This is a genomic window from Arcicella aurantiaca, assembly GCF_003148625.1.
GTDB classification, from domain to species: Bacteria; Bacteroidota; Bacteroidia; order Cytophagales; family Spirosomataceae; genus Arcicella; species Arcicella aurantiaca.
Genome location: NZ_QGGO01000009.1, coordinates 1 through 115,343, shown reverse-complemented (window position 1 = coordinate 115,343; position 115,343 = coordinate 1). Strand labels below are relative to the sequence as shown.

Annotated in this window: 65 protein-coding genes (1 of these 65 running past the window's edge); 21 read left to right on the top strand and 44 right to left on the bottom strand. The window is 36.1% G+C overall.

Translation table 11 applies throughout. The features are described from left to right. The 6 genes from LV89_RS10470 to LV89_RS10450 form a co-directional block, all read right to left on the bottom strand. Positions 1–1,855 carry the 5' end (the start) of an Ig-like domain-containing protein gene (locus LV89_RS10470; protein WP_158279561.1) on the bottom strand. Its footprint begins 2,594 nt before the window's first position, so the window shows 1,855 of its 4,449 coding nt (coding positions 1–1,855); its start codon is at positions 1,853–1,855; its stop codon lies off the left edge, out of view. Positions 1,856–1,990: 135 nt separating this feature from the next. Then, complete coding sequence (locus tag LV89_RS10465) at positions 1,991–4,186, bottom strand: hypothetical protein (RefSeq protein ID WP_146199136.1); 2,196 nt, start codon at positions 4,184–4,186, stop codon at positions 1,991–1,993. A 79-nt stretch (positions 4,187–4,265) separates the two neighbouring features. Further along, on the bottom strand, positions 4,266–16,760 hold the full coding sequence (locus LV89_RS10460) for a DUF8202 domain-containing protein (protein ID WP_510185565.1): 12,495 nt from the start codon (positions 16,758–16,760) through the stop codon (positions 4,266–4,268). Positions 16,761–19,275: 2,515 nt separating this feature from the next. Continuing rightward, positions 19,276–19,572 carry a hypothetical protein gene (locus LV89_RS24905; protein WP_146199135.1) on the bottom strand — a complete coding sequence of 99 codons (297 nt, stop codon included), beginning with the start codon at positions 19,570–19,572 and terminating at the stop codon, positions 19,276–19,278. A gap of 712 nt (positions 19,573–20,284) precedes the next feature. Beyond that, entirely contained in the window at positions 20,285–21,589 is a 1,305-nt protein-coding gene (locus LV89_RS10455; protein ID WP_109742887.1) for an amidohydrolase family protein, read from the bottom strand. 87 nt (positions 21,590–21,676) lie between these two features. Then, a complete protein-coding gene (locus tag LV89_RS10450) occupies positions 21,677–24,703 on the bottom strand; it encodes an amidohydrolase family protein (protein WP_109742886.1) in 3,027 nt (1,008 codons plus the stop codon). A gap of 391 nt (positions 24,704–25,094) precedes the next feature. Here LV89_RS10450 and LV89_RS10445 point away from each other — a divergent pair, with 391 nt between their 5' ends. The 4 genes from LV89_RS10445 (at position 25,095) to LV89_RS10430 (ending at position 30,971) form a co-directional block, all read left to right on the top strand. Further along, on the top strand, positions 25,095–25,676 hold the full coding sequence (locus LV89_RS10445) for an RNA polymerase sigma factor (RefSeq protein ID WP_109742838.1): 582 nt from the start codon (positions 25,095–25,097) through the stop codon (positions 25,674–25,676). A gap of 180 nt (positions 25,677–25,856) precedes the next feature. Then, positions 25,857–26,123, top strand: a complete 267-nt coding sequence (locus LV89_RS10440) for a hypothetical protein (protein ID WP_109742837.1) — start codon at positions 25,857–25,859, stop codon at positions 26,121–26,123. A gap of 105 nt (positions 26,124–26,228) precedes the next feature. Beyond that, on the top strand, positions 26,229–29,228 hold the full coding sequence (locus LV89_RS10435; protein WP_109742885.1) for a SusC/RagA family TonB-linked outer membrane protein: 3,000 nt from the start codon (positions 26,229–26,231) through the stop codon (positions 29,226–29,228). 78 nt (positions 29,229–29,306) lie between these two features. Then, a complete protein-coding gene (locus LV89_RS10430; RefSeq protein ID WP_109742836.1) occupies positions 29,307–30,971 on the top strand; it encodes a RagB/SusD family nutrient uptake outer membrane protein in 1,665 nt (554 codons plus the stop codon). Between the two features lie 119 nt (positions 30,972–31,090). On the opposite strand, the gene nspC is transcribed toward LV89_RS10430, so the two are convergent. Together nspC and LV89_RS10420 are read right to left on the bottom strand one after the other, a co-directional pair. Further along, complete coding sequence (nspC, locus tag LV89_RS10425; RefSeq protein ID WP_109742835.1) at positions 31,091–32,227, bottom strand: carboxynorspermidine decarboxylase; 1,137 nt, start codon at positions 32,225–32,227, stop codon at positions 31,091–31,093. Between the two features lie 235 nt (positions 32,228–32,462). After that, positions 32,463–33,677: a saccharopine dehydrogenase family protein gene (locus LV89_RS10420; protein ID WP_109742834.1), complete on the bottom strand. Its 1,215-nt coding sequence runs from the start codon at positions 33,675–33,677 to the stop codon at positions 32,463–32,465. Between the two features lie 233 nt (positions 33,678–33,910). On the opposite strand from LV89_RS10420, the gene LV89_RS10415 reads away from it, so the two are divergent. After that, on the top strand, positions 33,911–34,837 hold the full coding sequence (locus LV89_RS10415) for an AEC family transporter (protein ID WP_109742833.1): 927 nt from the start codon (positions 33,911–33,913) through the stop codon (positions 34,835–34,837). A 159-nt stretch (positions 34,838–34,996) separates the two neighbouring features. Then, on the top strand, positions 34,997–35,431 hold the full coding sequence (locus LV89_RS10410) for a hypothetical protein (protein WP_146199134.1): 435 nt from the start codon (positions 34,997–34,999) through the stop codon (positions 35,429–35,431). A 249-nt stretch (positions 35,432–35,680) separates the two neighbouring features. Here LV89_RS10410 and LV89_RS10405 read toward each other — a convergent pair whose 3' ends face one another. The 19 genes from LV89_RS10405 to LV89_RS10315 form a co-directional block, all read right to left on the bottom strand. Next, on the bottom strand, positions 35,681–36,850 hold the full coding sequence (locus LV89_RS10405) for an aldose epimerase family protein (RefSeq protein WP_109742831.1): 1,170 nt from the start codon (positions 36,848–36,850) through the stop codon (positions 35,681–35,683). 149 nt (positions 36,851–36,999) lie between these two features. Further along, the gene (locus LV89_RS10400) at positions 37,000–38,658 is read right to left on the bottom strand and encodes a sodium/sugar symporter (protein ID WP_109742830.1); all 1,659 of its coding nucleotides are present in this window, start codon (positions 38,656–38,658) and stop codon (positions 37,000–37,002) included. Between the two features lie 115 nt (positions 38,659–38,773). Then, on the bottom strand, positions 38,774–39,478 hold the full coding sequence (locus LV89_RS10395) for an L-ribulose-5-phosphate 4-epimerase (protein WP_211321189.1): 705 nt from the start codon (positions 39,476–39,478) through the stop codon (positions 38,774–38,776). Continuing rightward, positions 39,475–39,945 carry a methylglyoxal synthase gene (locus LV89_RS10390; RefSeq protein ID WP_109742829.1) on the bottom strand — a complete coding sequence of 157 codons (471 nt, stop codon included), beginning with the start codon at positions 39,943–39,945 and terminating at the stop codon, positions 39,475–39,477. Before LV89_RS10390 ends, LV89_RS10395 begins: the two co-directional genes overlap by 4 nt. A gap of 153 nt (positions 39,946–40,098) precedes the next feature. Further along, complete coding sequence (araA, locus tag LV89_RS10385; RefSeq protein WP_109742828.1) at positions 40,099–41,589, bottom strand: L-arabinose isomerase; 1,491 nt, start codon at positions 41,587–41,589, stop codon at positions 40,099–40,101. Then, positions 41,582–43,219: a ribulokinase gene (locus LV89_RS10380; protein WP_109742827.1), complete on the bottom strand. Its 1,638-nt coding sequence runs from the start codon at positions 43,217–43,219 to the stop codon at positions 41,582–41,584. The genes araA and LV89_RS10380 overlap by 8 nt, the downstream gene beginning before the upstream one ends. 68 nt (positions 43,220–43,287) lie before the next feature. Beyond that, positions 43,288–43,986: an NUDIX hydrolase gene (locus LV89_RS10375; protein ID WP_109742826.1), complete on the bottom strand. Its 699-nt coding sequence runs from the start codon at positions 43,984–43,986 to the stop codon at positions 43,288–43,290. 129 nt (positions 43,987–44,115) lie between these two features. Continuing rightward, a complete protein-coding gene (locus LV89_RS25600) occupies positions 44,116–46,005 on the bottom strand; it encodes a family 43 glycosylhydrolase (RefSeq protein WP_211321188.1) in 1,890 nt (629 codons plus the stop codon). A gap of 106 nt (positions 46,006–46,111) precedes the next feature. Continuing rightward, positions 46,112–48,115, bottom strand: a complete 2,004-nt coding sequence (locus LV89_RS10365) for an alpha-L-arabinofuranosidase family protein (protein WP_109742825.1) — start codon at positions 48,113–48,115, stop codon at positions 46,112–46,114. A 191-nt stretch (positions 48,116–48,306) separates the two neighbouring features. Next, positions 48,307–49,803, bottom strand: a complete 1,497-nt coding sequence (locus LV89_RS10360; protein WP_109742824.1) for an alpha-N-arabinofuranosidase — start codon at positions 49,801–49,803, stop codon at positions 48,307–48,309. 52 nt (positions 49,804–49,855) lie between these two features. After that, on the bottom strand, positions 49,856–52,168 hold the full coding sequence (locus LV89_RS10355) for a glycoside hydrolase family 127 protein (protein ID WP_374755140.1): 2,313 nt from the start codon (positions 52,166–52,168) through the stop codon (positions 49,856–49,858). A gap of 185 nt (positions 52,169–52,353) precedes the next feature. Beyond that, complete coding sequence (locus LV89_RS10350) at positions 52,354–53,298, bottom strand: glycoside hydrolase family 43 protein (protein ID WP_109742822.1); 945 nt, start codon at positions 53,296–53,298, stop codon at positions 52,354–52,356. Positions 53,299–53,316: 18 nt separating this feature from the next. Continuing rightward, a complete protein-coding gene (locus LV89_RS10345) occupies positions 53,317–56,808 on the bottom strand; it encodes a VCBS repeat-containing protein (protein WP_158279560.1) in 3,492 nt (1,163 codons plus the stop codon). 72 nt (positions 56,809–56,880) lie between these two features. Continuing rightward, the gene (locus LV89_RS10340) at positions 56,881–58,353 is read right to left on the bottom strand and encodes an arabinan endo-1,5-alpha-L-arabinosidase (RefSeq protein WP_109742820.1); all 1,473 of its coding nucleotides are present in this window, start codon (positions 58,351–58,353) and stop codon (positions 56,881–56,883) included. Positions 58,354–58,412: 59 nt separating this feature from the next. Next, positions 58,413–59,975: a RagB/SusD family nutrient uptake outer membrane protein gene (locus LV89_RS10335; RefSeq protein WP_109742819.1), complete on the bottom strand. Its 1,563-nt coding sequence runs from the start codon at positions 59,973–59,975 to the stop codon at positions 58,413–58,415. Positions 59,976–59,993: 18 nt separating this feature from the next. Further along, positions 59,994–63,095: a SusC/RagA family TonB-linked outer membrane protein gene (locus LV89_RS10330; protein WP_158279559.1), complete on the bottom strand. Its 3,102-nt coding sequence runs from the start codon at positions 63,093–63,095 to the stop codon at positions 59,994–59,996. A 750-nt stretch (positions 63,096–63,845) separates the two neighbouring features. Continuing rightward, the gene (locus tag LV89_RS10325; protein ID WP_109742817.1) at positions 63,846–65,462 is read right to left on the bottom strand and encodes a RagB/SusD family nutrient uptake outer membrane protein; all 1,617 of its coding nucleotides are present in this window, start codon (positions 65,460–65,462) and stop codon (positions 63,846–63,848) included. Between the two features lie 11 nt (positions 65,463–65,473). Next, a complete protein-coding gene (locus tag LV89_RS10320; protein ID WP_109742816.1) occupies positions 65,474–68,506 on the bottom strand; it encodes a SusC/RagA family TonB-linked outer membrane protein in 3,033 nt (1,010 codons plus the stop codon). Between the two features lie 336 nt (positions 68,507–68,842). Further along, positions 68,843–69,862, bottom strand: a complete 1,020-nt coding sequence (locus LV89_RS10315; protein WP_229201502.1) for a LacI family DNA-binding transcriptional regulator — start codon at positions 69,860–69,862, stop codon at positions 68,843–68,845. A 144-nt stretch (positions 69,863–70,006) separates the two neighbouring features. Here LV89_RS10315 and LV89_RS10310 point away from each other — a divergent pair, with 144 nt between their 5' ends. Then, positions 70,007–71,776 (top strand): prenyltransferase/squalene oxidase repeat-containing protein, encoded by a 1,770-nt coding sequence (locus LV89_RS10310; RefSeq protein ID WP_109742814.1) that lies wholly within the window; start codon positions 70,007–70,009, stop codon positions 71,774–71,776. Between the two features lie 247 nt (positions 71,777–72,023). Here LV89_RS10310 and LV89_RS10305 read toward each other — a convergent pair whose 3' ends face one another. The 6 genes from LV89_RS10305 to LV89_RS10280 all read right to left on the bottom strand — a co-directional run bounded on the left by LV89_RS10305 (position 72,024) and on the right by LV89_RS10280 (position 77,234). Continuing rightward, positions 72,024–72,578, bottom strand: a complete 555-nt coding sequence (locus tag LV89_RS10305; RefSeq protein WP_229201501.1) for a C40 family peptidase — start codon at positions 72,576–72,578, stop codon at positions 72,024–72,026. Positions 72,579–72,655: 77 nt separating this feature from the next. Next, complete coding sequence (locus tag LV89_RS10300) at positions 72,656–73,171, bottom strand: DinB family protein (protein WP_109742812.1); 516 nt, start codon at positions 73,169–73,171, stop codon at positions 72,656–72,658. A 1-nt stretch (position 73,172) separates the two neighbouring features. After that, positions 73,173–74,069 (bottom strand): helix-turn-helix domain-containing protein, encoded by an 897-nt coding sequence (locus LV89_RS10295; RefSeq protein WP_109742811.1) that lies wholly within the window; start codon positions 74,067–74,069, stop codon positions 73,173–73,175. 80 nt (positions 74,070–74,149) lie between these two features. After that, on the bottom strand, positions 74,150–74,548 hold the full coding sequence (locus tag LV89_RS10290) for a GlcG/HbpS family heme-binding protein (protein ID WP_109742810.1): 399 nt from the start codon (positions 74,546–74,548) through the stop codon (positions 74,150–74,152). A gap of 107 nt (positions 74,549–74,655) precedes the next feature. After that, positions 74,656–76,773, bottom strand: a complete 2,118-nt coding sequence (locus tag LV89_RS10285) for a Tex family protein (protein WP_109742809.1) — start codon at positions 76,771–76,773, stop codon at positions 74,656–74,658. 8 nt (positions 76,774–76,781) lie between these two features. Beyond that, positions 76,782–77,234: a GNAT family N-acetyltransferase gene (locus LV89_RS10280; RefSeq protein ID WP_109742808.1), complete on the bottom strand. Its 453-nt coding sequence runs from the start codon at positions 77,232–77,234 to the stop codon at positions 76,782–76,784. A 95-nt stretch (positions 77,235–77,329) separates the two neighbouring features. On the opposite strand from LV89_RS10280, the gene LV89_RS10275 reads away from it, so the two are divergent. From LV89_RS10275 to LV89_RS10255, 5 genes are all read left to right on the top strand, one after another. Continuing rightward, positions 77,330–78,937, top strand: coding sequence for an ABC transporter substrate-binding protein (locus tag LV89_RS10275; RefSeq protein WP_109742807.1), 1,608 nt, complete (start codon positions 77,330–77,332; stop codon positions 78,935–78,937). A gap of 119 nt (positions 78,938–79,056) precedes the next feature. Next, a complete protein-coding gene (gene hemL, locus LV89_RS10270) occupies positions 79,057–80,340 on the top strand; it encodes a glutamate-1-semialdehyde 2,1-aminomutase (RefSeq protein ID WP_109742806.1) in 1,284 nt (427 codons plus the stop codon). A gap of 207 nt (positions 80,341–80,547) precedes the next feature. Then, on the top strand, positions 80,548–81,609 hold the full coding sequence (locus LV89_RS10265; protein ID WP_374755139.1) for an AAA family ATPase: 1,062 nt from the start codon (positions 80,548–80,550) through the stop codon (positions 81,607–81,609). Between the two features lie 19 nt (positions 81,610–81,628). Continuing rightward, positions 81,629–82,375 (top strand): hypothetical protein, encoded by a 747-nt coding sequence (locus LV89_RS10260; protein WP_109742804.1) that lies wholly within the window; start codon positions 81,629–81,631, stop codon positions 82,373–82,375. Between the two features lie 137 nt (positions 82,376–82,512). Continuing rightward, entirely contained in the window at positions 82,513–84,801 is a 2,289-nt protein-coding gene (locus tag LV89_RS10255; protein ID WP_109742803.1) for a GH92 family glycosyl hydrolase, read from the top strand. Between the two features lie 63 nt (positions 84,802–84,864). Here LV89_RS10255 and LV89_RS10250 read toward each other — a convergent pair whose 3' ends face one another. Next, on the bottom strand, positions 84,865–87,720 hold the full coding sequence (locus LV89_RS10250) for a M14 family zinc carboxypeptidase (RefSeq protein WP_109742802.1): 2,856 nt from the start codon (positions 87,718–87,720) through the stop codon (positions 84,865–84,867). 344 nt (positions 87,721–88,064) lie between these two features. Between LV89_RS10250 and LV89_RS10245 the strand changes: the two genes are divergently transcribed. Together LV89_RS10245 and LV89_RS10240 are read left to right on the top strand one after the other, a co-directional pair. Beyond that, positions 88,065–88,448 carry a hypothetical protein gene (locus LV89_RS10245; protein WP_109742801.1) on the top strand — a complete coding sequence of 128 codons (384 nt, stop codon included), beginning with the start codon at positions 88,065–88,067 and terminating at the stop codon, positions 88,446–88,448. 65 nt (positions 88,449–88,513) lie between these two features. Further along, on the top strand, positions 88,514–89,686 hold the full coding sequence (locus tag LV89_RS10240) for a glycoside hydrolase family 130 protein (protein ID WP_229201500.1): 1,173 nt from the start codon (positions 88,514–88,516) through the stop codon (positions 89,684–89,686). Between the two features lie 52 nt (positions 89,687–89,738). Here LV89_RS10240 and LV89_RS10235 read toward each other — a convergent pair whose 3' ends face one another. The 4 genes from LV89_RS10235 to LV89_RS10220 form a co-directional block, all read right to left on the bottom strand. Then, complete coding sequence (locus LV89_RS10235) at positions 89,739–91,055, bottom strand: TolC family protein (protein WP_109742799.1); 1,317 nt, start codon at positions 91,053–91,055, stop codon at positions 89,739–89,741. Positions 91,056–91,260: 205 nt separating this feature from the next. Further along, positions 91,261–94,365: an efflux RND transporter permease subunit gene (locus tag LV89_RS10230; RefSeq protein ID WP_109742798.1), complete on the bottom strand. Its 3,105-nt coding sequence runs from the start codon at positions 94,363–94,365 to the stop codon at positions 91,261–91,263. A 260-nt stretch (positions 94,366–94,625) separates the two neighbouring features. Beyond that, complete coding sequence (locus LV89_RS10225) at positions 94,626–95,678, bottom strand: efflux RND transporter periplasmic adaptor subunit (protein ID WP_109742797.1); 1,053 nt, start codon at positions 95,676–95,678, stop codon at positions 94,626–94,628. Between the two features lie 280 nt (positions 95,679–95,958). After that, complete coding sequence (locus LV89_RS10220; RefSeq protein ID WP_109742796.1) at positions 95,959–96,924, bottom strand: hypothetical protein; 966 nt, start codon at positions 96,922–96,924, stop codon at positions 95,959–95,961. A gap of 377 nt (positions 96,925–97,301) precedes the next feature. Between LV89_RS10220 and LV89_RS10215 the strand changes: the two genes are divergently transcribed. The 4 genes from LV89_RS10215 to pyrG all read left to right on the top strand — a co-directional run bounded on the left by LV89_RS10215 (position 97,302) and on the right by pyrG (position 102,542). Then, positions 97,302–98,171 carry an inositol oxygenase family protein gene (locus LV89_RS10215; RefSeq protein WP_109742795.1) on the top strand — a complete coding sequence of 290 codons (870 nt, stop codon included), beginning with the start codon at positions 97,302–97,304 and terminating at the stop codon, positions 98,169–98,171. A 192-nt stretch (positions 98,172–98,363) separates the two neighbouring features. Then, positions 98,364–99,014 carry a lysoplasmalogenase gene (locus tag LV89_RS10210; RefSeq protein ID WP_109742794.1) on the top strand — a complete coding sequence of 217 codons (651 nt, stop codon included), beginning with the start codon at positions 98,364–98,366 and terminating at the stop codon, positions 99,012–99,014. A 168-nt stretch (positions 99,015–99,182) separates the two neighbouring features. Then, the gene (locus LV89_RS10205) at positions 99,183–100,196 is read left to right on the top strand and encodes a glycosyltransferase family 2 protein (RefSeq protein WP_109742793.1); all 1,014 of its coding nucleotides are present in this window, start codon (positions 99,183–99,185) and stop codon (positions 100,194–100,196) included. A 696-nt stretch (positions 100,197–100,892) separates the two neighbouring features. Next, on the top strand, positions 100,893–102,542 hold the full coding sequence (gene pyrG, locus LV89_RS10200; RefSeq protein WP_109742792.1) for a CTP synthase: 1,650 nt from the start codon (positions 100,893–100,895) through the stop codon (positions 102,540–102,542). A gap of 158 nt (positions 102,543–102,700) precedes the next feature. Here the strand turns inward: pyrG and LV89_RS10195 are convergent, their stop codons facing one another. Then, a complete protein-coding gene (locus LV89_RS10195) occupies positions 102,701–103,042 on the bottom strand; it encodes a cupin domain-containing protein (RefSeq protein ID WP_109742791.1) in 342 nt (113 codons plus the stop codon). A gap of 55 nt (positions 103,043–103,097) precedes the next feature. After that, on the bottom strand, positions 103,098–105,236 hold the full coding sequence (locus tag LV89_RS10190; protein ID WP_109742790.1) for a GEVED domain-containing protein: 2,139 nt from the start codon (positions 105,234–105,236) through the stop codon (positions 103,098–103,100). 434 nt (positions 105,237–105,670) lie between these two features. Between LV89_RS10190 and yidC the strand changes: the two genes are divergently transcribed. Together yidC and LV89_RS24900 are read left to right on the top strand one after the other, a co-directional pair. After that, positions 105,671–107,578, top strand: coding sequence for a membrane protein insertase YidC (gene yidC, locus LV89_RS10185; protein WP_229201499.1), 1,908 nt, complete (start codon positions 105,671–105,673; stop codon positions 107,576–107,578). A 148-nt stretch (positions 107,579–107,726) separates the two neighbouring features. Further along, the gene (locus LV89_RS24900) at positions 107,727–108,035 is read left to right on the top strand and encodes a hypothetical protein (RefSeq protein ID WP_146199133.1); all 309 of its coding nucleotides are present in this window, start codon (positions 107,727–107,729) and stop codon (positions 108,033–108,035) included. Between the two features lie 16 nt (positions 108,036–108,051). Here LV89_RS24900 and LV89_RS10180 read toward each other — a convergent pair whose 3' ends face one another. Continuing rightward, positions 108,052–111,333, bottom strand: a complete 3,282-nt coding sequence (locus LV89_RS10180) for a UvrD-helicase domain-containing protein (RefSeq protein ID WP_109742789.1) — start codon at positions 111,331–111,333, stop codon at positions 108,052–108,054. 177 nt (positions 111,334–111,510) lie between these two features. Here LV89_RS10180 and LV89_RS10175 point away from each other — a divergent pair, with 177 nt between their 5' ends. After that, complete coding sequence (locus LV89_RS10175) at positions 111,511–112,008, top strand: DUF2059 domain-containing protein (protein WP_109742788.1); 498 nt, start codon at positions 111,511–111,513, stop codon at positions 112,006–112,008. 37 nt (positions 112,009–112,045) lie between these two features. Here LV89_RS10175 and LV89_RS10170 read toward each other — a convergent pair whose 3' ends face one another. The 3 genes from LV89_RS10170 to LV89_RS10160 form a co-directional block, all read right to left on the bottom strand. Then, positions 112,046–113,188: a glycerate kinase gene (locus LV89_RS10170; protein WP_109742787.1), complete on the bottom strand. Its 1,143-nt coding sequence runs from the start codon at positions 113,186–113,188 to the stop codon at positions 112,046–112,048. Positions 113,189–113,343: 155 nt separating this feature from the next. Then, positions 113,344–114,942: a hybrid sensor histidine kinase/response regulator transcription factor gene (locus LV89_RS10165; protein WP_146199132.1), complete on the bottom strand. Its 1,599-nt coding sequence runs from the start codon at positions 114,940–114,942 to the stop codon at positions 113,344–113,346. A gap of 80 nt (positions 114,943–115,022) precedes the next feature. Then, the coding region (locus tag LV89_RS10160) for a transposase (protein WP_310588776.1) at positions 115,023–115,343 on the bottom strand (321 nt) is incomplete at its 5' end.

Genomic DNA, 115,343 nt, shown 5'->3' with positions numbered 1-115,343 from the left:
CTTTACCATTGGTTACACCGTCACCGTCACAGTCAGCGATATTCCAAGCCGTAGTTGGGGCAGTATTCTGATGAGCCAATACAAAACTACATGAGTTTGTAATACTTGTTCCATCTATTAATTCTTGAGAATCAGGTACACCGTCACCATCAGTATCTGTTAATAAAACAGGGTCAGTACAAGTGGCTGCACCTCTTTGAACATTGCCACAATATCTATCGACACCGTCAAAACTAACTTCTTCTCCCGGATTATAGTTTAAATCTGTTCCTGTCCAAGCGTCTGCATTAACTTTACCTTGATTTTCATATAATTGCAAATCACCAGTACAGCTATTAGGACAGCCCGTCATTTCAAATAAAATATATTCCGTATTAGGCGTAACGTTTTGTAATACAGGGGTTGCGGTTTTACCAACGATAAAATAATCGTCTGGCAAAGCACCAGAAATACCTGTTGCATTTCTTACAGTAGTGAAATATGCTGTTGATGTTACACTCGGATTTGTATTATTGGCAGTAGTTGTAGCACCACCCCAATCTCCAATTTTTGTATCAACATTACAAATACTTAACTGTTTTCCTGCTGTTCCTTTCGGAGCTTTGAAGGTTACTTGTCCAGTATTGAAATATACATTACTATACGTATTTGGAGAAATCATACCAACTTCAAAGACATTGGTAGAACCCGTTTTTGTTCTAATAAAATAGCTTACTTCACAAGTTGGAGAAACAGCATCAAATACTCGTGGGTCAGTTTCTCCTGAATCAACAATACCATTATGGTTGGCATCTTCTGCTCCATCCAACAATCCGTCGCCATCTGTGTCAATAACTAAAGGATTGGTATCACCAGCATCAATTCTACCATTTTTGTTGGTATCTTCTATTCCGTCAGACAAACCATCACCATCAGTATCAGCTTTGGTTGGGTCTGTTTTGGTTGTTGGGTCGGCATCTACAATAAAATTGCCTGCCCCTACATTTGTACCTAATAAAGGCCCAGCACCGTCAGGGTCAGCAATAGGAGTTACTACGCCTACTTCTGTACCATCTTTGATGCCATCACCGTCGGTATCAGCTAATAAAGGATTGGTTTTGATACTTGCCGTTAATGGCCCTGTGCCGTTAACTTCATCTCCATCGCTGATTCCGTCATCGTCAGAATCTAAGTCATTTGGATTTGTACCCAAAGCTAATTCTTGGGTATCAGTTAAACCATCTCCATCAGTATCTGCTAATAAAACAGAACAATTGGCTGTGCCTCTTGTATTGTCGTTGGCTTGATATTGGTCAATACCGTCAAGGCTAATAGATTGCCCAACGTTATAGCTCAAATCGCTACCATTCCAAGTATCTACACCATTTTCGTATAAACTTAGTGTACCCGAGCAAGTGCCTGGGCAAACCGACAATTCAAATAAAATATACTCAGTATTAGCACTGATATTGACAGCTAATGGGGAACTGGTTTTGCCAATGATAAAATAATCATCGGGCAAAGCAACACTACTGGCAGTGGCATTTCTAACTGTGGTGAAATACGGTGTTGCAGTAGTATTAGGATTGGTATTATTTATAACAGAGGTAGCCCCGCCCCAATCTCCTATTTTGGTATTGACACTACAAAATGCCATACCAGATTTGGGAGCTTTAAGCGTAACTTGTCCTGTATTAAAATATACATTTGAATATGAACCAGAGGCAATCATACCCACTTCATAGACGTTTGGGCTTGCAGCTTTACTTCTGACAAACAGTTTTACATTTTGGGCAAAACCTGCTTGTGCTAATGCCAGAAAGCTCAGCAAAAGTGCAAGACACCAAGACTTGATTATGTAAAAAGGACTTTTCATATCTTGGAACATTTTAGATAAAACCAAAGGTTCATGGTATTTTAGGCGTTGTTTAGGGAAATTGTAAAAGCATTTTTTTGAACTTCCCGAAAGTTTAAATCCTTCGGGAAGTTGCTATACAAACTCCCCTAATTTCTAAGGAATTTGTTCTAAGATTATGAAAGATGGACTTTTACTAACCAAGTTGGCTGGGTGAGTAAGAATATTTACCATAATCATATCTACTTCGTTTGAAGGTCCTTGATACACAACTGTTCCAGTTAAGTTTACATCATTGCGAGTATATGCCGTTTTTACAAAAGTGGTTGTTTTGGCAGTATTGCTCAGGTCGTTATAGATATAGTTATAAATTGGCGAAACATCACTTGATGTTCCTGAATAAATAACTTGGTTATCTCCTGTTGTATTTCCAGCCCAAAGTGCTAATCTACCATCACTCAATACTTTTTGAGGATTTGTACCATTCGTTAAAGTTGATGGTAATGAAAAGTCAATCAAACCAACTGCTGTGGCAAAGTTCAATGCCGTTTTAGTCATTACTCCCAAGTGATTACGATGTTTTACCGATACGTAATAATTGTTTACTGAAATTCCTGTGAATGTTACCGCCGAAACGCCATCTGTGGCACTTACAACGTCTCCATCTTTCTGAATTAAAGCTGATTTACTCGCAATGACTGTGCTTGGTGTTGTTGCATCTCTTAATTCAACCACAACCCAGTCAACAATAGCATTGTTTGGGTCTGAAACTGCTAAAACTGAACTTGATACGGTTTCGCTACCGCCTCCGCCTTTGTGGATATAACCTAAAGCAGTATATGGTTCAGTGGCTGGAATCAAACTTTTTGTACGTAATTGGTCTCTCATTAAACCTGCACTTTGATAACCTCCTTGTAATAAAGCTTTTACACTTACGACTGTATTGCCTGCTACAACCGCTGCAATTGGAGTCATTGGTGTTGCAGGATTGTTTGTTGCATTGTTAGAAGGTTCATTTGGAGCACTCGTTGTGGCATTAAATTGAGGGTTTGTTCCAACTGTACTTGCCAAAGGAGTTACAGGAATGTTAATCAAAGCTGTATTATTTGGCGAAACATTACTAATTGGTCCCGGTGTCGAACAAGTTACTGTTTGTCCAGAAGTTGTACATGAACTACCATTACTCAAAAAGCTTGCTGGAGCTGTTGTTCCTGTTGGCAAGGTAAAAGTTGTTGTGATAGGCCCTGTTGCTGGAGCCGAACCAATGTTGGTTACTGTTACAGGAATATTACTTGGCATACCCACTGTTAAAGGTGTTGATGGCTGACCAATCGTTGTTGTTAAGTCTGGTACACCTGCAATTGGTGTTGAAGGTGTCATTGGCGTTGCAGGATTATTTCCAACATTTGCAACAGGTTCATTAGGTCCAGTTGTTGTAGCCGTAAATTGAGGACTTGTACCTGCCGAAGCTGGCAAAGGTGTTACGGGAACATTAATTAGAGCAGTATTCGTTGGTGAAACATTACTAATTGGTCCTGGCGTTGAACAAGTTACAGTTTGCCCAGAAGTTGTACAAGAACTACCATTACTCAAAAAACTTGCTGGAGCAGTTGTTCCAGTAGGAATAGTAATGGTTGTAAGAATTGGTCCAGTTGCAGGAGCAGTTCCAACGTTTGTAATCGTTACAGGTACATTACTTGCTTGTCCAACTGTTAATGGTGTAGCAGGTTGCCCAATAGATGTTACTAAATCTGGCGAAGTAGTGACAGCCACAGGACAAGCAGCACTCATACTATATGTACTTGCAAAATGGTTTGTACCAATTCCGCCTGTATAACCTTTTACACTAAAATACGAACCAATGTTAAGCGTACCTCCACCTGCGGTTTGGCTTCCTGCTGGAAGAATATCCAAACTTCCAGTACAAGTACCAGTAACATCAAAATTAAATAATTCGACCTCCGTACCAGAGGTATAGTTAATAGCGGTAAAGTCACCTGCTGGCGTAATGACAAAAAAGTCTTTTCCAAGCGGAGCTCCACTCACAACATCCCCATTGTTTCGGGTAGTTGTTGATAAATCCCAACTTCCTGATGGGCTAACAGAAGTAACTGTACCAATGGTCAAGTTTCCTGTGGAAGCCATCAAGGTAATTTGAGAACTACCATCTGTTAATTTAGGATTGGCAACCGCAGCCAAAGCTGTAGTGGGTGTCAAATACACGTGGTATTTATTATCAACAGAAAGATACCTGAGCGATAAAGTAACTTGACCAAATGTTTTTCCTCCTAAAAACATAAAGAACAAAATCAATAACTTATTGAAATTGAGTATGTATCTTAATTTTTCCATTTGAATATCAATTTTAATATGATTTTAATTATTGAAATAACTGGGTACATAACACGAAGCTATGCACCCAGAATATACATTAAGGAAGTTGTTGTGTGATAATAAATACGTTTGTACCAGCTGTATTACTAAGGTAACCTAAGATGATATTTAAGATAATTGTATTATCAGCATTAGTACCTTTTGCAATTGTTTTACCGTCCATATTCACGTCAGTAGGAAGGTATCCATTTAAGATAAATGTATTCACACCTGCTGTATTTCCTCCGTTATTAGTAACTGCATTTGTCACAGCACTTCTATCACTATTACTTCCTTGAGCAATCACATTACTATTAACATTCGCATTTCCAGCCCATAGATAATTTTTACCTCCAATAATTGCTTGTGAATTCGTACCATATACTGCAAGCGTATTAGTTGTGAAATCAATAGTTGTAGGAATTATATTCAATGGCATTGCATTCATTGCCATTACTCCTAAGTGATTTCTATGACGAATCGACACAAAATAATTACCATTTGGAACATTTATCGTAAGCGGAGATACTCCATCAATATCAACGATGTCTCCATCTTTTTGTAATAAACCTGCTTGACGAGCAACAATTGTTGTTGATAAAGTAGCCGAACGTAATTCAACTAAAATCCAGTCCACAATTGCATCATTACCTGTACCTGTAAACACTGGCGAACCTGCTTTCACAGTTACTCCTGTGTATCCTAAACCTGTGTAAGGTTCAGTAGTTGGTAATACACTTGTCAAATCAGTACGCATCATACCGTCCACGTTAGCAGTAAATGGAGCATTAACCAATGTACCTGCACCTTGTAAGAACACCTTAGAGGTAATTTTCACAGAGCTTGAAGTAATTCCTAAGCCACCAAATACACTTGGTTTATCATCTAAACCTCCATTGTTAGCGATACCGTCTCCGTCAGGGTCAAGTGGGCTATCAATTTTACCATCGCCATTTAGGTCTAATGCACCTTTACCTGCATCTATGATGTCTTTTGTTCCATCATTATTGCTATCAACATCACGATAATCTGGTTGGTCTGTTCCGTCAGTATTTTTCGGAGCTGGGTCATTTAAGTCTCCAAATCCTACTTTTGCATCTACTGAGTCAACAATACCGTCTCCATCTGCATCTGGACCTTCTGCAACACCGTCTTTATCAGCATCGATAGCATTGCTACCACCTTCAACTAAATCACTTTGAGCGTCATTATCAGAATCCAAATCAAACATATCTTTCACACCATCTCCATCTGTATCAGGAGGAGTAAGAGCTCCACCTGCTGGAGAACCTTGTGCATTTGGTGTTCCATCAGCAATACCATCATTGTTGGTATCTACTCCGTTAGCTTCACGTACATCATTGATTCCGTCGTTGTCAGAATCCAAATCTCTATTGTTTGGAATACCGTCGCCGTCTGTATCAATTGTACCTTCTACTGTATCTAAAACACCGTCGTTATCATCATCAATATCAACATTATCAGGAATACCGTCTCCATCTGTATCAGGGGAAGCTAAACCTCCAAAGGCTGCTGGTTTGAAATCTAAACCACCATTATTAGCGATACCGTCACCGTCTGGGTCAACTGGAGCATCTATTCTACCGTCACCGTTAATATCCAATGCTGCATAATTCGTTTTCAGAATATCACCTTGTGAGTCGTTATTACTGTCTAAATCACGGTAATCAGGATTATCTGTTCCGTCGGTATTGACAGGAAGTGGGTCGTTTTGGTCTCCAAAAGAAGCCTTAAAGTCCACTGTGTTCATAATACCGTCACCGTCATCATCTGGGCCATCAACTACTCCATCATTATTTGCATCAATTGCAGTTGTTACACCACTTTCAAGTAAATCACTAAGAGCATCATTGTCAGAATCTAAATCTAAATAATCTTTCACACCATCACCGTCAGTATCTGGAGGAGTAAGACCACCAACCACTGGGGCACCTTGTGCATTTGGTATTCCATCAGCAATACCATCATTATTTACGTCAATACCGTTGGCTTCACGAACATCGTTGATTCCATCATTATCAGAATCTAAGTCGTTATTGTTTGGCGTTCCGTCACCGTCTGTATCTGCAAATCCTTCAACAGTATCAAGGATACCATCGTTATCATCATCAGTATCAACTGCATTTGGAATACCGTCACCGTCGCTATCAAGTGCTACAATACCACCGAAAGTTGTTGGTTTTGTATCACAACCACTGTTGTTAGCAATACCGTCACCGTCTGGGTCTGTTGGATTATCAATTCTACCATCAAGGTTAACATCCAATCCACCTTTACCAATGGTTACAATATCGAATTTACCGTCGTTATTGCTGTCAGTATCACGGAAATCTGGTTGGTCAGTGCCATCAGTATTTTTCGGAAGTGAGTCATTTAAGTCACCTGTACCTACTTTTCCATCAACACTATTCATGATACCGTCTCCGTCTGAATCTGGACCATCAACTACACCATCATTATCTAAGTCAGTGCCATTGCTTCCACCTTCAACTAAGTCACCAATACCGTCATTATCGGTATCTAAGTCAAACATATCCTTCACTCCGTCTCCGTCAGAATCAGGAGGAGTAAGACCACCTGCAATAATTTCACCTGTTGCGTTTGGCGTTCCGTCTGCTAAACCGTTATTATCTAAATCAACGCCATTTGCTTCACGAATATCATTAATTCCGTCGTTGTCAGAATCTAAATCTAAGTTGTTTGGTACGCCATCACCATCTGTATCTGCTGTTCCTTCAACTGTATCCAAGATACCGTCATTATCATCATCATTATCCAAATAGTTAGCGATACCATCACCATCAGAATCTGGAGCAGGTAAACCTCCGAAACCAAGTGGTAAAGTATCCAATCCACCGTTGTTAGCGATACCATCGCCATCTGGGTCAAGTGGAGCATCTACTTTTCCGTCTGCATTTCCGTCTAAGCTACCTTTTCCTGCATCAACAATATCAAATTTGCCATCGTTGTTGCTATCAACATCACGGTAATCAGGTTGGTCTGTTCCGTCAGTATTTTTCGGAGCTGGGTCATTTAAGTCTCCAAATTCTACTTTTGCATCTACTGAGTCAACAATACCGTCTAAGTCTGTATCTGGTCCATCAGCTACACCATTGTTATTGGCATCAACAGTTGGATAACCACTTTCTGCCAAATCACTAAGAGCATCATTGTCAGAATCTAAATCTAAGAAGTCCTTAACACCATCTCCGTCAGTATCTGGAGGCGTTAAACCTGCCCCAACAACACCAGTTGCAGAAGGCGTTCCGTCCATAATACCATCATTATTGGCATCTGTTCCGTTAGCTTCACGTACATCATTGATTCCGTCGTTGTCAGAATCCAAATCTCTATTATTTGGAATACCGTCGCCGTCTGTATCAATTGTACCTTCTACTGTATCTAAAACACCGTCGTTATCATCATCTGTATCTACTGCATCAGGTACTCCGTCTCCGTCTGAGTCTTTATCATCAGTGGCAGAGTTTGGATTCATAGCATTGTCAGATTCATATTTATCCAAAATACCACCATTATCTGAGTCTGTATCCATTGGATTTGAGAGTGATGTATTTACTTCAAAACCATCTGTCAAACCATCAGCATCTGAATCGTTATTATTTGGATTCGTTTCACCTGAACCTACTGTTGTAGAGTTACCAATAACTGGAGCATCTTGCATACCGTTTTTGTTAACATCTTCTACACCATCACTCAATCCATCACCATCAGTATCTGGTAATGTTGGATTTGTTTTAGTTAATGGGTCTGCATCAGCTACAAAACCTGTTGTGCCTAATAATGGGCCTGCTCCGTCTGGGTCAGCTATGCCAGCAGTTAAACCTGCTTCGATACCGTCTTTGATACCATCACCATCAGTATCTGCTGCCAAAGGATTAGTTGCTCCGTAAGCTGTCAAAGGTCCTGTTGCGTTTTTCTCTGTTCCATCACTCAATCCATCATCATCAGTATCAGCATCTTTTGGATTGGTATCAGTTAATGGATTGTAAATTTTATCTGCTCCGACTTCTGCAAAGTCACTAAGTCCGTCGCCATCTGTATCTGCTACATTTGGATTTGTTCCCAATAATCCTTCTTCTGCATTTGTTAATCCATCGCCGTCATTATCAGCGTCGAAGTCATCAGCTCCATTTCCAACAGAAGGATTCGTACCATCTAATAATTCTTTATTATCATTAGTACCTCCATTGTCAGAATCTTTATCCATTGGATTCGTGATTTTTCCAACACCATTTCCTGATAATTCAGCACCGTCTAATAAAGTATCCCCGTCTGAATCTGGATTTGTTGCGTCGGTTTCACCACTTCCTACGGTTGTAGATGTTCCAATAACTGGATTATCTTGTTTACCGTTTTTATTAGCATCTTCTACACCATCGGCAATTCCATCTAAATCAGAATCCGTAACTTTTGGATTTGTCTTGGTTGTTGCGTCTGCATCAGGTACGAATACTAATGGGTCAGTACCTGTGAAAGTTGCTGTACCAGAAGTACCACCTGCAATTGGAGTGGTTATTCCTAATTCAGTACCATCTTGAATACCATCACCATCTGTATCTTTATTCAATGGATTGGTTACTCCGATAGTTGCTAAAGGACCTGTTCCATTTTTCTCAACGCCGTCACTCAATCCATCATCATCAGTATCTGCATCTTTTGGATTGGTATCAGTTCCTGCATTGTAAACTCCGTCTGCACCTACTTCGGCACCGTCTTTGATTCCGTCACCGTCTGTATCTGCTACTTGTGGATTAGTTCCTAAAGCAATTTCCTCAGCGGTTGTCAAACCATCATTATCTGGGTCACCTGCATAGTCATCGCTTCCGTTGCCTAAGCTCGGGTTTGTACCATCTGTGATTTCTTGTCCATCTTCTGTACCACCATCATCAGTATCAGTATCCATAGGATTCGAGATTTTACCAGCGTTTGTACCAGTTCCATTTTTCTCGTCACCATCTTTCAAACCATCGGCATCCGAATCTGGATTTGTTGCACTGGTTTCACCACTACCACTTGTACCTGTTCCGCCAATTACTGGTAAATCTTGCTTACCATTTTTATTGACATCTTCCAATCCATCAGCAATACCATCGTTATCACTATCTGTTTTAGTCGGGTCTGTTTTGGTAGTTGGGTCTGTATCAATCACAAAATTTGGACTTGTAATCAATGTACCTGTATAAACTTTACCACCTGGCGAAGAAATACCTCCATTAATTTTAGCCGTAACACCTGCTTCTGTTCCGTCTTTGATACCATCACCGTCAGTGTCACCATTGAGCGGATTAGTTGCTCCATAAGCTGCCAAAGGTCCTGTACCGTTTTTCTCATCACCATCACTCAATCCGTCATCGTCAGTATCTTTATCGAGTGGGTTAGTGTCAGTACCTACGGTATAAACACCATCTGCTCCAACTTCTGCACCGTCGCTAATTCCATCATTATCTGTATCGGCATTTTGTGGGTCTGTGCCTAATAAAAGTTCGGCTCTACCACCAATACCATCACCGTCTGAGTCACCATCTAAATCGTCTGCACCAAAACCAGCTCTTGGATTAGTACCGTCAATGGTTTCTTGTTTATCATTTGTACCACCATCGTCAGTATCAGTATCCATCGGATTAGTAAGTCTAACTAATACTTCATTACCATCACTCAATCCATCAGAATCTGAATCTGGGTCGGTAGCGTCAGTTTCATAACCTACTAATGGTGATGTACCTGTACCTCCAACGGTTTCATTATCTTGTTTACCATTTTTATTAGCATCTTCAATACCATCAGCTAAACCATCTCCATCAGTATCTACACTTAATGGATTAGTAGTAGTTGCTGGGTCAACATCTGCTACAAAAGTTGCGGTATTAGTACCAAGCAAAGGACCTGCACCGTCTGGGTCAGCTACTGGAGTAGTGATACCTTTTTCTGTACCATCTTGGATTCCATCACCGTCAGTATCAACACTTAGTGGGTTGGTATCAGTACCAACAGTATAAACACCATCCACGCCAGTTTCTGCACCATCACTCAATCCATCGTCGTCAGTATCTGCATCTAATGGATTTGTATCAACGCCTGCTGTATAAATATGGTCAGCTCCTACTTCTTTTAGGTCATTGATTCCGTCACCATCTGTATCTGCTTTATTAGGATTTGTACCTAATACTGCTTCTTCAGCATCAGTCAGTCCATCACTATCCATATCAGAAGCTGATACTGTCACAGTGTTAAGACATACGCCTGTACCTTGTGCAGATGTAACTGTAAGTATTTGGCTACCTGCTGCACCACTTCCATCATAAGTGATAGGAATGGTTACAGATGTTTGCCCTGCTGTAAGTGATGTCGTTAAAGTTCCTGTAAAGTCTGTACCTGTAACCGTAAACGTTGCACTACCAAGTGTTGTACCTGTTAAGCCAATTGTGATTGAACCATTTTGTGGTGTTCCACTATTAACAAACGTACCCGAAACCGTTGAGCCTACACAATTAAACACAAACGAAGCTATTGGAGCCGTTACTGTTGCACTTGGCGTACACGAACTTGAACCTTGTGGCGAAGTAATCGTTAATACACGGCTACCTGCTACCCCTGTTCCATCATAAGTAATTGGGATTACTACTGAGGCTTGGTTGGCTGTTAGCGTAGTGCTTAAAGTACCCGTGAAACCTGTACCAGTTACATTGAACGTTGCTACACCTGCTGTTGCATTTATCAAAGCAATCGTAACTGTACCTGATTGTCCTGCTGTACCATTCGCTACAAATGAACCTGAGAATGTTGGCGAGCTACAATTGAATATAAACGATGCTGTGTTATCACGATAATTGACTTCTGGTGAAGCATTATTGTTCGGATAAGTTGTTGCTGGATTTGTAATTCCTGCATTTACTGGTCCAAAAGCATTATCGTTTGTATCAACTGCATTATCTAAACCATCGCCATCGCTATCTGCACCTGCAAGGGTAAGACCAGCTTCGGCAGTATCATTTCCTCCTGAATTATCAGAATCAGTATCTGTATAATCTGGGTTATCTGTACCGTCAGTATTAACAGGCGTAAGACCTGTACCATAAGCTGTTAAGCGTCCTTGTGCATCTACTGCTGTACCTGGGGCAATATAACCTGCGGTAGTTTGAGCTTCGATGTTGTCAGGAATACCATCACCGTCTGAATCAAGGTCAAGGCTGTTTACAATTCCATCATTGTCTGCGTCACATAATGCTATGTAAGTGATTGTTCCTGCATTTAATGCAATCAAACCTCTTGTGGCATTTGAAACTCCAGTAGGAGCTGTACTTGAAAAGGCAGTATAATCATAAATATATGTTTGCCCATGACTTGCCGTAAACGGTACAGTAGTTGAAGCGTTTACTGAATTTAACGCTGTCTGTACCTGAGGTCTTGCATAAAATCCACTCAACCAGTTAGTACTACTTGCCGCATTTTGGTCAGAGAAAATATTAATTGACTGACTAACAAGTTGATATCCTGCTGGACTTGGAACAGCATCAATACTAATACTAAATGTTCCTAATTTTTGGATAGCATTTGAAGTAATTAAACCATTAAATGCAATATCAAAACTACTTCCTGTTGCATTTTCAGTAGTAGTATTTGTTGAAGGCAATCCTGTGTATAAGGTTGTAACATTTGGTTTAATACCTGCATAGGTTGTTAATCCTGTTGCACCTTCCCATTTATTATCAGTTCCAAAGTTATTAGTGAAGTCAGTATAATTAACTCGTACATTAAATGAGTTACCTAAAGATGGAACAGCCGTACCACTTTGAAGTACATATTTAATATCAAAATATCCTCCATCTGTACCAAACCCTGTGTAACTTGTCTGTGTAGCATCCATAGCATATACAGTATTTGTACTTCCACAAGCCGTTTCCACACTATCCAAAATACCATCATTATCATCATCTAAGTCAGCACTATCTGCTACTCCATCACCATCCGAATCACCGTTTACTCTGGTATTTACTTGATTCGATATGAAGGTAGTTTGTAGATAAGTTCCTAATTCAGAAGCATCTACCGTCATTTTTGCAATATTCTTAATGGTATCACCTACGGCAGTAGCATTAGCATCTGCGTCAATCGTAAATGTTAATGAGCCATTAGCAGGGATTGTCAAATCACGAATCGTAATACTATTTGCTCCTGCATACGTGCTTGTTTGAGGAGTTGTCAAACTTGCTGAAAGTGAACTCAACGAACCAGAAATATAGGTTGCATCTTTGTCGAGGTTATCGTCAAAGAATACCGTCATGTCTGTGCTTTCGTTGTTGCTCAATGTAAATGTGTATTTAACAACACCACTTTCTTGAACTTGTGCTTTATCCACTGCCTTCGTAATGGTCATATTAGCTTTTGTAGCTGCTAAAACTGTTACAGGCGTTGGATTGGCTGCTCCAGCCGTATTTGGTTCATCAGACTGATATGTGTTACCATTTACTACAAACGATGCTTGGTTATTTAATGTACCAGCATTGGCTGCAATGGCATCAATGTATAAGTATGAAGTACCAGCAGGCACAGTAATATTTTGCAAATTCAAATTAGTAGTATTACCATAAGAATTGGTTGTACCAATTACTAAAGAGGTTGCCAATGTGCTATCTTTCCAAGTAAGTCCCGCAGGAAGTGCATCGGTTAGATTAATTGTTTTGGCATCACAATTTAAGTTTTGTAAAGTAAACTTATAAGTAAATGGTTCACCCTGACGCACTGTTTTAGGCGATGCTTCTTTGTACAAATACACGTTATCAGGTGTAATAACTGCTGGAACTGGTATTCCACACTGTATATTAATATGCCCGATAGCAAGGTCGTTAAATTTCTTCCATGTTGGGAAGAGCGTGTTATTCTTGGTATATTCTATATAAATTTCATCAATTGGAGAATCAAAGTTTACATACGCATCTCCAAGAGTTGTCCAATCCCAAGGCCAAATTGAGCCTGTCATTGTTATTGGATTTGTACCTGACAATGAAATATTAGTCCATTTATTTAAAGTAATTTTTGGATAAATATTCGCACCGTTCAATTTACCATAAACATTCACTACGTCTTTACCCCAAACCCATCCGTCAATATCTTTCAATTTGAAATCTACTGTTTGAGCAGGTTGTTTAGTTACACCGTCTGCTGTATTTACCAAAGCGATTTTTGTAGTAATCATCGACGTTGGTTGGTCATCATAACGTGGGATATACAAATAGTTACCATAGTTTACAGGATACCAAGGGAATGGAGCTGTAGCCTTGTACAAAATCACATTATTAGGGTCAGTAACGGTAACTTTTGCAGATTGTCCATTACCTAAATTATATGTTTTTGAACGAGTTCCCCATTGCCACCAATCAAATGGTAAGAATGAAAGCCAGTTTAATTCTTTACTACCACCCGTACAAAGGTTTGTAATTGGTGTAGTATTACCAGAGAATGTGATATAAGTATTAGCATTCGCTGCAAAATCATAATTCACTTCAAATGTTGTTCCACCTGCACTTGTCATCGGGATTGAGCTATAAGTAGCCATTGATGAAGCTGAAGAAACTAACATATAAACAGGCATATCAGTATTAAATCCAAAACCTGAAGCATCAAAACGAATCTTAGATGATTCAACCGTTCCAGTTTCTGTTACTTTCCATACTCTTGTAAGACGTTTGTCATTGCTTGGAGGAGGAGGACAAGCACTTGGTCCTGTTGGGAATGCCGAAGTACCTGTTAAATTATTGTCCCCAAACATCAAGAACGTTGCATTTGTAGCAAAATCTCCTGTATGAGCAGCATTGCTTGCCGCTATCTGATTATCAATACCAACTGTAAGAACACTACTTGATGTACTTACTGATTGTTTTTGATTTAATCCTTGACAATCATCACGACCGATACCAAATACGTTAGCATCAAAATCAGTAGAAGTACCACCGTTTGCAGCAAATACTTGTGTACCCGCACCACTCAAATAATTCTGAGCCAACGTAGAACCATATTTGATGGCTAAGTATGAGTTGATTTTCTGAACCTCTGTATCACTCAATGAAGATTTATACCAAATTACCTCTTGAATATCCCCAGGGAAAGCTCCTGCATTTGCCCAAGTACCGTATCCGAGTGTAAGAATATCTCCCCAAAGACCACCACCAGCAGTAATTGTTTGATTATTGAAATTACCATTCAAACCAACGGTTGCGGTTGTACTTAATGTACGAGCCGAGAAGATTGAAGTTTGACCAGTAGCCGCTGTTGTTGGATGAATAATATTTTGTGTCGAAATCCAATAACGGTAATAAGCTGGCTTACCTGCATTGATACTCAAATCGGGTTCACTACTATAATTATCGTCATTGTCAATACCAACGATACGACCTGTACCTGCACTACTTGGACGAACAGCCGCAATCATAGTTACCTCAGATGCTTGGAATGCACCTTGTGGAGCCATTGGGCTATTCATATTTTTGAAGAAGTTGGTCGAGCTAAATCCTGATAAGAAAGGATTATAGTTGTGAGCAGCATCTGCTGCTTGTAATAAATTCGTTGTACCAATTTTTGGAATATCTTGACCAACTGGAGAATTATCAATGATAGCATCTGTACCATTTGTAATACCCGCTGCATCTGCTTTAATCCAAAGATTCAAGCCTGTCGTAACACAACCTGGAGCTGTCAATGCTTTACCAAATGTAAAGAAAGCACCATCTGCAAAATCAACATTGGCATAGAATCCACCATTACCGTCTGCTGTTAATAATAGTTCTTGAGTACCAGCTCCAAACGTTGCTGAGCTACTTACTAATAATCTATCAGCTCCTGACGGTACTGTTATACGTACCGACCCTACTGTACCTGTTTCATCTACTTTCCAGATACGGTTCATACGGAAGAACGAACCTGCTGGTGTAAATGTAGTAGGTGCATAGGCTACTGCATATTCTTTTGTTAAGTTGTTATCACCGATAATCTCAAAGTTTTTGTCATTGGCAAAGGTATTTGTATTACCAGCATTGGTAGTTGCTAAAGCACCTAAACTTACTTTTACATAGCTATCAGCAGTTGAAGTTGATTGTTTTTGATTTAAACCTTGACAATCGTCACGACCAATACCAAAAACATGAGAACCGTAAGCTGACACGTCGTAAATTGTAGTACCATCGCCCATTAAATAATTGTGCGAGAGTGTCGAGCCGTATTTCACTGCTAAATAGGTATCAACTTTGTCTTTTTCAGTTGGTGTCAGGTTTCTATCGTAAAGAACAACCTCTGAGATATTACCATTCCAAACCTCAACGGCTTCCCAACCACCAATTGTAAACATACCATCAGTACCACCACCATTACCAACAAGTGTGGCATCGGTTGTAGCATCATAAAATTCGTTACCGTTTTGTCTTAAACCACTACCTGCATTAGCTCCAGAATTCCAGAAATAATCAAAAACCGTTGGAAGGTCTTTCTGAATTAATGTCGGGTGGTCTATTCTTACTGGAGCAGAACCATTCATCCACATAATTTGCTGGTCAGTAAGTGTACCCATGTGTGGGTTATCAATTCCTAACACAGCTAAATTTTCATATCCACCATCAATTTTATTTGTACCAGCACCAAACAATGTACCTGGGCTTGTGGTACTCATAAAACGTCCTGCTTTGTATTCTAAATGGTCGTTTGAACCATCAAAGACAAGGTAAGGATTATAGTTCATGATTGCCGAAGCACCTGCATCGAAAGCAGGAGTTTGCCCAGTAGTTGCTTGAATTACATCATATCCGTTTATATTATCTGCCCATTTCGTTACAGCAGTTGTACCTGTCACCCCTGCATCAGCTTTATACCAAGCTGTTAGGTTTGCAGCTACGCAACCTGGCGTTACTAAATAAGCTCCAAATGTATAGTAGTCATTGTTATTAAAATCTATGGTTGCTGTATAATATTCTTCAGAACCAATTGTTTCAAGTGTCATGGCTACTTTTGTATCCGAACCATCAAAAGTAGCATCTGTACTACGAAGTAAATTAACCTGAGTAGCATTACCAGGAATATTCGATTTTTCAATAGCAACTTTGACCGTTCCGACGGTACCCGTTTCTTGGATTTTCCAGACACGAGTGATACGGTTATTCATAGTTCCGAAAACAAATGGTGTTCCGAAAACACTTGCAGTACCGTCTGAGCCTGATACTTCAAAAGATTTATCAGCCGTAAAGTTGGTAGCATTAGCAGTATTAGTAGCGGCAAAACCTGTCGTAGAAATAATCGGCGTAAAGCCAACATTTACTGATTTTGATTGCTTTTGGTCTAAACCTTGGCAATCATCTCTACCAATACCAAAAATATCGAATTTATAAGTAGTATTAGCGGTGGCATCCCAAATTATGGCACCATCACCTTTTACATAATTATAATTATTTCCGTTTTTAGCAACACTACCATTTCCTTGTCCTAAGGTTGTACCATATTTTATAGCAAAATAGGTATTCACCTTTGCCATTTCGGCATCGGTCAATTGACGGCTATAAGCTACAATTTCAGGAATACGTCCTTTCCAAAATTCAAAAGCTGCATCAGCACTTGACATATCAGCACCAATAGCAAAAGATTTGAATAAATAACTTTGATACAGAGCAGAGCCTTCACCCGTTGGCGACCAGTTACCGGGATTACCCTTATAGCCATCTGCCCATGTAAAGAAATTTGGATGACTGGCAGCTCCCAAGACATTATCGCCACTCATACCTACGATAGAAGGTTGAACAACTTTTACAGAAGCATCGCTCGTAAAGTTTGTACCATTCCAGTAGCCATTTGAACCTCCATCTATTGAGTATTTTGTTCCCTTCCCAAAAGTTCCTCTATCAGGTACACCACCGATAGCATAAGGAGTCCAACCGTTATCAGCTGTTGCACCATTTTGTTTATAAAGAATAAAATGGTCAACGTACTGTTCTGAACTGAAAAATGCTCGATAACCTAAATCTGCCGCTTCGTCGGTATTGACACCCAAGAAAGTATATGGTGTTGTACTTGACATCAATGGCGTAAGGTTACGCAAATAGTCATTAGAACCATCAAATTCTAATACAGGGTTGAAGTTTATCAATTTTGTAGCATCAGTATTATAGAGTTTAGGCTGATAAGAAGCATTACCTTGCGTAATATCATAGCCATTTAATGCTCCGTTCGACCAAGATGAAACAGCACTTCCATCAGCACCTGACAAATCATTAGCTTTAAACCATGCAGTAAGGTTGGTTGTTACACATCCCGGAGTACCTGTTGGAACACCCGTTACAAAAACACTTTTAGTACAAGAACCAGTTGCATTTCCAACTGAAGCTGTTATCGTTAAAGTTCTACTTCCAAACGAGCCACTACCATCAAAAGTAATTGGAATAACAACTGATGTTTGTCCAGCAGTTAAGTTTACGGCTAATGTACCTGTAAAACCAGTTCCGCTTACATTAAATACCGCTGACCCAGCAGTTGCACCAGTGATGGGAACTGTAAGTGTTCCTGTTTGCCCACCTGTACCACTTGCAGCAAAAGTTCCTGTTGTCGAAGCAGTACCACAATTAAATGTGAATGATGCAGGTGGAGGCGTTGCATTATAAACATAAAAAGTTGATGTAAGATATTCTGGAGCTGATTCACCAGCAGAAAGATTAGAACAAGGATTTGTTGTAACAGTTGCACATGCTCTATAAGCCGTATTAGGAGAAACAGTGTAATAATTAAATCCTCTTGTACCGCCAGTTATATTAGCACCTAAATTAGTGACTGGTAAATTACAATCCGATTTAGGCGTAAGTGCATACGTTCTTGCAAAACCTGTATTACAAGTACTTGTAAATTCAACCAATTGTCTTACACCTATACGAGTCTCAGTAGCACCAGTCGTATAATCAACACAAAATGGATAGGAATGAGTTATAGAATGACTTAAATCATAGCTTCTAACATCAAATTTTGTAGCTGATTGTGCATCATAAGCTGAAAAGGCACTTGATTCAGTTGTATAAGTATTTAGTCCACAATTAAGATTATCCCCACATTTACAAGGTGAAATTGGAACTACATTCCCATAATACCCTCCATAGGTTGCATTAAGGTCTGAACAACTTGAACCTACGGTGGTTTTTACGATTACGACATAATCTCCATTAGGTGTAAGGGTCAACCATTCGGGATTGAGAGAGTTTGATTCACTACCTCCATGTGCAACTCCACCGTTGGTTGTTGTTGGAGCAATTGCTGTTCCTGAACAAACATTACCTGTATAAGAATACAAAGCAAATTGACGAGAGTTTGAAGTATTATCTAAGCAAGTTTGTCCACTAAAAAAACCTGCCAAAGTTTGTATTCCATGAAAAAAGCCCAACTGCCCATTGGCATCGGCTTTTACTTTCCAAGACTCGGTAATGACTGTACCCGTAGCTTGTGTACCTGCATAATTTTGTGCAGTTAGATTTGTATAATTGGTAGTAGCTTTGGTCAAAGCCTGTGCATTATGCGTACTGGCAACGCAAGTCAAACTTGCATTATAACTTGCTTGACCATAAACGCTAATACTACCAAGTCCAGCAGCCATCATCATCGTTAATAATGATGCCCGACGAATGCCAATTGAAAATGAACGATACTTTAATCGTCCTAAAACCATCAACAGTAAAACTCCCATGGCAAACAAAACCGTAGTTTGTCTGTTGGTAGCTCCACTACTGTGCTGACTGGTTTGTGATGTTTGTACAGAACACAAACTACTCTGTGCTTGTACAACTCGCTGAATTTGTTCGTTTTGCCATCCTTGCTTAGGCACAGGAGTTTGACCATTATCCGAACTATTCGGAAATGCTTGAATGATGGTCAGAACGGTGGCAAAAATGAGTAAAAGAGTCTTTCTCATAGCTCAATTATTAAATTTTAATACAAATACTATTTAAAAATCTCATTATCAGACACTTACATCCTGACAATGGTTTCGCAGAATTAAAACAAAGAAAATATTCCTAACCTGTACTAAAACCTGTAAGGTGTAGCTGAAATAGAACTCTTATACAGCTTCTGAGGCGATGTTTTTGACCTCTCAATAGGCTATTAAAGCTCTGTACAATGTCAAACAGTTGTGTTCTTTGTAAGGATTGTAATAAATAATACCAAGGCAAAAAATAAAAAAAACACACAAATTCAAGACTCCTCAATACGGTGTCTTGTGTTTGTGTGTTGGTATCTAATTCATTGTAGGATAAAAAACGTAATGCAATTTTCCCACGAGAATCAACTATGGCGGTAGTTGTTTTACTCATTGTAATTTAATTTTAAAAATATGATAGAATCGTCGAAAAAAGACAATAGGATATAACTAAGCCCCGAAAGGCTTTGAAAATTTCAAATAATAAATTCTACTTAGAAAATTTGTTTCGGAGATTAATAATATTAAGTACCGAACTTATAAATGTTTAATTACTTGGGCTGTTGGGATATAAATCAATGGTTAAATATTGGTGTGCGTAAAAAAATAAATCCTCATAAAATCACGCCGACACCAGTTAAATCTTTGCCGAGATATGATTTCATGAGGATTCTATAAAAAGTCCAATTGTCTTGGACAGTCAGTCATCTCAATTTGAATACATAATCCTTTTAGCGGAAAAGATTAAATATATAAAGAACTTTTATATACCATTTTATGGTACAAATTACGTGCCGAACCAATAAACTATATTCAAAAAGGCTCAATATTCTTCTTTTTATCCTATTGTTTTATACAACATCATTTAAAGAATAAAGAAAAAGGAATACTTTTATTGGTTTAGATGATTGTTTCAAATATCATACCACAAGCCCCATACTTGGCAATTGTAAAGAGAATATAGAAGGAATTATAGAAGTTATTGAAAAGTTGAGTAATCCTAAAATGCTACTCTTTGAAAGTTATTTAATAGAAAAAGCCAACTTTTTAATGATATTTCACATCAAAAAGTTGGCTTTTTTTACTTAATATGTACCAATCAATTATTATTTCGTTCCGTATTTCTCCGAATATTTACGATACAATCTTTTTTGTTTATCGTCCAAATCTACTTTACGACCTTGGATAAATGCCTGTTCAATTTTAGCTGTACGCATATCTAAGGCATCTCCCGCTGACACAATTAGTGTTGCGTGTTTGCCAATTTCAAGTGTACCCACCATTTTATCTATGCCTAAAATTTTAGCATTATTAGCAGTAATCAATTGTAATGCTTGTTCTTTGCTCATTCCGTGACCTGCTACTGTACCTGCTAAAAATGGTAAATTACGAGTTCTCCAGTTTAAACCTACATAAGCCAAACCCACTAAAATACCTTTTTGAGACAGTAAATATGGCAATTTATAAGCGATGTCAGTATCATCATCGGCATTATTTGGCAAACGATGCGTTGAACTTACAATAACAGAAACGTTATTTTCCTTTAAGAAATCTGCGGCTAAAAGAGCTTCTTCTGCTCCAATAATTACAATGTTCTTTACTCCCTTCGACTTCGCAAATTGCACTGCTTCAATGATTTCTTTACCATAATCAGCACTAATATAAAGGTTTTTAGTACCATCAAAAAGCCCTTTCATTGCTTCCAATTTTACATTAATTGTTGCAGGATTTTTCACTTGTGCATAAGCAATGGCATCATTGAAAGTTTTGTCTAATTCACGCACCATATCATCACGTTTATCATTTCTTTTGGTGCTGGCAGTACCTGTGGCAAAATCAAATTCACGCTTGAAATAACCAATCCAATTTAAGTGAATACCATCATCTTTTTTCAAAACGGCATCTTCCCAGTTCCAACCATCCATTTGCATTACCGACGACATTCCGCCAATAATTTCCCCTTGTGGCGTTGGCTGAGTAATTAAAATTCCATTACTTCTTACGGTCGGAATCAATTCTGAATCTGTATTGTAAGCAATCAAAGACCTTACGTGAGGATTAATCCCTCCGATTTCGCTTAAATCATTGGTAGCACGAACGGCTTCAATTTCTACTAAACCTAAACTATTCACGGGTGAAATTAATCCGGGATAAATCCTTTTTCCTGCCACATCAATCGTTTCAGTATTGACTTTATCATAAGCCGTACCAACACCCCCAATTGCTGTGATTATTCCTTTATTAAAGACAATAACGCCATTTTCAATAACTTGTCCCGTAGCAGTATGAATGGTAGCACCCACCAAAGCAATGGCTTTTGTTTGTGGACTACCTGCCGCTTGGTTTTGGGCAAAAATAGTATTCGAGATAAATACGAATACAGCTATATATATGTATTTTAAGTTTTTCATTTTTCTGTTGGATAATTTTGTAGGAGCGAATAGAATTCGCCCAAAGAATCTAAACCAAAGGCGAATGCTATTCGCCTCTACCATCATTTAATCGTTATGCTCAGTATGAGTTTCTTCCGCAAAAATATCACCTTCTGAATTACAGTACATTTGTCTTGGTTTCTTCGCTTCTGGTTTTACAGTTGCGGCTCCTCCTGCTTTTGAAGCTAACATTTTTTGAATAATACGGCTACGTTCTGTGGCAATATTGGCACGTAAAACTTTGTCTTTTTCAATGTCAAAATAGACTGCACCGTCAATAACAACTTTCTCTGGTTTTGCATAAACCGACAATGGATTATTATTCCAAAGTACAACGTCTGCATCTTTGCCAACTTTAATACTTCCCAAACGATTATCCAAGTGCATCATTTTGGCAGGGTTCAACGTTACCATTTTCCAAGCTTCTTCTTCAGTCATTCCTCCGTACATAACCGTTTTGGCAGCCTCTTGATTTAGACGGCGAGCCATTTCTGCATCATCAGAATTGATTGAAGTGTTCACCCCTACTTTTGTCATCAAGGCTGCATTGAAAGGAATCGCTTCTTTTACTTCCATTTTATATGCCCACCAATCAGAGAATGTTGAACCGTTTGCTCCGTGTGCTTTCATTTTATCGGCTACTTTATAGCCTTCTAAAATGTGTGTAAATGTATTTACTTTGAAACCAACCGAATCAGCTACTTTCAATAACATATTAATTTCAGACTGTACGTAAGAGTGACAAGTGATAAAACGTTTTTTATTCAAAATCTCAACTAAAGCATCTAATTCTAAATCACGTTTAACAGGAAGACCCGTTGTATTTTTCATGGCTTTTTCATATTCCTTTGCTCTCAAGAAAGCATCCATCATTACTTGCTCAACGCCCATACGAGTTTGTGGAAAACGAACTCTTGCACGGTCGCCCCAGTTGGCTTGTTTTACGTTTTCACCTAAAGCAAATTTAATGAAGCCTTCCATGTTCTGAATTTTCAACGCATCTGGAGCTTCACCCCATTTCAATTTAATCACTGCCGATTGTCCACCGATACTATTGGCTGAACCATGCAATAATTGAGAAGACGTTACACCACCTGCTAACTGACGATAAATATTTACATCTTCTGAATTGACAACGTCTTCCATTCTCACCTCCGCCGAAACCGACTGCGTTCCTTCGTTAACCGCAAAAAGTGCAATGTGCGAGTGTTCATCAAAAATTCCGTTTGTTAAATGTTTTCCCGTTCCATCAATAACTTTTGCTCCTGTACTTGGCAAGTTTTTACCTACTTGAGCAATTTTACCGTTTGAAATTAAAACGTCAGTATTCTGAATAACTCCTACCGACTCATTCGTCCAAACCGTTGCATTTTTCACTAAAATAGTTTCTGCTTTTGGTTTCTCTTCGCTACCGTATCCATTGAAAGGATAAAGAATTTTTCCGATTTCAATTTTCGCTTTTTTTGCGGTATCAAGTTTTGCAGGAGTTTCTTTTACAGCTTCTTTAAAAGTTGCTAATAATGTAAAAGGTTTTCCATCAGCATCAATGCCTTCTCCTTTGATATTCTTTCCATCATAATATGCACTAATTCTCGAATCAGCTTTTTCCTTCTTAGCATCAAGTTTAAAAAGGATTGTTAAGAAATCATTGATGCGAGTTACTTTTGGCGTAACCTTTACTGAATCTGTCACTACAATTTGATATTCTGGTTTATCAGCTTTTCCAGTAATATTCAATTTCAATTTTGAATTATTACCAACTGACAAATCATAATTACCACGAATATCATTTACGTTCATATTTGACAAAACGTAACGTCTTCCTTTTACCCAGTTTTCGTAAATCACGTTTCCGTCTTTGAATAAGTTATCCGAAGTAATTAAGAAGTTCGCTAACATTCCCGTTTTCAGAGAGCCAACTAAATTCTCAACTTTCATCATCGTTGCGGGCGTTGAAGTCAAAGCAGCTAAAGCCGTTTTTTCGTCTAAACCATTTTCTATTGCTTTACGAAGATTCGCTAAGAAATCTGCTCTTGATTTTAGGTTTGAACTCGTCAAAGCAAAATTGATTCCTGCTTTAGACAAAATTCCTGCATTGGCTGGTGCCATTTCCCAATGCTTCATTTCAGCTAATGAAACAACACTTGCATCATGTGGGTCTTCCACGTCAGGCGTTGTCGGGAAATTTAATGGTAAAATTAAAGATGCACCGATTGCCTTCACTTCATCAAGACGTTGGTATTCATCCCCCATTCCTTTAATGATATATTGAATACCAAATTCTTTTCCGATTTTATTGGCACGTAAAACACCTAATTTATCGGTCGTTTCAAAAACTTGCGGAATTCCTTGATTGCTATTAAAAGCATCTAAAGAAATATTAAATTCAGTTTTTGTTTTTGCTTTCTTAAACCAATCAGCATCGTAATAAGTCTGGCGTAACAAAGCAACCGAACCCATCAAAGAATTTGGATAGTCTTGCGTTGAAGTTCCTTTTGATAAGGAATAATGAGCTGAAACCTTACTTTTGATTAAAGCTTCTTGGTCACGACCATCAATAAGAGCAACTAAAGCAGAAGTTCCACGCACGATTCCATCTTGTACGTGACTAATAGTTGCACCAAAACCAATTTTACGAAGTTCCTCTGCCGCAGGAGTATTTACAGTAAATAAACTGGCAGCATCAGTTTCTGGTAAAACAGCCTGATTCCAATTGTAAGCTCCTTTCTTTTTAGATTCCATTTGAGGTTCTCCTCTAAATCCACCTGTTCCTTCACGCTTCAATTCAGGAACACCATAATTTGAATATGCTTCTACGAAGGCAGGATAAATTCGTTTACCTTTTAAGTCAACCACAGTTGCACCGCTTGGAATAGCAATTCCCTTACCGACAGCCTCAATTATTGAACCTCTAATAATAAGTGTTGCGCCTTCAAGCGTGGTATTTACATCTGTAATGATTGTTGCGTTGGTGAAAGCGTACAAGTCAAGTCTTTCATCTTGTACCCCATTTCGAGGGAAGGTTTGGGTTTGTGCATGAATAATGGGACTCAACAGTAAAAAATTGAGTAATGCAATAAACAGTTTTTTCATTGGTATTTGATTTTTGGTAGTGATGAATAATTCTTTAAAAGTAAAAGGTAAAAAAGTAATATCCAATCGGATTATCCTGATTTCAACGAAAGCTTGTGACGAATGAGAAGAATTACTCAACGAAACCAAAGCGACCATAAGTAGTAAAAGATTTTTGTCACAAAACCCTTAAAAGCAAGCCATCTTAAAAATTTACTGACTTCTAAAATATTAATTTTTCACCTATCTGTACTTACCCGTATTTTTATTTTTTTGAACTGTAAACGTTTCCGTAAACGTTTACGGAAAAATATTCAATAAAACCCTTGAATAGTGATATTTTTTTGGTATATCTTTATGACAAATATCAATTATTGAAGTTTATATATTACTTTATAACCATAACAAGATTATGTTGATTAGCCCAAAAAATAGTGATGATATTAAAATGTGGAATGACTTCAGAGGAGGGAATCACGCAGCCTTTACACAGATTTATCAAAACTATGTGAACCTTCTTTATAACTATAGCACGAGCATCACTCCAGACCGTGAATTAATTAAAGATTGCTTGCACGATTTGTTTGTTGAGCTTTGGAAAAATCATCAAAATTTAGGTGAAACTACTTCTGTACGTTTCTACTTAATGGCTTCAATAAAACGTAAGTTGGTGAGACATTTGGAAACTCAACAGCGTCATACTCAACATCATGAAGCTTATTATCTTGAAAATCCTGATTTTATTGGCTCGCATGAACATCGTTTGGTAGCTTTTGAAGAAGAAAAGCTTTTGTCAGATAATCTTAGTGAGTCATTCAGATATTTAACCAAAAGACAAAGAGAAGCAGTATCGTTGAAATTTTTTCAAGATATGGATACAGACCAAATTTCAAATGCGATGAATATCAATCCGCAGTCGGTATATAACTTGATATTTGGAGCATTAAAGATTTTAAAAGAACATATTTCGCAAGACAAATTAGCATTTGCTTAAAAAAATATAAACTGCATTAAAAAGCCCGATTGGAGACAATCGGGCTTTTTTTATCTACAATACATCATTATTTTACGATAAAATATAAAAAATCTTTCAATTATTTGAGTAGAAAGAAAACGAGCAAGACTTTTAACATTATAATCCAAAATAAACTCAAAAAATCACAAAAAAAACAAGGTGGCATTAGATTTTCAAAAATATGAAAAATATGGTTCGGAAGACTTTGCACAGGACGCTTATTTCTCAGAATGGATTCAATCGCCAAACAACTTAATATATTCCTTTTTTTGGGAGTCTTTTCTAAAAAAACATCCTGAAAAAGTACATGACATCGAAATGGCTCGACATAAAATATTAAATCCAACTCTTCATATCAATCAATTATCACATCAAGAAATTGACGACCTCTGGGAAAAAATTACAAAAACAATCAGTACCACTTAAATTTTATCAATTAATCCAATTTTACCAATTCAACTTAATCCAATTAATATGAGTATGAAATCTTTACAAAAATTTCGGGGTAATATCGGTTGGGCAATCTGCCTAATGCTATCGATTATTACACTAACGGGTTACAGTCAACAATCTGTAACTGGTAGAATCACTTCTTCGGAAGATGGTCAAGGAATACCAGGAGTAAGTGTCGCTATTAAAGGTACCAATAAGGGTACAACCTCTGATGCGAGTGGGAATTACAAAATTGCGGTATCAAACAAAGCAATTTTAACATTTTCAGCAGTTGGTTTTGTTGGTCAGGAAGTTGAAGTTGGAACAAAAACTGTAATCGACTTAAAGTTAGCTTCTGATGTTCAATCATTAGGTGAAGTAGTTGTGGTTGGTTATGGTACTCAGAAAAAAAGTCAGTTGACAGGTGCGATTTCACAAGTTTCATCAAAACAAATTGCTGAAATGCCAATTACCAACCTTGGTCAAGCGATGCAAGGTCGTGTTGCTGGAGTTGACGTATCGCAATCAGGTAGTAAACCCGGTACAGTTCCAAAGATTTTAATTCGTGGTCGTCGTTCATTCAATGCAGGTAATGACCCGCTTTATGTAGTTGATGGTATTCCATTGTCTGCTGGCTATGAAGATTTAAACCCTAATGATGTTGCATCAATGGAAATTCTAAAGGATGCTACATCAACAGCTATTTATGGAGCAAGAGGTGCCAATGGTGTTGTACTTATCTCAACTAAAAGAGGTGCTGAAAAAGGTAAAACAACTGTTAGTTATGACAATTATGTCGGTGTGACAAATGCACTCGATAAAATTAAATTATTCTCTGGAGCTGAATTTGCAGAATTCATCCGTGAATCTCGTCGTGGTGTTGTTAGTGGTAGTTTATATAAGGATATTAACGGGAACCCTGTTCCATCAGGACAAATTGATGCTTATGCTGACTCAAAACTATTTGAAGCAGTTGAATTAGACGGTATCGCTAAAGGACGTACTACTGACTATCAATCAATGATTCTTCGTCAAGGTTTCCAACAAAACCATTCATTGGGTGTTCAAGGAGGAAATGATAAAACACAGTTTTATATCTCGGGTAACTACTTCCAAGATAAAGGTATTTCAGAAGGTTTAGATTTTACAAGAACTTCGTTAAGAGTAAATATTGACCATAACATCAATAAATCTTTGAAAGTTGGGGTTTCTACTTACTTGATGTATAGCCTTAGAAATGGTGAAAACTTGAACCCGTATTCATTCACGATTCAACAAAACCCATTAGGAAAAGCGTATGACGATGCTGGAAATATCATTTTCGCTCCAACAAACGATGCCCTTTTAACTAACCCATTAGCGGAAATTGTTCCTGGAGCTCAAGTTGATGAAGCTAAAAAATACCGTATTTTCAATAGTTTATATGCAGAAGTTAAAATTTTAGATGGCTTAAAATACCGTGTAAACTTTGGTCCAGACTTTACAATTCAACGTAATGGACGTTTTATTGGAGCTCAAACGAATGCTCGTAAAGGTGGAGACCCTCAAGCATCAACTACAAGTCAGTATGGATTCAACTGGACTTTAGAAAACATTCTTAGTTATAATAAAACGTATAATAAAGTACATAACCTTGCTGTTACTGCTCTTCATTCAATCCAAAAAGACAATTTTGAAGGAAGTAACATCTCTGTACAGGGTATTCCTGCAGAAAGTCAACAATTCTATAGTGTTGGTAATGCAAGTTCTGTTTTAGGTGTTGGTTCAATCTTATCTCAATGGACAATCAACTCTTATATGGCACGTGTTAATTATGACTATAACGACAAATACTTATTCACTTTAACACTACGTAGAGACGGTTCTTCTCGTTTTGGAGAAAACACCAAATACGGTAACTTCCCAGGTATTGCATTCGGTTGGAATATTAGTAATGAGCCTTTCATGAAAGGAATGACTGGTATTGACTTATTAAAACTTAGAGCAAGTTATGGTTCAGTAGGTAACCAAGGGGTATCACCATATCAAACTCAAGGTTTGTTAGGTCGTACTATTTATGCTTGGAACTCAGCGGCAGCTTACGGATACCGTCCAAGTACAATTGGTAATCCTGACTTAAAATGGGAATCATCAGCAACAAAAAATATTGGTGTAGATTTCAGTTTCTTGAAAGGACGTATTCAAGGTTCATTAGAATTATATGAAACTAATACAACAGACTTATTATTATCTGACCAATTACCAGGTTCTATTGGCTTTAGTGCTGTAACTCGTAACGTTGGTGAAACTCGTAACAGAGGTATTGAATTAGGAATAACTACTGTAAATGCTAATACTGCAAGTGGTTTCAAATGGACTACTGATTTTACCTTCTCTAAAAATACAGAAGCTATCATTTCACTTTATAACGGTGCAAAGGATGACTTAGGTAACAAATGGTTTATTGGACAACCTTTATCAGCATTCTTTGATTACAAAAAAGCAGGTATTTGGCAAACAAACGAAGCAGATTTAGCTAAATCTTATGGTAGTAGAGTTGGACAAATTAAAGTTCAAGATACTAATGGCGATGGTAAAATTAATGCTGACGACCGTGTACTTTTAGGTTCAGATATTCCTGATTTTAGTGCAGGTATCACTAACAGATTTACTTATAAAGGGTTTGACTTATCATTCTTCTTCTTTGGAAGATTCGGACAAATGATTGTGAGTGGTTTCCATCAAAACAATAATGCTTTGGCGGGTCGTTATCAACAAATTAAAGTTGATTACTGGACTCCAAACAATCCTACTAATGAGTTCCCACAACCAAACAAAGACCAAGAGTTCCCAGTAAATAACACTGCAATTATGTATTTTGACGGTACTTTCATCAAATTGCGTAACATTAATTTTGGATATACTTTCACACCACAAGTTGCCAAGAAAATGGGAATGGAATCATTACGTTTGTTCTCAAGTATTCAACAACCGTTCATTTGGTCAACATATCGTAGCAAATACAATGGAGTTGACCCTGAAACATCAGGAACGGCGGTAAACAATGGTATTACTCCTGCTACCAGTGTTATTACACTTGGCTTAAACGTCAAATTCTAAGTTAGGGAATAGGTTTTAGAAATGAAGGATTAAAAGTATTTTCCAGTATTTCGATGACATCATTAAAAAATTAAAACAATGAAAAAATCATATATAAAATCAATAAGAACTTTCAGTCTGCTTGCCCTAATGTTGGCAGGTCAGTCATGTGAAGATGTATTGAAAGAAACAGTTGTTTCAGCTATTGGTAACGATTATATAAATACTCCTAAAGGGCTTGAAGATGCTGTTAAGGCTGCTTATGCTCCTTTAAGAAACTACTATGGCACGCAACAAGGACTCACCGTTACTGAATATGGTACAGATTTATATGCAACAGGTGCCGATGGTGGTTATAAAGGATTTCACTTTTATGACACACAGTTACAACCAACAGTAGATTATTTGCAAATCATCTGGGATGAAACCTATCGTGGAATCAACACTTGTAATGCCGTAATAGAGAGAGCTCCTAAAGCCACAGGTATTTCTGACGCATTGAAAAAACAACGAATAGCCGAAGCTAAATTTTTAAGAGCTCATTACTATTTTATTCTTTTTCAACAATTTGGTGGCGTAGATTTAAGATTAACAGAAACGTTAGCTCCTACCAAAATTACTTCAAGAGCAAGTGATGCTGATATGTATAAAGCAATCATTGCAGATTTAGAATCAGCATTGCCAGATTTAGAGAATAAAATTCGTTCATCTGAATATGGACGTGCAACTAAACCTGCGGCTGAACATTTATTAGCAAGAGTCTATTTAGCAAAAGGAAACTCATCTGCAAAAGCTACAGATGACTATGCTAAATCAGAAACGTATTCTTCTAACGTAATTAAAAACTACGGATTCAAGTTATTGCCAGATTTTGCAAGTGTATTTGCTCAAGGCTCAGGAGAAGTTAATGATGAAGTCATTTTTGCAGTTCAATATACTTCTGATGCCCTAACCAATGGCGGTGGAAATAACTTACACTTGTTTTTTGGAATGCAATACGACGTACAAGCGGGTATGGTTCGTGACGTAGCTAATGGTCGCCCATTTAAACGTTTACGCCCAACTGCCTACTGTTTAAATACTGTATTTGGAGATAGAGTAAATGACTCTCGCTATAAAAAAACGTTTAAAGATACTTGGACTTGTAATAGTCCCGGAACATTTACCAACGTATTTGATAACTCTAAGAAATCAGTAACTTTCAAAACAGGAGATACTACCATTTTTATTCCAGGTTATGAAATGTCATTGGCAGATAGAGCAAAAAAATCATATCAAGTATTAGTTCCGAGTCTTTATAATGAAGCATTATTTCCAACATTACAAAAATTCTTAGACCCACTTCGCCCAGATAGAACTTACGAAGCTGGTAGTAGAGATTTTATCTGTTTCCGTTTAGCTGATACACATTTAATGTTAGCTGAAGCACAATTATTGCAAGGAAAAGTAAAAGATGCAACTGATAATGTTAACTTGGTTCGTCGCCGTGCCGCATTCGCTGGTAAAGAAGCAGCGATGACAATCACACAAGCTCAAATGAACATGGAAATGATTATTGAAGAGCGTGGACGTGAATTAGTAGGTGAGCAAATTCGTTGGATGGACTTGAAACGTTGGGGTAATTTAGTGGATAGAGTTCAGAAATATAATCCACAAGCGGCACCAAATGTAAAAGCCATGCACTTGGTTAGACCAATTCCTCAAACTCAAATTGACCGTACTGAAGGTGGAGCAACAACATTTCCACAAAATCAGGGATACTAATTCAGTGAATAGTTAATAGAGAATAATGAATAGTAAAAAGGGTTTATGAATTTGTAATTCATAAACCCTTTTTTATTGGTTCTTAAAACCATTAACTATTCTCTATTAATTATACATCATTAACTGAGTCTATCTTTAAAACTTTCGTAGCCAAAAGTTTTCACTAAATCAAAAGTATCGTTTTCTCTCCAAATGCCAATTGAAGGTAAATTTACGCCGTTGAAAGTTGTCGTTTTCACCATTGTATAATGAATCATATCATCAAAAACGATAGAATCACCAATTTTCAAAGGCTCGTCGAAAGAGTAATCTCCGTAAAAATCACCCGCCAAACAAGTCATACCACCAAAGCGATATGTTGGTTTTCCTGCAACTGGTTCTTGATGAGCATTTAAAATCTTTGGTTTATAAGGCATTTCTAAAGTATCTGGCATGTGAGCCGCAAAACTTACATCCAAAATAGCTACGTCAATTCCCTGAGAATCAATAATATCTAAAACCGTAGAAGTCAGATAACCAGTCCTCCATCCTACTGCCGAACCTGGTTCCATGATAATTTTCAGATTCGGGAAACGAGATTTCAGTCCTTTCAAAACTGAAATCAAATGTTCTGGTTCATAATCGGCACGAGTAATTAAGTGTCCTCCGCCCAAATTCAACCATTTTGCTTGTTTTAATAAATCGCCAAAACGTTCTTCGATAGCTTTTAAAGTTCTTTCTAAAGTATAAGAATCGTTTTCGCAAAGTGTATGTGAATGTAAGCCTTCAATGCCTTCGGGTAAAGTATCGCCCAATTGATTACGAGTAATTCCTAAACGAGAACCCGCAATACAAGGATTATACATATCTGTCTCAACCTCAGAATATTGTGGATTAATTCTCAAACCACAACTGATTCCGTTAGCAATGGCACGGTCTTTAAATTGATTATATTGATTGAGAGAGTTAAAAGAAATATGTCCTGCATAAGACATCAATTCCTCAAATTCATTCTCTAAATAAGCAGGAGAATACACGTGAGTTTTACTACCCATTTCTTCAAAACCAAGACGTGCTTCGTTCAAGGAGCTTGCCGTTGAACCTGCCAAATATTGTCGAACCATCGGAAAAGTTGAGAACATAGAAAAACCTTTCAAAGCACAAATAATCTCTATTCCTGCCTGTTCTTGAACGTATTTCAATAATTCTAAATTCTTTCTTAAAAGCCTGTCTTCTAACACATAACAAGGCGATGGTATTTGTTTGAAATCAATCATTTTATTTTAAGGTTTTAGGGCTTAGGTTTTAGGGCTTAGTAAAAAAGTACCTGCATTTGTTTAATTTCAAATACAGGTACTTTTAATATTTTAGAATTTCAACTTCCCGAAAGTTCTTCTACTTTCGGGAAGTTCTTTTGGGACAGAACTTCTCGAAAGTAAAAAGAACTTTCGAGAAGTTAAGAACAAAATTATTTATTCGTAAAACCTAATCCCTAAAACCAATCACCTCATTTTAATACTCATGTGGAAGTGTTCCGTCCACAATTTCGTTCCAAGGCAAACCGTGTACGTTCAACATTGCCATGAATGGGTCTGGATTCATCTCTTCACAATTCCAAACGCCAGGTTTCATCCATTCGCCTGTAATCATCATCATTGCTCCAATCATCGCAGGGACACCTGTTGTATAACTTACTCCTTGTGCTTGTACTTCTTTCCAACAATCTTGGTGCTTACAATTATTCCAAACGTAATATGTTTTATCAACACCGTCTTTAATTCCTTTGATTTGACAACCAATTGAGGTTTCGCCAGAATAATTTTCTCCTAAAGTTCCCGGTTCTGGAAGTACAGCTTTCAAAAATTCAAGAGGAACAATATCCATTCCTTGAAATTTGATTGGCTTAATACTTGTCATTCCCACATTTTCAAGCACATTTAAGTGGGTAATATATTGTTGACCAAAAGTCATCCAGAATCTTGCACGCTTCAATGTTGGGAAGTTTTTCACCAAAGATTCTAATTCTTCGTGATAAAGTACATAAGATTCTTTGGGTCCGATTCCTGGATAATCAATTGGTTTATGAATCGACATCGCTTCAATTTCTACCCATTCACCATTTTCCCAATATTTTCCCTTTTGAGTAATCTCACGAATGTTGATTTCTGGGTTAAAGTTGGTAGCAAATGCCTTACCGTGGTCGCCCGCATTACAGTCAATAATATCCAAGTAGTGCATTTCGTCGAAATGATGCTTATTTGCATAAGCAGTATAAACTTGGGTAACACCTGGGTCAAAACCACAACCCAAAAGTGCCATCAAACCTGCTTCTTTAAAACGCTCTTGATAAGCCCATTGCCATGAATATTCAAATTTAGCAACGTCTTTTGGTTCATAATTAGCAGTATCCATATAATGAACACCTGTTTCTAAACAAGCATCCATAATGGTTAAATCTTGGTATGGAAGTGCCACATTTATCACCATAAACGGCTTTACTTCATTGATTAATGTTACCAATTCAGGAACATTATCAGCATCAACCTGAGCAGTTTGCACTTTTGTTGGTAAACCAATTTTAGCACATTCTTCTGCAATAGCATCACATTTACGTTTTGTACGGCTGGCTAAAACTACCTCCGAAAATACATCGGGATTCATGGCACATTTCTTCACTACTACGTTTCCAACGCCTCCTGCACCAATGATTAAAACTTTCTTTGACATTTTGTTATCGGTTTCTGTTAAAAGAATAACACAAAATTAGTCAAACCTAAAGAAATTATAAGTCACTATTCGGTTAAATTTGTAAGATTATCGTCTTTATATTTAGCGAAAAGCGATTTGCGAGAAAGCGAATGAGTAAATTATTAGGAATTAATAGCTTATTCAACCCCTTTTTTACAAACTTCAATTAGTTAAGAATACTCAAAATAAAACTCCATTTTCAATTCTGTCCGATGAACCAAACCAATACCGTTTTTATCATTTCACTTTCCATTATTCTCTTTGGGTACCTTCTAAAACGAAAAAATATCATTTCTGAACAAGAAGGAAAAACCATTTCTAAATTCTTGATGCACAGCACTTTCCCTGCTTTGACTTTTGTAACGATGGTTCGGGTAAAGATGGAATTGAATTTATTATTGCTTCCCGTAATTGCTTTTTGCTTCTCTGTTCTGACGATGTATTCGGCTAAATATTTATTCAAAACGCAAGAGAAACAATTACGGGCTTTGTTAATTATGGGATGTGGTGGATTTAATTTGGGACTTTTCGCCTATCCGCTCATTGAAGGTATTTGGGGACAAGAGGGCATGGTTTATGCCGCCATGTTCGACACAGGAAATGCTTTTGCCGTTTTTGGTTTGGTGTACGGAACGGGCGTATTTATGTCGGAAGGAAGTGTGGATATTCCTAAAAAAGAAAACGTTAAAAAAGCATTGCTCAAAATAATGACTTTGTTACCCTTTCAAGCCATTTTGGTGGGTATTTTTATTAACCTCACCAAAATTGAATTACCCGAAATTGTGATGAATGTATTGGACGTTTTGGCAAAAGGAAATAAGGTAATTGTCTTGTTAATTATGGGGATTTATCTCAATTTTTCTATTCCAAAAGAAATTTTCAAAAAGGCGATTAATGTATTGTTAATCAGATACTTTTGGGGATTATTATTGGGTTTTTTATTCTTTTATTTTCTACCTTTTGAGCAACTGTACAAAAGCGTTTTATTGATTGTTTTAATTGTGCCTGTGGGAATGACACTCCTCCCATTTTCGGACGAATTGGGCTACGATACCAAAACGGCAGGTGTTTTAGTAAACCTTTCCATGCTGATTAGCTTTGCCATGATGTGGGGATTGGTGGTTTGTTTGGGGCTTTAAGATGGATATAGCACGCAGATACCGCAGATAATTCGTAACGCTGATTTTACAGATTTCTATGTAAATAATGACATCAATAACTTTAAAAATTTTACTATCAGAAATTTAGAACTTTGACACATAAAAAATGGCAAAAAGACCAAAATATTGGCAGGGCTAATGATATTTTTAGGATTGTCTGTACTTATAGACATCGCTCCAAGCAAGCAAGAGTTTGGCATTTATCATTGTGAGTGTACTGACTCTTGTGCTGTTGTATATGGAGTAACCTCAAACAGTCTAACACTCGATTATCCAACAAGATTCTGTTCCGTCTTAGAAAATCAGACATCTACCAGACGAAGAATAATAAATAAAGTTGAAACTAATCAATTTTTGTTAGAAATTCCTTTGATTATGTTTTTTGAGCCGAGAGGAGTCTTCGGGTTTCCAGACAGTGCAGACCAAGGTGGTTATTATTTTTCATTTGAGTTTTGTGGGCTGACACGAAAGTTTATATTTGACACTAAAAAAGGATACGAGCCTTTTTATTTTAGATATATAAATAAGATAAGACAAAAAATGGATGAGATTTCAGAGGAATTTAGTAGGTAACTATGTCCCCTGGTGTCCTCCACTGGTTCAAGCGTCCTCGCTTAAACCCAGACATCTTTCGTAAGCATTTTGTTTTTTCGCCTTTGTTGGTGTTTTCCACCAACAAATCGGACGGTAACTTGTTGGTGGAAAACACCAACAAAGGCATAAAGATAATAAACCAAAAACTCCGCAACACCAATCTATAAAATCAGCGTTACGGAGTATCTGGGCGGACGGCAAGTCTCATCTGCGTGCAAAAGCCACAAACTATTTCACAACCGAAAATTTATAAATCGTGGTCGTTTTATAAGTTTCGTTTGGTTTCAAAACAGTTGTTGGGAAAGCTGCTTGGTTTGGAGAATCTGGATAATGTTCTGATTCTAAACATAAAGCAAAGCGTTTTGGATAATTTACCCCACCTTTTCCTGTCAATTTACCGTCCAAGAAATTTCCTGTATAAAATTGAATGGCTGGTTCTGTCGTTAAAACTTCCATTTTGCGTCCCGATGTTTTATCAACAACGGTTGCCGCAAGACTCAATTCGTTGCCTTCTTTTTTGTTCAAAATCCAAGCGTGGTCATATCCTCCGCCTAATTTAATTTGCTCGTCTTTTTCGTCATTAATTCCTTTGCCAATCACGGTTGGACTTGTAAAATCAAACACCGTTCCTTTCACCGCACGAAGTTCTCCCGTTGGAATTAAACCTTTGTCAACAGGTAAAAATCTGTCTGCATTCAAAGTAACTTCATGGTCAAGAATGTTATTTTTTGAAGCAGAAAGGTTGAAATACGAGTGATTTGTCAAGTTGATAATCGTCGTTTTATCAGTCGTTGCTGAATAATCAATCTTCAAAGAATTATCTTTTTGCAAAGTATAAATTACCGTTACATTCAAATTCCCTGGATAACCTTCTTCACCATCTTTACTTAAATAAGTCAATTTCAAAGCAGGTTCTTCTCCATCAATTGGTTCTGCATTCCATAAAACTTTATCAAAACCAACTACTCCACCGTGTAAATGATTTAAGTTATTATTATTGGTTGCCAAAGTGTATTCTTTGCCTTCCAATTTGAATTTACCTTTTGCAATTCTATTGCCGTAACGACCAATTAAAGCTCCAAAATACGGAGGAGGCGTTAAATATCCAGCCAAAGAATCAAAACCCAAAACGATGTCTTCGTATTTTCCGTCTTTGTCAGGGGCAGTCCAATGCGAAACTACACCACCGTAATTAGTAATTTTCACTTCCATACCATTGGCATTTTTCAATGTGTATGAGTCGGCAGTACGTCCATCTGGAAGATTTCCAAATGATGTTTTTTCAATTTTATTCACAGTTACAGAATCTTTTTGTTGATTGTCTTCGTTTTTTTTACTCGAACAACTTTGTAAAATTACAATACCTAATGCGAGCGTAAGAAATGATTTTATTTTCATGTTAATATCGTTTTTGGAGTTTTGATGATTATTTAAGGGAATTGTAAATTTTAAAGTAGCAAGTCATTTCCGTTCAACTTCCCGAAAGTTTTGAACTTTCGGGAAGTTCCTCCAAGTCAAATATGACACCTTATTTTCAGCAATTTTCTTTACCAGAAAATAAAGTAAATAATACTAAAAATGGCAAGAATTACAATTGAACCATATCTAAACATTGGTTCTACTTTAAACCATTCTCTATTTACTTCAAAAGCATTTGGATGGTCTTTTCCTTTAGATTCTATCAAGCTGATTGCACCGTGAACTAATGAACAAATCCAGAATACAACGCCCATACGGTTCATGAATGGGAATTCAGGGAACTGATAATTAATCCATGAAGACAAAGCAATACTCAAAATAGCTGCCGTTAAAGCACCATTGGCAGTTGCCTTTTTCCAGAAGAAACCTAATAAGAAAATACTCAAAATACCCGGAGAAATATAACCCGTATAAACTTGGATATACTCAAATGCTTGACCGAAGTTTCTCAATAATGGACTCACCACCAAAGCAATGGCAAAAGCTACGATAATAGCAACTCTACCCGTCCAAACCGTTTGTTTTTCAGTAAGATTTTTGTTGAAATATTTACGGTGAATATCTAATACATAAATCGTTGAAATACTGTTTGCTTTACCTGCTAAACTCGCTACAATCGCTGCCGTTAAAGCTGCAAAAGCTAAACCTTTCAAGCCAACAGGTAAAAGATTTAATAACACAGGATAAGCATTATCTGGTTTCACAATACCGTCTTGCGTAATTCCATTTACAATTGAAGCGTCTGCATTTTCTTGGAAAATAACATAAGCCGCCAATCCTGGAAGAACTACGATAAATGGCATTAACATTTTCATAAATCCTGCAAATAATACCCCATTTCGTGCCGTTGAAATATCAGCACCTAAAGCTCTTTGCGTCATGTATTGGTTACATCCGAAGTAATTAAGGTTATTAACCCATTGACCGCCAATAATGAACATCATAATACCCGGTAATTGACGATAAGCATCAATAAAACCTCCTCTACCATCATGAACTTGGTATTGATTTGGCGTAAAAATCATGTGTAAATGACTATCCGCTTTGTCTTTAATCAAGGATAAACCTTCTAAAACACCCGAACCTGTACCCACTTTATTTGACAATAAATCAAGTGCTAAATAAGTGGTCGCCAATCCTCCGAAAATCAAGCAAACTACTTGAATAACATCGGTATAACCAATCACTTTCATCCCTCCTAAGGTAATAATTACCGCAAATACTGTTAGGAATAAAGTACAAGTCATAAAGCTTAAACCTGTCATTTTTTCTAAGCTAATTCCACCTAAATAAATGATTGAAGTTAAGTTTACGAAAATGTACAAGAATAACCAGAATACAGCCATAATGGTAGCTAAACGCTCATCGTAACGTTTGGCAAGGAACTGTGGCATGGTATAAATCTTATTCCTGAGATACATTGGAAGAAAATAAACCGCCACAATTATTAACGAAACACCACCTAATAATTCATAAACAGAAATGGCAATTCCTAATTGAAATGCCTGTCCGCTCATACCAATAAATTGTTCGGCAGAAATATTTGAAGCAATAATCGAAGCACCAATTGCCCACCAAGTAAGTGAACCTTCAGCAAGGAAAAAATCTTTTGAGTCGCCACCATCTTGTTTACCTTTATTTTTGTAAACCCAGTATCCATAACTGGAAACGATGACAAAATAGATAAAGAAAATGCAGTAGTCGAGGGTTTCTAATCCAAGTTTCATGTTTGTTGTTTTTGAGGAATGGTAACACGGGAATCCTTCCCGTGAAATGTTTAATCAAATCACGGGAAAGATTCCCGTGTTACATAGTTTACAGGAAAGATTCCTGCGTTACATTTTAACACCCTTGACCGTAATAGGCATTTTTGCCATGTTTACGCTCATAATGTTTCATTCTAAGTGTGTCTTTAATGCGTGGCGTTAGTGGGTTTATCTGTAAGGTCAAATATGCCATACGAGCAACTTCTTCTAACACTGCGGCATTATAAACTGATTTTTGAGCGGTTTTCCCCCAAGTAAAAGGTCCATGATTTTGTAATAAAACCATTTCCATTTCTTTGTGAGATAACTGTTTGTCTCTAAAACAATCAAAGATTTGATTTCCTGTTTCATACTCATAATCTCCCTCAATCATTTCATCGGTTAACACTGCCGCACAAGGAATATCTTGGTGCGTATGGTCGGCGTGAGTTGTTCCGAAAATTGGAATATCTTTTCCTGCTTGAGCCCAAGCTACTGCATGAGTGCTATGTGTGTGCGTAATTCCGCCAATGTCTTCCCAATTTTTGTATAATTGAGCATGAGTTTTGGTATCAGACGACGGACGCATTGCTCCTTCTACCACTTTGGCATCATAATCCATAATTACGATGTCTTCTGGCTTCAATAAGTCATAATCTACACCACTTGGTTTGATAGCAAAAACGCCTTTTTCTCTATCTACGGCACTTACGTTTCCGAAGGTAAATAACACCAAGCCTAATTTTGGAAGCATCATATTTGCTTCAAAACATTCTTCTTTCAGTGATTTATAAATACTCATAATGGTATATTTCTCTTTAAATAACTTTTATAATCAGGAATTATGGTTTCGTATTCGCTGTGCATAAGGCTTGAAGTCAATAAGAAATCTGCCGTTGCACGGTCGCAAGCCATAGGAATATTCCATACTACTCCTAATCGTAAAAGTGCTTTGATATCTGGGTCATGCGGTTGTGCTTCCATCGGGTCCCAAAAAAAGAAAAGAATATCTATTTTTCCTTCTGCAATTAAAGCCCCTATTTGTTGGTCGCCTCCTAATGGACCGCTTAAAAATTTGGTAACATGAACATCAAGTGATTCTTCTAAAAGCCTTCCTGTTGTACCTGTGGCAAAAAGTTGATGTTTGGACAAGACCGTTTTATTATAAATTGCCCAATCTATTAAATCATCTTTCTTATTGTCGTGAGCTACTAAAGCAATTCTTTTACGGGCATCTAACTTTCTAATGATGTTTTTATTTTCTGACATATTAATTTGAAATTGTTTTGTTTATGAGATAAAACAAAAGGGCTGTGTATCTCAAAATTCTTCTCAATGTAATTAAAGAATCTTAATATATCATAGAATTCTAATTACATCACAATTTTAAATACACAAACCCTACTGTCAGAAAATATTTTTTTATTTAAAAGCAACTTCGTTGTATCTCAACTCGTTTTTCAAGCCACGAATTGTTGTGTCTTTGTCGATAATTACTAATTCAACATTCAACATATCAGCTAAATCTTCAATGTATTCTGTTGTGATAGTTTGACTATAAACGGTATGGTGAGCTCCACCTGCCAGAATCCAAGATTGTAAGCCTACTTCCATGCTTGGTTGTGGTTTCCACAAAGCACGAGCCGTTGGTAATTTAGGGAATTCTTCGGTTACTTTAACTGCATCAACTTCGTTTACGATTAATCTAAAACGATTGCCCATATCAACTAATGAAACATTGATTGCTGGACCTTCTTGACCGTTGAAAACTAAACGAACAGGGTCTTCTTTTCCGCCAATTCCTAATGGATGAACTTCGCATTTTACAATTCCGTCAGCAATGGTTGGGCAAACTTCCAACATGTGAGAACCCAATACCATTGGATTTGCAGGATTGAAATGATAAGTATAATCTTCCATGAAAGAAGTACCACCTTGCATTCCGCTTGACATTGCTTTCAAAACATGAACCATTGCAGATGTTTTCCAGTCGCCTTCGCCACCGTAACCATAACCTGCTGCCATCATACGTTGTGAACCAATCCCCGGTAACTGACGCATTCCGTGTAAATCTTCAAAAGTATTTGTATAAGCTGAATAACCTCCGTCTTCTAAAAATGCTTTTAATCCTAATTCAATTCTTGCAGCTTCTACTAAAGACGAACGCATTGCTCCACTACTTGCCAATGATGACATCATTTGGTAGGTAGCTTCGTATTCTTTAATCAAAGTTTGAATTTCAGCATCAGAAATTTGATTAATTACTTTTACCAAATCTCCAACGGCATAAGTATTTACCTCAAAACCAAACTTCATTTCTGCCGATACTTTATCGCCGTCTGTAACTGCAACGTAACGCATATTATCGCCAAAACGAGCCAATTTCATGGTTTTCATTTTGTAAGTTCCAACTGCCACACGTGACCAAACATTAATTTTGTCAAGTACAGATTCTGCTTGCCAGTGACCAACTACTACTTTACGATTGATACGCATTTTAGACATGATATGTCCAAATTCACGGTCACCATGAGCCGACTGGTTCAAGTTCATGAAATCCATGTCAATATCTGAATATGGAATATCACGGTTAAATTGTGTGTGTAAATGCAACAATGGCAATTGAAGAACATTCAAGCCATTAATCCACATTTTAGCAGGTGAAAATGTGTGCATCCAAGCGATGATACCAATACAATTTGGCGTAGCATTGGCTGCTTTACAAATGGTTGTAATTTCCTCAGCAGACTTCACAACTGGTTTAAAAACCACTTTCACAGGGATTTGCGAAGCATTGTTAAATGAATCAGCGATGACTTTTGAGTGTTCATCAACTTGACGAAGTGTTTCTTCTCCGTATAAATGTTGGCTACCTGTTACAAACCAAACTTCAAAACTCTTTAGATTAAGCATTATTTTCAGTGAATTTTCCTAATTTTTGATATTTTTCGTATAAACTTTTATAAACTTCAACCGCTTCTGGACGTGGCGTGTAATTGGCATCAAAACCAGAACCCATTGCTTTTTGTGCGTCAGCTAATGTTGCGTGAATTCCTGCGGCAACTGAGGCATTCATGGCAGCACCCAATGCACACGCTTGGTCTGAACTTGCCACTTTAATCGGCATATTCAATACATCTGAAAGCGTTTGCATCACAAATGGTGATTTTTTGGCAACGCCACCAATAGCAATTACTTGCTTAATTGGCACACCTTCTTGAATAAATCTATCTACAATGGCTTTTGAGCCATAAGCCGTAGCCTCCACAATCATTTTGAATATTTTAACAGCATCAGTTCCTAAACCTAAACCCATAAAAGAGGCTTTCAAGGTATGATTGGCATCGGGAGTTCTTCTACCATTTATCCAATCTGTTGCTACAATATCGTTTTCTGTAATGGGTAATTGTGACGCTTGTTCAGATAAATATGGAATCAATTTTTGACTCAATTCTTCTGCCGCTGCATCGCCCAAAAGACTTCTTACAGGTTCAGTAATGATGCGTTGAAACCAAGCGTAATAATCACCATAAGCAGATTGCCCTGCCTCCATTCCCAACATATTTGGAATAATTGAACCGTCAACTTGACCACAAATACCTTTGATAAGTAAATGCCCAATTTCTTCATTTGGAGCAATCAACATATCACAAGTAGAAGTTCCCATTACACGCACGAAATCATAAGGCTCAATTTCAGCACCAACTGCTCCCATGTGGCAATCGAATGCACCAACGCCAATTTTCACGTCTGAAGGAATACCTAATTTTGTAGCCCATTCTTCAGAAATTGTTCCCATAGATTCGTCAGAAGTATAAGTATTTCTGAAAAGTCTATCACGTAAACCGCCCAATAATGGGTCAAGTTTTGTTAAAAAATTTTCTGACGGCAAACCTTCAAATTCTTCATGCCAAAGAGCTTTATGTCCTGCGGCACATCTTGAACGCTTGAAAGTTAATGGATTCGTATTTCCTGTAAGCAAAGCAGAAATCCAATCACAGTGTTCAACCCAAGAAAAAGCCTTTTCTTGAACGTTCTTATCTACACGAAGGGTACGTAAAATTTTTGCCCAATACCACTCAGAAGAGTAAATTCCGCCTACATATTTTGTATAATCAACATCCCAATGATGAGCTAAATTATTGATTTCTTCGGCTTCTGCATTAGCGGTATGGTCTTTCCAAAGGATAAACATTCCATTTGGATTTTCTGCAAATTCTGGCAATAAAGCTAATGGAACACCAGTTGAATCAACCGCTACTGGAGTAGAACCTGTGGTATCCACTGAAATCCCGACTACGTTTTGCTTTACCTCATCTGGAAGACCCGCTAAAGCTCCTTTAACTGCTCCTTCCAAGCCTTCTACATAGTCAAGTGGGTGTTGTCTGAATTGCGAAATGGAAGCATCACAAAACAATCCTTTCTTCCATCTTTCGTAATAATGAACAGCAGTTCCAACATTTTCACCTGTCTGAGTATTAACAACTAAAGCACGTACCGAATCTGTACCATAGTCAAGCCCAATTGTGAATTTATTTTGCATTTTTGTTATTCGTGTTTATTTAACACAATTATAATTTTAATTAAAAATCTTTCAATAGTTTCTCTCCCTTATCGAACTGAATCTGAAATAAAATAATGAAAAGCGTTAAATTGCTTTTGATATTTATCTTTATCTAATTTATACAGAATTGCTTTTTTCGTGGTAGAGTTTTCGTTCTTTTCACCTGTATCCAATAATAGTTTAGTAGAAAGTATTTTTCGACTAAAATTTCTTCGGTCTAAAAGTGAATCATAAATGGCTTCGTAGAGTTTTTGTAACTGCGGAATGGTAAATTTTTCTGGCAACAACTCAAATCCAATCGGATGCAAAGCTGCCTTGTATCTTAGTCTTTCCAGAGCAATATCAACCATTTCATTATGGTCAAAAATGAGTTCTGGTCTATTTTTCAGATTTATCCAAAAAGCATTTTGAGCCTTTGCAGAATCTTGGTCATGAGCATGAATATTAATTAATGCAAAGAAACAAACGGATAATGTTCTTTCAACAGGGTCACGGTTTACTTTTCCAAAAGTTTGAATCTCTTCAAAATAAATTCCTTTCAATCCTGTCAAATCATATAAAATCCGATTGGTGGCATCTTCGAGGTCTTCATCAGATTCTAAAAAGCCTCCCATCAATGACCATTTTCCTTTTTCGGGGTCAAAATTTCTCTTGATGAGCAATAATTTTATGTCTTCTCCGTCAAAGCCAAACACGATACAGTCAAGTGCAACAAGAATTCTATTAATATGTGGATAATTCGCCATGAAAATGCTTAATAATTGATTTATTCAGGTAAATATTTTCACGAATCAAACAAATATTCCTTAAAAATGCAAAATTGCTAAAATCTCTTCCAAATCGTGTACTAATGACACAATATTACTTTATTTTTATTAATTATCAAAAGAATCCTGCAAAACAACCCAATTATTCTTAAATTTTAATTCCCAAAACTTGAAAGTTGGCTGACCTTCTTTGTAGGGGTCATAGAAATGAGTGGAGATTAATTTCTTGTTGTCTTTCAATAATAAACCAAAATGCCCCGGTCCAATGACATTGCCTTTGGTAGCCAAAACGGTAGTTCCGCCACCTTTGGTCAAATCACGTCCTTCTTGGTCAAGATAAGGTCCAAAAATTGATTTAGATTTTCCGCCTACCACTCGATAGGTACTATTTAAACCTTTACAACACAGACCGTTATTGGCAAAAAGGAAATATTCTTCTTTGTTTTTGATGATGTACGGAGCTTCCCAATCTGACTCTCTCCCACCTGCCAGTTTTTTGATTTCACCGACCGTTTTTCCAGAAACAGAATCAATTTCAACAGCTCCAATTCCACCATGAAACGAGCCGTAAGTCAAGTAGATTTTGTTATTATCATCACGAAATAAAGCGGGGTCAATAGCATTAAAATCAGTCTTCTTTTCAGATTTCACAACCATGCCTAAATCTTCCCAAAGATACTTCTCAGATTTTGGGTCTAAGGATTTGGAACGTACCACTCCAATAGCAGAAACCGCCGAACCAAAGAAAGAACACGAATAGTACAAATAATAATAACCATTCATAAAAATGACATCAGGAGCCCAAAAATGTCCTTTGAAATCTTTAACCAATTCTGTAATCCAAGCGGGAAATTTATCTTTTTCAAAAATGGATTTTGTAATTTTCCAATTCTTTAAATCGGTCGATTGAACAGCTTGAATACCATTTCCTGTGGAAAAATAGAAGTATTTTCCATTATCAAATTTTACGGTACTTGGGTCATGCGTGAAGATTTCGCCTTTTTGTAAAAGTCTAACATTGTTTAAGACTTTATCACGATTACAAACAATGTCTCCATTCTGATATTCTAATTCTGCCAATTGTATGGAGCTTCTACGAGTTCCATAATTATCAACGCCTTTATTTTCTGAAGTTTTTTCGGGATGGGTAAAATAGTAAATATAGGCTTTATCACCGCTAACTACCACATCTGGATGTCCTCCCATAACACCATCATCAATGCCTTTTCCTGCTTCTTTGAGAATATTATTGGCTTGTCGTTTCCAATTAACTAAATCATCAGACTGATAAACGCCTAAGCCTTGCCAATTATCAACAACCATCCAATATTTTCCTTGCCATTCAAACACTTTTGGACCTTCTCCGCCTTTATCGCCGATAACTCTTTTTCCCGAATCCGTCCATTGATACAAATCGGGTGAATCGGCATAATAAATTGATTTTCCGTCGGCTTCGTTGTTATAATACATTCGCCACGAACCATTCGATAACGGAAAAACACAAGCATCAATGCAACGTTCGGAAGCAAGTTTTAATTTGGATTCAAAATGCCAATTGATACCGTTTTTACTGGTTAGATGAACGATGTATCGAGGATGTTTCCAATCTTTAAAAACACCGGGTACATAAGTCAAATACATATGGAAAAGCCCTTTGTTTTCAATGACTTCAGGAGCCCAATGTGTGTAATCTGTCAAACGATATTGAATATCACAAGTATCTTTATACGACCAATTTACACCATCACTTGATTCTGCTATGCCAATACGTGTACCATGTACCCATGTAACGCCATCTAAACCTTCTGCTTTAGCCCGACGGTTTGTGTAATACATAAACCATTTTTGGGCGGGCTTATTCCAGATTACAACAGGGTCAGCAGCACCATCGTAAATAGGGTCACGGTATAACGGCTTTTTTACTTGGGCAACACCTAAAAATTGGATAAACAGCAAGCAAAGGATAATATTTAATGAGGCAAGTAGGTTATTTTTCATTTATGATTTTTAGGCTTTACTATAAATTTAGGATTATCAATTATCAAGATAATTTCAGTAAAATCTTAATAGCTAATAATCCTATATTCAGAGAAAAGACAATATTTTACTTATCTAAAACCTTTACTCGATAAACGATAAATGATTTTGCAGGTAAACTTAAATTAATCGTTTTCTTTTTGACATCAACAGTTATGTCCTGTTCTGCTGGACTAACATTTGTTGCATTTTCAAATGAATTCACTTCATTCAAATTGTCTTTTTGCATCACAAACGTCTTTGCTTTAGGGTCGAGTTTTTTAACACCTGCCAATGACAATTCATGGTTTTGAGCTTTTTCAGATACGTTCACAACCTTGATAATTACCTCATTGGCATTTTTGTCCCAAGCTGCCGCTGCGTATAAACTATCTTTCCCTGCTATGGTCGAACCACTTTCAGTAATTGGCAATACGTGCGTTCCTTTATTGTTACTGTATAATTTTTGAACGTAATAATTTGGCGTTCCATAACTACGGAGATTGTCCACCCAAATCAAATCTGGCGTCCATTGCCAGCCATCAGCATGAGCAAATAATGGAGCATAAGAAGCCATACTCACTACGGCAGCATTACGTTCTAAACCTGTCATAAAAGCAGCTTCTGACATAGCACATTGCCAAGTATTTTTATTATTTGGACTCACCGTTTGTACACTTTGAGCTGCATATTCACCTGCAAAAACCTTTGAACCATTACGGTCGTAAGAATCATAACGACTTGCATTTTTCAAAAACCACTCAGGTTTATTGTAATAATGTTCGTCGATGATGTCAGCATTCATGGCACGTAATTCAGTATTCAAATGTTGAAAAATACGGCTTTCTGGGTCAATACCTGAGCTATTTACAATTTTCATCGTTGGATATTTGGCTTTGATTGCCTTTGTAAATATTTTCAAACGTTCTACATATTGAGGTCCCCAGTTTTCGTTTCCAATTCCCATCATTGTTAAATTAAAGGGTGCAGGATGCCCCATATCTGCACGAGTTTTACCCCATTTGGTAGAAACATCGCCATTGGCAAATTCAATTAAATCAAGTGCATCGTCGATATAAGGTTGTAATTGGTCTAATGGCACAACTTCCGCAGAATTGAATTGACAAGCCATTCCACAATTTAAAATTGGTAGTGGAGCAGCACCAATATCATCACATAATTGGAAATATTCAAAGAACCCTAAACCGAAAGTTTGGAAATAATCTGGAGCTGGACGGTGCGTAAACTCAATATTCCAACGGTTCATGATTAACTGACGTTCTTCGATTGGCCCTAATGTTTTTTTCCATTGGTAACGGTTATTCAAGTCAAATCCTTCTACAATACAACCTCCAGGGAAACGAACAAAACCAGGTTTCATATCGGCTAATAATTGAATCATATCAGCACGCATTCCACCTTTACGCCCTTTCCAAGTATCAGAAGGGAACAATGAAATCATATCTAAATCAACAACCCCTGTGCCTTCAAACCAAATACGAAATGTACCTTTTGGTTCTGAAGCAAGTGCATTAAAACTTGATTCAATTTTAGACCACTCCTTAGTATTTGGCGTAACAAGGGTACTTCCAATAACTTCTTTTTTAGCATTTAATAACTCGATGTGCATTTTTACCGACCCCGTAATTACTCTTGCTAAAACTGAGAAATCATAACGTAATCCACTTTTGAAACCCATTCCTTTAAAGCCTTCGTTTGAAAGTCCGAGTTCTCCTTTTTGGGTATTGTTTACGGTAACTGTTAGATAGCGTGGATTGGCTGAGGTTTTGTCCATTCTATTCTGTACCAAAATTTCGCCTTCATGTCTTAATTTCACAATGACTTCTTTTTTTGCTTCGGCAGGATATTCAATATTCCAGCCCATTAAAGGCTTCGCAAACTCAAATGAACGGTTTTTAATTAATTCGGCATAAATACCGCCATCGGCTCCCATATTAATATCTTCAAAAAATACGCCCCACATGGTTGGCTGAATTTCCGAAACTTTATTAGGAACATCTACAACTATTTTCTTCTGAGCAAAAGCGTTTATTCCGAATAAACACAAAGCGATAATATATATTTTTTTCATTTTAACATAGGACAGGTTTCCAACCTGTCATTTTAATATTTAACAGGGTGGAAACCTGTGTTACTTTACTGATGACAGATTGGAAATCTGTGCTACTTTACTGGTGACAACAGGTTAGAAACCTGTGTTACTTGACTGATGACAGGTTGGAAACCTGTGTTACTTTACTGATGACAGGTTAGAAACCTGTGTTACTTTTTCAAATTCAAAACCACTACCGAATAAGCAGGAAGTGTCAATTTTAATACTCCTTTTTCTAATTTTGCTCCTTTGAAATCTTGTACGGCAATTTTGTTAGGATTCTCGAAAGAGTTGAAATCATTGATTTTTGCAGAAGCTAAGATTTGTCCAGAAACTTTTGTAAAATCTTCACCTCTCAAATTGATGGTTACTTCCTGTGGTTTTGCAAAATCAATATTTGTTAAAGAAACGTTCAAACTACCCGTTGCATCTTTTGAAGCAGAAGCAGAAACAGCCGTCAATTTTTTGCCTTGATATTCATAAGAAGCCGATTCAATCGAAATAGGAACAAGCGTTGCATCTTGGTGAACGTTGTACATTTTCATGACGTGATACGTTGGCGTAAGCAACATTTTCTCTTCGTTTGTTAAAATAACCGACTGTAACACGTTTACAATTTGAGCTAAGTTAGCAACTCTTACACGGTCAGCATGATTATTGAAAATGTTTAAAGTAATCCCTGCAATCATGGCATCACGCATGGTATTTTGTTGGTATAAAAAGCCCGGATTTGTTCCTGCTTCAACATTATACCAACCGCCCCATTCGTCAACAACCAAAGCAATTTTCTTAGCTGGGTCGTATTTATCCATAATCGTTGAGTGACGAGTTACGAATTCTTCCATTTTCCAAGCTTCATCCATTGTTTTGAAATATTGAGCTTCCGTAAAATCTACCGAAGGTCCTTTATCGCCCCAACTCAAAACAGAATAATGGTGCAATGCTACGCCTGAAAGCATATTATGAGGAATGTTTTTCATCAAAGTTTCTGTCCAAGCATAGTCGCCATCACTTGCTCCCGAAGCAATTCTGTATAAACCGCCTGTATTGCTCCAATCTGCCATAAAAGTTGCGTATTGACGATAAATATTACTGTAATGTTCGGCCGTCATATTTCCTCCGCAACCCCAAGCTTCGTTACCAACACCCCAAATTTTTACGTTCCAAGGCTTTTCACGACCATTTTGTTTACGTAATTCTGACATTGGGCTTCCCGTTGGGTGATTCACATACGTTACCCAATCAGTTAAATCCTTCACAGTACCACTTCCTACGTTACCCGCTAAATATGGTTCAGCACCGATACGCTCGCATAAATCCAAGAAATCATGCGTTCCAAAACTGTTATCTTCCGTAACGCCGCCCCACCAAGCATTAATCATACTTGGGCGTTTTGCTTTTGGTCCAATACCATCTTTCCATTGGTAAGTATCTGCAAAACAACCACCTGGCCAACGTAAATTAGGCACTTTCAAGTCTTTCAAAGCTTTAATTACGTCATTACGAACACCGTTTGTATTCGGTATTTTTGTGTTGTTTTCACCCACATACATTCCACCGTAAATACATTTTCCCAAATGCTCAGCGAAATGCCCATAAATGTGTTTATCGATTTTGGTTTTAGCCAAATCGGTATTCAAAGTAATTTTGTTTTGTGCGGAAATCATTCCTGACAAAAACAAAGAAAAAACGATTGATAAAGATGTCTTTTTCAATGAATTAAGGTTTTATTGTTAATCTAATTTGATGAATTCGAGGTGAATATACACCATTGTTTGCACTGATTTTTAGTACAAGATTTTTAGTTAAATTTTCCGAATCAGGAATTTTCAACTTTATGATTTTATTCTCATTTGATAATATTTCTAAAGGCTTTTCATTCAATAAAAATGCCATATTTTCTGTTTTAAATTTGTCTAAAACTGATATTTCAATGAATTTTCCTTCTAAATTTTTATTACTTAATTGATAAGAAATGAATGCTTTTGTATTTCTCCAAAAATGCCCTTCTTCATAACCTGAGTCGCTTTTTTCGCCTTTATAATTGTGGTCAACTTCGGGTTGTTGTTCACCACAATTTATTTTATCAACGGTGTTGGCTTCCAAAGCTAAAATCTGAGATTCGTAGTTTTTAAATTTCTCTGTATTTTTCGTAAATTCTTCCGAATTCATCGTTTGGAAATACATTTGATAACGTGCATCGTGCAATTCAAAAAACGGAATCAGGGTAAGATTTGAAAACGAAAATTCAAGTTTTTTAGGATTGATAGTCTTTATCTTATTCAAATAATTTTTGTTATCGTCAACCAATGCCACAGCAGTTTCCAAAGGATATAATTTTCCTTTGGCTTCGTGTCCCATTCTGCTATCATCTGCAAAAAGTCCATCTAAATTTGTTGTATCTGTTTTGGCAGCTAAAACAATTGGCCCGTGCATAATAGCCGCCCAATTTGAACTATCTGGCAAATATTCCAAATGCGTTTTCATCGGCAATTCTACCAAAATTTTATCGCCATTTTTCCATTTTCTACTAAGCAAAATGTATTCAGATGATTTTGCAGTAAATTTCTGATTTACACCATTAACCGAAACTTTCATTTGACTTGTCCATTTCGGGAAACGAATCCCAATTTTAAAGTTTTTCGATTGCTTTAAATTGACAATCATTTCTGAAAAATTGCTGAATGGAAATTGCGTTTTTTGCGTGAGTTTTATGTCTCGGTCTGCCCAGTTTAGTTCAGATGGAATAAATAAGTTTACAAATAAATCTTGCTGATTATGACTGTAAATCAACTCGCCATATTTAGTATGATTTTCTATACCTGAACCCACACAACACCACATACTTGTTTCTGGTTGAGAATAAACTCGGTAATGATTTGGACGAATGGGCGTAAAATAAACAAAACCACCATGCGTTGGATGTTGGCTCGAAAGAATATGATTGTAAAGCGTTTTCTCATAAAAATCGAGGTATTGCAAATCATTTTTATCCAAGAAAAGTGCTTTACTCAAACGAAGCATATTGTAAGAATTGCACGTTTCTGGCCCTTGATTCGACTCCAACATTTTAGAAAAATCATTAGTTGGATTAAAATGTTCTCGAACGCTATTTCCACCAAAAGCAACGCTTCTTTTTTGCGTCAAATTATTCCAAAAATAAACTGCGGCGTCAGACCAATCTTTGTTTCCATTCAACTGAGCTATTTTTTCAAACCCAATCACTTTTGGAATTTGCGTATTGGCGTGCAAACCCGTCAATTTATCTTGCTTCTGAATTAATGGATTTAAAATAGCTTTGTGCGATATTTTTTCTGCAATTTGGAGATACTTTTTGTCCTTTGTGATTTCGTATAAATCAGCAAAAACTTCATTCATTCCGCCATGCTCTGTCCGCAACATTATTTGGATTTGTTCATCTGAAAGCGGTTTTATTAAGTCCGCAAACCAATCTCCCAAACCAATAAAAACCTTCAAAGCTTGCTTATTATTGGTAAACTGATACGCATCTCGTAAGCCTGCAAAAAGTTTGTGAATGTTGTAAAGAGGTACCCAAGTATTGTTCAAACCGAAGCTACTGCCATCAATATCGCCTTTATGGATACGTTCCCAAAATACTTTTCCTTGCGGAATACCACCCACATAACCATTGCCATTTTTAGCTTGACAACGAGCTAATTCAGAAATCATATAATCTAAACGGCTCTTTAATTCGGCATTTTTTGTGGAAGCATACATCATTGCCAAAGCCGACAAATAATGCCCTCCGATATGCCCATCAAGTCCTGAACTTTCCCAATTACCGTATCTTTCAGCTTTTAAAGCTAAACCTGCGTCAATCAAATAGGGAGCTAATAATTTATCGGTATTTAGAGCTAAAATGTATTTCAAATCAACGTCCTGAGCATTTTTAAAAGCACCATTCGTCAACTTTACCGACTGCAACGGAAAGGTTTGCATTTGTGCAGCAGTGGGAAAAACACTCGCAAAAATGATGGCTAAAAGAATACTATGTTTAAATATATTTTTCAATGTTTTTTAGGTTTTGGCAATTAGTATTCGCTATTGTATTTGATTAAGATTGAACAAAAGTACAGAGTATGGTAAAGCCCACAAAACCTCACCCCCGCCCCCTCTCCAAGAGAGAGGGGAGATAAAGAACGAATACTCCCCTCTCTTTTGGAGAGGGGGCGGGGGTGAGGTTCTACGATACTTAATTATTTCAATCCTGCCGAAGTCATTACAATAGGCAAAATTTTTCCATTTTTATCGTATTTCAATTCATCTACGCAAACCGAACGATGAAAACTTGCCGCATCTGGCGATAAAGCTCCGTTGTGATAAACAAAATAACTTTTACCTTTAAAATCCACAATTGCGTGGTGATTGGTATTACAATTTCCTGCATTTTCACAAATTAAACTTTCAAATTTCCAAGGGCCATGAATGCTCTTGCTGGTTGCATAAACGGTTTTTTCTGGAAAATCAATTGAATAACTCAAATAATAAATGCCTTTACGTTTATGCACCCAAGGAGCTTCTGTAAATTTTGTTGGTACTTCTACTTGCTTGATTTCACCGTCTAATTCAGTCATATTAGGCTTTAATTTGGCATAATAACAAGCAGTATTTCCCCAAAAAAGATAGGCTTGTCCGTCGTCATCAATAAAAACGGTTGGGTCAATATCGTCCCAAGAAATCTTTGCCCCTTTGGTCATATCATTGGTAATAATTGCCGAACCTCTCGCATCTTTAAAAGGTCCAAGTGGATTATCTGCAACTGCTACACCGATTGATTTTCCATGAATTGTTCCATGAGAAATAGCCACATACCAATAAAATTTTCCGTTACGTTCCACCACTTGCGACGCCCAAGCGTCGCCTTTTGCCCATGCAAAATCTGTTGCTTTTAACGGTACAGCGTGTTCAGTCCAAGTTTTCATATCAGAAGTTGAGAAAACCAACCACTCATTCATTACGTAACGTTGTTCCTTAACAGGGGCTTCGTCGTGTCCTGCATAAATGTACATTTTGTCTTTATAAACTAATGCAGCAGGGTCAGCAGTAAATTTATCTTTAATAATTGGATTACCATTGGGCAATTCAACTAATTGAGCCATTGCATTACTTGCAATTAACAAAAGGAATAATATTTTTTTCATTAGAAATTTATTTGGTAACTATTTTTTAGTTTTCACTGCACTATTCAAATCTTTAAATCTTGTACTAAACACTTTAACAGGCTCATTATTAATTCCTGCAACTATTTGATTATCAATCAAAAGCATTGATTTTACATCTCCTTCCACTAAGAAACCACTTTTATAAGTAGGAATACTTTTAAAACTTCCTTTGCCATTTCCTTTTAACATCAAACCCAACGAAGCATCAGTTCTACCCGTTGAATATTCGGTTTGATATTCATTACCTGCCAATAAAATGTCAAGTTGATTATCGTTATCAAAATCTGAAATTACAATACAATTGACAGGTGCAAATTGTGCTTCGATTGGTAAATCATGACTTTTAAATTCTCCATTTCCCATGTTTTCCAACCAAACGCTTTGGGTAGTTTCACAAGGTAGTTTCAGCAAATTTTCTTGCCCAAAATCGTCTATTAATTGATTCATGGTAACTTGTGCGAAATCTTTATGATAAAGGTATTTTTTCTTGATAATTGGCGTTTGCTCGGCAATTTGAGTTCTGTCAAAATCTGGGAATAATTCAAATTCTTGATTTGCATTACGAATGTGATACGCTGGCATTAATTCGTTAGTACCACTATTGTCTAAGTCTTTGGCAAAAAGATAAAATGGTCTTTCAGCAGTAACATGATATTTATTATTTTGACCGTAATTTCCTGCTACTAAATCCAAATCACCGTCACCGTCCAAATCTGCTGAAGCCAAAGAACGCCACATTCCTGCATTATTTTTCAAGCCAATCTTATCAGTAATTTCAACTAATTTCTTTTTGGTATTTTTGAAAAAACGAATTGGTATCCATTCTCCTGCAACCACTAAATCTTCAATTTTATCATTATCAACATCTACCCAAAGAGCATCTGTAATCATTCCCAAATCTTGAAAATCGCTACTGAATAAATCAGTTACGTCTTTAAATACGCCTCGATTATTTTCAAACAAAAAACTTTTGGGTGATTTTGGAAAGTTCTCGTTATCAATTCTACCGCCAATAAATACGTCTAAATCACCATCTTTATCAAAATCATTTAGGGCAATTGTACTTGAAAATACATTTATATTTTGTGAGAAAGCATTTTGATTTCTTTTAAAATTTCCTTTCCCATCGTTTAAAAATAATCTTGGTACTGACGCAAAACCTCTTGGATATTCTGTACTTCCACCTACTACTAAAAGGTCTAAATCTTTATCATTATCAACATCAAAAAATTCAGAAGCTAAATCTTCTTCCATTTTCCCGAAAGTTTCTAACTCCTTCCCGTCAAAACTACCATCTTGTTTTTGTACAAATAACTTTCCTGATTGTCTGGCAGCACCACCCACAAAAAAATCATCTAATCCATCTTCGTTAATATCACCTTTTGCCATGCACGGTCCTAATTGTGAATATTTTTGAGGTTGTAATCGACGAATATAATAATCGAAAAATGGCGTTTCTTGATGTTTGAAATTTATTGTTTGTGAAGACACAGACAACGGCGATGTGAATATCGTCTGTGAAGACACAGACAACGGCGATGATAAAATATTCGCCAATTTTTCACTCAAAATAATAGACTGATTTACTTTTAAATTTCGTAACGTTTGGGTCTTTCCACTTGCCCAAATTACTTTCAAAGAGTCTATTTTCAAGCTATTCCCTAAACCAAAATGCAAACGATTATCCACCGTTGAAGCATATCCACGAACGGGCGACTGCTCCGCAACTTGAACTTGATTATTACTATAAATCAACACTTTAGCACCAATTCCTGACAAATTACCAAGACTACCTTTTAATTCTATTCTTAAAAAATTATGAGTCGAATCAGCCGTCGATTTACGTAATTCATTTCGTATTACAAATGCCTCTTGATTCATGTTATTGACAATCAAATCCAAATCTCCATCATTGTCAAAATCGGCATAAACTGTCCCTTGTGAAATTGATTTATCTGTGATTCCTACTAAATTTGATTGGTCGTCAAAAGTTAAATTTTGATTGTTGTGATAAAAGAAATTTGTCTTTTTAACAGGTTCAAATTCATCTAATCTTTTACGCCAATTTTTAATTTGGTCAGGACTTATACTTTGAGAATCACCTCCGCCAAAACTGTATTCGCTGTGTTTTTCTTCTTGAGTAAAAGCAATGAAATCGTTATTGGTTAAGTCTTTGGCAAGTCCGTTACTAATATGAATATCTCGCCAAGAATCATTGTCAAAATCAGCCATTAAAATACTCCAACTCCAATCGGTTTCGGCAATGCCTGCTAAATGCCCAATTTCAGAAAAAAGTGGTTCGTTATTTTGTCTATTTCCTTGATTTATTTGCAACATATTTCTTGAAAACTGTTGCTGATATCCAAGACTTCTTTGCATTTCAAATTTTTCGGGTGTAAATCCTAAAACCATCATTTTTTTACGGTCATTGGTATTGGGCATCATGTCTAAAACGGCTAAATCGGGCAGTAAATCATTATTAATATCAGCCGCATCAACACCCATGCTACTAAAACTTTGATGTTTGGTCGCTTTGGCAATAATGTTCGTAAAATGTCCTTTTTTATCGTTCAGCCACAAGCAATCATTACTCAAATAGTCGTTTGCTACGTAAATATCTGGGTAATTATCTTGGTTCAAATCTGTTATTACCACGCCTAAACCATAGCCATCTTCTTTAATTCCCGCTTGTTTTGAAACATCGGTAAAGTGTTTCAAAGGAAAATCATTACGGTATAATTTGTCAGCAGCAGGAGCATTTCCAGTAGAATCAACAGGAACTAAACGGTTGGGCTGAGGTTCAAAAAGCTTGTGATTTAGCAAGTACATATCCAAATCACCGTCTTTGTCATAATCTAAAAAAGTAGCTTGTGTTGAAAAACCTGTATCTGCTAAACCGTAGTCTGCTGCTTGTTCTTTAAAAGTTGGATTTTGTCCTCCTTGATTCACCAAAAGCAGATTTTTACGTTGATTGGCATCTTTAAAATGTGAAACGCAAAGGTAAATATCCTGCCAACCATCTTGATTTATGTCAATTACGCTTACGCCTGTTATCCATTGTTTTTTTGTAATTCCTGCTTTTTCGGTAATGTCTTCAAATTGGAAACTCCCTTTATTCAAATATAATTTACAACCAACCTGACTTGCTCCAAAAAATACGTCTTGCAGTCCATCATTATTAAAATCGCCAACGCCAACGCCCGAACCGATGTACATATATTCGTTGGTGTAGAAATTGACAGAATCGCTTTCTGTGATTTGATTATTGAATGTAATTTTTGTTTCGGAAGATGGTAAATTGGTAAAAAACAAAGCCGTTTTAGTTTGCTTTTGGCAACTAAAAATCATTAAAATAAGCCACAAAAAGGCTAATCTTTTTGAAATTTCACAAACAATGGAACACGGATGACACAGATGCTGCGAAGCACAGATTTTCACAGATTTCGTTCTGTAATCTGTGAAAATCTGTGTTATTATTATCTGTGTCATCTGTGTACTATTTTTTTGTTCTATGCCCATTTTTTTTTGACCTGTCAAAAATATACAGGTTAGCAACCTATGTTACTTTTTCTTTCCCCAAACGGAAGTTCCCTTATTATTCAGTCCTGTAAAAACGAAAGTATCTTTTTTGTTTTCCCAATCTCGCCCTGCTTGCACGTTTACTTTTTCAGTTGTTCCGTCGCTCCATTTTAGTGTCAACCACGGTACATTATAGCTCCAAGTGCTTGCAGGGTCAGTATTTAAGGTTTTGTCGGCATTAATTTTTAAATCGACAGATTTCTGAAAATCGGGAGAAGTTTGCTCTTTATCGTATCCAGGGACAATTTGATAATTAAACTTAATGCGTTCCCAATCGCCAATAATTTTAGATTCTTCTACATTTTTGGTTTCTTCATAAGCAAATCTTTCAGGAGAAACCACAGGCCAACCGTCTTCCGTCCACAAAATTTTCCGAACGTGTAAAATCATATATGCAGCCTGATTGGCTGGTCTGCCTTGATGTCCCATAAAATATTGTCCATTATCAGGATTTTGAAACACTGAACAATGTGAAACGCCTTGCCAGCCAACGTGTCCATTAAATTGATAAGGAGCTAAAATCATTGGTTCATGGTCAACGTCTTTATTGGCATCTATTCCGTTATAATCATAAAAAGGTCCTGTCGGCGAATCACTTCTGCAAACCCGAACATTGTATTTGGTAGCTAACCAATCGTAAGCAATAAATAGATAATATTTTTTTAGTTCTTTATTATAGATTATCTCTGCTCCTTCTATGTTTCCGTTATATTTTCCGTCTGTAAAACCTCTATTGGCTATTCTTTTTCCTTTATCACCTGCTTTTAAAGCAAGTCCCGTTGCAGGGTCGAGTTGTAGCATATAAATACCATCCCAACCAGAGCCATAATAAAAATATTGTTCGCCTGTTGGGGTTGTTACGATTGTTGGGTCGATGGCATTGGTTTGTCTTGAATTATCATTGACCGAAACCACAACTAATCCTTTTTCTGTCCAAGGTCCTTCTGGATGAGAAGCTGTGGCAAGTCCAATAACGCTTCTGCGTGGGTCAGATGAGGATAAGGAATAGTACAATCTAAATTCGTTATTATATTTTGTAATGTATGGAGCCCAAAGAGAATTGAATGGAACTGTACCATTTTGGCGAATAAAATCGGCTCCCATTTTTGGCAATTGGTCAAAAACCCAACCGTAAGTAAACCATTGAACAAGGTCTTTTGAAGAACGGATTTGAATTCCGGGTTTGATGTCAAACCCAAATGCTACGTCGGTATTATAGCAATAATAAGTATCGTTATGTTTGATGATGGAAGGGTCATGAACATTATAAACACCCCAACGTAAAAAATTCGTTGGATTGGCAATTTCGTCATAACTATCTTTTATTGTATTTATATCAAAAGTAGGTGTGGTAACAACTGGAGTTGTGGGTGTAGTAGGTTGTGGGGTTTCTTCTTTTTTCTCACAAGAAAAAAAAGCAAGTAATATCAACAGCTTAAAACAATGTTTTTTCATATCGTTTATAAAATGTGAGGGAGGAAAATCCTCCCTCAATAAGTCAATTCAACCAAAAGTTAATAAGAGGCATTTTGCTTAACACCTGCATTATTATCAATTTCTCTTTGTGGAATTGGGAAATATTCACGTCCTGTTTTGTAAGTATCAAATTCAGGGTCATGCTTTTTCAATTCTGATAGTTTTGTGGCATCTTTCAACCATCCCCAACGATTTACATCATCAAAACGGTGACCTTCTAAACAGAATTCCAATGCTCTTTCATGTGATAATTGGTCACGGAAATCAGCCTGAGTCATGTTTGGTCTAACTTTAGTAATATCTGCTAAACCAACTCTTGCTCTCACTTGTTGTACGAAAGGAATTGCTTGAGAAGTTTGTCCTAATTCGTTCAAACATTCTGCATACATTAACAAAATATCTGAATAACGCATCAAACGCTCATTGATACCCGAACGCCAGTCAAATTCATCTGCTTTTGTATCATCATTTGCATATTTTCTACAAAACAAATCGTTCAAATCTTGAGGGTTTCCTCCGTATCTTTTTGAAAATTCTACGCCATAAACCATGATTCCCGGTGCATTGTAAAACATGGTTGCAGGTAAACGTGGGTCAACTTTACCATCAGCCGTTTTTTCTTTCTGATATTCATCAAAAATCCAACGAGTTGGTTGAACGTCTGTCCAGCCTAAACCTCTTGCACCATAAGTAATTGCTCTACCTGTTACTCTACCCCAACCCGGAGCAGGTTCGCCACCCCAGTTCAAATCTTTTCCACCTGCATCACGAGAGAATTGCACTTCAAAGATTGATTCGCTATTGTTCTCATTCGCTTCTGTGAAGTTATCACGATAATTTGTAACTAATTTATATGTTCCTAAATCAATTACTGCTTTAAATTGAGCAGCAGCTTCTTGATAGCGTTTATTAAATAAAAGGGCTTTTCCTAAATATCCCATCGCAGCCCCTTTAGTTGCTCTACCAGTTTGTCCTTTATCTGAACCAGTTACACCCTCATAAGACGCTGGCAACATTTCTGCTGCTTTTTTCAAGTCATCAATTACTTGATTCCATCCTTGTTCTGGCGTTGATTGAGGAACGGTAAAATCTGCTTTTGATTTTACTGAATTAACAGGTAAAGAAACATTGCCATACATATTTACTAAGTGAAAAAAGTAAAGTCCACGTAGAAAATAAGCTTGACCTAAAATTCTCTTTTTCAACTCAGCGTCCATTGCTATTTTTGGAACATTATCCAACACTAAATTAGCTTTAGATACTCCTTCATAATAACTTCCGTAAGCCCATCCATAAATGGCGTCGTTACCTGCATTGAGTGCAAATTTTCCAGAGTTATACATTTGGTCCCAAGGACTGTTACTCTTTAAATCGTCTCCACGGTTATCCAACAAAAGGTTGGTTGAACGCATATATCCACCATCAACGGCTAAAGATAGATAAGCAGCATTTACTCCTTTTAGAGCATCGTCTTGGCTTTGCCAAAAAGTTGCAGAAGTCTGAGCATTAGGGTTATTTTGTTCTAATTGTTTTTCACAAGCTCCACTTACAAGCATCAAACTTGCACAGAAAGCGATATTTTTTAAAGTATTCTTTTTCATTTTCTTGAGTTTAATTGATTAAAAACCTACTTGTACACCTGCCATGAAAGTTCTCGGATTTGGATATGAACCATAGTCATAACCACGAGAGAATAATCCATCGCTTGAGAAGTCTGGGTCATAACCTTTATAACCAGTTAGGAAAAATACATTTTGTCCAGAAACATAGAAACGAGCTGATTCAATGCCTTTCAATTTTTTCAAAATTGCTGACGGCACATTATAGCCAAATTGGAAATTTTGTAATTTCAAATATGAACCACTTTCCACAAATCTGTCTGAATCTCTACCGTTAGCATTTGGGTCACCAATGATTGGTCTTGGAACATTCGTTGAAGTGTTTGCAGGAGTCCAATAATTTAAAGCATTCACACTTCCGTTTGAATATTGTAAGCCCATCAAGTCACGGTAAACACCATTGAATACTTTGTTTCCTGCTTGTCCTTGCATAAACATTGAGAAATCAAAGTTTTTATAAGTGGCAGAAAAGTTAATTCCGTAAGAAATTTTTGGAATTGAAGAACCTAAATAAATTCTATCTAAAGCTGTGATTTTACCGTCACCGTTTACGTCTTTGAATTTAATATCACCGGGAGCAGCATTAATTTGCTCTGCATGATTTTTAACATCGTCAGCATTTTGGAAAATACCTTCTGTCTGATAACCATATAATTGTCCAACTTCCGAACCAACTTCTGTAATACTTGCTGCTCCATAAATTGGGCTGTTTGTACCACCTAAAGCTAATACAGTGTTTTTCAAAGTATGGATATTTCCTGAAACTTCATATTGGAAATCACCCGATTTTTTGCGGTAAGTTGCTGTTAATTCAACACCACTGTTTCTTACTGAAGCGGCATTGGTTGTGATTGTTCCGTTGGTAGCACCTACTGAATATGGAATTGGCACTGGAGCAAGAATATCATAAGCAGTATTATTGAAGTATTCAGCCGTTAATGAAATTCTGTTTTCTAATAAACTCATATCAACTGCAACGTTGGTAGTACGTTTTGACTCCCATTTGATACTTGGGTCAACCACTTGAGTACGTGTTGCACCTGGAGCTAAAATTCCACCAAAAACATATCCTGCGTTTCCGTTAATGAATGTATCAAATAAATAATCTCCGATAGACTGATTTCCTAATTCACCATAACCTCCTCTTAATTTCAAGGTATTAATGGCAGCAGGTAATTGAATATCATTATGAACATTCCAAGCACCTGCAATTGACATAAAATTACCGAAACGATTTAATGGACTGAATTTAGAAGAACCATCACGACGGAAGTTTACTGTCAATAAATAACGGTCAGCATAATTGTAATTTAAACGTCCTAAATATGACATTAAAGCAGATTCATATTGAGCCCCAGTTACATTTCTACCACCATCAATTTTGATTGGAGCACTCAACGACTGAATATAAGGTTTTTCTAATCCTTTTACCGAACCTTGAATTGAATTATTCGTAAAGTTTTGGAAAGTATAACCACCTAAAACATCAACTCTATGTTTACCAATTTCAAAATTATACGTTAAAGTATTCTCAATAAGGTTGGTAATAACATCGCCACGGTTTTCATTGTAAACTGCGTTTGGCGTTAAATAATAAAAACCTAAATCGTATTCTGGTTCAAAATATTTATAAACGTAATCTAAACGGTCATGGCTTAAATTCAATTTATACTTCAAGTTTTTCACGATTTCGTATTCACCCCAAGCATTTGCCAATAAACGGTTTCTGTTGTCAGTACCTTTCAATAAGGAGTTCATCCCTACTACGTTCAAAGTAATTGCTCTTTGCGTATTGTTATCGCTACCACCAAAACCACCTAAACGATTAGCATCATAAACTGGCATGGTCGGAATAGCCGTTAACATACTTGTAACCGCACCACCAAACACTGCGTGTTCACGAGTATTTTCAGCTCCTACTTTATCTGCATCAGTGAATCCAACTTTTGCTCCAAATTTGAATTTCCCTTTTTCACCTGTAACGTTACCATTAAAAGTAAAACGTTTGTAAGCTTGAGGTCCTGTTACGGTACTTGTTTGATTGAAATATCCTACTGAAACACTGCTACGTAAATTTTTGCTACCACCTGATACACTAATATTATGGTCTGTGATATAACCCGTTTTGATAGCTTCGTTTTGCCAATTTGTATTAACACCACTGATATAAGCAGGGTTAGTTGGGTCGTTAGCAGGTGCAATTCTTAGTCCTGCATTCAATTCAGCCGCTGAAACTACTTTTTGGTAACCTGCTCTGTCCATCAAATCCCATCTTCTTGCGATATTCTGAACACCTGCATAACCATTGTAACTAACTTTCATCTGACCTTCTTTTCCTTGCTTTGTTGTGATAATGACCACACCATTTGCACCACGAGCACCATAAATTGCCGCTGAAGAAGCATCTTTTAACACTTGCATCGACTCAATATCACCTGGGTTAAAGTCCATTGCTCCGTCAACAGGTACACCGTCAATTACAAATAATGGGCTGTTATTTCCAAAATTACTGATACCACGAATTTTGATTTGAACGCCTCCTCCAGGTTCTCCATTTCCTTGAACAGTTACACCAGAAACTTGTCCTTGTAATAACTTAGCAATGTCTGGAGTAGCCGTTTTTTGAGCATCTTTAACTTTAACAACTCCTACCGAACCTGTTAAATCTTTCACTCTTTGCGTACCATAACCAACTACTACAACTTCAGTCAATTCTCTATTGTCTTCAGCCAAAATAACATTTACAACACTTTGATTACGAACTTGAACTTCTTTTGGAGAGTAACCTACAAATGAAAATACCAGAGTTGCGTCTTTGCTATCGTCGGGAATTGATAATTTGTAATTACCCTGACTGTCGGTTGATGTTCCTACGCTTGTACCTTTAATACTAACACTTACACCTACAATTGGCGAACCATTTTCATCACTTACTTTCCCTGAAATTCCTCTGAAATTATAATGAGAAATTCCATTTGCTTGTAGTGAACTACTTAGCAATGGTGAAAAAATGAATATTAACGAAAGTGTTAATATTGAGCAAAAACGAAAGAACTTTTCATAGTTCAACGAATACTTTGCTTTTTGATAGAATGCTTTCATAAATATGAGCATGTTTAAATTTAAAATGAGTAATAATTTTTTGAGTATTGAAGGAGTTACCTCCCTTGTGAACTTTGTGTTTGTTTTTTGTTTAGTATTTTTTGTTCATAGGCAATGTTTTTAAATATATGTGTTAATCTGACACAATAAATTTCAAAAAAATAACACTGGTTTTAAAATCAAACGTGTCACTTTAACACATTATTGATATTTAAAAAAATGTGTCACATCAACACATTTAATAGCAAAAAAAATTGTTTTGGATTTTATGATTTCAAAAGTAATACATTTTTCAATTAATAATACAAATATTTCAAAATAAAATTAAATTTATTTTTCTCAAAATGTGTAAATATTCTATAATTCATAGAGTTAGCGAAATGAATAAATAGTACAATAAGTAATTTTGATATTTATATAAAGGTTGCTTCATCATATTTAATATGAAAATAACCACAATTTTTACTCTTTATGGATAAGAAAGCGATAAGATTCTAAATTCTACTACAAAAAACACACTTAAATGACATTTTGGAATAGGTATAGATTGCTCATCATAATTTTCGATACTTTCTTATTCAAAAAAAATCCAGAGAATAGTGCTTATATAAACACTATTCTCTGGATTAAAATGATAATTGACGCCTTAAATACGCAAAACTGTCGATTATATTTTCAAAAATTGCATAATATCGTATTATTCAAAATGATAAAATCGTACAAAATTTAGTTTTAAGGATAATCAAGTGATTAATACCCCGGGTTTTGTGTTAACGCAGGGTTTAAAACCATTGCAGAAGTCGGTATTGGGAAGATTCTACGAGTAATATCTGAATTGGTTTTGAAACCATAAGTATCTTCATATTTACCAAAACGAATCATATCATTTCTATGCCAAGACTCCCATGCAAACTCACGACATCTTTCTGAATAAATATCACTTAAAGTTACCGAAGATACTGCTGGTGACGTTGTACGGTTAGCTCTTAATTGGTTGTAAAGCGATAAAGCTGTTTCTCCATTAGTAGCGGCACCACCTCTAAGAATTGCTTCAGCTTTCATCAAAACAATATCCGAATATCTCAAGAAAGGAACGTCGTTATTTTGGTTTCTTGTAGTAGAGCTTGCATCTGGAAAAAACTTAATATTACGATAGCCCATGTTCCAAGCAATTTCATCATTTCCAGCATCAAAAGTTACAGCATCTTGTCTTAATTCTACTTTTGGCGTAAGATTTACCTGATAAGTATAAGCAGCACTTCCGTCAGCCCCTGTATAAAATTGGTCATACCCTTTTTTGGTTGTAGTTACAGTTAACGGAGTTACACCATCAGCCAAAAATTGTAAGCCAGTCAACCATTGCTTGTTTCTGATGTCGTTGGCATCATTAAAATGAGCATAGAATTCAGGCAAGGTACTTCTTGGTGCTGAAGGCGTAAATGGCAAGCTGAATCTTTTTGTTTGAGAACGTGCTACGTCATAACGTGCATGATACATAAAACCGTTCGTTCCAGGCATTGATGCAGCGGCAGGGTCATAAGGAATGGCAAAAATAAATTCCTTCATTTGCGGGCCATTTGTTGGATAAAACATTTGCAAATAATTCGCACGAGTTTCCAAAGCATATTTCCCAGATGCCGTCACATTATCACAAGCTTCGATACAATCTTTCCAGCGAGCCGTTCCAGTGTAAACCTCTGCATTTAAGTACATTTTAGCTAAAAGTGCATAAGCGGTATATTTGGTTGCTCTCCCATAAGTAGCTACGCTTACATCAGCACTCAAACTTGGAATTGCTGCTTTAATTTCCCCTTCAATAAAGTCGAATACTTTGGCACGAGGTGTATTTGGTTTTGGCGTAAAATCGCCATATTCTGTGTAAATTGGCACATTTCCGTACAAATCCATCATCATAAAATAGGCAATTGCCCGCACCATTTTCAATTCAGCAAGGTTAGCTGCTTTAGTGGTTGTAGTGGCAGGAATTGTTTTATCCAAAATAGATAATGCTTGATTGGTTGTACCAATTACGGTTGATAACCACGACCAAGTGCTGTTTGTATTACCGTGGTCTTTTGACCAAGAATGATAATGTAAATGGCGATAATTTTGGTTGTCATACCAGTTTCCACCTCTTGCAGGCATGATTGATTCATCGGTAGATTCTGATTGCATAAACCAATAATCAAGTGAATATGCTCCTCTCAATGCTGCATAAGGAGGTCCTGATGCTTGGATAAATTGACTTGTATTTTGAGGAAAAATATCAGGCGTTAATTCAGTTGAAATTGGCACAACTACATCATGACATGACGACATGAAATAAACTGATGCCAAGAGACTTATATATGTTGTTATCTTTTTCATATTTACAAAAATTAGAATGACAGATTTACACCAAATAATACGGTGCGAGTTTTAGGATAAAAGTTATTAGAATCTACCCCAGGGGCAATTCCACCTTGGTTAACCTCTGGGTCAATACCTGTATAACTTGTGATTGTAAATGCGTTATTTACCGACATATACACTCTTAAGTTTTTGATATATTGTCCAGTTTTCTTGAAATTATATCCTAATGTAGCGTTGTCTAATCTGATATAACTTCCATCTTCAATAAAGCGTGATGAATATTTATACGAGTTTACATCTGCTTTTGTTTCGTTGGCAGCATCTACCAAAATATTGGTATATTGTGCGGTACTTGGTCTAAACAAATCAGCTCTGGTAGCATTGAAAATTTTGTTTCCAAAAACACCTCTAATGAAAACATTAAAGTCAAAATTTCCATAACGAACCGTGTTTGTCCAACCAATTAATACTTTTGGTTGTGGACTTCCCATGTACTTATAGTCTGCCCCAATCGCTGGCGTAGTTGTTAATTCTCCTTTTGCATTTACATATTGAGATACACCTTTGTCATTTTTACCTGCATATTCCAAAGTAAAGAATTGTCCTAATGGTCTGCCAGCTTTCAAGATTTGTAATGTACTACCTGTTTGTCCTCCTCCTTCTGGTTGAGTTAAACGGATAGAGTCACCTCCTGCAAAAAGTGGATTAGAAAGACTTTCGATGACGTTGCTATTACTTGCAAAGTTGATGCTGGTAGTCCATAAAAACTTACTATTATTTACAGGCGTTGCATTCAAACTAAATTCAATACCCTTATTTCTCATGCTACCACCGTTTGAAATAATACTTCCAACTGGTACTAATATTGGGTTAACTCTGTATGAATAAATCATTCCTGTGGTTTGTTTGTCATAGACTTCAAGCGTACCACTTACTTTACCCTTCAAGATACTGAAATCAATACCAATGTTTGAAGTCGCCGTTTTTTCCCATTGTAAATCTGGGTTAGCCGCTTGAGTTGGTCCATAAGCAGCCGTTTGAACACCATTGTAATAATATGTTCCTAAACTACCCGACATAAATTGAGCTGTATAAGCGTTAAATCCAGAAGAGTTACCCGTTACACCGTAACTTGCTCTTAATTTCAAATCACTGAAAAGTGTTTGTTTTTCCATGAATTTCTCCTGATTAACTCTCCAAGCAAAACCCACAGAAGGGAAATATCCCCATTGATTATTTGCCCCAAAAACAGAACTACCGTCTCTTCTGATTGACCCTTGAATCAAGTATTTGTTTTGGAAGTTGTAATTCAAACGAGCGAAATCTGAAATCAAACGAGTTTCTTGGTAAATTCCATCAGCACCGAAGTTTACACGATACGAAGAAATGGCATAAGGGTTACTCAATGCAAAGTTGTTAAAACCAATATTATCCACTGGGAAGTTTGTACTTGACGACTGGAAACCGTCACCAATAATTCTTCCTTGCCAAGAATAACCAACAACCATGTTTACTGAATGCTCGCCAAATTCTTTATTCCAACCTAAAAATGTTTCTAACAATTTATTCGTGTTTTGGTAAGAATTTCTCAATGCAGAACCATTTGTTCCGAAATTTTGTAACGAGTGAACTTGCGGAGGCTCTGGATTATTATAGAAGTTAGCACTATTGTATTTTGTATAATAACTTCCATAAGCTTCACCATGAAGAGAAGTAGAGTTTTGATAAGAAAGATTCAAATCATACGTTAAGCCAAATGGCAAGGTTACGTGAGTTGTAAATGCTCCTGTCAAAACATTCGTTTTGGTATTATCTTGCCCATTAGCAATTATTGCAGCTGGGTTAAAGTACCCTGTATTGGTAAGATTTTCGAAAAACGTACCATCGTCATTTCTTACTGGCGAAACAGGTAAATGATTAATCATTTGTTCCAATACGTTATTTCTTAATGGCGTATTATTGGCATTACTGTTTGAGTTAGTTATCTGCAAACCAAATCTAACTTTATCATTTAAAGCAGACTGTTCAAAAGCAACACGAGCAATCACACGGCTTAAGTCACTACCAAGCAAAATACCTTGTTTGTCTGTATAGTTTAAACTTGCACTATAAGTACTTTTTTCTGTTCCTCCACTGAAAGATAAGTTATGATTTTGAGAAGTAGCAGTTCCTTTCTGAACGGCAGCTTGCCAATCTGTATTCATGTTTTTATCATCCGCAGGTGAAAATGATAAACCATTTGTTGTTAAAAAGCTTCTCAATTGTGTAGCATCCATCATATTCAAACGACTTGATACATTTTCGATACCCACATATCCATGATAATTTACTTTCATGTCACCTTTCTTCCCTTTTTTAGTTGTTACCATAATAACACCATTTGCGGCACGGTTACCATAAATAGCCGTTGCGGAAGCATCTTTCAAAACGTCGATTGAAGCAATATCGTCAGGGGCAATTGTTGAAATATCTGCTCCTGGAATTCCATCAATTACATAAAGTGGCCCTTGCGAACTGTTGATGGTTGAAGCTCCACGCAATACTACTGCCGCCGTAGCGTTTGGGTCACCATTGGCAGAAATATTTAATCCCGGAACACGTCCTTGTAGTAATTGACCTACATCAGTAATTGCACCACGATTTAGGTCTTCAGGCTTGATTGTTGAAATGGCACTCGTCAGGTTTTTACGAGATTGAGTACCATAACCAACCACAACGACTTCCCCTAATTGTTTGGTATCAGCTACTAATTGTACATCAATCAGGAGCTGACTTCCTACTGTTTTTTGTTCTGTAACATATCCTACCGACGAGAATACAAGAACAGCGTTTGAACCAGACACAGATAAAGAATACTTACCGTTACCATCGGTTGTTGTACCTACTTTTGTACCTTGGATACTAATTGAAACGCCAGGTATTCCTTCCTTACCATCGGCAGTTGATACCTTCCCAGAAATGGTCTTTGTTTGGGCAAAAACATTTGTAAAGCTTAAAAGCAACACAAATATTCCCCAGATTAAATTCCGATGAGAATAGTCGTAATGTTTTGATTTCATTGTATTGGGTTTTGTGAAAGAGTGATACTTTCTCTATCCGAAACTGAGGAGTTCCAACGTGTAGAAATGTGGCGTTTTTCTATAAATTTTCTTTCATGTCTCAAAAACTTCTTAACAAAAAGAGTTTTTTTTCACAAATGATAAATGTCATAGCTAACACCCACAGCCCTTCTACACCATCTTCAATTGTACTCAGTTCTTTAGAGAATCTAAAATATCAAAGATGGCGTTTTTGCTTTATTACTGTATTTAAAAAATAATAAATGGCAATTTTTGAATATTTCCTTATGCAAACGTTTGAAATTGTTTGCACTGAAAATTTCCAAAAATTATTTACTAATTTGGCAACGAAGATGAGTTTCGGACTATTAATTCTGGGGGAAGAACGATATGATTGGCAATAGTAGGTTGGTTAATTTGATTGAGAAAAAGTTTGGCTGCTTCTTCTCCAATAGGTCTGCTTTTACGAGCAATCGTACTAAGTGATGGATAGAAATACGCTGAGATTGGCGTATTGTCAAAACCAATTATGGCAATTTCGTCGGGTACTTTCAGCCCTTTTTCTCTAATAACTTGTAATCCTCCGAAACAGACTTGGTCATTTACACCAAAAATCGCATCTGGAGGATTAGGTAAAGCTAACAATGATTTGGTTGGCTCAATGGCACTTTCAATGTTGAAGTTCACGAATGAAACCAAACTTTCGTCAATAGGATAATTGTTTTTAAACAAACAATCTCTATATCCATTAAATCTTTGTTCAGCTAAGTTTACACCCAAAGGACCCCGTAAATGTGCAATTCGTTTGTATCCGCCTTTTATCAAATGTTCGGTTGCCATGTACGCCCCTAAATAATCATCGGTAGATACACAATGTGTTTTTTTATCGCCATTTTGTCGGTCAATAAATATTAAAGGAACGTTTCTGTTCATCACTGTTTGGAGATGGTCATAACGCACTTCACTATATGTTTCTTGAGCTATCGAGATAAAAATACCATCTACTCTATTTGACATTAATCGTTCAACGTATTCTTTTTCAAGAGAATAGCTTTCATTGGTCACACAGATATTCAATAAATAGCCTAAGGGTTGTAAAACAGATTGAAGCCCCTCGACCATAGCACTCTCATGAAATTGAGAAATATTGGGCAAGACAATACCGAGCGTTTTGGTATTTTTTTGGAGTAAACTCAACGACACAGAATTTCGTTGATAGCCCATTTTCTGAGCATACTCTTGAATGGTATTACGAGTTTCAATATTGGTATGTTCATAATTATTCAAAGCTCTTGATACCGTTGAAGGCGAGCATTTAAACTTTCGGGCAATATCTTTAATGGTTATGTTGGGCATTGTATTCAGAAAGACTTTCGAGTAAAATTGAGTTTTGTTTCTTTAGTAATTTACTTGTTCGCTTTTTCGCAAATCGCTTTTCGCTTAGTATAAATATACACAAAAATACAAATTTGATTATTACTAAATTTAGAAAACCCAAACATGGAAAATATTTCAAGAAAAAAATTTATTACCAATTTAATCGGCATAGGAGCAGTGGTAGGCTTGTCAAGTAAATCTAATCTTATGTTCGGAGCAAATGAGGAAGATGATTTTTACAGTAAAATTGTAGCGGCAAATCATGAAGAAGTTAGCAAATTAATCAAAGCATTATCGACAGATATTACTGAAATCAGAAGACGATTAGGGTATGATTTGGCTAATTTATCGGCCGCCATCACAGAACCTACTTCAAAATACTTTCAAAAGGAAGATGTTGTGCCTTACATGGATAAAATCATGCGTTTTCTATTAAAAGCTCAAAATCCTGACGGCACACTTGACATTGGTAATTTAGCATCTCCGCCCGATACCGCTTTCATTTTAGAACCACTTTGTTCGGCTTTGACCATTTTAAGAACGAACAAAATGGCATCTTTGAATGAAATCAAAGAAATGCTTAAAACCTTTATTTTAAAATCGGGAGAAGGTTTACGTTTGGGAGGCATTCACACGCCAAATCACCGTTGGGTTGTATCCGCTTCATTAGCAAGAATCAATGCGTTATTTCCTGATAAAAAGTACGTTAATCGTATTGATGAGTGGCTTTCAGAAGGACTTTTTATTGACAAAGATGGGCATTATTTAGAAAGAAGTATGATTTATGGTGAAGTGACCGACCGTGCTTTAATTGCGATGGGGCGTTTATTGGATAGACCAAAATTGTACGAACCTGTCCGTAAAAATTTGATGATGACCTATTTTTACACAGAACCCAATGGCGATTTAGTTTGCAATGATTCAAGAAGACAAGACCAATTTGCTCCGATAAATATTCTTAATTTTTATCATAATTACCGCTTTTTTGCCATTGAGGACAATAACGCTGAGTTTGCCGCCATCACTAAATTCATCGAAAAAGTAAAAGGATTTGATGAAAAGGTACTCAACGATTTACTGTTTTATTTTTTGGAAGAGCCTTTGTACAAAAAGCCAATGCCACAACCCAAAAATCCAGCTTTGACATTCGAGAAGTTTTTTGAAACCTCAAATTTGGTCAGAATTAGAAATAACGATAAAACCGTAACCATTTTTGGTGGCACAGACCTGCCTCTCATTATTGGTTCGGGACGTTCAACGAGTCCAAATTTCTTTTCATTCCGAAAAGGAGAAGCCATTTTGAAATATATGCGTTATTCAACCGATTTTTTCAGTACGGGATATTTCAGAAGCAAGGGCATCAAAAAAGTAAATGGAAAATATGTTTTGAGTCAGAAAATTGAAGCACCTTATTATCAACCAATGCCTGCCAAATTCAAAAAAGCAGATGGCGATTATAAACACTCAATCAGCACCGACGGACGTTTTTGGAACAAAATGGATTTTGAACATCGTCCACAAAGCAATATCAGAACGCTTGAAACGACGATTTCTATTGAACAAAAAAATGGTATTAATGAATTGACATTCAGTACAAAAGGCACAGATGGCGTTCATGTAACGATTGAATTTTGCTTTAAAGAAGGCGGAAACTTAGTTGGGTTCAGCAAAATTGAAGATTCAGCAGATAATTATACTTTAGCGAGTGGTTCGGGCGAATACCATTTGGGAAAAGACACTATTAAAATTGACGGAGGAACTTTCAAGCATTCAAAATTAAGAGGAATTGAAGGCGAAATGTACACATCGCATTTTGGAAGTTTAAGAACAGACGGAATGCACGTTTTCTTGACAGGAATAACGCCTTTTGAGCATAAGATTACTTTAAGTTAGTTGTGATTTAGTACACTGTTTAATAAGTTATCTGGATAATTTTTATTCCAAAATCTTGTAGAACTTCCCGAAAGTAGAAAAAACTTTCGGGAAGTGAACCTCTCGACTACTTCCCGAAAGTTTTTACCCGCAATGGATACTGTTTCGGGAAGTTGAAGAAACTTATTAAACACTGTATTTAGTGAATTGTGAATTAGTGAATAGTTGTCAGAATACATAAATCACTAACTCACAATTCACAATTAAATCAGAAAGGTCTGGTAGCTTTTGCAAAGCAACTCATCCAATATTTACTGATTAAATTATCTTCTCGGATACCTTTGGAGGAGGAAGCATGAATAAAATAAACTTCTTTGGGATTCTTCAATTCTGTAATAATTCCTGCATGATTAATTGTTCCCGTTCCTCCTTTATTGGTTACAAAAAATACCCAATCCCCTACCCTAATTTCATCCATTTCAACTTCTTTCCCAATTTCAGATTGTTGCCAAGAAATTCGAGGTATAATAAATCCGTATTGCCCATACACACAGTACAATAATCCAGAACAATCCATTCCGTTGCCATCTGTACCGCCCGAACGATACGGAACACCTGTGTATGAACGTGCCAAAGAAACAATTTCGTTGATTGTTTTGGTATTGTAACTACGTTTTCCAGCATTGTTCGTTTTTGAAGGATATTTATTAGAAGATGTAGTAGAGTTTTCTTTACGACGAAAAAGCTTACATGAGTCTAAAAAAATGGCAATACAAAATAGCAGTAATGCCCGAAAGAGCATAATGTGTATAGATTTTTTCATGGCTGTATTTAAGTAAGGATATTTCGTATTTAAGCAATCCAAATATAAACGTTTTTTTTATTTCTGGATTGTAATTACTACGAATTTTGTAAAATCCTTACGGTTACATAAAGCTGTCCTGTATGACGTTGGGTATGTTCAGCAGCATGAAAAAGTAAACCTAAGAGATTGGTCGGAATTTGTTTTCTACCAATGCCACGAGGCTCTAAAAGCGTTTTTTCGTCAATATTTTTCAATTGCGTCAAGGCTTTATTTACTTGATTATTAAAACGAGTCAACAAACCTTTTACCGTTAAAAACTGTGTAGAATCAGCTTCTAAAGCTAAGAGTTCTAATTGGTCTTCGTTTAAAATTTGATTATTGGCATACGTGAAAAGTCTGTCCAACACACCCGAAAGATGCTGTAAATGAAAAGCCACCGAAGCAACGCCCGAAGGTCTTTCCCAAATCAATTCATCTGGAAAATCAATCATCATTAAATTTACCTCTTCACGTGCCTGTAAAATGGCATGAGCAACGGGTTGTAAAAGTGGAGCAAGTCCCGCAATTGGTCCACGCATCCAAACTTCAAGGTTTTCTTTTGGTTTTGTCATTTTAATTATTTTCTGGAATGAGTAAAATATCTCGATTATACCCTACCGTTTCACGATACATTAATGGAGAAACCTCCACATTTTTCTTAAAAAATCGACTAAAATAATATTCGTCCGAAAAACCTAAATCGTAAGCAATCGCCTTGATGGGTTTTGAAGTCAAATATAATTCTCGTTTGGCTTCAATAATAATACGTTCAGAGATTAAATCGGTAAGGGTTTTATTGAAATAACTTTTCACCAATTTTGACAAATTTTTTGGCGTAATATTCAGTAAATCAGCGTATTCACTTGCGGTATGTTTGGAATTATAATGTTTTTCAATGGCAACTTTTAGCTCCTGCAAAATGGGCGGTTCTTTGGAGTAAGATAGTAACTTTTTCGCTTGTTCGTATTCTCGAACTTTAATTCTGATGGTATTGATAACAAAGATTTTAAGGTACAAAACCAATGATTCGTGTTTGGCTAATTCGTTCTTTTCAACTTCTGTTTTCATCTGACTAATCAAGCTATATAGCTGAATAATATCGTCGTCGGTAATGTTGAAAAATGGAGGTTTATAAATATTATTAAATAAAACCCCATTGCTGGCAATTTCTTGCTGATGACGATGAATACAAAAAAAATCAGGATGAAAACTAATAGCAAGTCCCGAAATTTCACCTTCCGTCTGAATCATATATGGCTGATAAGGGGTAAAACAACACATGATTTTTTCAGAGAATTGATACTCCGACAAATTAGCTTTGAGCGTTCCTTCGCCTTCAGTAAGTAATAAAATGGTATAATAATTATGCCGTTGAAGGTGGTCGAAAGGGCTATTATTATCAAAGGAAAATATTTTAAATGCTAAATCTCCATTTTGGGGATTAATGAGGGTAAAGGCTGTTTTTTCCATATTGATTGATAAACAAAAAAACGGACAAATAAAGTTTATTTGTCCGTAGATTTTTAGAGGTAAAACGATTTGCAAATATTTTAAATAGCTAATGCACCTGCTTCTGCAACGGTATGGTCGTTTTCTACTGAATCACCAGAAACACCGATTGCTCCAATAATTTCACCTGCCGCATTTTTGATTGGCACACCACCCGGAAAAGTAATTAAACCTCCATTTGAGTGTTCGATATTATACAAAGAACCACCTGGCTGAGAAAGTGTTCCAATGATTCCTGTGTTCATATCAAAGAAACGAGCCGTTTTTGCTTTCTTCAAAGAGATGTCTAAAGAACCTAACCAAGCACCGTCCATGCGAGCGAATGCTACTAAATTTGCTCCACCATCAACGATAGAAATATTCATTTTAACACCTAATTCAATTGATTTTGCTTTTGCCGCAACAATAGCTTTTTCTGCTTGTTCTAAAGAGATATTCATGATTGTATTTTTGAAATTATGAGTGGAATTTTAACATTGCAAAATTCTTTCTCTGCTTCATACAATCAAATGGATATAAGCCACTAATAGATGGACAATTTTCCTTTTTACACCCCTTTCATACTCAAAGCCACCCGTTTTCTGGCAATATCAACTTCCATTACCCGCACTTTTACGTGTTGTTGTAATTTCACGACTTGATTCGGGTCAGAAACATATTGATTCGCCAATTGCGAAATATGTACCAAGCCATCTTGTTTTACGCCAACGTCCACAAAACAACCAAAAGCGGTAATATTTGTCACGATTCCCGGCAAAACCATTCCTTCGTAAAGGTCTTCTACTTTCTTTACATTTGGGTCAAATTCAAAGGCAATTAATTGCTCTCTTGGGTCACGAGAAGGCTTTTCTAATTCCTTCAAAATGTCTTGAAGTGTCAATAATCCCGTTTTTGGCGTAACATAGCTTTGTAAGTTGATTTTCTTTCTCAACTCCGCTGAAGTCATTAAATCCTTCACGGTACATTTTAAATCTTTCGCCATTTGTTCTACCACAGGATAACTTTCTGGGTGAACTGCCGAATTATCCAAAGGATTTTTCGCTTCGTGAATTCTCAAGAAACCTGCACATTGTTCAAAGGCTTTATCACCTAAACGAGCCACTTTTTTGATTTGACTTCTCGAAGTAAACTCTCCATTTTCTTGTCTGAATTTCACGACATTTGCTGCCAACGAAGGACCTAAACCAGCCACATAAGCCAACAAATGTTTTGAAGCCGTATTTAGGTTTACCCCAACGGCATTTACGCAACTTTCCACGACAGAATCTAAGGAGTTTTTCAAAAGATTTTGTTCAACGTCATGCTGATACTGTCCAACACCAATGGATTTCGGGTCAATTTTTACTAATTCCGCCAAAGGGTCCATCAATCTACGACCAATAGAAACAGCTCCACGCACAGTAACATCTTTATCAGGAAATTCTTCACGAGCAATAGGTGATGCGGAATAAATAGATGCTCCTTGTTCTGAAACGGCAAAAATTTGTGGAGCTTTTTTAAAAGGTAACTTCTTCACAAAATCCTCCGTTTCACGTCCTGCCGTACCATTTCCAATCGCTACCGCTTCAATTTGGTATTTTTCAGAAAGTGTTAAAATTTTATCTTGTGCTTCCGAAGGTTTATCAAATGGATAAATTACGGTATCAGCCACTAAATTTCCCTGTGCATCTAAAACCACCGTTTTACAACCAGTTCTGTAACCTGGGTCAATAGCAAGTACCTTTTTTTGTCCCAAAGGAGAAGCCAGCAATAACTGACGAAGATTTTGGGCAAAAATTCTAATTGCCTCCACATCAGCCTTTTCCTTTGAAAAACCAGCAAATTCATTTTCAATAGATGGCTTCATCAAACGCTTGAATGAATCTGTAATGGCAGTTTCTACTTGTTCCTTTGCTTCTGGCAAACCACGCAAGAAAATCCTATCCAAAGCACCCAAAGCGTTGTCTTCTTCTGGCGAAATTGTTACCGATAAAAAACCTTCTTCCTCTCCCCTACGAATTGCCAAAAGTCGGTGCGAAGGTACTTTTTTCAAAGGCTCATTAAAATCAAAATAATCACGATATTTAGCTCCGTCTTCTTCCTTATTTTTCTTTACTTTTGAATAGATATATGCCTCACGTTCAAATATCTTACGAACCGCATTTCTGGCATCTACATTTTCATTAATCCATTCTGCAATAATATCTCTCGCTCCTTGTAACGCCTCCTCAACATTGGCAACTTTATCATTTAAAAATGCTTCTGCTTTTTTAAGAATATTGTTTTCTCTTTGTTCAAAAACTACTTTTGCCAATGGCTCTAAACCTTTCTCAATGGCAATTGAAGCACGAGTTTTACGTTTTTGTTTGTACGGTAAATAAAGGTCTTCTAATTCTTGGAGATGATAAGCATTTTTGAGTTTTTCTAATAACTCAGGCGTCATTTTGCCTTGTTCTTCAATAGATTTTATAATTCCTTCACGACGTTTATCGGCATCTTTTAATTTTGTCCAAAGTTCTTTAATATCCAAAATTTGAACTTCATCAAGGCTTCCAGTAGCTTCTTTTCGGTATCGAGCAATAAATGGAACTGTTCCTCCTTCGTCTAATAAGTTTATGGTATTTTGTGCTTGATGGGTCATCACGCCCACCGTGTTTGAGATGATTTGGATTTGTTGTTTATTCATTTTAAAGTTTAATTTCTTAACATAATAATATGCTCAATACCATCTTCTAAATACACTTCACTATCTTGTTGAAAGCCAAAAGATTCATAGTATTTTTTGAGATATAATTGAGCTCCAATTCTGATGGAAACACCACCGTAAAGTTCTTCTAAAAGTTCAACTGATTTTTTCATAAGTTGCTTGCCTATTCCACCTCCACGAGCTAAAGGTGAGGATACAACACGCCCGATAGAAGCCTCTTCATAAGATACTCCTGCGGGAACAATTCGGGTATAAGCCATTATTTTTTGTGAGACCGTGTCAAAACCCATCAAATGATAACATTTGAAGTCTTTATCGTCTAAATCTTGAAAAGGACAATTTTGTTCCACAATAAATACCTCATTTCTCAATTGTAATATTTGATACAATTCTGTCGTATTAAGGTCTCTAAAGTGTTTGTGATACCAAGTTATGTTCATTTGCTGATGATTTTATTAATAAACTAAGCGTTAATTTCTAAAAGCTAAAACCTTATTTTTTATCTTTGTAAAAACCAGACCATAAATTCAATATTATGCTCAAAAGACTCATCTTGTTATTGATTATTTTCAGTGCTTTTCAAACAGCTTTTGCTCAAAAAAGTGTTTCAGAATATGAAACAGCTTATAAAAAAGCATTACAAACTTTCAAAAGTGGTGATTTTGAAAAAGCCCAAACTGAATTTGGGGCATTGTGCAACAATCGCATCGAATCTACCTTTGTTCCTTATTCATTTTACTTCAATGCTCTTTCTTCTACAAAATTGCAGAAATATTTTGAGGCAAAAACTACTTTGAAAAATTTATTAGTTCTTTATCCGAATTGGACAAAAAAAGACGAAATTAATTACCTTTTTTCAAATATTGCTTTTGAAGAGAAAAATTATGTTGACGCTCTAAATTACGCAAAATCTATCACGGATGACTCTTTTCAAGATGATTTAGCAGAAATGAAAGCATTTTATATTGGTCAAATTCAATCTACAAAAACATTGAATGAATTATCTGCTAAATTTCCAGACGAAAGTATTTTGTTGGAGAAAAAGAACAAAACTGCAATCATTGCCAATACCCAAACAAGTACAAATTCGTCAAGCAAAAATAAAAATTATTTCAATTTTGGTCTATTACTACCATTATCTGTTGAAACACTTGACCCAGAAAGAACACGTAAAAATCAGTACGCCATTGACATTTATCAAGGTATGAAAATGGCTAAAAATGTGCTTTTGAAAGAAGGTATTACGATAAATCTTTTTACGTATGATATTGCCAATAATACCGATGATATGTTGGAATTAGTCAATAATGAATCTTTCCAGAAAATGGATTTATTGGTTGGACCACTTTACGCTGAAAGTAACCGAGTAGCAACAGCGTATTGTGAAACGGCACAAATACCCATTATCAATCCAATGTCTAATAATCAGAAGCTTTTAGATGAATATGAATTGGTATTTTTAGCCCAACCTTCGGCAGTGATGCAAGCCACAAAAGCGGCAGAGTTTGTGAGAAAACAACCGTTTTTAGGTAGAAACACTGCCATTTATTATACTGATTCGCCCAATGATTCTACGATGGCAGAAACCTATCGTCAGCAAATGGAAAAAGTGGGTTATGAAATAGTAAAGTTTGAGAAAATTCTTCCATTTGCAGATGACATTGGCAACAAATTACCAGAGAAAAGAGTTAGTCATATTTTCATGGCAACTTCTGATAAAAAAGCAGGTTTGTCCATGATTAATGCCTTAAATAAAAAAGATGTGATGTACCCGTTGGTAACTACTGCGGAGGCTTTTAATTCGTCAAATTTGAGCAATGGAACATTAGCAGGAAGAGAAGTGTATTGTTTCGACCCAGAATTTGTGGATGTTGAAAAACCAATTGTTGATACATTTCGTAAGGATTATTTAAGCAAATATGGCGTTATTCCTTCCTATTATGCTTTTCATGGTTATGATATTGCTTTGTTTTGGGGCAGAATTTTAGGTCGCTACGGCAATAATATCCGTAAAGGATTGGATAATCGAGATTCATATAAAGATATTTACAATCTCGCAGGATTCAACTACTTAAAATCACAAGACAATCAAGTATTACCATTTACAACATTTCAAAATTATAAATTTGTATTAACGAAGTAAGAATGTAAAGGCAAGTCTGTAAGTCATTAGTCAATAAGTAAGATATTTACTTTTAATAGCTCATTGACATAACACTTATAGACTTATGACTGAAACTTATAGACTTACGAAAAAAACTTATGACTTTATCCGAACAACTTTTCGACAAAGCTAAAAATTACATTCCTGGGGGCGTTAATTCGCCAGTGCGTGCCTTCCGTGCGGTTGGTGGTAGTCCAATTTTTATTAAATCTGCCAAAGGGGCATATCTATACGATGAAGATGGAAATACTTACATCGAACTTATTAATTCTTGGGGGCCAATGATTTTGGGACACGCCCATGAATTAGTAGAAAAAGCCGTTTCAGACGCTATTCAAAAAGGCTTTTCTTTCGGAGCTCCCACTCGTAGAGAAGTTGAAATGGCAGAATTAATCTGCTCAATTGTTCCTTCGGTAGAGAAAGTCCGCATGGTAAATTCGGGAACGGAAGCCACCATGTCAGCTTTGCGTGTGGCTCGTGGCTACACAGGAAGAGACAAAATGATAAAATTTGAAGGAAATTATCACGGACATGGCGACTCGTTTTTGATTGCCGCAGGTTCGGGAGCAATGACCTTTGGCGAACCCGACAGTCCAGGGGTAACAAAAGGTGTTGCCAATGATACTTTGACTGCTCCATACAATGATTTAGCAGCCGTTCAAGCCTTAGTTGATGCCAATAAAGGACAAATTGCTTGTATCATTCTTGAACCCGTAGTTGGAAATATGGGCTTAGTGAAACCCGTTGAAGGTTTCTTGGAAGGACTCCGTAAAATTTGCGACGAAGAAGGAATCGTATTAATTTTTGATGAAGTAATGACGGGTTTTCGTTTGGCAAAAGGTGGGTTTCAAGAACGTTGTGGGGTAATTCCAGATATGACCACAATGGGAAAAATCATCGGTGGAGGAATGCCCGTAGGTGCTTACGGTGGTAAAAAAGAAATTATGGACGTAGTTTCGCCAGCAGGCCCAGTTTATCAAGCAGGTACACTTTCGGGAAATCCGATTGCAATGGCAGCAGGACAAGCAATGCTTACGCACCTTTCAGAAAATCCATCGGTTTATACCCGTTTGGAAGAAATTGGGACAACATTAACCAATGGAATGAAAGCCAACATGGAAAAAATAGGCTTAAATTATACCCTCAACCACGTGGGTTCAATGTTTACTTTATTCTTTACAGATAAACCTGTAAACAATTTTGAAGACGCAAAAACCTCTGATACAGCCTTATTTGGTAGATATTTCCAAGCCATGCTAAAACGTGGAATTTACCTCGCTCCTTCTCAATACGAAGCGATGTTCTTATCAACGGCTTTAACAGATGAACATATCCAAACGATTTTGGATGCGAATTTGGAGAGTTTGAAGGAGGTGGTTTAGATTAGCTTTAGACTTATTTTTACAAAAAACAAGATTATGATTTTACCAGAAGATTTCCCTTACATAACATCTATCTACGTAAACGATTGTTATACGTATCAAAACTTTAATATTGATTTGATACAGCATCAGCCATTTAGTCATTTGATTTTGACTGGGAAAAATGGGTCGGGAAAGAGTACGATTTTGAGGAATTTGAATTTGCATTTGACAAAAGCAATTGTCGAAGGTAAAAATGCGATAACTGAAGCAAAAAATTTACGGGAATTGCTCAACAATAATTCTTTGAGAAATTCTAACTTAACAAGTGTTCCCAATTGGGAAAAATCTGTTGATGAATTTGAAAAAATCACTCCATTGTTTAGGACTGAGATAGTTCCATTACTTTTTCAATCAAGAAAAGAAATAATTTTTACCTATCTATCAACCCAACGAAGTAGTAATGTAAAAGATGTAAAAGTTCCAACAAGACAAGATGAATTTAAGCAACAACTGGAACAAAACTATGCACAGTCTTCAAGTTATTTCATTAATTATTTCATGCAATTTCTAATAAATAAAAAAGTTGCTCAGGCTTTTGCACAATTAGAAAATAATCAGGATGGGATAAATAGTATAAACATTTTCTTTGAACAACTGGAATCGTGTTTTAGGAAAATATTTGAGGACGAAAAACTTAAATTAGTTTTTAATAAAGATGCCCTTAAAATAACATTTATTTTAGGTGATGGTCGAGAGCTATCCTTTAACAATTTATCCGACGGAATATCTGCATTGTTAAGTATAGTTATGGATTTGTTCGTAAGAGTAGAGTTAATACGAGAAGATGTAGATGATTTAACTTTTAATCCATGTGGAATTGTTTTGATTGACGAACCTGAAACTCACCTTCATTATTCGTTACAATATAATGTTCTCCCAATACTTACGACATTATTTCCAAATGTTCAGTTTATAGTAGCTTCACACTCGGCGGCTATTGTTTCAAGCATTAAAAATGTTACCATTTTTGATTTAGTTTCGAAAGAAGTTCTTTCGGATGATGCAATAGGTAAAAGCTTCTCAGAATTAATGGTTTCTCACTTTGGTTTGGATAATGAATTTTCAGACTTTGCTGATGATTTATTTGAAAAAGTAAATACTATTTTAAAGGAAAATAGAAATAATATTCCGTTAAGAAATCAACAACTCAAAGCTATTTTGGAGGAAAATGAACGTTATATTTCTCCAACTATGCGTTTTGAATTAGAAGCTAAAATATCTGAATAATTAATTATCTACCACTATTATGATTAATGTTACAAGAGGTGACAAACCGACTTCTTTAGATAATCCCGCAATTCAAAGCTATTTGGATAAAGTTGCATCATACAACAGTTTGGAGGATGACGACAGGAAAAATGCCTCAAAACCTGAAAGTAATATCTCTTATAGAAATTCTGATGTTTTAGAAGCATTTGACCGTAATTTTCATTCAAAATGTTATCTGACGGAACAAAAATTTGAGAACTCTTGGGCAATGGATATTGAACATTTTAGGTCTAAAGCATTTGGTCAATTTCCAGAACTAAAATATGAATGGACAAATTTGTATCCATGCTCGCATGATGCCAATATGGCAAAACCTCGAAATGAGCCTGATGGAGGTTATTTAGACCCGTGCGTTCCCATTGATGATGTTGAAAAAGAAATTATATACACCTTAGAAATGAACGGTGTAGCTTATTTTGATGTTTTAAACAAGACTAATATCAAAGCTGTAAATACTTGTAAATTATTGGATAAAATACACAATGGGACAGATGACTACTCAATAAAGAAAACGGGTGAATTAAGACATCTTATCCACAAAAAAGAGCGAGAAGTAATTAGATTAATCATGGAATGGCTGAATGTCAAAGGCAGCAATATTGAAGAAGAAATTAGAGCAGAGCGTAAAATCAAAAATATTCTCTCTCGAAAATCTGATTTTACCATGCTATTACGTTCACTTTCTTGCGTGAAAAAATATTTACCAGAAGATTTTTTAGATTAGTAATTTTAAAAAGCCAAAATATAAAATAATAGCAACGGTGCTGAATTTTCAGCACCGTTGCTATTTAAACCCAAGCAGGATAAAAACCATACAAATAAATTCTACTTTTACACCTCAACATCTTTCCTAAACATATCATGAAAAAATTATTGACTTCATCGTTGGTCTTCCTTGCCGTTATTGCCTTCGGACAAACTGCCAAACAAGAAAAGTTACTACAATACGTCAATCCTTTAGTCGGTAGCGATTCTCGTTTTGATTTCTCGAATGGTAATACTTATCCTGCCATTGCATTACCTTGGGGTATGAATTTCTGGACTCCGCAAACTAATAAAATGGGCGATGGTTGGTGTTATCAATACGCCAGCAACAAAATCAGAGGCTTTAAACAAACGCACCAACCTTCTCCATGGATTAATGATTATGGTGCTTTTTCCATTTTTGCTACTACTGAAAAACTCGTTTTTGATGAAAATAAGCGTGAGTCGTGGTTTTCGCATAAGGCGGAGGTTTCTAAACCAAATTATTACAAAGCCTATCTTTCTGACTACAACACGACTGTTGAAATCACGCCAACTGAACGTGCTGCGAGATTTAGAATTACCTATCCTCAAACGGATAAAGCGTACTTAATTATCGACGGTTTCTTCAAAAATTCGATGGTGAAGGTTTTTCCAAAAGAAAGAAAAATCGTTGGTTATGCTCGTAACTCGTCGGGAGGTGTGCCTGATAATTTCAAAAACTATTTTGTCATCTATGTTGACAAAGAATTTGAAGAGATTTTCGGCGTAAAAGATGGTGATATTCAAGTTAATGTCTCAGAAGTTGAAAGCAAACACGCTGGAAGTATCATTCGCTTTAAAACCAAAACGAATGAGCAAGTTAATCTAAAAATTGCGTCATCATTTATCAGTGCAGAACAAGCTGAATTGAATTTGCAGTCGGAAATTGGTAACCAAACTTTCGACCAATTGGTTGAAAAAGGGGCAAATTCATGGAATACTCAACTTAACCGAATCAAAGTTGAAGGCGGTTCTGTTGATGAAATGAGAACTTTTTACACCGCTTTGTATCACACCATGCTGTTCCCAAGAAAGTTTTATGAAATTGGAAAAGACAATAAAATTGTGCATTATAGTCCTTACAATGGCAAAGTTGAAAGTGGCTATATGTTTACCGATAATGGTTTTTGGGATACATTCAGAGCCGTTTTTCCTCTTTTCAATTTAATGTACCCAGAAATGAACAATCAAATTATGGAAGGTTTAGCCAATACTTATAAAGAAGGTGGTTGGTTACCAGAATGGGCAAGTCCAGGGCATAGAGATTGTATGGTTGGGTCAAATTCGGCTTCCATTATTTCTGATGCTTATTTAAAAGGTGTTGGAAAAAGCAACATTGAAACATTGTACGAAGCCATCACTAAAAATACAAAAAACGAAGGGCCTTTGAGTTCAGTTGGACGTTTGGGAGCTAAATATTACAACGATTTAGGATATGTTCCTTACGATGTAGGGATTAACGAAAATACGGCTCGTACACTCGAATACGCTTATGATGATTTCACGATTTGGAAATTGGCAAAATCACTGAATAAACCCCAAAGTGAAATTGATTTGTACGCTAAAAGGGCTCAAAACTATCGTAATGTGTTTGATAAATCTATCAATTTTGTTCGTGGAAAAAATAAAGATGGAAGTTTTCAATCGCCTTTCAGACCCGACAAATGGGGTGATGCCTTTACAGAAGGTTGTTCTTGGCACTGGACTTGGTGCGTATTTCACGACGTACAAGGTTTAGTAGATTTGATGGGTGGCAAGAAAAACTTTGTGTCAAAATTAGATTCTGTTTTCTCATCACCTCCAACTTTTGATTATTCATATTACGGTATTCAGATTCATGAAATTACGGAAATGTTAGTGATGAATATGGGGCAATATGCACATGGAAATCAGCCTATTCAACACATGCCATATTTGTACAACTATGCGGGCGAGCCTTGGAAAACGCAATATCATGTTAGAAATATTATGAAAAAGCTTTATTCTGCTAATCCAGACGGACTTTGTGGTGATGAAGACAATGGACAAACCTCCGCTTGGTATGTATTTTCTGCTTTGGGAATGTACCCAGTTGCTCCTGCTACCGACCAATATGTGTTGGGTTCTCCATTATTCAAAAAAGCTACAATTAGTTTACAAAATGGAAAAACGTTCACGATTGTTGCTCCAGAAAACAATGCCAATAATGTCTATGTTTCAGGTGCGAAATTGAATAATGTTGGATATTCTAAAAACTTCTTGAATTACAACGATGTCATGAAAGGTGGAACATTAAACTTGATGATGTCTTCAAAACCTAATAAAACAAAAGGAATTGCTGATTCAGATTTTCCTTATTCGATGACCAATGAATTGAAGAAATAGAAACAAATAAAAAAATCCTCTTGATTTTCAAGAGGATTTTTTATGTAAAATGCAATCAATAATTTACTCCTTAATTATCTTCACAACCTTTTGTTTATCAGCTTCTTGTACTGAAATAAAATACATTCCAGTTTTCAAGCCCTTTGTGTCAATTTTGAATTCATTATTTTCTAAAATAACTTCTTTAGTTCCAAGTTCAAAACCATTGGCAGTAGTCATTTTCACTTTTTTCGGTTCATCAATAGTATTATAATTCAAACGAATTGTAACAATATCAGTTACAGGATTTGGATAAGCCGTTACATCATTTGAGTTAAAATCTAAGAAAGAATTATCTTGACTTTCCATGCCATCAACTCTTGCTAAAGCATTTATTTGAGCCGTAGCCGTAATGTTTATTGTATAATCTTCTACTTCACCATAAGTAAATGTTTCGCATGATGTTGGATATGCTCCATATTTTGCAGAAACTCGCATTCTGGTTGTTCCCAAAAGAGCCGTTGTCGGAATAGTAAATGTTCCTGTTTTATTTCCTGCTCCATTAAAAGTTGTACTTACCACTTGTTCTCCTGCGTCTGTGAAAACGCCATTTTTGTTATAATCTATCCAAACTCTCCAATACATGGTGTAAACTGTACTGGTAAATCCTGCTGAAAAAGTAATGGTTTGGCTCGCCCCTCTCACTGTATTAGTTGAAAGTGCCGTGCCATTATAATAGCCTGCATCTTTTCCAGAAGTACGATTAATTGAGCCTAATTGTACATAATCCATCCACATATAGGTCAAATTTGTTCCTTTTGAAGCACAATACGTAATAGATGATGTGGTAAATTGTCCAGTAGCATAAGTACTACTTCCAGATGCACAATTTGCTTTTACTCGCCAGTCATAAGTGCTTGAAAGCGTCAATCCAGACAAGGCGTAACTGGTTGTTGTATTGGTACTTGTTGCGGTAATCCATGTAGCCGAACTCGCCAATTTATATTCAACCGTATAATTGGTTGCTCCTGAAACAGCACCCCAATTTAAAGTAGCACTTGTTGAAGTTATCGCTGAAGTAGTTGGCGTTGTTGGAGCTAAACAAGGTGATAATGTTGTAAAATTTCCTTGCGAATAATTACTACAAGTCGAGGTTCTCACTCTCCAATTATAAGTTTGGCTTTGTGTTAAACCATTAAGACTAAAACTTGTACTACTCACCAACGTATCAGCCGACCATGTAGCACTTGCACTGTTTTTGTACGAAACATAATAACTTGTAGCACCTGCCACTGCTCCCCAACTCAAAGTTGCACTATTGAGCGTCACATTTGAAGTAGCAAGATTATTTGGCGTAGCACAATTATACATTACACTTACGGTATCAGTTTGTGGAGAAAGTCCATTATTAACCGTAATAGCAAATTGTAGCGTTGTACCATACGGTGTTGCGGAGTCAATTGTAAAAGCGATATTATCACTTTGTGATTGTAATAACGTTAAAGTATTGTACGTTTTTGCTGCACCAACTGAAGTAATAGCACTTGATATTGGTGCAATTGAAACTGTATAAGAAGCAGGTTTTACACTAAAATTTTGAATTGAATACGTTAACGTACCACTTGTTGATGACAATGTTTGATTAGCCGTTGGCGTTACTTTGGCAAAGAAAGTCGCAACCTTCATCGCCTTTTTATTCATTTCAACAGTAGTATTACAAAGGGGAATAATTCGGGAAGAAGCAGGGTAAAAACCTTCAGCGGCAGGGCCAATTTCGGGCGTAAAACTGTAAATTTTACCCTTCGTAGTTTGTTCTCCATATTTCCAGTCATCACCTGCACCGTTGGCGGTATAAGCAACGGTTTGCATTGCATTACCCGAAACAAAACCATTTTCAGCTACAAAAAAAGAACCCATTTGTTGAAATAAACTTAATTCTGGGTTGGTATTCGTTGTAGCGTAACCATACGGGTGAATACAATAATTACCATAAGCATGGAAATCCATTGAAAGTGTAAAAGTATGGGCATTACAAAAATTTCTAATAATTTGCGTTTCTGGCTCAGAAAAAGCAGATGGGCCTCTATAGGTTTCTGAACTCGTTGTTGGAGAAGAACCTGTATTGTCAATTCCCCATTGAAAACCATAATTACGATTTATATCAACGCCATAAGTGTTATTTCCATTATTCTTACGATTTTTTCTCCACATTCCTCCACCACTCGGATTAGTTCCTTGATTATAAACATAACCATCAGGATTCACACATGGAACAAGATATAACTCTGTACTATTAACCAAAGTTCTAATCTCTTTATCAGTATTATAGTTTTCTAAAATATGCCACATAAAGAAAATTAACTGACTCATACTCATGGGTTCACGGGCGTGGTGAACAGCATTGAAGAACATCTCAGGTTCGGCTTCATCTACATCTGGATTGTCGCTAATTTTTACCATAAAAACATTTCTTCCTTCAACAGTTGTTCCGATACTACTTTTGGCTGAAATAAGATTTGGATACAATGCTCGCATATTGTCCAAAATCGTCTGTAATTCTGCAAAAGTAAAATATCCTCCATACGACCCTAAGGCAAAATTACTTGGCGTTGTGACAGCCATTTTAGCATTTTTCGAGGCTTTTTTATCTATATCCTGATTATATTTTGTTAGATTTTTCTCTAAATCCTCCACAATATAAGTTACTTTAACATTATTTTTTTTCAATAATGAGAGGTCACTATCAGAAATTTCGGCGGTGAAATTCTTTTTATTCTCATAATTGAAATGGTCAATTTCCAAACCATTACTAAACAAATACGCTAATTTTTGAGGTTCAATTTCAGCGGTAATCCTATGAAATTTCATTCGCTGAGCATTAACTCCGAATGTTAACAAAACGAAAATTACAAGGGCGGGCAAGTAAAATTTCTTTTCCATAAATAATTAAATTTTAAGTTGAGTTTTCTTAGAGTATGGGACATCCAAACCTCTAAAGCATTAGCAGTTAAAAAAATGGGATAGTTTTAAGAGAAGGCAATTATTATTTTATAAAAATGACAATGGTATAAGCAGATTACTACGAACAATTAATATTTCAACTCTACTACTTATCAGTACAAAGGAGGAAAATTTAGTATTTTCGATTAATTTCCCGTAAGTTAAAATTAATCTTTTAAAAATCCATATTTTTTAAAAAGAAATTATAATAAACCTAATTCAAAAAATATAACTCTATCACTTAATTTTTATCTTTGAGAAAACATCAACTTAATTAACTCATCATGAAAAAAACGCTTCTTATCTTGCTAACTACATCAATGGCATTGACCTCGTGCAGTAATCCAGAAGTAGAACAACTAAAAAAAGAAAATGCCGCTTTAGCAGCCCAAGTACAAGCTCTTAAAACGGGTGGAACTGCCAAAGGTCCAAAATACATTTTGAAAATTAAATTGAAACAATCTCATTTTTCGCTGAGTATCAAAAAGCATATCAAAGATGCCGTCAATGCTATTGAATTTGAATTGCCTGTTGACAAAGAGTTTTTTGATTCGGTTTCAGAAGGAACAGAATTGGTTGATAATTTCAGATTTGGCTCAATGGTTTTATACGGAAGTTTTGGCGATTGGGAAATGACAGTTAAGGACAAAGAAATACGTCAGCAATAAGTTTTTTGTAGAGACTTAAAATTTAGACTATTTTCAAAAGTATATTCCATCAACAATCTCAAATTATGAAATCAAATTCGATTATTTTCGGAAGTATATACTTAATGTCGCAGGTTAAATTTGAGTCGAAAAAACCTCACCCGTGCGACATTAAGTACATACTTCCGATTATTTTTTCAATACTCCTGCAAATTTGTGTAGGAGTCGCAAATCTTTTTGCCCAACAACCCAATTGGACTTTAACACCATTTATTAAACAAGATGTTGTAAATCCGATTTTATTGCCCGTAAAAAATACTACATTCTATTGCCCCGTCAGTAAAAAAACCGTGAATTGGGAAGCAAAAGACGTGTATAATCCTGCGGCAGTGGTACGCAATGGCAAAGTTTATTTGCTTTACAGAGCCGAAGATACGCTCAAGTCTGTCGATGGAACTTCTCGTATTGGTTTGGCAGTAAGTAATGACGGCATTCACTTTAAAAGACAAGCAAAACCCGTACTTTTTCCAGAAAATGACTTCATGAAACCTTACGAGTGGGCAGGCGGTTGCGAAGACCCACGCATAGTTGAAACCAACGAAGGTAAGTACCTTGTAACCTACACAACTTATGATGGAAAAACAGCTCGACTTTGTGTGGCATCGTCGTCTAATTTACAGCAATGGAAGAAACATGGATTGGCTTTCAAGCAAGAAAAATATCGAGATTTATGGTCAAAATCAGGAGCAATTATCTGTAAAAGAGTTGGCGAAAAATTGATAGCAACCAAAGTAAATGGAAAATATTGGATGTATTTTGGCGATACTGATATTTTCTTGGCGAGTTCAAAAGATTTACTCAATTGGGATATTTTAGAAGATTCAAACGGAAAGCCCAAACCTATTTTCGGGGCAAGAAAAGACAAATTTGATAGTCGTTTGGTAGAATCTGGACCTCCTGCTATGATAACCAAAAATGGAATTTTATTACTTTATAACTCGATGAATTTGCATGAAGGTGGTTTTGCTGGTTTGCCTCCAGATGCGTACAGTGCTGGACAAATTTTGATGGATAAAAATGACCCTTCAAAGGTTATTGCCAGAACCGACGATTATTTTATGAAACCAGAAAAAGATTATGAGTTGAACGGACAGGTTAATCAAGTGGTATTTATTGAAGGAATGGTGTATTTTAAAAATCGTTATTTTTTATACTACGGAACGGCTGATTCTAAAATTGCCGTTGCGGTTTATAAGTAACACAGACTTTAGTCTGTAAGTAAAAACCACTTACAGACTGAAGTCTGTGTTACTAATTACCCAATTGACTTGCTAATTGCTTCAGTGTTATTTCTGCAACTTTGGCATTATAACTCAAATTATTCAAGCGATAACCTGAATTTTCAAAGCTTTGCTGAGCTTGTTTAATATCTATAATCGTTGCTTGTCCTAATTGAAAACGTTGAGTGATGACGTTCAATAATTTCTCTGCTAAAGCATAATTTTGTTTTTCTGCTTCTATCAAACTCAATGTTGCCGTGAAGCTTTCCCAAGCCTTTGCCGCAGTATTTTTAAAATTCTGCAAAACTACTTCTTTTTGCAAACGAGCATTTTCAGTATTGACTTTCGCTACTTGAATCTGACGGATATTATTAGTTCCTGCATAAATCGGTACAGTCACGTTTACCCCTAAAAATGGACCATATTGTTGGTTCAATAATGTAAAACCCGCCGCACTTTGGCTACGCACATAATTATATCCTGTGTTCAAATTAACCGTTGGATACCTTCTTGCTTCTGCTTCTTTTTCAATAATTTTATTAATACCAATTTGGGTTTCGGCAGATAATAAACTCGGATGATTTTTCAAACTAACTTGAATATTCTCCCATTGCAGAGCCTTATCTACTAAAATGGTATCTTTTATGACAATTTCGGTATTGGGTGACATTACTAAACTACGTAACAAATCGTCCTTTGCTTGTTCAATTATGACATTTTGAGATTGTAATGCTTGATTTTGAGCATTTAAATCTAATTGAGCTTGAAATAATTCTGCATCATTTGACAATCCTGCACTTCGGCGAGCTTCAATTAAATCTAATTTTTGTTTAGAAACCACAATAGATTGTTGGAGTGTTGCCACAAAATTTTGTTGCTGGACTACCACATAATATTTCAACATCACGTCTGCAATGACATTTTGTATAGAAATATTCAATTGGTCTTGACTTAAATGTTGGAGTTCTTCTAAACGCTTTTTCGTTGCTAAAACTCGTCCTCCATTATAAAGCATCATCGTTGCGGTGAAGCCAATATTAGAGTTGTTTGAGGCAACAGAAGTACGATTAGTCACAGTTCCATTACTCAATTCTTGATTCAAACCTGTCAATTGTTCATTAGTTGCCGCCGTTCCTGTAACAGTTGGTAAACCTCCTGCCACGCCAATGTGGTTATTGATACTGGCAGCGGTAATGTTATTTTTGGCAATTTGAATGTCTAAATTATTCTTTAAAGCCATTTCAACAGCTTGTGATAAAGTTATTTGCTGTTGAGCAAATCCATTATTCGCAAGCATTAATAATGCAGAAAAAGAAAATAGACTTATATATTTCAATGAGATATTCATATTTTTAATAATGAGCGAAAATAAGTATCGAGAATAATTTATTTAATAATATTAATGTCAGTTTATTATGTAGTGGCGTATAGCATACGCCAAAATTGTCAAAACATTGGTGTATGCTATACGCCACTACATAATGTCAAATAATTTATTCCTAATACTTATAACTAATTAATTGTCAATATTTTCCAAGATTAATCATTACGACTTAATGGGCTTCTGTTGTTCCATCTTCTTCAAGAGCCAATTTAGATTCCTCAGTTACATAATTTGTACTTGAAATAAATGTATAAATGGCAGGAATTACCAATAAGGTCAAAACTAAGGAGAATAAAATACCTCCAACCACTACCGTTCCCAAAGGCACACGGCTCGTTGAAGCCGCTCCCAAACTCAATGCAATTGGTAATGCTCCTAAAGAAGTGGCTAAACTGGTCATTAAAATCGGACGCAAACGTTGCGTTGAAGCTTCTACAACTGCCTCAAATTTAGACATTCCCTCCTCTCGTTTCTGGTTGGCAAATTCTACAATCAAAATACCGTTTTTAGTTACCAAACCAATCAACATAATCATCCCGATTTGAGAGAAAATGTTTAATGTTTGGTCAAAAAACCATAAACTCCCTAACGCACCCGCCAAAGCTAAAGGCACAGTAATCATAATTGTGAATGGGTCTTTGAAGCTTTCAAACTGTGCAGCAAGCAACAAATAGATAAGCGTAAGTGCCAATCCAAAAGCAAAAGCCGTATTTGAAGAACTTTCAGAATAATCTCGTGAAGGTCCACTCAAAGCCGTTTGGAAAGATTTATCTAAAACTTTATCTGCAATTTTTTGCATGGCTTTTACACCATCACCAATCGTTTTGCCTTCTGCTAATGACGCTGAAACCGTTGCCGATTTCAAACGATTGAAGTGATAAAGTGTTGAAGGATTACTACTTTCTTCTAACTTAACAACGGCACTTAACGGGATTCTTTCACCACGAGTATTAGTCACAAACAGGTTTTCAATATCGCTTGGTTGCGTTCTCTCATCTCTTTCTACCTGTGCAATTACTTCGTATTGACGACCATTCATCGTGAAATATGCCAATCTTCTACCACTAAATGCTCCTTGTACCGCACTCACTACATCTTGGGTAGTCAATGCCAAATCTTTGATTTTGATACGGTCGAAAGTCATTAAAAGTTCAGGCTTATTGAACTTCAAGTTTACATCGACGTTTTGGAAGGTTTTATCATTTCGTGCTTCTTCCAAAAATTTCGGCAAAGCATCTTTAATTTTAGCAAAATCAATATTTTGAACAACAAATTGCACAGGTAAACTACCACGAGAACCCAATCCAACAGAAATCGTTTGTTCTTGAATTCCGAAAATTCGAGCATTATTAAATTTGCTCAGTTTTTTATTGAGCGTTTTGGCAATTTCGTCTTGACTTCTTTCACGTTTATCTGGGTCAACTAAACCAATACGTGCAATAGAAGAGTTTGTTCCGCCTGTTCCTCCAAAACCGGGAATGGCATTAAACACAAAATCCTTTTCTGGAATAGAATCATTCAAGTAATTCGTAACCTTGTCAGAAACCGTTTGTGTGTATCCATAACTTGAACCTTCGGGCGTTGTAATGGTAAAACGAACACTACTTTTATCTTCCATCGGAGCAATTTCACTTTGCAGATTTTTACCCGATAACCAGATTAAAAGTCCGCAACCCAAAACCACCACCCAAGCCATCCAACGCACACGCATAAAGCCTTTCAAAATACGTTGATAGCCACTTTCCATTCCTGTAAAGAAAGGTTCAGTTTTGTCATAAAGCCAACCATGTCCCGCTTTTTTACGAGTTAAATACACATTCAGAACAGGCGTAATTGTCAGCGACACAAAGGCGGAAATTAAAACCGCACCTGCTACTACAATACCAAATTCACGGAATAAACGACCCACGAAACCTTCTAAGAAAATTACAGGTAAAAACACCACTGCTAAGGTTAAAGAAGTAGAAATTACGGCAAAGAAAATTTCTTTACTTCCTTCTAATGCTGCCTTTCTGATTGGCAAACCTTGTTCTAATTTTCGGAAGATATTTTCCGTTACAACAATACCATCATCAACTACTAAACCTGTTGCTAAAACGATACCTAAAAGTGTTAAAACGTTGATGGTAAATCCACACAAATACATCACGAAGAAAGTCGCAATTAATGAAATTGGAATATCTATCAATGGGCGAATAGCAATTAACCAGTTTCTGAAAAAGAAGAAAATAACCAATACAACTAATCCGAATGAGATAATTAGGGTTTCTTCAACCTCCTCCAAAGAACGACGCACGTTTTTGGTATTATCAATCAATAGTTTAAACTCAATGTCCGACTTATTTTCTTTCTTGATTTCCTCTAAACGCTTGTTAAATTCATCAGCGATTTTGATATAATTTGCTCCGGGTTGTGGCACAACCGCCAAACCAACGGCATAAACGCCATTGTATTTCCAACTTTGTTCTAAGTTTTCTGGACCTAATTCAACGCCTGCAATATCTCCTAAACGAACAATTCCATCAACACTTTGACGAATGATTAAATCTCTGAATTGTTGTTCAGTTGTTAATCTTCCCAAAGCACGAATCGTCATTTCGGTATTACTTCCGTAGATTTTCCCTGCTGGCAATTCTACGTTTTCACGAGCAAGAGCCGTTTGAACATCCGTAAACGACAAACCGTAAGCGTTCATTCTGTCCGTTTTGAGCCAAACACGCATCGAATAGCGTTTTTGACCCAAAATATTTACCCCACTTACGTCATTGATTGTTTGAAAACGTTGTTGAAGTACGTTTTCAGCATAATCACTGAGTTCTAATAAACCTTTACTTCTACTTTGAATCGCCAATAATAGGATAAAATCACTATTGGCATCGGCTTTTGAAACCACTGGTGGGGCATCAATATCTTGCGGTAAACTTCTTACTGCTTGAGCAACTTTATCTCGTACATCACTGGCGGCGGCTTCTAAGGGTACGTCCAAGTTAAATTCAACCGAAATTGAACTACTCCCTAAGGTACTCGACGAAGTAATTGAGCGAATTCCGGGAATACCATTAATTTGTTTTTCTAATGGTTCGGTAATTTGATTCTCAATAATATCGGGGTTTGCCCCTGTGTATGCCGTTCTTACGGTTACAATGGGCGGGTCAATGGCAGGATAGTCACGTACTGCTAAGAATGAAAAACCAACCACCCCAAAAAGGATAATTAGAATATTCATCACCGTAGCAAATACGGGTCTTTTTAATGATAATTCTGAAATATTCATGAATATGATGGATTAAATCAGCTTTAAAGCAATGATTTGATTTTCTACAAAGAAAAATAACTTTAGCATATAGTGAGTTTTATGTAGCACGAGAATCTTTCCCGTGAAGCCTACAAACAGATTAGACTCCAATGTCGCTTAGTTAAAGAATTTATTTGGTACAAACTTTCGGGAAGTTAATCAGCTTAACTAAACAATATTTGATTAGACTCTGTTGCCCTCCTATCGCTCAAAAAATATACTACTTGTTCTAAGTTCTATTACAAGTTTTTCACGCTACGAACTTTAACAGCTTTATCAGGACGAGCAAATAATACACCGTCAACAACGATAGAATCGCCGTCTGCAATTCCGCTTGTAATTTCCACAGAACCTTCTTGTCTCACGCCTGTTTCAACCACTACATAATTGGCAACGCCATTTTTCACAATGACTAACTTTTTATTTTTATCATCAGGAATGATGGCATTTGTTGGTACCATGATACTTTTTCGAGCTGAGCCTGCATTGAAATATACCTTTGCAAAAGTTCCGGGATTGGCAGAACAATTACTAAGCGAAGCACGAATCAATAAATTTCTGGTAGTTTGATTTACTTGTGGTTCACGAGCAATCACGACGGCTTTACAACGAGATTTGCCTTGTCCTTCTACGGCAACTTCTACCACCGAACCTTTGCGGATAATCCCTGAATATTCTTCTGGAACGGTAAAGTCAATTTTCAGTTTATTGACTTGTTGCATCGTAGCAATGATAGTTGTTGGAGAAACATAAGCACCTTGAGAAATCTGACGAAGACCAATTAAACCGCTAAATGGAGCTTTCAACACCGTTTTATCAATTAAAACTTGGGTATAAGCTAAATCTGCTTTCAGACTATTTACTTGATTTAATGCGGTGTCATATTCACCTTGAGAAATACCATTTACCGCCAAAAGTTTAGCCAAACGTTGTTCAGTTTTTTGGGCTAACTCCAATTGAACTTTGGTTTTATTCAATTGTGCTTGTAAATCGGCATCATTAATACGTGCCAAAACAGTTCCTTGAGCAACATTTGCCCCTTCTGGAATGTTGAGATAGGTAATACGTCCGCTCACTTCGGTATGGAGTTCTACAAATTCGTTGGCAACGATTGAACCATTCGCCTCTGTAATTGAACTAATACCTTGATGTGAGGCTATAATGACATCAACAATGGCAGGTTTGTCTTCTTTTTTACTTAAATCTTCCTTTTTCTTTTTACTACATCCTGTTAAACTCACACAAAGGACTATAACAGTAAGAAATACCAATAGTGGATTAGTGTTTTTCATTTCTTAAATTGAATATATTATTCATCGTTGATTATAATGTAAAGGTAACTTGAAGAGAATAACCTTTTATCCCGTTTTACTGCACAATATCAATATATTTCGACCAAGTTTTATAATGTGTAGATATGTCGGAAATACTTTGCGGGAAATATGACTATTTGAAGAGATGCCAAAAAAGCAAACAAGCAAAAAATGCTACTATTAATTGTATTTATACAAGAAATCCCAAATCTATAAATTGCTTTACAAATCTGGGATTTTGTTTAAAACATAGGGAATTTTAAAAGTCGATACCAGTGCCTTTCATGAATTTTGATGATAATTTTGACTTACTGGTAATATATCTTAAACTTAATCCTAAATATGGTGTTGCCGGCATCGTGGATGTTACCAAATTTTCATTTGCGGTATTAAATGTTTTTACCTGACGGAAAGCCGTCAATCCACCTTCAACCCCTAAATTAAATACATTCAAAATATGAGCATTGGCAGATAATGTAAACTTTACGTGTTGATAATTTTGACGACGCACTAACTTCTCCGTCGCACTATATTCTTGATAACCAGCACTAAAACCATCGTAAACGGTATTGAAATCAAGATGCAACCATTGATTTGCTTTATAAGTTACACTTGCTCTAAATGGTAATATTCCCGAAACCTTCCAATCATCGCCAAGAGCTTTTGTAAAACCAAAAATAGGAATTATTCTAAATTTCTGACTGTAAACTATCGCTGTTCCATAAAGAATTTGTGTTCTTAAACCCAAAATACGAAGTCGGGCTGCACCTCCATAAAAATACGGTTGTGGATTAAAAAACGTTTCATTGGATTGTGTAACACCTCCCCCAACGCCATAAACCCAGAATTTTTCTCGTAAACTCGCCTTCAATTGCACATACGTCAAACCCATTGTTTTATAGCCCCCGTCGGGTTGTTCTTTTCCATCAATAGTCGTATTGATTTGGGCAAGATTAGCAATCAATAAACTGTGCTTTGCTTGAATATCCGCTTTTTTACCAAAGCCAATTCCCGCCGAAATTTCTGTACTCAAAGGAATTATTCCCAATGCTGAACTTCTATTTAAGCCAAATTGATGTCCGTTATTCATAGAAGCATCGGGCATAATTTCGGTTTTCAAGGTAATATTTGGATAAAATAATTGGCTCAAAGAAGGCGTTTGAGCAACTAATTGAAAACCAATAAAATGGATTAATAAAAAGCAAAGAAGTTTTTTAGCAAGCATATAAGTAGGATTATTGATGTGGTACTAATCATAAAAAACTAAAAAGTTGAATTTTATGATTTAAAATTTGAGTTTCATCAATTAAACGCACAAGCCCTTTTTTAAGTATGCTTTCTGAAATTTTAAGTCACTTGAAGCGTACAGATTCAAGATTTTGGGACAATTTAATTCTCACATAGATTAGATTATTTTAAAAATTCGCTTTTGTGATAAATGAAACGATTTTTCATGCAACAATTACAAACGTTTGCATATATAAATTGTCTTATTTTTAGACTGTTTTAGGATTTTACGATTGAATTTATTTAATATAATTTATAACTTTGAATATAAGAATATTTACATTTTAACAATTAGCCGTTTTCGGTTTTATCCTCATGGAATTTTCAGAAAAAGAAATTGCTCCGTTATCAAGCCTTGACGTTTGGGAAGATGATGTTTTATTGCGTTATCCAGAAGAAGATGCTCCTAAAAAAGCGAAAGAAGAATATCGCAATTACGATAATCCCGAAAGAGATACTGTTCGTGAATTTTATAGATTGAATCATAAATTTCAAACTTACGATTTCGTTAAAGAAAAACAAGCTGAGTTTTTGAAATTTAACAAAACCGAAATGCCAATTTGGGAAGCCTTCGATTTCTTGAATACTTTGGTTGATGATTCTGACCCTGATACTTCTCTCGACCAATGGCAACATTTGTTACAAACCTCTGAGGCAATTCGTGCTGATGGTCATCCAGATTGGTTTGTACTAACTGGTCTTTTACACGATATGGGTAAAGTTCTTTGTCTTTTCGGCGAAGCTCAATGGGCAGTTGTTGGCGATACTTTCCCAGTAGGTTGTAAACATTCGGATAAAATTGTCTATTCTGAATATTTTGAAGCCAATCCAGATGCTCACGATTCAAAATATAACACGAAATATGGCGTTTATGAACCTAATTGCGGTTTAAAAAACGTAAATATGTCATGGGGACACGATGAATATTTGTATCAAATGGTAAAAGACCATTTACCAGAAGAAGCACTATACATGATTCGTTATCACTCGTTCTATTCACAACACCGTGAAAATGCTTATGAGCATTTAATGGACGAACACGACCACGCTATGTTTGAGTGGGTGAAGAAATTTAACCCTTATGATTTATACTCAAAATTGCCAACGCCTCCAGATACGCAAGCATTAAAACCATATTACGAAGAGTTATTGAAAAAATACCTTCCAGCAACATTGAAGTTTTAATTCAAAAGCCTTTATTCAGCAATGAGTAGAGGCTTTTTTATGGGTAAAAGTGAATATTAAAGATTACCCAACTTTTAAAAAGTTGGGTAATCTAATTTCATAGCTGAGTAAAATCTTTTAATCTAAAAATCTTAGTTCAGAATAAATGTAAAATCAGTAAATTGCATTATCTCTTAAAATATCCTAACCACCATGAAAACTAAAACATTTACCTACATTTTTGCTATAATTTCCATTCTTGAAATTATAGCAGGAACAATCGGTTTTAGGGAAGGCGTATTTTTCACAAAACCTTTAATAATGCTTTCCATTATCCTTTTTTATTATCTAAAAGCCCAAAAACCACTTGAAAAGCAAGATGTTTTAATGCTCATGGCATTTACGTTTTCATGGTTGGGCGATGTATTTTTGATGTTTTCGGGAGAAACTTTTTTCATGTTAGGTTTAGGTTCGTTTTTAATGACACACCTTTTTTATATTTATGTTTTTAGTAGAACAAAAAAAGACGCCAATATCTCTGCCCGAATTTTCATTCCAATTCTTTCTATTTCACTATTTGCACTGATTTACCCTCACGTCAATAAAGAATTATTGATTCCTGTTTTGGTTTATATGTTGGCAATTTGTGTAATGGCAATTTGTGCTTCTGAAAGAAAAACAACTACCGAAAGTTTCAGATTTGTATTTGTTGGAGCAATGCTATTTGTGCTGTCAGATTCATTTTTGGCTATCGAAAAATTTGCTTATAAAATTCCAGCTTCGACTTTTTTAGTAATGGGAACTTACGTTATGGCTCAATATTTCATTGCCATAGGATTTTTAAAACAATCATTAAAAGCGTAAATTGAGCCTTTAAACGTAACACAGACTTTAGTCTGTACGTAAAATAAAAACAGGCTGAAGCCTGTGCTACTAAAAAACAGACTGAAGTCGATACTAAAAAAGACCAAAATATAAACAGGTTAAAGCCTGTCCACTACTAAGGAACAGACTGAAGTCTGTGTTACCACAATGACCAGAAAATATTCGATAATTATTCCCGTTTATAACCGCCCCGATGAAGTTGAAGAGTTATTGGAATGCCTTGTAAAACAAACTTATAAAAACTTTGAAATCGTTATTGTTGAAGATGGTTCAGTTACAAAATGTGATACCGTTGTTGATAAATTTCAAGATAAAATAGAAATACATTATTATTTCCAAGAAAACACTGGACAAGGTTTTGCACGAAATACTGGTTTTAGATATGCCCAAGGTGATTATTTCATTATCTTGGATTCTGACGCACTCATCGAATCAAATTATCTTGAAATAGTTGAAAATCAACTCAATACCAACTATTTAGATTTATATGGTGGTCCCGACCGTGACCATCCAAATTTTACGCCAATCCAAAAAGCAATTAGCTATTCCATGACTTCCATTTTTACAACGGGTGGCATCAGAGGAAGTAAGAAGAATTTGGGCGGGACTTTCCATCCAAGAAGTTTCAACATGGGACTTTCGAGAGAAGTTTATGAAAAAACAAAAGGCTTCATCATCACTCGTATGGGCGAAGATATTGAGTTTTCAATCCGAGCTATTTCTTTAGGTTTTAAATCAGGTTTAATTTACGACGCCTTCATTTATCATAAACGTAGAACGAGTTTTTCTCAATTTTATAAGCAATTGAGATTCTTCGGTAAAGCACGAATAAATATCAGTCGCTTTTTCCCGAAAGAATTAAAATTAGTGCATACCTTCCCCATGATTTTTACTTTGGGTTGTTTTTCAATTCCTTTTTTATATTTCATTTACACTCCACTTTTTTATCTTGCCATAATTCTATTAGGCATCTACGTTTTGCTCAATTTCATCGACTCTACATTAAAAAATAAAAGTATAAAAGTTGGCTTGTTAAGTATTATAGCCGTTTTTGTACAATTATTAGCTTATGGAATTGGCTTTATAAGCGAAGGAAGGAAAAAAATCTTTGAAGAAAAAGGTTATAAACAAACAGGCGAACGAATTGAATATCCTTCTTGAAAAAACATTTGAAGCAATATCAACAAATATTTTCACGAAACTTGAATAATAAAATCCTGAAAATCAAATATTTATTTTCAGGATTTTATTATTACAAGAGCAATTTAATTTTATTTAGTTTTTGAGTTTCATTTAAAAAATTACGGAATTATCTACTATTTGGCGGAATTAAGGTTAGGCTTCTCCGAAGCCCGTAATTCGAGGCTATTCTTGTGCTACAAAGGTTGAATTTCTCCGAAATTGTGTCGATTTATACCTCGGAGAGGTTCAACCTTTGTAGAATATAGTGAAAATTCTCGTACCCACTTCGGAGAAGTGTAACCTTAAAAGAGTCCGCCAAATGGTAGATAATTCCGTAAAATTATTCAAAACTTTTCAAGCACCGATTCTGTCCATAACCATCTGATTAATAATAATTTAATTTTAAGTTTATCACATTTTCAAGAATTCTATTTTCAAATTCTTTCTCAAAACCTTTGCTTTTACTACCTACTTCAACAAAAATGTCCTAACTTTGTATCCCGTAACAACAGGTTGCGGAATATTCCTCCTCCTAAGTTTCTATTCATTAAAGTCTCCATTCGTAATGTATGATTATTGCCAAAATTATCTCAACAGGGTAATTTATTAGTGCTTTTGTGCATACTTATGAGCATCGACTTAAAGACTTTTCGACTAAAATAAAATTTATTAATCATGTCAGGCAAAGGGCAACCTAAAACCGCAAAATACATTTTCGTTACGGGCGGTGTAACATCTTCATTGGGTAAAGGAATTGTAGCTTCTTCTCTCGCTAAATTATTACAAGCAAGAGGTTTATCGGTAACAATTCAAAAATTTGATCCATACATTAACATCGACCCAGGAACGTTAAATCCTTATGAACACGGGGAATGTTACGTAACCAACGACGGTGCAGAAACCGACCTTGACCTTGGTCATTATGAGCGTTTTTTGGGAGTTCCAACATCTCAAGCTAATAATATTACAACTGGTCGTGTTTACAATAATGTTATCACAAAAGAACGTCGTGGCGATTATTTAGGAAAAACGGTTCAAGTAATTCCTCATATTACCGACGAAATCAAACGTAATATTTTGCTTTTGGGTGAAACAGGACTTTACGACATTGTTATTACAGAAATTGGCGGTTGTGTAGGAGATATTGAATCTTTGCCATTCATCGAAGCTGCTCGTCAATTGAAGTGGGATTTAGGCGAGAAAAATACGCTTTTTATTCACCTTACGCTTGTGCCTTATTTGGCTTCGGCAGGTGAATTAAAGACAAAGCCAACTCAACACTCAGTTCGTGCCTTATCTGAATTAGGAATTCAACCAGACATTATTGTTTGTAGAACGGAACACCCAATTCCTGTTGAGATGCGTCGTAAAATTGCTCTTTTCTGTAACGTTTCTCCAAATGACGTTATCGAATCAATTGATGCTGAGACGATTTATGATGTGCCGTTGTTGATGAGAAAAGAAAAACTTGACCAACGTGCCTTATATAAATTAGATATTTACAACGATAAAGACGCTGACCTTGAATCTTGGAAAAACTTCTTGGGTAAACTTAAAAATCCTACGGAGCAAATTACAGTTGGTTTAGTTGGGAAATACGTTGAGTTGAAAGATTCATACAAGTCAATTGCTGAAGGTTTGATTCATGCTGGAGCTGTTAATGAAACAAAAGTAAACGTAAAATGGATTTCTTCAGAGAATTTGGTTGATGCAGGTTATGAAAAAAAATTAGAAGAACTTGACGGTATTTTAGTTGCCCCCGGCTTTGGAGAAAGAGGAATCGAAGGAAAAATTAACGCTGTAAAATTTGCTCGTGAAAACAAAATTCCATTCTTCGGTATTTGTTTAGGAATGCAATGTGCCGTGATTGAATACGCACGTAATGTGTTGAAATTAGAAGATGCTCATTCATTTGAAATGAATCCAGAAACGACAAACCCTGTAATTGATTTAATGGAAGAGCAAAAATCTGTTACAAACAAAGGTGGAACAATGCGTTTGGGTGCTTATGCTTGTAAATTAGAAAAAGGCTCGTTGGCACATTCTATTTACGGAAAATTAAATATCCAAGAACGTCACCGTCACCGTTTTGAGTTTAATAACGCTTATTTAGAGCAATTTAAAACGGCAGGAATGACTCCAACAGGCATTAACCCTGAGTCTGGTTTGGTAGAAGTTGTTGAAATTAAAGACCATCCTTTCTTTATTGGTGTTCAATTTCACCCAGAATATAAATCTAATGTAGCTAATCCAGCTCCGCTTTTTGTTCACTTCGTGAAAGCAGTATTGAAAAATGCTATTCCTTTAATGAAGGGAGCGAAGTAAGAGTTTAGAGTTTAGAGTTTAGAGTTTAGAGTTTAGAGTTTAGAGTTTAGAGTTTACAAAAAAGGCTTTTTAGGATATTAAGTTCCCTAAAAGCCTTTTTTGTGAGTTTCTATGATGTACAAATTCATAATTCATAACTCATACCTAAGACCTCATACCTAAGAAACAAAATCTTCTCTCATCGGATTGAAAACGTCTATTAAAAGTCCTTCTTCCAAACAAACAACTCCGTGCGTGATATTTGAAGGAGCAAAATAAACATCGCCTTCAGATAAAATCTTTTTATCTTCGCCAATGGTCACTTCAAATTTGCCTTTTGCGATATAACTAATTTGTTTGTGTGGATGATAATGCAAAGCACCAATTCCACCCTTTTCAAAAGCAACTTTTACTAACATCACATCATTATCATAAGTCATAATTTTACGACTAACACCTCCGCCCAAAACATCCCAAGCTAATTCGTTATCTTCAACTAAAGTTTTTTCAAAAATATTCATATCAAAATTCGTTTTTATTTAGAAGAAAATAATCTTCAAAATTTACTGATTTCATTTATGGCGTTATCAATTTCAATAATCCTGTTTGTTGAACTGTCAAAACTCCATAGGCTTTTACATCTTTTGCATGAGCAATTAAGGCAGAAGGCACATTAACAGTATGTCCAGCAGTAATAGTAACAATATCTGAATTAGTTGGAATTCTGGCACATGACCAAACGGTGGCATCATCCCAATTTCCTGATTTAACCGAATACATTGTGCAATTATTTGTTATTGAAAGAGCATAATCTTCAATTTGCCCTGAACCATATCCAGTTTGCCCAACAATTGTACAAGAATTGGAAGACGAAGAAGGGTCTGCTAAAACTCTCACTCTCAGTAATGTATTTGCTACTGCGGTATTAGGAATGGTGATTGTTCCAGAATATATATTTCCGCCTGTTGAACCGCTTGTTGTTCCTGACAAGACAATTTCATCAGCCTCCGTAAATAATCCGTTGTTATTATAATCAATATAAACTTTGACTTTATGAGCATTTGTATAATGTCCACCCACTGTCAATGTATAAGTATTTCCTGCAATGACATTGGTTTGACTAAGACACGAATTATCAACATAGTTTTTCCCGTCTGATTGTGAACTTGACGATGTTGCATTAATAGCAGGTGTACCGTTGAAAGCAAAACTCGCAATTCCAAAATAATTACTCAATCCATTTGTTGCCGTTGGGGTACAAGCAACAGGAGAATTTGCCCCTAAAGAACAACACGGACTTATGACTGTCTGCTGATTATTTCCACAACCGTTGGCATCACTTACTGTTAAGACTACATTTGTTCCATTTGGTACATTAATGACACTGTTTCCGACAACCGTTCCCGATGAACTTGTTACCATAAAATTATTCGGATTATTAAAAGTTAAACTATAAACACCACCCGTACCACAAGCCGTTATAATATTAGTAACTCCGGGATTATAAAAAAGTACGGTTTTTGTATCGGTTAAGCCATTGGCACAAGTTAGTCCATACGTCCAAGTAGATTGCTGACCAGCACTTAATACGGGTTTTAAACCATAACTTGTTACCACATTTCCGTTGATTGTCATGGTTTGAACAGAACTACACAAACACATGGCTGAGAAATTAGGAAAAGCGGTTGATGTACAAAAGGTTGGCGTTGCTGAGATAGTTGCAATTGGTGTACTCGGAGTAGTTTGCAGTACAGGCGAAGTCAATAATACTGAATGATAAGACTCAATAAAGTTTCTCATAAACGTTTTTTGATTTGCCGTAAATTGAGTTCCGCAGGTATTATTCAGATAATTCATAATATTTTTCTGAATATTCCCATAAGCCAAATTTGTGCATGGATTTAAACTATTCATGGTAGTGCTTGAACATGACCATTCGTGTGGACAAATTGACCCAATTGAATATGCCGTTAAATTAGGCGTATCCGTCAAACCATCTCCATCACCACAATTACAACTGGCATTTGTTCCGGGCGTTGCATCTGTTGGAAATGGGTGAGCCAATCCAAAATAATGAGCAATTTCATGTGGAGAAACTTGTTCATTAGGTGTTTTTACAGAATTTGCCAAAACAATAAAGCCTTCGCTTGGTCCTCCAACACCTGCTGCACCATTGTCTAATTTATGAACAATCCAGATATTGGCATAAAGATTCTTAGCCCAAGTTCTCCAGCCTTGCACAGTTGCCCACGATACGCCAGTATTAAAAACCCCTTTTGATACATACGTTGCATTTCCAGAAGCATCGTATCTTGTAATACCCGTTGTGGTATTGCAAGTTGGGTCTTGTTTTGCCAATTCAAACTCAATTTCAACATCTTGGCTACCCGCAAATGCTCCCGTAGCACGATATGCCGCATTCAAATTAGCCACCATAGCATTTATTTCTGCATCAGTAATAATGCTCGAAGTTGTACTTGGCTCAATGACATGAACAACGAGTGGAATTTTAACAACTCCTGTTAAGAGTGAAGTCTGATTTCCTTGATTTTGTCCTTTCAAAGAATTCATTTTAGCCAAAACTTGTCGTGCTATTTCTTGTGTTTGTGCATCAGGTTCGTAAATGCACTGATAAGCAGTATCTTGAGCTTGAACAAATGTGGAAAGGAAAGACAGTAAAAGTATAAATAAGAAGTGGTTGAAAATTGTTTTCATTTTGACATAGCATTTTGAGTAAATAATTACAAAAGCTACTTAGGAAGTTATTAAAGAGAATCGGAAGTAAGTACCGAGAATAAATTATTTCATAATATTAATGTCATTGATTTGTAGTGGCGTATAGCATACGCAAATGTTTTGATAATTTTAGCGTATGCTATACGCCAAACATAATGTCAAATAATTTATTCCTTTACATACTTCAAAGAGAATTAATGCTAAAATAAAAAGAATTTCAAAGAAAAAAAATGACACGGTTAAAATCTCAGAAAATTCGCCTTTCAGCTACATACTATCTACCACTAATCACATTTAAACCGAAAGCATTGCCAAATAACGAATAAGTCTTAGTAATTTTGCAGAACTAAAGCTCATCGCTTTAACGGTTTTCATAATTTTTGAACTAATTAACCGATAAAATTCTTTTTTGAATGATTGAATCAACAAATCAATCATCAAAACTTAATACTTTTAAAACAATGATGGATAGAAATCAAGTCACGGGGTTAGTATTGATAATGGCAATGTTGCTGGGTTATCAATTTTTCTTTGCTCCAAAGATTGAACCAGAGAAACCACAAGACAAAGCCAAAACGACTCAAGCTTCTGCCACTCCTCAAAAAGTAGCAACCCCAGATTCAAATGCCTTAAAATCTGCCGCAGGAGATTTTGCATCGGCAGCAATTGGAACACCAAAAGATGTTGTATTAGAGAATAAAGATATAAAAGTTACTTTCTCAACACAGGGTGGACGTGTAAAGCAGGTTTTGTTGAAAAACTATAAAACTTACAACACATTTGCAGAACAAAAAAATGACCCTTTAGTAATTTTTGATGAAGCTTTTGATAAAATTTCCCTTGAATTACCAACGACTAAAGGAAATGTTGATTTGAATAAATTATACTTCAACACTTCATCAGTTGGCGGAACAGTGGCAGAAGGTAAAACAGAAAAAGTGGTTTTTACTTTGCAATTAGCAAACGGACAATCTGTTGAACAATCATATTCATTAGCAGGTTCAGGTTTTTTATTGGATAACGATTTGAAATTAACAGGCTTAAACGGAATCTTGAAAAATGAATCTGTTAAGTTGAATTGGTTAGAAAATGTTCGTCCAACTGAAAAAGATTTGAACGAAAACCGTAAAGCAACGGTCAATTATTTATTAAATGACGGTGAAAATTTCGACCAACTTGCTGAAACGCCAACAGGAGCAAAAGATGCTACTTTAGACCAACCATTGAAATGGGTTGCTTTCAAGAAAAAATACTTCTTGTCGAGTTTTATTACTAAAAATGAGCCAATACTAAAAGCACAGATATTCGGAACTGCTAACGAGCAAGATTCTGTAAATATTAAAACGCTCCGTGCTAATATGGATTTGGATTTAGCGGGTTTAAAAGCAGGTAAAGGGAATTTTCAATGGTATTTTGGTCCAAATGATTATAACATCATCAAAAACGTTGCTCCTGGTTTTGGGAAAAACGTAAAATTGAGTTATGATATTTTCTTACCAATTACTCGTTACATTTTCGTTCCATTATTTAATATTTTAGAAACTGTTTTCTCTAACTACGGTTTGTTGATTATTGCTTTGGTATTAATTATCAAATTTGCCCTTTTACCTCTTACATATAAGTCGTATGTAAGTATGGCAAAAATGAGAATTTTGCAACCAGAATTAAACGCAATTAAAGAGAAAATCGGTGACGACGCAGCCAAACAACAACAAGCTCAAATGAAATTGTACGGCGAAGTTGGTGTGAGCCCATTGAGTGGTTGTATTCCTGTTTTAGCAACCATGCCTGTTTTGATGGCTGTATTTATGCTCTTCCCGAACTTAATTAACTTACGTCAGGAGTCGTTTTTATGGGCAAATGACCTTTCAACTTTTGACTCGATTGCTACTTTACCATTTAGCATTCCATTGTACGGAAATCATATCAGTTTATTTACTTTATTGATGACGGTTTCAAGTATTGCTTATGGTTATTATAACAACCAAAATACGCCTGACCAAACAGGACAACCAATTGACATGAAGAAAATGGCGTATGTTACTCCTGTTATTTTCATGTTTGTGATGAACTCTTTACCAGCAGGTATGAGTTTCTATTATTTCGTTTCAAACATTGTAACGATTTTACAACAAATTGGTATTCGTAAGTTTGTTGATGAAGATAAAATCAAAGCAATTTTGGACGAAAATCGTAAGAAAATTGCCGCAGGCGGTGTTAAGAAATCTCGTTTCTCTGAATATATCTCGAAGCAAATGAAAGCGGTTGAAGAAGCTCAAAAGGCTCAACAAGAAGAAACGGGAAAGAAAAAGAAGAAATAAGTGGTGATTAGAAATTAGTTATTAGAAAATTGGTTTTTCCAATAAGCTAATAGATAACAACGAAGTCAGCGTTTTGAAGGCTAACTTCGTTAAATCAAAAAGGCGATAGATTCAGAATCTATCGCCTTTTTGATTATAAAATAATGTAGTGGCAAATAGCATTCGCCGAAATACCAAAATGACGAATGCTATTCGCCACTACCAATCTACAAAACAGGCACAACATCATAGCCCTCCAAATAAACCAAAATGGCGAATGCTATTCGCCACTACCAATCTACAAAACAGGTACAACATCATCGCCCTCCAAATAAACCAAAGTGACGAATGCTATTCGCCGCTACCAATCTTCAAAACAGGTACAACATCATCGCCCTTCAAATACACCAAAATGGCGAATACTATTCGCCACTACCAATCTACAAAACAGGTACAACATCATAGCCCTCCAAATTAAACCAAAATGGCGAATGCTATTCGCCGCTACCAATCTCCAAAACAGGTACAACATCATCGCCCTCCAAATACACCAAAATACCTTCTACATTTTTATGTCCCATATCTCGGTAAATGTTCATGTATTGACGAACTTGCGTTTTATGAGAATCAGATTTTGAACCCGTTTTATAATCTAAAATAACGATTCGGTCTTTTAATCTCACCACACGGTCTGGACGCAGTGGATTTCCTTTGGGCATTAAAATTTCTCTTTCATTTTTCACCAAGTCTTGTGAAACCTCAAAAAGGGGCTTAATTTTCTCCAAGTTGATGATTTTCAGAATACTTGCTTTAATATCTTCTAATTCAGTATCAACAATTAAACCTTCTCTGAGTGATTCTTGCAAGGCAAAATCAACATCAGAGATGGTTCTGATTTTGGCAAAAGTATTGTGGATTTTATTACCATAATCACGGCTTTTCTCAAAAGTTTCAATATCAAAAAGACGTTCTGCTGAATGTCTCAATTTAATTGTATTACTTCTTTCAGAACTCATAACCGCATCAATTTCAATAACTTGCTCCACCTTTTTGGGTTTATTACTGATGCGTTTATTTTCTCCTTGACTAATAATTTCGATATGTCGTTCCCCTTTTTCAATAGGCGGACAACCCACAAAACGATACAATTGATTGCCAACCGTTTTGTCAAATTTAAAGGTATCTTGCTTGACGATAAGATACAGACGGTCGGTTGGACGGGTCAAAGCAACGTAAAGCATATTTAAACTTTCTAAAAAAGTCTTTTCTTTTTCTGCATGAAATTGTGGAGCAATTGGCGTTTCTGCCAATTTATTGGAAACTCGCAATGGAGCAGTTTTAAGAGCCGTTTCTACATTGGGTTTGAGTTCATCTGCTATTGGTAGATTTGCCCAAATCTCAGAATATAAATTCGTATCCATCGTCCAGTCGCAATACGGAATAATAACCACAGGATATTCCAAACCTTTTGATTTATGAATACTCGTAACAGTTACGGCATTTTGTCCGTCGGGCGTAGAAATAGAAAGTACGTTTTTTTTCTGTTCCCAAAATTGTAAAAAATCGGTAAGGTGTGTACTTTTCTTCGTCTGAAAATCAAGCACCACATCTAAAAATCTGAATAAAAAATCTAATTCCTTATGATGTTCAAAAAGATGAAAAGTATTGATAATTTTTTCGGCAACTTCATACAACGCCATTTGTTGTAGCCTGAATGAACTCAACAAATACCCTTGTTTCTCAATCAATTTATAAAACTCATTAACATCATTATTTTCAATAGATTGCTTAATAATTTGATTATCTTCAGTATTAGGTATTTTCTGTAAAACAACACGATAGAACAGATAAATAGCTTCGTATTTGGCTAAGATATTTTCTGGATTTTGAATAACTTTCATCAAAGCCATTGTGAGATTTACTGCCTCCGAAAAGTTCAAATTCAAAGAATCGGAAGAAATAACTTGAATATTTGCATCTTTTAAAGAATTGGCAACAATACGAGCGTGCTGATTTTTGCGACAAAGTACCGCAATATCTTCGTAAGAATATCCCGCAGACAAACTTTCATCTATCAATTCCAAAATACGGCTAAACATTAATTCGTCTTCTCCGTCGCCTGTCAAAAAGTCAATTTCCACGTGTCCACCCGACTTTGGATTATTCGGAATTTTTTGAGCAAAATGTTCATCGTAAACCTTTGGCAAAATCGGAGCAACAGACTCATTATCAGGCGATTCTTTGATAAACTGAAAAATATCATTATTGAATTTGATAATCTCTTTTGAACTTCGATAATTGGTTGTGAGATTTTCGGGTTTTAGATACGGACGAATACTTGCGTAACGTTCCACCAAAAAATCATTGTCTTCATGACCAACCACCAACTGTTCCAAATCCTCTTTATGTAAATGCACAATCAATTCCATTTCACCACCTCTGAACCGATAAATAGACTGTTTTGCATCGCCAACGGCTAAATTAAAGTGTCCGTTTGCTAAAGAATTTTCAACCAAAGGCAAGAAATTATGCCATTGTAAAGTGGAAGTATCTTGAAATTCGTCAATCAAAATGTGGTTATACTTTTCGCCCAAACGCTCATACACAAACGGAATTGGCTCAGTCATCACAATTTCCAAGATTTTACGGTTAAATTCCGAAATATGAATTTGTCCCGTATCATTCTGTATATCAGCAATTTCCTTTTTTAATTGGCTCAATAAAGCCAATTTTTTAAGTTGTTTTGTTACTTCTTGAAAAAGGACATATTTAGGTTTTTCAGCTTCATGAATTTTAGCAATTTCTTCTAAATAAAGGCGTAGTTCGTCCGCAATGCCGTCAATTCTGGCAGCAATATCTTTCTTTTGCGTTTTAGAATACCACATATTTTCATTTAAAGCTTTGTTCACATAAGAATTTGCTTTGTAAAAAATATCTTGATATTGTAATCTTTGGAAATACGCTCCGACGCCATTTTTCGAGTAATAAAAATCATCAATATCCAAATTTGCGTCATAGATTGCCTCCGAAGCTACATTGGAAATCGTTTTTACTTTGGTTTCAATGTATTCGCAATACTCCTTCAAATTCTTTTCAATCAGTAGAAAATCAGCGGGTTGCAATTCAGCAATAGATTCTACTGAAGCCTGAAATTGGTCAGACAAAAGACTTCTACCAAAAGACGCCAATTCACTTGGCAAGCCATTCCATGATTTTCCATCATTGGCTTTTTCCATCGCAAAACTTTGGATTGCTTCTGTAATTTGCTCAAAATTTTCAGTATTTACTTTTTGAAATAACTGCTCAACCGCACCATCCAACAGAACGTCCGAATCAAGATTTACCTCAAAATTGAACGGAAAACCCAATTCTTCGGTAAAAGCTGCCACAATTCTCTGCACAAAAGAGTCAATGGTAGAAACCGAGAAATTGGCATATTCATGGATAATGTGCTTGAAGGTTTTATTGGCTCTATCACGCAAAGTCCATTCATCAATATTGATTCCTTCTTCTTTTAATTCTGCTAAAATTTGCTGAAAAATACCTTCCGATTCTTCAATTTCTTGAGGGTCAGTGCTGGCAAATTGTTTGAGGTATTTCAGGATACGCTCCTTCATTTCTTGTGATGCTTTTTTGGTAAAAGTCACCGCCAAAATATGGTTAAAATACCAAGGAGAAGTCGTTTTTAAAGCTAATTTGATGTATTCCTTCGCAAGGGTGTAGGTTTTTCCAGAGCCAGCAGAAGACGAATATATTTTAAATTTTGGTGATTGCATTGTGGGTATTTATTGATTTCTAAGGCGAAATTACCGTTTAATAAACCTAAATGATATTGATTTTGTAAAGTTATTGAATTAATATATGTTTGTGTGAAGAGTTTTGAGAGGAAAACCCTGTCACTACGAGCGTAATTTAGTCACATTTCACAAATCAATTCAAATTTTTAAATCGTTATGAAAAAAACTTTTTTAGTAATCGCCATACTTTTAAGCAATTCATTGGTAGGTTTTACACAGAGCAAACAGGATAATATTAAAGAATTATTAAAGTCGATGCAAATCGAAAAAATGATGAGTGGAGCTTATGATGCAATAATTCCGATGATGAAAAATCAAATGAAATCAAATCCTGTGATGAAGGATTCTCTACAAACAAAAAAAATGGATGCAATGATGCGGAAAGTAATGGATGCAAGTAGAGAAATGACTAAATCCTTCATGGAAAATGAAATGACAGGTATCTATGAAAGAAATTTTAGCGACAATGAAGTAAAGGATTTATTGGCATTTTACAAAACACCAACTGGACAGAAAATGATTGAAAGTCAGCCCACTATTCAGCAAGAAACAATGCAAATTATGATGACGAAATATATGCCTGCCTTCAGAGATAAGATGAAGGCGATAACGGATGAAATAATTTCTGACGCTAAAATTGAGAAAAAAGATTAGTTAAAGTAGCCATTATTTCAAAAATACCTCGAAAGTTTTAGAACTCTCGGGGTATTTTCCTCAAAAGTCTTCCCAATAACACTCCCTGATTCTCCACTAATTGAGGCGTTTCTTTCAAAGCCTGTTCCAAAGAAATCGGAGCATTTAAAATTGATGTAGCGTATAAAATACCTTCTTGTTTGGCAACAGTTGGAATATCTTGTAGCGTTCCGCAAATGATAATTACAGGTACATTTGCTTGATTGGCTTTGTCTAAAAGTTGAGAAATCAGTTTTCCATCCCATGTTTGGCTATCGACTTTTCCTTCTCCTGTGATTAAAATATCAGTGTTTTTGAGGAGTTCTTCCGTATTGTTGATTTCTAAAATCCATGAAGCAGCAGAGATAATTTTAGCATTCAGTAAAACCGACAATCCACCCGAAACCCCTCCTCCTGCTCCACTGCCAATCAAATTTTGCGGGTTTTGTTTGAATTGATTTTCTAAAACCTCCGCAAAGTTTTTTAGTCCTTTATCTAAATATTTAATTCCTTCGTCGTCAGCTCCTTTTTGTCTTGCAAACACATAAGCAGCCCCACTTTCACCATAAAAAGGATTGGTAACATCGGTTGCAATCGTGAATTTTATACTCGATAATTCACTTAAAACATTAGCAGTTTCAACCTTTTTTACTTTTATCAAATTTTCACCGATTGGTTCTAAAATCTGTTCATCTTCATCTAAAAAATTGAATCCTAAAGCCGAAGCAATACCCATTCCTGCATCGTTAGTGGCAGTTCCTCCAACAGTTAAAGTAATCTCTTTCGCTCCTTTCTGAATAGCATCACTAATGAGAATACCTGTGCCGTAGCTACTGGTTTTGAAGCAATTACGTTCTTGTGACAACAACAATTCAATACCCGAAGCACGAGCCATTTCTATGATTGCCGTTTTTGTTTTTTCGACAAAAAGATAGGTTGCTGAAATTGCTCTTTGAAGTGGGTCGAAGGTTTCAACCTTGATAAATTCTCCTTTCAGATTGGTATTGAGACTTTCTAAAGTGCCTTCTCCACCGTCGGCAAGAGGTAATAAAATACATTTTGCTTCGGGGAAAGTTGTTAAAATTCCTTTTTCAAGGCAAGTACAAATATCTCCCGCACTGAGGGCGTCTTTAAATTTATCTGGAGCAATTAAAATTTTCATTTAAGGAAAAATTACGTTTCACAATAATACTCAAAAAGCGAAGGAGTTTGAAATTTCTTATGAAACAAAGGGCAATAAAAAAGCAGGCATCTTATAGAAATGCCTGCTTTTTACTCAAAAATAACATTTGTTGGTTGCTGAGTATTTTTGGGTAATCACTTCCAATCAGAAGGCGTTTTTCCGTATCGTTCCAAAAATACTTTTGAAAAATATGGCAAACTATCAAAACCAACTTGATAGGCAATTTCTGAAACACTACCGAAACCTTTTTGAAGTTTATCAGCCGCAATTTCTAAACGATAATTTCTAACAAATTCTGTTACTGTTTGGTTGGTAATTGCTTTTAATTTTCTTCGTAATTGCACACTCGAAAGAGTCATTTCATTGGCAAAAGTGTCAACATCAAACTCACTTTTATCGAGATATTTATCAATAATATTTTTCGCTTTTTGGATAAACAAATCATCTATCGTCAACTCTTTTATTATCTTTTCAACTTGAGTATTATCTGAAGCAAGGAGCGTAAACTTCTCTCTCATTAATTGTCGCTGAGTCACCAAATTATTAACTCTAACAGTCAATTCTTCACGATTAAAAGGTTTTGATAAATAATCATCTGCTCCTTTTCCCAAACCTACCAATTTATCTGCCAAAGTAGCTTTTGCCGTGAGCATAATCACTGGAATATGATTTATTCTCTCATCATTTTTCAGTTTTTCACAGAACTCCAAGCCATCTAAATTCGGCATCATTAAATCACAAATCACTATGTCAGGGATATATTCAATAGCTTTTCGCAAACCTTCTACTCCATCAACTGCCATTATTAACTGATATTTAGACTCAAAAAAACTTCCAATATAATTACGTAAGTCGGCATTGTCTTCTATGATAAGCATGATATTTTGCCCATCAGTTTCTATGATTTTTCTTTGTATTGATTTATTAGTAAACTCTGTCTCAAAAATAGTTGCGGTCTTAGAATTTGTTTTTTCCAATTCATTTTCAATCATTTTTGTTGCCACAAAAGGCAATGCTAATTCAAATGTTGTGCCTTCACCTAAACGACTACTGACTTGTATTTCGCCATCAAGTAAATTGATTAATTCTTTCACCAATGCCAAACCTATTCCTGTACCATCGTGTTGACGTTGATTACTGTCGTCAACTTGGTAAAAACGGTCAAAAATATGTGGTAATCTTTCTGTTGGAATACCCATTCCAAAGTCTTGAACACGGATAAAAAGTTGCCCAATTTCACCAATTACTTTATAATCTACTCTCACAATGATACGACCATTCTTGGGCGTAAATTTGAAAGCATTAGACAATAAATTGATTATTATTTTTTCTAATTTATCAAGGTCAAACCTTCCTAATTGATGTAAATGACTTTGAGAATGATTGAAAATAATAAATTTTGATTGGGCTAACGATTCAAAAGAGGCAAAAATATGCTCGAAAAAAAGCGATAAATTGACATCTTGTAAGGAAGCTTTCATTTCTCCTGCTTCCAATTTCGACAAATCGAGTAACTGATTGATGAGAATTTGTAGCCTTTTGAGATTTCTCTGCATAAGGGCAATGATATTTTCTTGAGGATATTTCTTTTGCAAATCATCAATTGGACCTACCAACAAAGTCAGCGGAGTACGGAATTCATGAGAAATATTGGTAAAAAAGCGAGTTTTTAGTTCATTCAAAGTAGCTAAACGTTCTGCTTCTTTTTGTTCAAAAAGTAATTGTCGGGTCAATTGATTTTTATTGACACGCTGCCGATAATATATCAGATAACTTCCAATAATAACTAACAACAACGTGAACTTTTCAGATTTCAAGCGGCTATCAATCCATTATATTGCTTCAAAGCTTTATGAGTCTGAATAGAAACTTTTGGTTTTCTTTGATAAAAAGAGTAGGCACACATAGCCGCCAACATATGAGTAAAAGCATTTAAAGCCGACCTATGGCGAGTATGTTCTAAGTCTAAAACACCCTTTTGAAGTCCAATAACCGTTTCAATAATGGGTCTTTTTTTTGCCATTTTTTTAGCCTCATCAGGCATAAATTTTTGGTTTGACTTTTGGGTATTATTACGAGGTTTAGCAAAGAAATCTAATGTTCCATCATACTCAATAAAGTCCATTTTTGCTTG

Excerpts from the sequence above, each read along its gene's own strand:
- LV89_RS10465 (WP_146199136.1), bottom strand. The coding sequence starts at position 4,186 with ATGGAAAAATTAAGATACATACTCAATTTCAATAAGTTATTGATTTTG.
- LV89_RS10460 (WP_510185565.1), bottom strand. The coding sequence starts at position 16,760 with ATGGCAAAGGTGAATACCTATTTTGCTATAAAATATGGTACAACCTTA.
- LV89_RS24905 (WP_146199135.1), bottom strand. The coding sequence starts at position 19,572 with ATGAGTAAAACAACTACCGCCATAGTTGATTCTCGTGGGAAAATTGCA.
- LV89_RS10455 (WP_109742887.1), bottom strand. The coding sequence starts at position 21,589 with ATGAAAAACTTAAAATACATATATATAGCTGTATTCGTATTTATCTCG.
- LV89_RS10450 (WP_109742886.1), bottom strand. The coding sequence starts at position 24,703 with ATGAAAAAACTGTTTATTGCATTACTCAATTTTTTACTGTTGAGTCCC.
- LV89_RS10445 (WP_109742838.1), top strand. The coding sequence starts at position 25,095 with ATGTTGATTAGCCCAAAAAATAGTGATGATATTAAAATGTGGAATGAC.
- LV89_RS10435 (WP_109742885.1), top strand. The coding sequence starts at position 26,229 with ATGCTATCGATTATTACACTAACGGGTTACAGTCAACAATCTGTAACT.
- LV89_RS10430 (WP_109742836.1), top strand. The coding sequence starts at position 29,307 with ATGAAAAAATCATATATAAAATCAATAAGAACTTTCAGTCTGCTTGCC.
- nspC (WP_109742835.1), bottom strand. The coding sequence starts at position 32,227 with ATGATTGATTTCAAACAAATACCATCGCCTTGTTATGTGTTAGAAGAC.
- LV89_RS10420 (WP_109742834.1), bottom strand. The coding sequence starts at position 33,677 with ATGTCAAAGAAAGTTTTAATCATTGGTGCAGGAGGCGTTGGAAACGTA.
- LV89_RS10415 (WP_109742833.1), top strand. The coding sequence starts at position 33,911 with ATGAACCAAACCAATACCGTTTTTATCATTTCACTTTCCATTATTCTC.
- LV89_RS10410 (WP_146199134.1), top strand. The coding sequence starts at position 34,997 with ATGATATTTTTAGGATTGTCTGTACTTATAGACATCGCTCCAAGCAAG.
- LV89_RS10405 (WP_109742831.1), bottom strand. The coding sequence starts at position 36,850 with ATGAAAATAAAATCATTTCTTACGCTCGCATTAGGTATTGTAATTTTA.
- LV89_RS10400 (WP_109742830.1), bottom strand. The coding sequence starts at position 38,658 with ATGAAACTTGGATTAGAAACCCTCGACTACTGCATTTTCTTTATCTAT.
- LV89_RS10395 (WP_211321189.1), bottom strand. The coding sequence starts at position 39,478 with ATGAGTATTTATAAATCACTGAAAGAAGAATGTTTTGAAGCAAATATG.
- LV89_RS10390 (WP_109742829.1), bottom strand. The coding sequence starts at position 39,945 with ATGTCAGAAAATAAAAACATCATTAGAAAGTTAGATGCCCGTAAAAGA.
- araA (WP_109742828.1), bottom strand. The coding sequence starts at position 41,589 with ATGCTTAATCTAAAGAGTTTTGAAGTTTGGTTTGTAACAGGTAGCCAA.
- LV89_RS10380 (WP_109742827.1), bottom strand. The coding sequence starts at position 43,219 with ATGCAAAATAAATTCACAATTGGGCTTGACTATGGTACAGATTCGGTA.
- LV89_RS10375 (WP_109742826.1), bottom strand. The coding sequence starts at position 43,986 with ATGGCGAATTATCCACATATTAATAGAATTCTTGTTGCACTTGACTGT.
- LV89_RS25600 (WP_211321188.1), bottom strand. The coding sequence starts at position 46,005 with ATGAAAAATAACCTACTTGCCTCATTAAATATTATCCTTTGCTTGCTG.
- LV89_RS10365 (WP_109742825.1), bottom strand. The coding sequence starts at position 48,115 with ATGAAAAAAATATATATTATCGCTTTGTGTTTATTCGGAATAAACGCT.
- LV89_RS10360 (WP_109742824.1), bottom strand. The coding sequence starts at position 49,803 with ATGATTTCCGCACAAAACAAAATTACTTTGAATACCGATTTGGCTAAA.
- LV89_RS10350 (WP_109742822.1), bottom strand. The coding sequence starts at position 53,298 with ATGAAAAAAATATTATTCCTTTTGTTAATTGCAAGTAATGCAATGGCT.
- LV89_RS10345 (WP_158279560.1), bottom strand. The coding sequence starts at position 56,808 with ATGACACAGATAATAATAACACAGATTTTCACAGATTACAGAACGAAA.
- LV89_RS10340 (WP_109742820.1), bottom strand. The coding sequence starts at position 58,353 with ATGAAAAAACATTGTTTTAAGCTGTTGATATTACTTGCTTTTTTTTCT.
- LV89_RS10335 (WP_109742819.1), bottom strand. The coding sequence starts at position 59,975 with ATGAAAAAGAATACTTTAAAAAATATCGCTTTCTGTGCAAGTTTGATG.
- LV89_RS10330 (WP_158279559.1), bottom strand. The coding sequence starts at position 63,095 with ATGAAAGCATTCTATCAAAAAGCAAAGTATTCGTTGAACTATGAAAAG.
- LV89_RS10325 (WP_109742817.1), bottom strand. The coding sequence starts at position 65,462 with ATGAAAAAGATAACAACATATATAAGTCTCTTGGCATCAGTTTATTTC.
- LV89_RS10320 (WP_109742816.1), bottom strand. The coding sequence starts at position 68,506 with ATGAAATCAAAACATTACGACTATTCTCATCGGAATTTAATCTGGGGA.
- LV89_RS10315 (WP_229201502.1), bottom strand. The coding sequence starts at position 69,862 with ATGCCCAACATAACCATTAAAGATATTGCCCGAAAGTTTAAATGCTCG.
- LV89_RS10310 (WP_109742814.1), top strand. The coding sequence starts at position 70,007 with ATGGAAAATATTTCAAGAAAAAAATTTATTACCAATTTAATCGGCATA.
- LV89_RS10305 (WP_229201501.1), bottom strand. The coding sequence starts at position 72,578 with ATGAAAAAATCTATACACATTATGCTCTTTCGGGCATTACTGCTATTT.
- LV89_RS10300 (WP_109742812.1), bottom strand. The coding sequence starts at position 73,171 with ATGACAAAACCAAAAGAAAACCTTGAAGTTTGGATGCGTGGACCAATT.
- LV89_RS10295 (WP_109742811.1), bottom strand. The coding sequence starts at position 74,069 with ATGGAAAAAACAGCCTTTACCCTCATTAATCCCCAAAATGGAGATTTA.
- LV89_RS10290 (WP_109742810.1), bottom strand. The coding sequence starts at position 74,548 with ATGAATATCTCTTTAGAACAAGCAGAAAAAGCTATTGTTGCGGCAAAA.
- LV89_RS10285 (WP_109742809.1), bottom strand. The coding sequence starts at position 76,773 with ATGAATAAACAACAAATCCAAATCATCTCAAACACGGTGGGCGTGATG.
- LV89_RS10280 (WP_109742808.1), bottom strand. The coding sequence starts at position 77,234 with ATGAACATAACTTGGTATCACAAACACTTTAGAGACCTTAATACGACA.
- LV89_RS10275 (WP_109742807.1), top strand. The coding sequence starts at position 77,330 with ATGCTCAAAAGACTCATCTTGTTATTGATTATTTTCAGTGCTTTTCAA.
- hemL (WP_109742806.1), top strand. The coding sequence starts at position 79,057 with ATGACTTTATCCGAACAACTTTTCGACAAAGCTAAAAATTACATTCCT.
- LV89_RS10260 (WP_109742804.1), top strand. The coding sequence starts at position 81,629 with ATGATTAATGTTACAAGAGGTGACAAACCGACTTCTTTAGATAATCCC.
- LV89_RS10255 (WP_109742803.1), top strand. The coding sequence starts at position 82,513 with ATGAAAAAATTATTGACTTCATCGTTGGTCTTCCTTGCCGTTATTGCC.
- LV89_RS10250 (WP_109742802.1), bottom strand. The coding sequence starts at position 87,720 with ATGGAAAAGAAATTTTACTTGCCCGCCCTTGTAATTTTCGTTTTGTTA.
- LV89_RS10245 (WP_109742801.1), top strand. The coding sequence starts at position 88,065 with ATGAAAAAAACGCTTCTTATCTTGCTAACTACATCAATGGCATTGACC.
- LV89_RS10240 (WP_229201500.1), top strand. The coding sequence starts at position 88,514 with ATGAAATCAAATTCGATTATTTTCGGAAGTATATACTTAATGTCGCAG.
- LV89_RS10235 (WP_109742799.1), bottom strand. The coding sequence starts at position 91,055 with ATGAATATCTCATTGAAATATATAAGTCTATTTTCTTTTTCTGCATTA.
- LV89_RS10230 (WP_109742798.1), bottom strand. The coding sequence starts at position 94,365 with ATGAATATTTCAGAATTATCATTAAAAAGACCCGTATTTGCTACGGTG.
- LV89_RS10225 (WP_109742797.1), bottom strand. The coding sequence starts at position 95,678 with ATGAAAAACACTAATCCACTATTGGTATTTCTTACTGTTATAGTCCTT.
- LV89_RS10220 (WP_109742796.1), bottom strand. The coding sequence starts at position 96,924 with ATGCTTGCTAAAAAACTTCTTTGCTTTTTATTAATCCATTTTATTGGT.
- LV89_RS10215 (WP_109742795.1), top strand. The coding sequence starts at position 97,302 with ATGGAATTTTCAGAAAAAGAAATTGCTCCGTTATCAAGCCTTGACGTT.
- LV89_RS10210 (WP_109742794.1), top strand. The coding sequence starts at position 98,364 with ATGAAAACTAAAACATTTACCTACATTTTTGCTATAATTTCCATTCTT.
- LV89_RS10205 (WP_109742793.1), top strand. The coding sequence starts at position 99,183 with ATGACCAGAAAATATTCGATAATTATTCCCGTTTATAACCGCCCCGAT.
- pyrG (WP_109742792.1), top strand. The coding sequence starts at position 100,893 with ATGTCAGGCAAAGGGCAACCTAAAACCGCAAAATACATTTTCGTTACG.
- LV89_RS10195 (WP_109742791.1), bottom strand. The coding sequence starts at position 103,042 with ATGAATATTTTTGAAAAAACTTTAGTTGAAGATAACGAATTAGCTTGG.
- LV89_RS10190 (WP_109742790.1), bottom strand. The coding sequence starts at position 105,236 with ATGAAAACAATTTTCAACCACTTCTTATTTATACTTTTACTGTCTTTC.
- yidC (WP_229201499.1), top strand. The coding sequence starts at position 105,671 with ATGATTGAATCAACAAATCAATCATCAAAACTTAATACTTTTAAAACA.
- LV89_RS10180 (WP_109742789.1), bottom strand. The coding sequence starts at position 111,333 with ATGCAATCACCAAAATTTAAAATATATTCGTCTTCTGCTGGCTCTGGA.
- LV89_RS10175 (WP_109742788.1), top strand. The coding sequence starts at position 111,511 with ATGAAAAAAACTTTTTTAGTAATCGCCATACTTTTAAGCAATTCATTG.
- LV89_RS10170 (WP_109742787.1), bottom strand. The coding sequence starts at position 113,188 with ATGAAAATTTTAATTGCTCCAGATAAATTTAAAGACGCCCTCAGTGCG.